This window comes from Phytoactinopolyspora alkaliphila (assembly GCF_010550695.1).
GTDB classification, from domain to species: domain Bacteria; phylum Actinomycetota; class Actinomycetes; order Jiangellales; family Jiangellaceae; genus Phytoactinopolyspora; species Phytoactinopolyspora alkaliphila.
The window spans coordinates 230,687-346,029 of sequence record NZ_JAAGOB010000002.1; the positions used below are offsets into that span (position 1 = coordinate 230,687).

At 67.5% G+C, this 115,343-nt stretch carries 102 protein-coding genes and 1 pseudogene (2 of these 103 running past the window's edge); 32 read left to right on the forward strand and 71 right to left on the reverse strand.

Annotation, left to right across the window (positions count from 1 at the left end):
- From G1H11_RS04110 to G1H11_RS04120, 3 genes are all read left to right on the forward strand, one after another.
- Positions 1–708, forward strand: the final stretch of a protein-coding gene (locus G1H11_RS04110; protein WP_163816338.1) for an ABC transporter substrate-binding protein. 1,242 nt of this gene lie to the left of the window's left edge; 708 of the gene's 1,950 nt are visible here — the last part of the coding sequence; its start codon lies beyond the left edge, outside the window; its stop codon occupies positions 706–708.
- Complete coding sequence (locus tag G1H11_RS04115) at positions 698–1,474, forward strand: IclR family transcriptional regulator (RefSeq protein ID WP_163816340.1); 777 nt, start codon at positions 698–700, stop codon at positions 1,472–1,474. The genes G1H11_RS04110 and G1H11_RS04115 overlap by 11 nt, the downstream gene beginning before the upstream one ends.
- 68 nt (positions 1,475–1,542) lie before the next feature.
- On the forward strand, positions 1,543–3,804 hold the full coding sequence (locus G1H11_RS04120; RefSeq protein WP_163816341.1) for an FAD-dependent oxidoreductase: 2,262 nt from the start codon (positions 1,543–1,545) through the stop codon (positions 3,802–3,804).
- Positions 3,805–3,832: 28 nt separating this feature from the next.
- On the opposite strand, the gene G1H11_RS04125 is transcribed toward G1H11_RS04120, so the two are convergent.
- Complete coding sequence (locus G1H11_RS04125) at positions 3,833–4,621, reverse strand: M48 family metalloprotease (RefSeq protein WP_216843425.1); 789 nt, start codon at positions 4,619–4,621, stop codon at positions 3,833–3,835.
- A 116-nt stretch (positions 4,622–4,737) separates the two neighbouring features.
- Between G1H11_RS04125 and G1H11_RS04130 the strand changes: the two genes are divergently transcribed.
- The 5 genes from G1H11_RS04130 to G1H11_RS04150 all read left to right on the forward strand — a co-directional run bounded on the left by G1H11_RS04130 (position 4,738) and on the right by G1H11_RS04150 (position 11,001).
- The gene (locus G1H11_RS04130) at positions 4,738–6,726 is read left to right on the forward strand and encodes a 2-oxoacid:acceptor oxidoreductase subunit alpha (RefSeq protein ID WP_163816345.1); all 1,989 of its coding nucleotides are present in this window, start codon (positions 4,738–4,740) and stop codon (positions 6,724–6,726) included.
- A 17-nt stretch (positions 6,727–6,743) separates the two neighbouring features.
- The gene (locus G1H11_RS04135) at positions 6,744–7,778 is read left to right on the forward strand and encodes a 2-oxoacid:ferredoxin oxidoreductase subunit beta (protein WP_163817027.1); all 1,035 of its coding nucleotides are present in this window, start codon (positions 6,744–6,746) and stop codon (positions 7,776–7,778) included.
- 173 nt (positions 7,779–7,951) lie between these two features.
- A complete protein-coding gene (locus G1H11_RS04140; protein WP_163816348.1) occupies positions 7,952–9,226 on the forward strand; it encodes an ABC transporter substrate-binding protein in 1,275 nt (424 codons plus the stop codon).
- Between the two features lie 75 nt (positions 9,227–9,301).
- Positions 9,302–10,120, forward strand: a complete 819-nt coding sequence (locus tag G1H11_RS04145; protein WP_163817029.1) for a carbohydrate ABC transporter permease — start codon at positions 9,302–9,304, stop codon at positions 10,118–10,120.
- Entirely contained in the window at positions 10,117–11,001 is an 885-nt protein-coding gene (locus G1H11_RS04150; protein ID WP_163816350.1) for a carbohydrate ABC transporter permease, read from the forward strand. The genes G1H11_RS04145 and G1H11_RS04150 overlap by 4 nt, the downstream gene beginning before the upstream one ends.
- 15 nt (positions 11,002–11,016) lie before the next feature.
- Here G1H11_RS04150 and G1H11_RS04155 read toward each other — a convergent pair whose 3' ends face one another.
- Both G1H11_RS04155 and G1H11_RS04160 read right to left on the reverse strand, forming a co-directional pair.
- On the reverse strand, positions 11,017–12,696 hold the full coding sequence (locus tag G1H11_RS04155; RefSeq protein ID WP_163816351.1) for an alpha-amylase family protein: 1,680 nt from the start codon (positions 12,694–12,696) through the stop codon (positions 11,017–11,019).
- Positions 12,693–13,670: a TIGR03885 family FMN-dependent LLM class oxidoreductase gene (locus G1H11_RS04160; RefSeq protein WP_163816353.1), complete on the reverse strand. Its 978-nt coding sequence runs from the start codon at positions 13,668–13,670 to the stop codon at positions 12,693–12,695. The genes G1H11_RS04155 and G1H11_RS04160 overlap by 4 nt, the downstream gene beginning before the upstream one ends.
- Before the next feature lie 107 nt (positions 13,671–13,777).
- On the opposite strand from G1H11_RS04160, the gene G1H11_RS04165 reads away from it, so the two are divergent.
- The 3 genes from G1H11_RS04165 (at position 13,778) to G1H11_RS04175 (ending at position 15,234) form a co-directional block, all read left to right on the forward strand.
- A complete protein-coding gene (locus G1H11_RS04165) occupies positions 13,778–14,113 on the forward strand; it encodes a hypothetical protein (RefSeq protein WP_163816355.1) in 336 nt (111 codons plus the stop codon).
- Between the two features lie 63 nt (positions 14,114–14,176).
- Positions 14,177–14,323 (forward strand): hypothetical protein, encoded by a 147-nt coding sequence (locus G1H11_RS26850; RefSeq protein WP_163816357.1) that lies wholly within the window; start codon positions 14,177–14,179, stop codon positions 14,321–14,323.
- Complete coding sequence (locus G1H11_RS04175; RefSeq protein WP_163816359.1) at positions 14,320–15,234, forward strand: metal-dependent hydrolase; 915 nt, start codon at positions 14,320–14,322, stop codon at positions 15,232–15,234. Before G1H11_RS26850 ends, G1H11_RS04175 begins: the two co-directional genes overlap by 4 nt.
- A gap of 16 nt (positions 15,235–15,250) precedes the next feature.
- Here G1H11_RS04175 and G1H11_RS04180 read toward each other — a convergent pair whose 3' ends face one another.
- A complete protein-coding gene (locus G1H11_RS04180) occupies positions 15,251–15,823 on the reverse strand; it encodes a CGNR zinc finger domain-containing protein (protein ID WP_163816361.1) in 573 nt (190 codons plus the stop codon).
- An 84-nt stretch (positions 15,824–15,907) separates the two neighbouring features.
- On the opposite strand from G1H11_RS04180, the gene G1H11_RS04185 reads away from it, so the two are divergent.
- Positions 15,908–17,329: an alpha/beta fold hydrolase gene (locus G1H11_RS04185; RefSeq protein WP_163816363.1), complete on the forward strand. Its 1,422-nt coding sequence runs from the start codon at positions 15,908–15,910 to the stop codon at positions 17,327–17,329.
- Here G1H11_RS04185 and G1H11_RS04190 read toward each other — a convergent pair.
- Positions 17,323–21,036 carry a hydantoinase B/oxoprolinase family protein gene (locus G1H11_RS04190; RefSeq protein WP_163816364.1) on the reverse strand — a complete coding sequence of 1,238 codons (3,714 nt, stop codon included), beginning with the start codon at positions 21,034–21,036 and terminating at the stop codon, positions 17,323–17,325. The genes G1H11_RS04185 and G1H11_RS04190 overlap by 7 nt on opposite strands.
- A gap of 88 nt (positions 21,037–21,124) precedes the next feature.
- On the opposite strand from G1H11_RS04190, the gene rarD reads away from it, so the two are divergent.
- Positions 21,125–22,057 carry an EamA family transporter RarD gene (gene rarD / locus G1H11_RS04195; protein ID WP_163816366.1) on the forward strand — a complete coding sequence of 311 codons (933 nt, stop codon included), beginning with the start codon at positions 21,125–21,127 and terminating at the stop codon, positions 22,055–22,057.
- 100 nt (positions 22,058–22,157) lie between these two features.
- On the opposite strand, the gene G1H11_RS04200 is transcribed toward rarD, so the two are convergent.
- The 18 genes from G1H11_RS04200 to G1H11_RS04285 form a co-directional block, all read right to left on the reverse strand.
- Complete coding sequence (locus tag G1H11_RS04200; protein WP_163816368.1) at positions 22,158–23,153, reverse strand: polyprenyl synthetase family protein; 996 nt, start codon at positions 23,151–23,153, stop codon at positions 22,158–22,160.
- 89 nt (positions 23,154–23,242) lie between these two features.
- Positions 23,243–24,769: an NADH-quinone oxidoreductase subunit NuoN gene (gene nuoN / locus G1H11_RS04205; protein ID WP_216843428.1), complete on the reverse strand. Its 1,527-nt coding sequence runs from the start codon at positions 24,767–24,769 to the stop codon at positions 23,243–23,245.
- Complete coding sequence (locus G1H11_RS04210; protein ID WP_216843429.1) at positions 24,766–26,307, reverse strand: NADH-quinone oxidoreductase subunit M; 1,542 nt, start codon at positions 26,305–26,307, stop codon at positions 24,766–24,768. The genes nuoN and G1H11_RS04210 overlap by 4 nt, the downstream gene beginning before the upstream one ends.
- Positions 26,304–28,235: an NADH-quinone oxidoreductase subunit L gene (gene nuoL / locus G1H11_RS04215; protein ID WP_163817035.1), complete on the reverse strand. Its 1,932-nt coding sequence runs from the start codon at positions 28,233–28,235 to the stop codon at positions 26,304–26,306. Before nuoL ends, G1H11_RS04210 begins: the two co-directional genes overlap by 4 nt.
- Before the next feature lie 26 nt (positions 28,236–28,261).
- Positions 28,262–28,561 carry an NADH-quinone oxidoreductase subunit NuoK gene (gene nuoK / locus G1H11_RS04220; protein ID WP_163816370.1) on the reverse strand — a complete coding sequence of 100 codons (300 nt, stop codon included), beginning with the start codon at positions 28,559–28,561 and terminating at the stop codon, positions 28,262–28,264.
- Positions 28,558–29,502, reverse strand: coding sequence for an NADH-quinone oxidoreductase subunit J (locus tag G1H11_RS04225; protein ID WP_216843430.1), 945 nt, complete (start codon positions 29,500–29,502; stop codon positions 28,558–28,560). Before G1H11_RS04225 ends, nuoK begins: the two co-directional genes overlap by 4 nt.
- A complete protein-coding gene (nuoI, locus tag G1H11_RS04230; RefSeq protein WP_174257414.1) occupies positions 29,499–30,068 on the reverse strand; it encodes an NADH-quinone oxidoreductase subunit NuoI in 570 nt (189 codons plus the stop codon). Before nuoI ends, G1H11_RS04225 begins: the two co-directional genes overlap by 4 nt.
- Positions 30,046–31,407, reverse strand: coding sequence for an NADH-quinone oxidoreductase subunit NuoH (nuoH, locus tag G1H11_RS04235; protein WP_163816374.1), 1,362 nt, complete (start codon positions 31,405–31,407; stop codon positions 30,046–30,048). Before nuoH ends, nuoI begins: the two co-directional genes overlap by 23 nt.
- Positions 31,404–33,917 (reverse strand): NADH-quinone oxidoreductase subunit G, encoded by a 2,514-nt coding sequence (locus tag G1H11_RS04240; protein WP_163816376.1) that lies wholly within the window; start codon positions 33,915–33,917, stop codon positions 31,404–31,406. Before G1H11_RS04240 ends, nuoH begins: the two co-directional genes overlap by 4 nt.
- Entirely contained in the window at positions 33,917–35,290 is a 1,374-nt protein-coding gene (gene nuoF, locus G1H11_RS04245; protein WP_163816378.1) for an NADH-quinone oxidoreductase subunit NuoF, read from the reverse strand. The genes G1H11_RS04240 and nuoF overlap by 1 nt, the downstream gene beginning before the upstream one ends.
- Positions 35,287–35,958 carry an NADH-quinone oxidoreductase subunit NuoE gene (gene nuoE / locus G1H11_RS04250; protein ID WP_163817040.1) on the reverse strand — a complete coding sequence of 224 codons (672 nt, stop codon included), beginning with the start codon at positions 35,956–35,958 and terminating at the stop codon, positions 35,287–35,289. The genes nuoF and nuoE overlap by 4 nt, the downstream gene beginning before the upstream one ends.
- A 173-nt stretch (positions 35,959–36,131) precedes the next feature.
- A complete protein-coding gene (locus G1H11_RS04255; RefSeq protein WP_163816380.1) occupies positions 36,132–37,484 on the reverse strand; it encodes an NADH-quinone oxidoreductase subunit D in 1,353 nt (450 codons plus the stop codon).
- Positions 37,485–37,524: 40 nt separating this feature from the next.
- On the reverse strand, positions 37,525–38,235 hold the full coding sequence (locus G1H11_RS04260) for an NADH-quinone oxidoreductase subunit C (RefSeq protein WP_163817042.1): 711 nt from the start codon (positions 38,233–38,235) through the stop codon (positions 37,525–37,527).
- Between the two features lie 14 nt (positions 38,236–38,249).
- Complete coding sequence (locus G1H11_RS04265; RefSeq protein WP_163816383.1) at positions 38,250–38,804, reverse strand: NuoB/complex I 20 kDa subunit family protein; 555 nt, start codon at positions 38,802–38,804, stop codon at positions 38,250–38,252.
- A 21-nt stretch (positions 38,805–38,825) separates the two neighbouring features.
- Positions 38,826–39,185 (reverse strand): NADH-quinone oxidoreductase subunit A, encoded by a 360-nt coding sequence (locus G1H11_RS04270; RefSeq protein WP_163816385.1) that lies wholly within the window; start codon positions 39,183–39,185, stop codon positions 38,826–38,828.
- Positions 39,186–39,275: 90 nt separating this feature from the next.
- Positions 39,276–40,583: a geranylgeranyl reductase family protein gene (locus G1H11_RS04275; RefSeq protein ID WP_246210900.1), complete on the reverse strand. Its 1,308-nt coding sequence runs from the start codon at positions 40,581–40,583 to the stop codon at positions 39,276–39,278.
- 178 nt (positions 40,584–40,761) lie between these two features.
- Positions 40,762–41,694, reverse strand: coding sequence for a DUF1707 SHOCT-like domain-containing protein (locus tag G1H11_RS04280; RefSeq protein WP_343074801.1), 933 nt, complete (start codon positions 41,692–41,694; stop codon positions 40,762–40,764).
- A 484-nt stretch (positions 41,695–42,178) separates the two neighbouring features.
- Positions 42,179–42,871 carry a demethylmenaquinone methyltransferase gene (locus G1H11_RS04285; protein ID WP_163816389.1) on the reverse strand — a complete coding sequence of 231 codons (693 nt, stop codon included), beginning with the start codon at positions 42,869–42,871 and terminating at the stop codon, positions 42,179–42,181.
- A 111-nt stretch (positions 42,872–42,982) separates the two neighbouring features.
- On the opposite strand from G1H11_RS04285, the gene G1H11_RS04290 reads away from it, so the two are divergent.
- On the forward strand, positions 42,983–44,242 hold the full coding sequence (locus tag G1H11_RS04290; protein ID WP_216843433.1) for an isochorismate synthase: 1,260 nt from the start codon (positions 42,983–42,985) through the stop codon (positions 44,240–44,242).
- Between the two features lie 25 nt (positions 44,243–44,267).
- Here the strand turns inward: G1H11_RS04290 and menD are convergent, their stop codons facing one another.
- The 4 genes from menD to G1H11_RS04310 are packed head-to-tail and all read right to left on the reverse strand — an operon-like array spanning position 44,268 to position 48,804.
- Entirely contained in the window at positions 44,268–46,043 is a 1,776-nt protein-coding gene (menD, locus tag G1H11_RS04295) for a 2-succinyl-5-enolpyruvyl-6-hydroxy-3-cyclohexene-1-carboxylic-acid synthase (RefSeq protein WP_163816390.1), read from the reverse strand.
- A 56-nt stretch (positions 46,044–46,099) separates the two neighbouring features.
- Positions 46,100–47,239 carry a hypothetical protein gene (locus tag G1H11_RS04300; protein WP_163816392.1) on the reverse strand — a complete coding sequence of 380 codons (1,140 nt, stop codon included), beginning with the start codon at positions 47,237–47,239 and terminating at the stop codon, positions 46,100–46,102.
- A gap of 40 nt (positions 47,240–47,279) precedes the next feature.
- The gene (locus G1H11_RS04305; protein WP_163817049.1) at positions 47,280–48,209 is read right to left on the reverse strand and encodes an o-succinylbenzoate synthase; all 930 of its coding nucleotides are present in this window, start codon (positions 48,207–48,209) and stop codon (positions 47,280–47,282) included.
- A gap of 58 nt (positions 48,210–48,267) precedes the next feature.
- A complete protein-coding gene (locus G1H11_RS04310) occupies positions 48,268–48,804 on the reverse strand; it encodes a hypothetical protein (protein WP_163816394.1) in 537 nt (178 codons plus the stop codon).
- 173 nt (positions 48,805–48,977) lie between these two features.
- Here G1H11_RS04310 and G1H11_RS04315 point away from each other — a divergent pair, with 173 nt between their 5' ends.
- The 3 genes from G1H11_RS04315 (at position 48,978) to G1H11_RS04325 (ending at position 52,146) form a co-directional block, all read left to right on the forward strand.
- A complete protein-coding gene (locus G1H11_RS04315; protein WP_163816396.1) occupies positions 48,978–49,877 on the forward strand; it encodes a 1,4-dihydroxy-2-naphthoyl-CoA synthase in 900 nt (299 codons plus the stop codon).
- Positions 49,878–49,972: 95 nt separating this feature from the next.
- Positions 49,973–51,271 carry an o-succinylbenzoate--CoA ligase gene (gene menE, locus G1H11_RS04320; protein WP_216843435.1) on the forward strand — a complete coding sequence of 433 codons (1,299 nt, stop codon included), beginning with the start codon at positions 49,973–49,975 and terminating at the stop codon, positions 51,269–51,271.
- Positions 51,271–52,146: a 1,4-dihydroxy-2-naphthoate polyprenyltransferase gene (locus tag G1H11_RS04325; protein WP_163816398.1), complete on the forward strand. Its 876-nt coding sequence runs from the start codon at positions 51,271–51,273 to the stop codon at positions 52,144–52,146. The genes menE and G1H11_RS04325 overlap by 1 nt, the downstream gene beginning before the upstream one ends.
- A 20-nt stretch (positions 52,147–52,166) precedes the next feature.
- Here the strand turns inward: G1H11_RS04325 and G1H11_RS04330 are convergent, their stop codons facing one another.
- A complete protein-coding gene (locus G1H11_RS04330; protein WP_163816400.1) occupies positions 52,167–52,520 on the reverse strand; it encodes a DUF4229 domain-containing protein in 354 nt (117 codons plus the stop codon).
- 88 nt (positions 52,521–52,608) lie between these two features.
- On the opposite strand from G1H11_RS04330, the gene G1H11_RS04335 reads away from it, so the two are divergent.
- Complete coding sequence (locus G1H11_RS04335; RefSeq protein WP_163817053.1) at positions 52,609–53,637, forward strand: TIGR03560 family F420-dependent LLM class oxidoreductase; 1,029 nt, start codon at positions 52,609–52,611, stop codon at positions 53,635–53,637.
- Between the two features lie 158 nt (positions 53,638–53,795).
- Positions 53,796–54,269 (forward strand): PLD nuclease N-terminal domain-containing protein, encoded by a 474-nt coding sequence (locus G1H11_RS04340; protein WP_216843437.1) that lies wholly within the window; start codon positions 53,796–53,798, stop codon positions 54,267–54,269.
- 35 nt (positions 54,270–54,304) lie between these two features.
- Here the strand turns inward: G1H11_RS04340 and ccsB are convergent, their stop codons facing one another.
- The 8 genes from ccsB to G1H11_RS04380 all read right to left on the reverse strand — a co-directional run bounded on the left by ccsB (position 54,305) and on the right by G1H11_RS04380 (position 62,580).
- The gene (gene ccsB / locus G1H11_RS04345) at positions 54,305–55,324 is read right to left on the reverse strand and encodes a c-type cytochrome biogenesis protein CcsB (RefSeq protein WP_163816402.1); all 1,020 of its coding nucleotides are present in this window, start codon (positions 55,322–55,324) and stop codon (positions 54,305–54,307) included.
- Entirely contained in the window at positions 55,324–56,994 is a 1,671-nt protein-coding gene (resB, locus tag G1H11_RS04350) for a cytochrome c biogenesis protein ResB (RefSeq protein WP_163816404.1), read from the reverse strand. Before resB ends, ccsB begins: the two co-directional genes overlap by 1 nt.
- Positions 56,991–57,737: a cytochrome c biogenesis CcdA family protein gene (locus tag G1H11_RS04355; protein WP_163816406.1), complete on the reverse strand. Its 747-nt coding sequence runs from the start codon at positions 57,735–57,737 to the stop codon at positions 56,991–56,993. Before G1H11_RS04355 ends, resB begins: the two co-directional genes overlap by 4 nt.
- Before the next feature lie 2 nt (positions 57,738–57,739).
- Positions 57,740–58,339: a TlpA family protein disulfide reductase gene (locus G1H11_RS04360; RefSeq protein ID WP_163816408.1), complete on the reverse strand. Its 600-nt coding sequence runs from the start codon at positions 58,337–58,339 to the stop codon at positions 57,740–57,742.
- Positions 58,339–58,983 (reverse strand): histidine phosphatase family protein, encoded by a 645-nt coding sequence (locus G1H11_RS04365; protein WP_163816410.1) that lies wholly within the window; start codon positions 58,981–58,983, stop codon positions 58,339–58,341. The genes G1H11_RS04360 and G1H11_RS04365 overlap by 1 nt, the downstream gene beginning before the upstream one ends.
- A 73-nt stretch (positions 58,984–59,056) precedes the next feature.
- On the reverse strand, positions 59,057–60,376 hold the full coding sequence (gene hemL / locus G1H11_RS04370; RefSeq protein WP_163816412.1) for a glutamate-1-semialdehyde 2,1-aminomutase: 1,320 nt from the start codon (positions 60,374–60,376) through the stop codon (positions 59,057–59,059).
- Between the two features lie 312 nt (positions 60,377–60,688).
- Positions 60,689–62,131: a catalase gene (locus tag G1H11_RS04375; RefSeq protein WP_163816414.1), complete on the reverse strand. Its 1,443-nt coding sequence runs from the start codon at positions 62,129–62,131 to the stop codon at positions 60,689–60,691.
- Positions 62,128–62,580, reverse strand: a complete 453-nt coding sequence (locus tag G1H11_RS04380) for a Fur family transcriptional regulator (protein ID WP_163816416.1) — start codon at positions 62,578–62,580, stop codon at positions 62,128–62,130. Before G1H11_RS04380 ends, G1H11_RS04375 begins: the two co-directional genes overlap by 4 nt.
- Before the next feature lie 132 nt (positions 62,581–62,712).
- Here G1H11_RS04380 and G1H11_RS04385 point away from each other — a divergent pair, with 132 nt between their 5' ends.
- A complete protein-coding gene (locus G1H11_RS04385; RefSeq protein WP_163816418.1) occupies positions 62,713–65,061 on the forward strand; it encodes a hypothetical protein in 2,349 nt (782 codons plus the stop codon).
- Between the two features lie 36 nt (positions 65,062–65,097).
- On the opposite strand, the gene G1H11_RS04390 is transcribed toward G1H11_RS04385, so the two are convergent.
- Positions 65,098–65,337, reverse strand: a complete 240-nt coding sequence (locus G1H11_RS04390) for a hypothetical protein (RefSeq protein ID WP_163816420.1) — start codon at positions 65,335–65,337, stop codon at positions 65,098–65,100.
- Between the two features lie 32 nt (positions 65,338–65,369).
- Between G1H11_RS04390 and G1H11_RS04395 the strand changes: the two genes are divergently transcribed.
- Entirely contained in the window at positions 65,370–68,999 is a 3,630-nt protein-coding gene (locus tag G1H11_RS04395; RefSeq protein ID WP_216843438.1) for a heparinase II/III domain-containing protein, read from the forward strand.
- Between the two features lie 64 nt (positions 69,000–69,063).
- Here the strand turns inward: G1H11_RS04395 and G1H11_RS04400 are convergent, their stop codons facing one another.
- The 8 genes from G1H11_RS04400 to G1H11_RS04435 form a co-directional block, all read right to left on the reverse strand.
- A complete protein-coding gene (locus tag G1H11_RS04400) occupies positions 69,064–69,201 on the reverse strand; it encodes a methionine/alanine import family NSS transporter small subunit (protein ID WP_163816424.1) in 138 nt (45 codons plus the stop codon).
- Positions 69,201–70,724, reverse strand: coding sequence for a sodium-dependent transporter (locus G1H11_RS04405; protein ID WP_163816426.1), 1,524 nt, complete (start codon positions 70,722–70,724; stop codon positions 69,201–69,203). Before G1H11_RS04405 ends, G1H11_RS04400 begins: the two co-directional genes overlap by 1 nt.
- A gap of 117 nt (positions 70,725–70,841) precedes the next feature.
- Entirely contained in the window at positions 70,842–71,693 is an 852-nt protein-coding gene (locus G1H11_RS04410) for an alpha/beta fold hydrolase (RefSeq protein WP_163816428.1), read from the reverse strand.
- A gap of 91 nt (positions 71,694–71,784) precedes the next feature.
- Complete coding sequence (locus G1H11_RS04415) at positions 71,785–72,957, reverse strand: M24 family metallopeptidase (RefSeq protein WP_163816430.1); 1,173 nt, start codon at positions 72,955–72,957, stop codon at positions 71,785–71,787.
- Positions 72,958–72,981: 24 nt separating this feature from the next.
- On the reverse strand, positions 72,982–73,917 hold the full coding sequence (locus G1H11_RS04420) for an ABC transporter permease (RefSeq protein ID WP_216843439.1): 936 nt from the start codon (positions 73,915–73,917) through the stop codon (positions 72,982–72,984).
- Positions 73,914–74,876, reverse strand: coding sequence for an ABC transporter permease (locus tag G1H11_RS04425; RefSeq protein WP_163816431.1), 963 nt, complete (start codon positions 74,874–74,876; stop codon positions 73,914–73,916). The genes G1H11_RS04420 and G1H11_RS04425 overlap by 4 nt, the downstream gene beginning before the upstream one ends.
- 19 nt (positions 74,877–74,895) lie before the next feature.
- A complete protein-coding gene (locus G1H11_RS04430) occupies positions 74,896–76,545 on the reverse strand; it encodes an ABC transporter substrate-binding protein (protein WP_163816433.1) in 1,650 nt (549 codons plus the stop codon).
- Positions 76,545–77,753, reverse strand: a complete 1,209-nt coding sequence (locus G1H11_RS04435; RefSeq protein ID WP_163816435.1) for a membrane dipeptidase — start codon at positions 77,751–77,753, stop codon at positions 76,545–76,547. The genes G1H11_RS04430 and G1H11_RS04435 overlap by 1 nt, the downstream gene beginning before the upstream one ends.
- A gap of 193 nt (positions 77,754–77,946) precedes the next feature.
- On the opposite strand from G1H11_RS04435, the gene G1H11_RS04440 reads away from it, so the two are divergent.
- Together G1H11_RS04440 and G1H11_RS04445 are read left to right on the forward strand one after the other, a co-directional pair.
- Positions 77,947–78,963 carry an Lrp/AsnC family transcriptional regulator gene (locus G1H11_RS04440; protein WP_163816437.1) on the forward strand — a complete coding sequence of 339 codons (1,017 nt, stop codon included), beginning with the start codon at positions 77,947–77,949 and terminating at the stop codon, positions 78,961–78,963.
- Entirely contained in the window at positions 78,960–80,645 is a 1,686-nt protein-coding gene (locus G1H11_RS04445) for an ABC transporter ATP-binding protein (RefSeq protein WP_163816439.1), read from the forward strand. Before G1H11_RS04440 ends, G1H11_RS04445 begins: the two co-directional genes overlap by 4 nt.
- Before the next feature lie 10 nt (positions 80,646–80,655).
- Here the strand turns inward: G1H11_RS04445 and hemB are convergent, their stop codons facing one another.
- From hemB to G1H11_RS04475, 6 genes are all read right to left on the reverse strand, one after another.
- A complete protein-coding gene (gene hemB, locus G1H11_RS04450; protein WP_163816441.1) occupies positions 80,656–81,642 on the reverse strand; it encodes a porphobilinogen synthase in 987 nt (328 codons plus the stop codon).
- A 23-nt stretch (positions 81,643–81,665) separates the two neighbouring features.
- Positions 81,666–83,279 carry a uroporphyrinogen-III synthase gene (locus G1H11_RS26855; protein ID WP_163816443.1) on the reverse strand — a complete coding sequence of 538 codons (1,614 nt, stop codon included), beginning with the start codon at positions 83,277–83,279 and terminating at the stop codon, positions 81,666–81,668.
- Complete coding sequence (gene hemC / locus G1H11_RS04460; RefSeq protein ID WP_163816445.1) at positions 83,276–84,235, reverse strand: hydroxymethylbilane synthase; 960 nt, start codon at positions 84,233–84,235, stop codon at positions 83,276–83,278. The genes G1H11_RS26855 and hemC overlap by 4 nt, the downstream gene beginning before the upstream one ends.
- Positions 84,232–85,614 (reverse strand): glutamyl-tRNA reductase, encoded by a 1,383-nt coding sequence (locus G1H11_RS04465; RefSeq protein WP_163816447.1) that lies wholly within the window; start codon positions 85,612–85,614, stop codon positions 84,232–84,234. The genes hemC and G1H11_RS04465 overlap by 4 nt, the downstream gene beginning before the upstream one ends.
- A complete protein-coding gene (locus G1H11_RS04470) occupies positions 85,611–86,315 on the reverse strand; it encodes a redox-sensing transcriptional repressor Rex (protein WP_163817059.1) in 705 nt (234 codons plus the stop codon). Before G1H11_RS04470 ends, G1H11_RS04465 begins: the two co-directional genes overlap by 4 nt.
- Before the next feature lie 155 nt (positions 86,316–86,470).
- Positions 86,471–86,713: a glutaredoxin family protein gene (locus G1H11_RS04475; RefSeq protein WP_163817061.1), complete on the reverse strand. Its 243-nt coding sequence runs from the start codon at positions 86,711–86,713 to the stop codon at positions 86,471–86,473.
- A 66-nt stretch (positions 86,714–86,779) separates the two neighbouring features.
- Here G1H11_RS04475 and G1H11_RS04480 point away from each other — a divergent pair, with 66 nt between their 5' ends.
- Positions 86,780–87,631 carry an HAD family hydrolase gene (locus tag G1H11_RS04480; protein ID WP_163816449.1) on the forward strand — a complete coding sequence of 284 codons (852 nt, stop codon included), beginning with the start codon at positions 86,780–86,782 and terminating at the stop codon, positions 87,629–87,631.
- Positions 87,632–87,760: 129 nt separating this feature from the next.
- On the opposite strand, the gene G1H11_RS04485 is transcribed toward G1H11_RS04480, so the two are convergent.
- The 8 genes and pseudogenes from G1H11_RS04485 to G1H11_RS04520 all read right to left on the reverse strand — a co-directional run bounded on the left by G1H11_RS04485 (position 87,761) and on the right by G1H11_RS04520 (position 94,266).
- Positions 87,761–88,840, reverse strand: a complete 1,080-nt coding sequence (locus G1H11_RS04485; RefSeq protein ID WP_425501179.1) for a lysophospholipid acyltransferase family protein — start codon at positions 88,838–88,840, stop codon at positions 87,761–87,763.
- Positions 88,841–89,003: 163 nt separating this feature from the next.
- Positions 89,004–89,669 (reverse strand): annotated as a pseudogene (locus tag G1H11_RS27375) (NAD-dependent epimerase/dehydratase family protein); the annotation flags it as partial.
- Between the two features lie 179 nt (positions 89,670–89,848).
- Entirely contained in the window at positions 89,849–89,950 is a 102-nt protein-coding gene (locus G1H11_RS04495) for a 30S ribosomal protein bS22 (RefSeq protein WP_013020966.1), read from the reverse strand.
- A gap of 197 nt (positions 89,951–90,147) precedes the next feature.
- Positions 90,148–90,378: a helix-turn-helix domain-containing protein gene (locus G1H11_RS04500; RefSeq protein ID WP_163816453.1), complete on the reverse strand. Its 231-nt coding sequence runs from the start codon at positions 90,376–90,378 to the stop codon at positions 90,148–90,150.
- Between the two features lie 194 nt (positions 90,379–90,572).
- Positions 90,573–91,685, reverse strand: a complete 1,113-nt coding sequence (locus G1H11_RS04505; RefSeq protein WP_163817065.1) for an acetoin utilization protein AcuC — start codon at positions 91,683–91,685, stop codon at positions 90,573–90,575.
- 89 nt (positions 91,686–91,774) lie between these two features.
- Positions 91,775–92,578, reverse strand: a complete 804-nt coding sequence (gene proC, locus G1H11_RS04510; protein WP_163816455.1) for a pyrroline-5-carboxylate reductase — start codon at positions 92,576–92,578, stop codon at positions 91,775–91,777.
- Positions 92,575–93,504 (reverse strand): proline dehydrogenase family protein, encoded by a 930-nt coding sequence (locus G1H11_RS04515; protein ID WP_163816456.1) that lies wholly within the window; start codon positions 93,502–93,504, stop codon positions 92,575–92,577. The genes proC and G1H11_RS04515 overlap by 4 nt, the downstream gene beginning before the upstream one ends.
- 156 nt (positions 93,505–93,660) lie before the next feature.
- Entirely contained in the window at positions 93,661–94,266 is a 606-nt protein-coding gene (locus G1H11_RS04520) for a TetR family transcriptional regulator (protein ID WP_163816458.1), read from the reverse strand.
- 99 nt (positions 94,267–94,365) lie between these two features.
- Between G1H11_RS04520 and G1H11_RS04525 the strand changes: the two genes are divergently transcribed.
- The gene (locus tag G1H11_RS04525; RefSeq protein WP_163816460.1) at positions 94,366–95,223 is read left to right on the forward strand and encodes a phosphatase PAP2 family protein; all 858 of its coding nucleotides are present in this window, start codon (positions 94,366–94,368) and stop codon (positions 95,221–95,223) included.
- A 9-nt stretch (positions 95,224–95,232) separates the two neighbouring features.
- On the opposite strand, the gene G1H11_RS04530 is transcribed toward G1H11_RS04525, so the two are convergent.
- From G1H11_RS04530 to G1H11_RS04555, 6 genes are all read right to left on the reverse strand, one after another.
- Positions 95,233–95,832 (reverse strand): TetR/AcrR family transcriptional regulator, encoded by a 600-nt coding sequence (locus tag G1H11_RS04530; protein WP_163816462.1) that lies wholly within the window; start codon positions 95,830–95,832, stop codon positions 95,233–95,235.
- Between the two features lie 64 nt (positions 95,833–95,896).
- Positions 95,897–96,625 (reverse strand): ABC transporter permease, encoded by a 729-nt coding sequence (locus G1H11_RS04535; protein WP_163816464.1) that lies wholly within the window; start codon positions 96,623–96,625, stop codon positions 95,897–95,899.
- Positions 96,622–97,383: an ABC transporter ATP-binding protein gene (locus tag G1H11_RS04540; protein WP_163816466.1), complete on the reverse strand. Its 762-nt coding sequence runs from the start codon at positions 97,381–97,383 to the stop codon at positions 96,622–96,624. The genes G1H11_RS04535 and G1H11_RS04540 overlap by 4 nt, the downstream gene beginning before the upstream one ends.
- A gap of 117 nt (positions 97,384–97,500) precedes the next feature.
- Complete coding sequence (locus tag G1H11_RS04545; protein ID WP_163817067.1) at positions 97,501–98,361, reverse strand: sugar phosphate isomerase/epimerase family protein; 861 nt, start codon at positions 98,359–98,361, stop codon at positions 97,501–97,503.
- Positions 98,362–98,423: 62 nt separating this feature from the next.
- Positions 98,424–99,248, reverse strand: coding sequence for a D-alanyl-D-alanine carboxypeptidase family protein (locus tag G1H11_RS04550; protein ID WP_163816468.1), 825 nt, complete (start codon positions 99,246–99,248; stop codon positions 98,424–98,426).
- A gap of 140 nt (positions 99,249–99,388) precedes the next feature.
- Positions 99,389–100,348, reverse strand: a complete 960-nt coding sequence (locus tag G1H11_RS04555; RefSeq protein WP_163816469.1) for a Ppx/GppA family phosphatase — start codon at positions 100,346–100,348, stop codon at positions 99,389–99,391.
- A 56-nt stretch (positions 100,349–100,404) separates the two neighbouring features.
- On the opposite strand from G1H11_RS04555, the gene G1H11_RS04560 reads away from it, so the two are divergent.
- The 4 genes from G1H11_RS04560 to disA all read left to right on the forward strand — a co-directional run bounded on the left by G1H11_RS04560 (position 100,405) and on the right by disA (position 104,698).
- Positions 100,405–101,181, forward strand: a complete 777-nt coding sequence (locus G1H11_RS04560) for a DUF3109 family protein (RefSeq protein WP_163816471.1) — start codon at positions 100,405–100,407, stop codon at positions 101,179–101,181.
- Positions 101,171–101,911, forward strand: coding sequence for a class I SAM-dependent methyltransferase (locus G1H11_RS04565; RefSeq protein ID WP_163816473.1), 741 nt, complete (start codon positions 101,171–101,173; stop codon positions 101,909–101,911). The genes G1H11_RS04560 and G1H11_RS04565 overlap by 11 nt, the downstream gene beginning before the upstream one ends.
- 137 nt (positions 101,912–102,048) lie before the next feature.
- On the forward strand, positions 102,049–103,419 hold the full coding sequence (gene radA, locus G1H11_RS04570; protein ID WP_163816475.1) for a DNA repair protein RadA: 1,371 nt from the start codon (positions 102,049–102,051) through the stop codon (positions 103,417–103,419).
- A gap of 187 nt (positions 103,420–103,606) precedes the next feature.
- On the forward strand, positions 103,607–104,698 hold the full coding sequence (disA, locus tag G1H11_RS04575; protein ID WP_163816477.1) for a DNA integrity scanning diadenylate cyclase DisA: 1,092 nt from the start codon (positions 103,607–103,609) through the stop codon (positions 104,696–104,698).
- Between the two features lie 219 nt (positions 104,699–104,917).
- On the opposite strand, the gene G1H11_RS04580 is transcribed toward disA, so the two are convergent.
- A complete protein-coding gene (locus G1H11_RS04580; protein WP_163816479.1) occupies positions 104,918–106,156 on the reverse strand; it encodes a hypothetical protein in 1,239 nt (412 codons plus the stop codon).
- 495 nt (positions 106,157–106,651) lie between these two features.
- Between G1H11_RS04580 and G1H11_RS04585 the strand changes: the two genes are divergently transcribed.
- Together G1H11_RS04585 and G1H11_RS04590 are read left to right on the forward strand one after the other, a co-directional pair.
- Positions 106,652–107,341 (forward strand): hypothetical protein, encoded by a 690-nt coding sequence (locus G1H11_RS04585; RefSeq protein WP_163816481.1) that lies wholly within the window; start codon positions 106,652–106,654, stop codon positions 107,339–107,341.
- A 137-nt stretch (positions 107,342–107,478) separates the two neighbouring features.
- Positions 107,479–109,131, forward strand: a complete 1,653-nt coding sequence (locus G1H11_RS04590; protein WP_163816483.1) for a family 20 glycosylhydrolase — start codon at positions 107,479–107,481, stop codon at positions 109,129–109,131.
- Between the two features lie 139 nt (positions 109,132–109,270).
- Here G1H11_RS04590 and rsmI read toward each other — a convergent pair whose 3' ends face one another.
- On the reverse strand, positions 109,271–110,167 hold the full coding sequence (rsmI, locus tag G1H11_RS04595) for a 16S rRNA (cytidine(1402)-2'-O)-methyltransferase (protein WP_163816485.1): 897 nt from the start codon (positions 110,165–110,167) through the stop codon (positions 109,271–109,273).
- 89 nt (positions 110,168–110,256) lie between these two features.
- Between rsmI and G1H11_RS04600 the strand changes: the two genes are divergently transcribed.
- Positions 110,257–111,846: a dolichyl-phosphate-mannose--protein mannosyltransferase gene (locus tag G1H11_RS04600; RefSeq protein WP_216843445.1), complete on the forward strand. Its 1,590-nt coding sequence runs from the start codon at positions 110,257–110,259 to the stop codon at positions 111,844–111,846.
- A 9-nt stretch (positions 111,847–111,855) separates the two neighbouring features.
- Here the strand turns inward: G1H11_RS04600 and G1H11_RS04605 are convergent, their stop codons facing one another.
- From G1H11_RS04605 to G1H11_RS26860, 4 genes are all read right to left on the reverse strand, one after another.
- The gene (locus G1H11_RS04605) at positions 111,856–112,446 is read right to left on the reverse strand and encodes a TMEM165/GDT1 family protein (protein ID WP_216843446.1); all 591 of its coding nucleotides are present in this window, start codon (positions 112,444–112,446) and stop codon (positions 111,856–111,858) included.
- A 454-nt stretch (positions 112,447–112,900) separates the two neighbouring features.
- A complete protein-coding gene (locus tag G1H11_RS04610; protein WP_163816487.1) occupies positions 112,901–114,028 on the reverse strand; it encodes an ABC transporter permease in 1,128 nt (375 codons plus the stop codon).
- Positions 114,028–114,942: an ABC transporter ATP-binding protein gene (locus tag G1H11_RS04615; protein WP_163816489.1), complete on the reverse strand. Its 915-nt coding sequence runs from the start codon at positions 114,940–114,942 to the stop codon at positions 114,028–114,030. The genes G1H11_RS04610 and G1H11_RS04615 overlap by 1 nt, the downstream gene beginning before the upstream one ends.
- Positions 114,943–115,121: 179 nt before the next feature.
- Positions 115,122–115,343 carry the 3' end of a response regulator gene (locus tag G1H11_RS26860; protein WP_163816490.1) on the reverse strand. The gene runs 516 nt beyond the window's last position, so 222 of the gene's 738 nt are visible here — the last part of the coding sequence; the start codon falls outside the window, past its right edge — the gene reads right to left on this strand; its stop codon occupies positions 115,122–115,124.

Here is a 115,343-nt window from a genome sequence, read left to right on the forward strand (position 1 = left end):
CCACGCCCCGAGTCGGATCTGTACGACGAGGAGCTCGCCAAGCAGTACACCGAGTATGACGCCGAACTCGCGAACGAGATGCTGGACCAGATCCTGCCGGACAGGGACGGCAACGGCTATCGCTTGCTGCCCGACGGCGAACGGCTCCGCATACTCATCGAGTTCGCCACCGGCATCTGGCCCGATTACCCCGGAACCCTGAACCTGGTCGAGGGCTACTGGAAGGCCGTAGGCATCGACACTCGAGTGAACGGAATGGACCGGTCACTGTTTCTGGAGCGGTGCGAGGCGGGGGAGCACGACGCCGCCGTATGGCAAGGTTCGGGCGGTCTCAACGACATCTACCTGGCTCCGCGCTTCTACGTTCCTACCGCCGCGGGAAACGCTGCCTACGCCACGACCTGGACCGAGTGGTATCTGAGCGATGGCGAGAGCGGCGAGGAGCCCCCGGAGCCGATGCGCCGGCAGTTCGAGCTCTACGACCAGGTGAAGGCCACCACAGATGCACAGAAGCAGGCGGCGGCCATGACCGAGATCCTCGACATCGCCCGGGAGGAATTCTGGGTCATGGGGATCAATCTGCAACCCCCGGAGTACGGTGTGGTCAGCGAAGCTCTCCGCAATGTCCCGGACTCCATGCCCAACGCCTGGGACTACCCTTCCCCGGCACCGACCAACCCGGAGCAGTACTTCTTCGATGGCGACTGACCAAGGAGCCGAACGGTCCGGCTCTTCAGCGAAAGCCCTGGCCAACGGCGTCACAGTGCTGCAGACCCTCGTCGAGTCCGATGAGCCTCTGTCGGCGAGCGAGATCGCTCGCCGGGTGGGTCTGCACCAGAGCTCCGTGTCCCGCATCCTGGCGACGCTCGCCGAAGCCGGGTACGCGCGCAAGACGGGTTACCGCAGCTTCGCACCCGACTTCGGCGTCCTCTCCCTGGGGGCAGCGGCGATCACCAAGTTCCGGCTCGCCCACCAGCCTCGGAAGGCGATGGAGGCGGCGGCCCAGACCGCCCGCGGCATGGCCGTCTCCCTCTCCGTGCTGTGGCGAGGCGAAGTGATCTACTTCCTCCGGACCCACGATGGTGAGCCTCCGGTGTTGTTCAACGCCACGGGCTGGCCGCTTCATCTCTCGGCTCCGGGTCTGCGGCTCCTCCTCGATCTCCCGGAGGACGAGGCGCTGGAGATGTTGAGGAAGTCCCGGGAGAAATACGGCTGGGAACGGCCGGAACCGCCCGCGCCGCAGTCGGAGGAGGAGGCGCTCCGGCGTGGCCGGGAGCTCCTGCTGCACGACTGCCTCATCCTGGACGGCTGGCTCATGCCGGGGCACATGTCGTCCGCCATCACCGTGGACGCACCGAACGAACCGCCGGTGGCCTTGTCGATCACCGGGCTCACGAAGCTCGCCGATCCGGACACCATCCGGCTGTGGCTGCACAGCTTCCGGCGCTCGGTCGAGCAGTCCCTCGTCGACTGACGGCTCCGTGCCGCCCGGGGTGCGGCGCCAGCTGAATCGACATACCGACAATCCGAGGAGATCCGATCATGCGGGACGAGTCTGTCCAGACCGACCTGACCGTCGTCGGCGGTGGTCTGGCCGGCGTGTGCGCCGCCATCGCCGCGGCGCGCCTGGGCCGAACCGTGGCACTGATCACCAACCGGCCCGTGCTCGGCGGCAACTCGTCGAGCGAGGTGCGGGTGTGGGTGTGCGGCGCCACGGCACACGGCAAGCAGCGCTACGCCCGGGAGACCGGCATCATGGGCGAGCTGTATGTGGAGAACCAGTACCGCAATCCGGATGGCAATCCGTACTATTGGGACCTCGTCGTTCATGAGGCCGTGCGCAACGAACCACTGATCAGCCTCTTCCTCAATACCGACGTGCACGAGGTCGACGCCACCGGCCCACCGGAGCGGCGGACGGTGACCGCCGTGACAGGCTGGATGTCCGGATCGGAGCGCCGGATCAGGTTCGAGTCGGCGGCGTTCGCCGACTGCACGGGCGACGGGCTGATCGGCCACCTCGCCGGCGCCGAGTACCGGATCGGCCGGGAAGCGCGCAGCGAGTACGGCGAGCCGTGGGCACCCGAGACGGCGGACGACATCACGCTCGGCAGCACCTTGCTGTTCTACACCAAGGACGCCGGCCATCCGGTGAAGTTCGTCGCACCGTCCTTCGCCATCGACGTCACCACCGCCAAGATCCCCGAACGACGGATCATCCGGTCCGGCGACAACGGCTGCGCCTACTGGTGGATCGAATGGGGCGGCGAACTGGACACGGTCCACGAGAACGAGCGCATCCGCGACGAGCTCTGGGCGGTGATCTACGGGATCTGGGACTACATCAAGAACTCCGGGAAGTTCGACGCCGACACGATGGCTCTCGAATGGGTCGGAGCCGTCCCAGGCAAGCGGGAGTACCGACGCTTCGTGGGCGACTACACGCTCACCCAGCACGACATCCTCGAACAGACGCCGTTCGAGGACCGGGTTGCCTTTGGGGGCTGGTCTATCGATCTGCACCCGCCCCAAGGCGTGTACGCCACGGAGGCCGGTTCGAAACATTGGCACCCCAACGGCACATACCACATTCCGCTGCGGTCGTTGTACTCGGCGAACGTGGAGAACCTCTGGTTCGCGGGACGGGACATCAGCGCCTCACACGTGGCTTTCGGAACTACCCGGGTGATGGCCACGTGCGCCGTGGTCGGCCAGGCCGCGGGCAGCGCCGCTGCCTACGCGCTCGACCGCGGCGTCACGCCGCGCGAGCTGGCGCGCCGCCACACTCACGAGCTGCAGCAGGTCATGCTCCGTGAGGATGCCGCCGTCCTCGGCGTGCGCAACGATGATCCGGCCGATCTCGCCCGGGCCGCACACGTCACCGCTTCCGGCACTCTCACCCAGCTGTGCGTGGAACCGGACTCGCCTGGTGGCCGGGGATGGCCGCTGGAGTCCGACATCGGCGTGCTCGTCCCGGTGGACCCGGAGCTGAGCCAGGTGGGCGTCCTCGTCGAAGCCGCCGCGGCCACCGGGATGGAGGTCGAGGTCTTCGAGACCGGCCGCGAGCAGAACTACATACCGCACGCGTCGGTCGCCCGAACGTCGGTGCGGGTCCAGCCAGGTCCGGCCCAGTGGATCTGGGCCGACGTTCCATGGCGCCCGGCCACACCACGCAATGCGTTCGTCGTGATCCGGGCCAATCCGAGTCTGACGGTCTTCACCAGTGGCGTCGCGGTCCCGGGGGTTCGCAGTTACCGGCACCGCCCCGCGCCCGCAGATGCCGAGTTCGCGCAGCCACTGGTGGATTGGCCCAAGGTCAAGGACTGGCAGACATTCTGCGTGGGTGTGCGGCCGGATACGGCTGCGTTCCTGCCGGCGAAGGCCGTGGGCGGGTACTCCCGGCCATGGGCCGGGCCGCAGATGTGGGCTTCGCAGGTTCAGCGAGACGGCGAGGAGTCCTGGCTGCGACTGGACTGGCCGGACCCAGTGGTCATCGATCAGGTCGAGCTCGTCTTCGACGACGATGTGGACGAGTACATGATCAATCTTCATCACTGGCGGACGCCGTTCGACGTGATGCCCACGCTGGTTCGGAACTACCGGATCGAGGTCGACGCCGGTGGGGACGGCGTGTGGCACCCCGTTGTGCAGGTGGGGGACAACCGCTGGCGCCGCCGGGTCCACCGGTGGCCAGCGCCTGTGCCGGCTCGCGCCCTGCGCATCGTGGCCGAGTCGACGAACGGCGCGCCCCGTGCTCACGTGATCTCGCTGCGCGCCTACGGCCCGGCGGACATCTCGAACTAGCACCGGTCCGGCGCTTCCTGCACCGAAGCTAGCGGCGATAGCCGGCGAGCTGCTCGAGCCTGGCCACCCGGTCCGCGAGGGACGGATGTGACCTGAACCGTTTCCATCGACCCACGGAGGACAGCGGACTGATGATCATCAGGTGACTGGCCGCGACAACACCCGGCTCGGCTGGGAGTGCGAGCTCCCTGGTGGCGGCGTCGAGTTTGCGCAACGCGCTGGCCAGGGCCAGCGGCTCCCCCGTCATCCGCGCGGCAGCGTGGTCGGCGTCGAACTCGCGCGCCGTGTCGAGCGCCAGCCTGGTGAGGCAGATCACCCCCGTGCCGATCAGTGGCACGGACGCGACGCCACGGGCGACGACGCCGGCCATCGAGGCAGGCAACGTGTCGCCGCGCCGGATGTGCGCCAGTTCGTGGCCGACCACCGCACGCAGCTCGCGCTCGTCCAGGACGCCGAGCGCACCCTCGGTCACGCAGACCGAGGCCCGGTGCGGGGCACGCCCGACGGCGAACGCCGTCGCCGCGCGAGTCGGGCTCACGTAGACGCGCGGCATCGGCACCCGTGCCCGCGTGGTCATCTCCCGGACGATCCGGCACAGCGTGGGCTGCTGTGCCTCGCCGACGGGGTACGCGCGCATGTCCTGCAGGGCCGCGGAATCGCTGCGAAGGTAGGCCACGGTGCCGAACCCTGCCACGCAGGCGAGCGTGGCCACGAAGACTCCGAAACCGAAGCGTGAAGCGAGCGCGAGCACCAGGAAGACCGATACGAGAACAACCGCGACGCGTACCAGGCTTCGGTGCGCCCCTCCGCTTTGCACGCTGAGCATGCTACGCACACCGGACCAACGTTTCGCCCCGGTCACAGGTTCCGGCGGAATAGAGCGCCCCTCTCACGCATTGGACGGAAAGGCCAACAGGCGCATGTTGTCCTAGCATGGAATCAGCAACAGCCGTAAGAGGTTGGGCACAAGGACCCGGACAGACTAAGGCAGTCTCGGGTCACACGACCTCTGAGCGCGCCCGGGACGGCGCCATCGACCAGGAGGCATCGCACGCCGTGACGGCGAAACAGGTCCGGGAACTCGATCGTGTCGTGATCCGGTTCGCCGGTGATTCTGGTGACGGGATGCAGCTGACTGGTGACAGGTTCACCGCGGAGACAGCGTCATTCGGAAACGATCTCTCGACCCTCCCCAACTTTCCGGCGGAGATCCGGGCGCCGGCCGGGACGCTCCCCGGCGTGTCCAGTTTCCAGCTGCACTTCGCCGACCATGACATTCTCACACCGGGCGATGCTCCCGACGTGCTGGTGGCGATGAACCCGGCAGCGCTCAAGGCCAATCTGGCCGATCTCCCCAAGGGCGCCACCCTGATCGTGGACACGGCGGAGTTCACGCCGCGGGCGTTGAAGAAGGTCGGCTACGCCGCCAGTCCGCTGGACGACTCCAGCCTGAGCGCCTACAAGGTCCACGCGGTGGACCTGACCGGCATGACGATGAAGGCGCTCGAGCCGTTCAACCTCAGCCGCAAAGAGGCCTCACGCTCGAAGAACATGTTCGCGCTGGGCCTGCTCTCCTGGATGTACGGACGCTCGATCGATGGCACCGTCACGTTCCTGCAGACCAAGTTCGCCACCAAGGCAGCTATCCGCGAGGCCAACATCACCGCCGTCAAGGCGGGCTGGAACTACGGCGAGACCACCGAGGACTTCGCGGTCTCCTACGAAATCAAGCCGGCGCCCATGGCGGCCGGAAGGTACCGCAACATCACCGGGAATCTTGCCCTGAGCTACGGCCTGGTGGCGGCTTCACAGCAGTCGAAGCTCCCGCTCTTCCTCGGCTCGTACCCGATCACGCCGGCGTCGGACATTCTGCACGAGATGTCCAAGCACAAGCGGTTCGGCGTGCGTACCTTCCAGGCCGAGGACGAGATCGCCGGCATCGGCGCCGCCCTGGGTGCCGCGTTCGGCGGTGCGTTGGGCGTCACCACCACCTCCGGGCCCGGGGTGGCGTTGAAGTCCGAGACCATCGGTCTGGCCGTGGCCCTCGAACTGCCCCTGCTCATCGTGGACGTCCAGCGAGGCGGCCCGTCCACGGGTCTGCCTACCAAGACCGAACAGTCCGACCTGTTGCAGGCGATGTTCGGCCGCAACGGCGAGGCACCGGTCCCCATCGTCGCCGCCGCATCGCCGGCTGACTGCTTCGACGCGGCCATCGAGGCCGTCCGGATCGCCGTCACGTTCCGCACCCCCGTGTTCCTGCTGTCCGACGGCTATCTCGCCAACGGGTCGGAGCCGTGGTCCATCCCCGACGTCAGCTCCCTGCCCGTCATCGAGCCCGACTTCGCCACCGAGCCGAACCACGTCAGCGACGACGAGACGGCACCGGCCGAGTTCTGGCCCTACCTGCGCGATCCGGAGACGCTCGCGCGGCCCTGGGCGGTGCCCGGCACGGCAGGTCTTGAGCACCGCATCGGCGGCATCGAGAAGGCGGACGGCATCGGCACCATCTCCTACGATCCCGCCAACCACGACCACATGGTTCGCACGCGGCAGGCGAAGGTCGACAACGTCGACGTGCCGGATCTCGAGGTCGACGACCCCACGGGCGACGCCCGGCTGCTGGTGCTCGGATGGGGCTCCACCTTCGGGCCCATCGGCGCCGGCGTCCGGAGGGCTCGCCGTGCGGGTCACTCGGTGGCCCAGGTGCACCTGAGGCACCTCAATCCGCTGCCGGCCAACACCGGCGAGGTGCTACGCCGATACGACCGGGTGCTGCTTCCCGAGATGAACCTGGGCCAGCTTGCGCTGCTGCTCCGAGCCCGGTACCTCGTCGACATCATCAGTTACAACCAGGTCCGCGGGCTGCCGTTCAAGGCAGAGGAACTCGCCGACGTCATCATGAAAGAGGACGAACAGCTGTGAGCGCCACCGAACTGGGCATGCCCGGCCTGAGCGGTGTTCCCACCACCGAGGTCGAGCAGAAGAAGAAGGACTTCACCAGCGACCAGGAGGTCCGCTGGTGCCCGGGCTGCGGTGACTACGCGGTGCTGGCTTCGGTGCAGGGGTTCCTGCCCGAGCTCGGGCTCGCCCGCGAGAACATCGTCTTCGTCTCCGGCATCGGCTGCTCGTCGCGCTTCCCGTACTACATGAACACCTACGGGATGCACTCCATCCACGGCCGCGCTCCCGCCATCGCCACCGGCCTGGCTTCCTCCCGGCCCGACCTGTCGGTGTGGGTGGTCACCGGTGACGGCGACGCACTCTCCATCGGCGGCAATCACCTGATCCATGCACTGCGCCGCAATGTCAACGTCACCATCCTGCTGTTCAACAATCGCATCTACGGGCTCACCAAGGGCCAGTACTCGCCCACCAGCGAACAGGGCAAGATCACCAAATCGACCCCGATGGGATCGCTCGACGCGCCGTTCAACCCCGTCTCGCTGGCGCTCGGAGCGGAGGCGACCTTCGTCGCCCGCACCATCGATTCCGACCGCGCGCATCTTACGTCGGTGCTGCGCGCGGCGGCCGCGCACCGGGGGACGTCGCTGGTGGAGATCTACCAGAACTGCAACATCTTCAACGACGGAGCCTTCGAGATCCTCAAGAACTCCGATACCCGGGACGAGGTCCTGATCCGGCTGGAGCACGGCGAGCCGGTCCGCTTCGGAGTGGACGCCGAGCACGGCATCCGCCGCAATCCGAGCACGTCGGGCCTGGAGATCTGCTCCGGCGACGACCCCAATGTCGTGGTCCACGACGCGCATGCGTCCGACCCCAGCCGAGCCTTCGCCCTCTCCCGGCTGGCCGATCCGGGCACCTTGGCCCGTACCCCCATCGGCATCTTCCGCCAGGTCGAGCGGCCGGCCTACGGTGACCTCATGAACGACCAGGTGGACCGCGCCGTCGAGACCCAGGGCGAGGGTGACCTCGCCACGCTGCTCGCGGGCAACGACACCTGGACCGTCGAGTAAAGAGGCTCGCCCGCCGATCTTGATCTTGTCACGGATGTGTCACAACTCACGCCGGATGTCGTGACCCACTTGACACTGCTACCACTGAGTAGCTTCATGAGGGGAGCACGCCATACGCGGGATTCACCCCAGGTGTCCCGGACTCGGGCCTCGGGGTCTTGAGGAGGCACGTCATGCGCCGTACATCTGCGTTCGCCGGTCTTGCGATAGCCGGCCTGTTACTCGCCGCCTGCGGTGACGATGGAGACGGTACCGAAGGTACCGGTGCAGGCACCGGCGAGGGCTCTGGCGAGGTAGAGGTCTTCACCTGGTGGACAGAGGGCGGCGAGAAAGCCGGCCTTGATGGCCTGGTCGCCACGTTCGAGGAAGAATGCGCGGACTTCGAGTTCGTGAACGGAGCCGTCGCCGGCGGCGCGGGCGCCAACGCCAAGCAGGTGCTCGCCTCTCGGCTGCAGACCAACGATCCCCCGGACACCTTCCAGGCGCACGCGGGCGGCGAGTTGCTCGACTACATCAACGCCGGCCAGCTCGAAGGCCTGAGCGAGCGCTACGAGCAGTGGGGACTGACGGACAGCATCTCAGCGGAACTGCTCGAGGCCATCACCGTGGACGGCGAAATCTACTCGGTTCCGGCGAACGTCCACCGCGCCAACGTCGTCTGGGCGAATCCCACGGTCCTGGAAGAGGCCGGGTTGTCGACCGAGGCGCCGGCGAGTGTCGACGATTGGCTGGCCGACCTGGAGACCCTGCGCGAGTCAGGAATACAGGCTCCGCTCGCCGTAGCCGTGGACTGGACCCAGACGATGCTGCTCGAGGCCGTTCTCCTGGCCGAGCTCGGCACCGACGCGTTCAACGGCCTCTGGGACGGCTCCACCGATTGGGGATCGGCCGAGGTCACCGCCGCGCTGGAGAAGTACGGCCAGCTGCTGGAGTACGCGAACGACGACCGGGCGAGCCTCGACTGGCCGGACGCCGTCAACAAGGTGACCGCCGGCGAGGCGGCCTACCACCTCATGGGCGACTGGACAGCGGGCAAGATGGACGCCGACGGCCTGACCCCCGACGAGGACTACGTGTGGTGGCCCGCACCGGGCACCGACGGCGTCTTCCAATGGCTGGCCGATTCCTTCGTCCTGCCGGTCGGGGCGCCGAATCCCGCAGGCACCGAATGCTGGCTCGAGGTCGTCGGCAGTTACGACGGCCAGAAGGAGTTCAACACGAAGAAGGGCTCGATACCGGCACGCACCGACACGGATCCCGCGGACTACGGCCCGTACCTGCAGTCGGCGCTGGAGGACTGGGGCTCGAGCGAGCTCGCGTTCTCGCTGGCGCACGGGTCCGCGGCTCCGATCGGATGGATCGACGCGACCAACAGCGCCGTCGGTCAGTTCAGCTCCAGCGGAGACGTGGCCCAGCTGCAGCAGCAACTCGAGGCCGCAGCCGGCTAAGGCCGACCCGTGAGGAAGATCAAGAGCTGGGGCCCCGGACTCCTGCTCGTCGCTCCGTCGATCGTCATCATCGGCATCTTCGTGTACGTGCTGATCGCCGCCACCGCCAACGAGTCGTTGACGGACCGGCACAGCGCAGCACCGGCCGAGAACTACGTCGGCCTCGAGAACTACGTCAACCTGCTCGACGACGACCGCTTCATCCATTCGCTGCGAAACCTGGCGATCATGACCGTCGTGTTCGTCGCCGGCACGTTGTTCTTCGGCGTGCTGTGGGCATTCCTGCTGGAGAAGGGGGTCAAGGGCGAAGGGTTCTTCCGTTCGACGTTCCTGTTCCCGATGGCGGTGTCCTTCGTCGCGTCCGGCGTGGTGTGGCGGTGGCTGCTCAACAGCGCCCAAGGCGAGAACGCGGGCGGACTGAACGCGCTGTTCGGCATGGTCGGGCTCGACTTCCTCCAGAACCCCTGGTGGTCACATCCGGACTGGGGCATGGCCGCGATGGCGATCCCGGCGATCTGGCAGCTCTCCGGCTATGTCATGGCGCTGTTCCTGGCCGGATTCCGCGGTATCCCCCACGAACTGCGTGAAGCCGGCCGGGTCGACGGCGCGTCGGAGGCACAGCTGTACAGGCACGTCATCTTCCCGCAACTGTCACCAGTGGCCCTCACCGCGCTGATCATCATCGGGCACATGTCGATGAAGATGTTCGACCTGATCATGGCCGTGTCGGGCGCGCAGTTCCTGACCGAGGTGCCCGCGGTATACATGTGGCAGAGCCTGCTGACCAACGACTACGCGAAAGCCGCCGCGATAGCCATCGTCCTGCTGGTGGTGGTCGCCGTCCTGGTGGTTCCCTATCTCGTCCAGAACGCCAGGGCGGAGAGGCAACGATGAGTGTCGACGTTCAGGTTCGTCCCGAGGTGCCGGCCGCCCCTCCGTCGTCGTACAACCGAGGCCGGCGCGTGACCGCACGCACTGTCCGCTACGGGCTGCTCTTCCTGTTCCTGCTCTTCGTCTTCATCCCCGTGTACGTACTCCTGGTCACCAGCTTCAAGCCGGGAGCCGAGGCGGGGGTGTCCGGAGCGTGGGCGCTGCCGCAGAACTGGACTCTGGATGCCTGGCGGAGCGCCTGGCAGACACTAAGCCCATCTCTGTGGCGATCCTTTGCCATCGCCATCCCGGCGGCGGTCGTCTCCGCGATCCTCGGGTCCATGAACGGGTTCGTCTTCTCTCGCTGGCGATTCCCCGGTTCGGAGATCATCTTCACGCTGTTCCTGTTCGGCATGTTCATCCCGTATCAGGCCGTGATGATCCCCCTGCGCCAGCTCACCGGTGATCTCGGCCTGCCCGGCGGCGTGCCGACGCTGATCGTCGTTCACATCGTGTACGGGATCCCCATCTGCACGCTCATCTTCCGCGGCTACTACTCAACGACCATTCCGGCCGAGCTGGTCGAGGCCTCACGCGTGGACGGCGGCGGACTGCTCCGGACCTATGCCTCCGTCGTGCTGCCGCTGTCCGCTCCTGGCTTCGTCGTGACGCTGATCTGGCAGTTCACCTCGGTGTGGAACGACTTCCTGTTCGCGATCTTCCTCTCCAATACCCGCAACGGCCCGGTGACCATCGCGTTGAACGCGCTGGCCGGTGGCCAGCTCACCGACTATGCGGCCAGCATGGCCGGCGCGCTCATCGCGTCCTTCCCCACGCTGGTCGTCTACATCGTGCTCGGCCGCTGGTTCATCGGCGGTCTGATGGCCGGCTCGCTCAAGACTTGATGCCAGCCGGACCGGTCAGCCGAGCCGGAGGTCTCCCTCCTGGGACACCCGCAACCAGCGGTAGCCGTATCCGTCGAGAGTGATCTCAGCTCGTCCGGATTCGTCCAGCGACGTGCTGCCGGGTTGCAGCAGGTCGTCAAGCCGGGTCGACTCGTTCTCGTCCTTGAGGCGCAGGGGAACGACGCACGGCTCGGCGTGGAAGTTGTGCAGGGCGATGACGCTGCTCTCGTCCCAGCTGCATCGATGCACGAGCACGTGGTCGTACGGCTGGTCGATGACCTCGTACTCACCCCAGCCGATCTCCGGACTCTCGCGGTAGCGGTGGATGAGGGTGGCCATGAAGTTGAGCAGTGAATCCGGATCATGTCGCTGGTCCTGCACGTTCACGTGCTCCGGACCGAAGCCACCCTCGACGGGTGGAGCCACCAGCTTCGAGCGTTTCGCGGACGAGAAGCCCCCCGTGGGACCGTCGGCCCACTGCATCGGGGTCCGCACCGACTGCCGGTCCGGCAGATCGAGGTTCTCCCCCATCCCGATCTCCTCCCCGTAGAACAGCACAGGAGTGCCGGGAAGCGAGAACATCAGGCTGTACACCATGCGAATCCGCCGAGGGTCTCCGTCCAGCATGGACGGCAGCCGGCGCACAATGCCACGGCCGTATACCCGCATCCGCTCCTCCGGAGCGAACGCGTCCATCACCTCCTCCAGCTCCTCGCCAGAGAGCAACTCGAGGCTCAGCTCGTCGTGATTGCGGACGAAGTTCGCCCACTGCTCCTCGCGAGGCAGCGAGGGGCGCGAGCGCAAGGCTTCCACCAGCGGACGAGCGTCTTGCCGCGCAAGTGAGAGGAAAAGCCGCTGGGCAATGGTGAAGTCGAACTGCATGGTCAGCTCGTCGCCTTCACCGTCGCCGAAGTAGGCCATCTGATCCTCGTAGGGCATGCCCACCTCGCCGAGAAGGATGGCGTCGCCGCGGCGACGACCGAGGAAAGACCGCAGATCCCGCTGGTACGCGTGCGGATCGCTGAACTCCCGCTGCGCCTTCTCGCTCATACCCAGCGCCTCCAGGAAGAACGGCACCGCGTCCACCCGGAACCCGGAGAGGCCGAGCTGGAGCCAGAAGCCCATGATCCGGGCGACTTCGTCCCGCACGGCGGGGTTCGCCACGTTCAGGTCGGGCTGATGCTTGTAGAAGCGGTGCAGGAACCACTCGCCGGTCTTCTCGTCGTGCTCCCAGATGCCTTCCTGCTCCCCCGGGTAGACCACTTCGTCGGACGTATCCGGGGGCGGGTCACTGCGCCAGATGTAGAAGTCCCGGAACGGCGAGTCCTTACGGGCCCGGGCGGAGCGGAACCACGGATGCTGGTCGGAGGTGTGGTTGACGACGAGGTCCGCGATGACCCGGATGCCCCGGTCGTGGGCCGTGCGGACGAACTCGACGAAATCGCCGAGGCTGCCGAGTCGTTCGTCGACGTCGTAGAAGTCGACGACGTCGTACCCGTCGTCGCGGTCTGGCGTCGGATAGAAGGGCATCAGCCACACGCAGGTGACGCCGAGGTCGGCAAGGTAGTCGATGCGGTGCGAGAGGCCTTCGAAATCGCCTACACCGTCGCCGTTCCAGTCCATGTACGTCTCGACGTCCAGGCAATAGACGACAGCCGTCTTCCACCACAGATCGCTGGTATCGGTGATCCTCATGCGTCCTCCGGGCCGGTGAGGTCGAAGCGGGGCAACACGTGTTCCCCGAAGAATTCGATGAACTCCTTCTGCGTCTGCCCGACGTGGTGCAGATACACCTCGTCGAACCCGATGTCGATCAGTTCTGCGATCCGCTCGGCGTGGACCCCGGGATCGCTGGAGATGAGCAGGTGATCGTGCATGGCGCTGGGCGGCACCTGTGCGCTGGCGGCGTCGAACTGCGCCGGCATCTCCAGGTTCCACGCCAGATCGGGCGGAAAGGCGTTGCTCCGCCACTGCTCGTGGCCGATTCGCAGGGCCGTCTCCTGGTCCGGGTGCCACGAGAGGTGAACCTGCACGCACAGCGGACCACGTCCGCCCGCCGCTCGGTACGTCTCCACCATCTGCTTCAGGTGCCCGCTCGGCTGGTCGAGTGTGATCATGCCATCGGCCCAGCTCGCGACCGCCCCTGCCGTCGGCACCGTCACAGCCGCCCCCAGCACGGCAGCCGGCTCGGCCGGGCGCGTCCAGAGCCGGGCCCGGTCGACCGTCACGAGCCCGTCGTGACTCACCTCCGCACCCGCCAGCAGTGCTTTGATGATCCGCGCACTCTCCTCCAGCCGGCGGTCGCGCAGTTCCTTGCGCGGCCAGCGGTCTCCGGTGATGTGCTCGTTGATCGCTTCACCGCTGCCCAGCGCCATCCAGAACCGGCCGGGGAACATCGCTTCCAGCGTCGCGGCGGCTTGCGCGACGATGGCCGGATGGTAACGCTGCCCCGGAGCCGTCACCACACCGAACGGAAGCGTCGTGGACGCCAGCGCGGCACCAAGCCAGGACCAGGCGAAGCCGGAATGGCCTTGGCGCTCACTCCACGGCGCGAAGTGGTCCGAACACATGCCGGCAGCGAACCCCGCCGCTTCGGCAAGCTCGACTGCGCGTAGGAGTTCGGCCGGATGAACCTGCTCATGGCTCGCGTGAAATCCGATGACCGTCACAAGACCCGCATTTCAGTAGAGATCGGACTGGACGTCTTTAGCGCTACCCCAAGTCGACCTGGCTAATCGAGGCGCACTCGCGGCACGGACCCACTGCCGTCGCGGCGATGCCCTCGCGCCTGGTCCGCCATGTAAAGTTCCTCGACATGTGCATGGGTTGTTTCACCGCCACTGAGGCCGCGGTGATCCAGGGCGCCGCCGCTGTGATGTTCGCCCGCGCCGGGCTGACCAGGCTGAACGAGCACGTCACCGGTCAGGGAGCGCTGCGCCGGCGTCGCGCCGCGTATGCGGCGAACGCGGAGTTCCTCGCGAGCATGGGTCATGATCCCGAGCACGTGCTCGGGCCGGCACCCGAGGTCGGGGCACGCTCCATCTCGGACGGCGCCCAGGTTCGGCGTTCGCTCACGACGGCCGGCATGCTGCCGGCAGGCGCCGGTGGCTGAGCTCCGCACTGCCCGGACACACAGAACGAACCGCTCGGTCTCGGCTGGTACGCCGCGGCACTGGTGCTCTACATCGTTATCGCGTACTTCTACAAGCCCATCTTGCTGAACTGGATCATCGGTCCGCTGTTCATGCTGATCACGTTGCATATCATCCCGACGCTGCTACGCGGACTCCGCGACAAGGTACGGATGAGGTTTACCGGGTGAGCTGGGCTGCGCACGAGTTCGAGAACTACTTCATCCAGAAACACATCGGCACCAAGGCGTCGTTCCTCGGTGTGGTCATCGGCGCGCAACTGCCCGACATGTTCACCAAGGCGTTCGTCTACGCCGCCGATGACGCCGCGGCGTTCCACCGGGGCTGGCCGGGTGTGGGCTTCTCCCATTCACTACTCTTCGGAGTGGTCTTCGCCGTGGCGATCCTGGGGATCACCAAGAGCCGCGCTTGGGCGCTGGGAGTGCTGATCGGCCATTGGGCGCATGTGCTGACCGACGTGGCGGACACCGCGGGCGTAATGCTGTTCTTCCCCTTCTCGATGGAGCCGCTGACCATCAGCATGTGGAAGCATGCCGCGGTAGAGGGCCGCTACGGCGACGCCGCCGCCTACTACAGCAGCCTCGGCGGTGTCTGGGATCTGTTCTGGCTGGCGGTGACACTGATCTTCGCCTGGCGCACCCTGACGGCGTCATACTTCCGCGACGTCGTGATTCCCGCCGACCCACGCGTATGGGGATGGATCCACCGCACGTTCCGGCTTCCCGAACGTGCGCTTCTGCTGCTGTACCAGGGTCTGATGTTCTACGGCATCGGCCGGATGGTCGCGTGGTTCCTCTACGCCCGGTTCGACGCGAAGACACCGTTCCAGCCTTCCTGGGGTGGCCCGGAGTACATCGCGGGCAACGACATCTCCGACTCCGGCTGGGTGGAGGTACTCATCCGCACCGGCATCGGCGGTGTTCTCTTCGTCGCATTCATGTGGGCGGGCTGGCGGCTATTCGGCCGGCGGCTGTGGCAGCGCGGCTACGACGTTCCGGCGGCCGTTCGCGGACCCGGAATCCATGCCATTCTCGAGCTGCCGTCGTCGAAGCGCCGGACGGTTGGGGCCGAGCCCGTCTGACGCCGCGCGCAGCTGGCTATTCAGTCGGCTGACCGGACGTTTTGTGCCGCTGGTAGTAGCGCGCCACCCGCACCCGGTTGCCACACAGCGCGGGTGAGCACCAGCGGCGGCGCGGATGCGACGGCAAGAACAGCATCCGGCATTGCGGCCCTTCACATTCTCGCAATCTGCCGACGTCCTGGCCGGTGATCAGCTCGGCGGCGGCTTCGGCCAGCTCAGCCAGGAAGCGCGCGAGGCCCTCCCCGTCGCGATGCCGGATTGCCACTACGGCATCGGCGTCCAGCTTCAGGCCCAGGTACGACGGGGCCTCGCGCGCCGCGGCGGTAATGGCGTCCAGCGTCGCCTGGCCAGGGGCGACGCCGTGGCGCGCCGCGTCGATAGCTGACCGGATGTGTTCCCTCAGCGCTCGGATCTCGTCGAGGCCGGACCGGGTCAACGGGGCGGGAACCCATCGGATCCGCCCGCCCTGTGCGGTCAGCCACGCGCTGAAATCCTCAGCCGAGTCCAGGGCGTCGACCTCACCGTCCGAGGTCTGCGCGCGCGTGTTCAGCAAGTCGACGGCCAGCGGCTCACCCGTCATTACATCCATGCACTAATGCTAACCCATCGACTTGACACATTAGAGTCGCTACTCTCAGAATCTAATGCATAATCCGCCCTAGGAAGGATGTGAATGGTGAAGGGTCCGCAGATCAAGCACAGCGTTGCGAATGTCGATGGGATCGAGGTCTTCTATCGCGAGAACGGCCCGAAGGACAGCCTGCCGGTGCTGCTCCTGCATGGCTTTCCCAGTGCGTCACATCAGTACCGCCGCCTCATGGAGGCACTCGGAACCAGCTACCGGTTCATAGCCCCGGACTATCCCGGCTTCGGCCGCACCGAAGCGCCCGAGGGCTTCACCTACACATTCGACAACCTGGCCGCGGTGGTTCACGGATTCGTCCGGAAGCTCGGACTGCGCCGGTTCGCGCTGTACATGTTCGACTTTGGGGCCCCGGTCGGCTTCCGGCTCGCGCAACTCGACCCTCACGCGGTCGCCGGGCTGATCGTGCAGAACGCCAACGCGTACGACGACGGCCTCTCCGCTACCGCGCGGCACTTCATCCTCGACGCCACCGCGGACGAGATTCGCCGCGACCTGCTGACGCTGCAGGCAACGAAGAGCCAGTATCTGGACGGAGCCGCCGACGTCGCTCGCATCGATCCGGACAACTGGACGCTGGATCAACACTTCCTCGACCTACCTGGCCGCCAGGACGCCCAGGTGGATCTGGCTCTCGATTACAAGAGCAATCTCGCCGAATACCCGCGTTGGCAGGCGTGGATGCGCGAGCACCAGCCACCGGCACTCGTCGTCTGGGGCCGTGGCGACCAGATCTTCATGGAGGCCGGCGCGCACGCTTACCTACGCGACCTCCCGTCGGCGGAGCTCCAGCTGTTCGACACCGGCCATTTCGCTCTCGAGGAAGGCCTACCCGAGATCGCCCCACTGCTCGCCAGGTTCCTCGACCGGGTGTCCATCATGAAAATCGCTGTCATCGGCGGCACCGGGCGGCTGGGCGGCGCCATTGTGCGCGAGGCGGTGTCACGTGGACACGACGTCACCCCGTTGGGCAGCACTGATGTCGACGTGACCGAGCCGGTGTCGATCAGGGGCGTGGTCGCGAACCACGACGCCGTCGTCGCGTCCGTCAAAGGATCCGGCGCCCTCGTCGCAAAAGGCGCGCAAGCCCTGCTGGCCGCCAACGTGGGCAGGCTCGTCTTCGTCGGCGGGGGCGCGAGCCTCCGCCGGCCATCGGGTGAGATGTTCATCGAGTCGCCGGGCTTCCCAGCACAGTTTCTGTCCACCGCCCAGGACCAGGTGGAGGCGCTACGTATCCTCCGTGCCTCGGACACGGACACGGAGTGGTCGTACGTCAGCCCGCCACCGGTCCACCTGGTCGACGGACCGAGGACCGGCGTCTACCGGGTGGCCACCGACGACGAGCCGGTGGTGGGCGAAGCCACCATCAGCGTCGCCGACCTCGCCGTGGCCGTGGTCGACGCCGTGGAGCGCAGGACATTCGTCGGACAACGGTTCACGGTCGGCTACTGACCGTAGCCGCCGCCCCCTGGAGTCTCGATCACCAGCGTGTCGTCCGGAACGACCTCGACGGAGTCGCAGCCAGCCATGTCCACGGTGGTGCCGTCGGCTCGTTCGACGTAGTTACGCCCCAGCGCTCCCGGTTCACCTCCGGCCATGCCGTACGGCGGCACCCGCCGGTGACCGGTCAAAGTGCTCACTGTCATCGGTTCCCGGAACCGCAGCCTGCGCACCACGCCGTCACCACCTCGCCACTGCCCGTCGCCCCCGCTGCCTTTGCGAACCGCGAAGCTGTCCACCAGCACGGGATAGCGCCACTCAAGCACCTCGGGATCGGTCAGGCGCGAGTTGGTCATGTGCGTCTGCACCGCGGGAACGCCGTGGAATCCGTCACCCGCTCCGGATCCGGAGCCGATGGTCTCGTAGTACTGGTGCCGCTCGTTGCCGAAGGTGACGTTATTCATGGTGCCGGAGCCCTCGGCCTGCACGCCGAGCGCTGCATACAACGCACCGGTGACGGCCTGCGACGTTTCGACGTTGCCAGCGACGACGGCGGCCGGGTACACCGGCGCAAGCATCGACGGCTCCGGGACGACGATCCCCAATGGCCGGAGGCAGCCGTCGTTCAGCGGGATGTCGTCGGCGACGAGCGTCCGGAACACGTAGAGCACCGCCGCCGTGGCCACCGACGTCGGCGCGTTGAAGTTGGAATCCAGCTGGCCGGACGTGCCGGTGAAGTCGATGGTCGCCGCCCGCGCGGCCCGGTCCACGCTGACGGCGACCTCGATCCGTGCGCCGGAGTCCATCTCGTAGGAATACGCTCCGTCGTCGAGCGCGTCGATGACGCGTCGCACCGCTTCCTCGGCGTTGTCCTGAACATGACGCATGTACGCCTGCACCACGTCGAGGCCGAAATGGTCGATCATCCGCCCGACCTCGGCGACGCCCTTCTCATTGGCGGCGATCTGCGCGTGCAGGTCGGCCAGGTTCGTCGCCGGGTTGCGGGACGGGTACGGCGCCTCGGTGAGAAGCCGGACCGTCTCCTCCTCCCGGAACTGACCGTTCTCCACCAGCAGCCAGTTGTCGAACAGGACGCCTTCCTCGTGGATGGTCGTGCTGAAGGCGGGCATGGAACCGGGCGTAAGGCCGCCGATCTCCGCGTGATGCCCGCGGGAGGCGACATAGAACAGGACCTGGCGGCCGTCGTCGCCGAACACCGGCGTCACCACCGTGATGTCCGGCAGATGGGTGCCGCCGTGGTACGGATCGTTGACGGCGTAGACGTCACCGGGCTTGAGTCCCTCGGTCCGGGCCCGGCGTTGGATCACCTCCTTGACACTGGAGCCCATCGATCCGAGGTGCACGGGCATGTGCGGCGCGTTGGCGATCAGATTTCCGTCCGGATCGAACAGCGCACAGGAGAAGTCGAGCCGCTCTTTGATGTTCACCGACTGAGACGTCGACTCCAGGCGGGCGCCCATCTGCTCGGCGATGGACATGAACAGGTTGTTGAAGATCTCCAGCATGACCGGGTCTGCCTCGGTCCCGGCCCGTACGATGTCGGTGCGGTCCCGTACCCGGTCGAGCCGCAGGTGCCCGTGCTCGGTGGCGACGGCCCGCCACCCGTCCTCGACGACGGTCGTAGCGTGCGCTTCGGCGATGATCGCCGGCCCCTCGACCTGGTCACCGGCGCTCAAATGCTCCCGCTGGAACAGGCCCACGTCCATCCACGCGCCACCCGAGTAGAGCCGAACCTGCGGTGACAGACACACGGAGGGATGGGGGCGGGGGGGCCTCTCCAGGGCGCGGTCGGGCATCGGCGAGCGAGCTCCGGGGTCCCCGCGAAGTATCCGGAGCGGAGCGGAGGAACTTCGTGGGGTGGAGTGGAGCGAGTCGCGGGCGGGGAGAGGACCCCCCGCCCCCATCCCTCCCAACGACGCATCTGTCAGACCGACGGCCTCTACCGACAGCGCCTCCACGATGAGTGCACGGTCCATCAGGAAGGAGTACATCCGCCGGTAGCCTGCCTCGAACTCGTCGCGCATCGACTCCGGGTCGGCGAGGGCGACCTGGATGGCGGTGTCGGTGCCGTCGTAGCGCACGTGCGCTCGTGTGGACACCCGGATCTGCTCGGGCTGGATGCCCTCATCGTGCAGTTCGCCCGTCGCCGACTCCTTGAGTTCCTCCGCCACTGTGCGCAGCCTGTCCATCGCGGCTGGCTCGAGCTTGGCCTCGATGGACTGTTCTCGCATGGATGTCGTGTCCGCGAGGCCGATACCCAGTGCGGACAGGACTCCCGCCATCGGTGGAATGAGCACGGTCCGGATGCCCAGCGAATCGGCTACCGCGCAGGCATGCTGGCCACCGGCGCCGCCGAAGGTGGTCAGCACATATCCGGTGACATCGTGTCCCTTCTGCACGGAGATCTTCTTCACCGCGTTGGCCATGTTCGCCACGGCGATCGCGAGGAAGCCTTCCGCGACGTCCTCAGGGGTCCGGCGGTCTCCGGTCTGGACGCGGATGTCCTCGGCGAGCGCCGCGAAGCCCCGCCGGACGACGTCGGCGTCCAGTGGCTCGTCGGCCGCGGGGCCGAACACGGCGGGGAAATGTTCGGGCTGGATCCGGCCCAGCATGACGTTGGCGTCGGTCACGGTGAGCGGACCACCGTTGCGGTAACACGCGGGCCCCGGGTCGGCGCCGGCCGAAGCCGGCCCGACGCGATACCGACTCCCGTCGAAGTGGAGGATGGATCCACCTCCTGCCGCCACGGTGGTGATGTCGAGCATGGGCGCGCGCAGCCGGACGCCGGCCACCTGGGTGTTGAACACCCGCTCGTACTCGCCCACGTAGTGAGAGACGTCGGTGGACGTGCCACCCATGTCGAAGCCGATGACCTTGCTGAAACCGGCGAGCTCCGACATCCGCACCATGCCGACGATCCCCCCAGCCGGCCCGGAGAGGATCGCATCCTTGCCCCGGAAGTGCCCCGCCTCCGTCAGTCCGCCGTTGGATTGCATGAACATCAGCCGGACCCCCGGCAGCTCGTCGGCGACCTGCCGCACGTAGCGGCGGAGGATCGGCGAGAGGTAGGCGTCGACCACGGTGGTGTCCCCACGCGAGACCAGCTTCATCAGCGGGCTGACTTCGCTGGACAGGGAGATCTGCGGGAATCCGATCCGTTCGGCCAGGAGCCGGATCTGGTGTTCGTGGTCCGGGTAGAGGTGTCCGTGCATACAGACCACCGCTACGGCCCGGATGCCGTCGTCGTAGGCGGCCTGCAGGTCGGCGGTCAGGGAATCGAGGTCCGGAGGGCGAAGGACGGTGCCGTCGGCGGTGATCCGCTCGTCGGCCTCGATCACCCGCTCGTGCAGCAGTTCCGGCAGAACGATCTGCCGGTCGAAGATGCGCGGCCGGCTCTGGTAGGCGATTCTCAGCGCGTCGGCGAAGCCCTTGGTGATCACCACAACCGTGCGATCGCCCTTCCGTTCCAGCAACGCGTTGGTCGCCACGGTGGTGCCCATCCTGACGGCCTCGACCTGCTCAGCGGTGATCTCAGGTTGGCCGAGCAGGTGGCGGATACCGGCGACCGCCGCATCGCGGTAACGGCTGGGGTTCTCGGACAGTAGCTTGTGGGTGACGAGCGTCCCGTCGGGGCGACAGCCCACGATGTCGGTGAACGTGCCGCCTCGGTCGATCCAGAACTGCCAGCGTCCAGCCATGTCCTCGACCATATCGACAAAGTCCGCACGCGGATGATGTCATGGGCATCACGTATCTTTACTCCTGTTTCTGCGGTAACGTTTCGTAGTGTCCACTTCCCGCGCCGGCGTCGTCTACGGCCTCGGAGCATACGTGCTCTGGGGCTTGTTGCCGCTCTTCTGGGCACTTCTCGATCATGTGAGTTCGATCGAGGTGCTGGCACATCGGTTCGTCTGGTCTCTCGTCGTCGTCCTCGCCCTGCTCGCCGTCACCGGCCGGCTCTCCCGGCTTCGCCGTCTCAGCCTGCGTGCGTACGGCCTGCTCGCCGTCGCGGGTCTGGTCATCGCCGTCAACTGGGGGATGTTCATCTGGGCGGTGAGCACCGGACACGTCATCGACGTCTCGCTCGGCTACTTCATCAATCCGCTGGTCACTGTGCTCATGGCGGTCATCGTCCTGCACGAGCGGCTGCGGCGAACCCAGTGGATCGCCGTGGGCATCGCCGGCGTCGCGGTGGTGGTGCTGACCGTCAACTACGGACAGCCGCCGTGGATCGGGCTGACTCTGGCCCTGACCTTCAGCATTTACAGCCTGATCAAGAAGAAGGTCAGGGTTCCCGCCGTGGAGAGTGTCGCCGTGGAGACCGCGGCCGTAGTGCTTCCAGCGCTCGTCTTCGTGATCATCCTCCAGGCCAGCGGCCGGGCGACCTTCGGCGCCGTGGATGTGGGAACCGACCTGCTGCTGGTCGCAACGGGCATCGCCACCGCTGTTCCGCTCCTGCTGTTCGCCGCCGCGGCCAGCCGTGCGACGCTCACGACACTGGGTGTGGCGCAGTACCTGGCGCCAACGCTGACCTTCATCCTGGGCCTTACTGTGTTCAATGAGGTCGTTCCGCCAGTACGCTTTGTCGGCTACGGCCTGGTGTGGCTGGCGCTGGTGATCTTCACCGTCGACGCATTGCACCACCGCAGAGCGACCCTGCGCTCGGCCATCCAGGACGACGCGGTTCTCGAATCCCTCCGCGATCCGGCCCGCACCTGATGGGAAATCCTGATCCTGATCCGCAGGAGTCAGTACTCACGCCACCACCTTGCGCACCATTGTTGTGGTCCCGCTGTGAGAACACCGAAACGCAGAACTATCAGGAGGACCGCGTCACGACGGTGTCGCAGAGGGATTCGAGCGCATCCCTTGCCGGGGTGGCCGGTAACGACGCCAGGGTCGTGCGCGCGTCGTCAGCCCAGCGCAGGACATCGGCCCGAGCCTCGTCCATGGCGGGATGGGCCCGCAGCAAGGACAGCGCCTCCGCGTGCGCGGCGTCGTCCTCGATCGGGCCGGAAATCAGCTCCAGCAGCCTGGCGTCGTCTGGCCGGGCGAGCCTGCGCGCATAGAGCACGGGAAGCGTGGCCACACCCTCGCGCAGGTCTGTGCCGGGCGTCTTGCCGGAGATCGCGGACTCACCGGCGATGTCGAGCAGATCGTCCGCGAGCTGGAAAGCCATGCCGATGCGCTCGCCGTAACGAGCAAGCACCTCGACCAGGTCCGCCGGAACGCCCCCGTGAAGTGCGCCCAGCCGCGTGGATGCCTCGATCAGCGACGCGGTCTTGTCCGACAGAACGGAGAGGTAGTGCTCCACCGGGTCGTCGCCGTCGCCTGGTCCCAGCGTCTCGTGCAGCTGGCCCTGAACCAGCCGCTGATACGTGCGAGCCTGGATCCGGACCGACTCCGGCCCCAGATCAGCCAGCAGGACCGAGGCGCAGGCGAACAGATAGTCACCGCTGAGAATGGCCACCGTGTTGTCCCAGCGGGCATTGGCACTCGGGGCCCCCCGCCGTAGCTCCGCCTCGTCCATGACGTCGTCGTGATAGAGGGACGCGACGTGCGTCAGTTCGACCACGACCGCCGCCGGCACCACGCCGGGTGCGTCGATGTCGCCGAAGGCCGCCGAGACAAGCGTGAGCAGTGGCCGGAATCGCTTGCCACCGGCCTGGACCAGGTGACGCGAGGCCTCACCCAGGACGTCGTCGTCCGACTTGACCGCCGCCAGTAGCCGCGACTCCACCTCGTCGAGAGCATCTGAGAGAGATCTCTCGAGTTGGGGGTCCACAGGCGGAATCCCGAGACCGCGAACGCTCACCGAGACCTCCCCACTACGTGCGTGCTCACCAGGATGACCCCGATCTTGACGATTATCCAGTCATTACCGCCGACCGGCGGAGAGCAACGTCAGCGTATGAACACCGACGCCTGCTCCGCCAGGTCCAGCAGTGGACCCGGCATCACCCCGAGCAGAACCGTGGCCGCCACCCCGACGCCGATACCGAACGTGGTCCACATGCTCGGCACGGCTACTGACGGTCCTTCGGCAGCGGGTTCGGAGAAGAACATCAAGACGATCACCCGCACGTAGAAGAACGCCGCCACAGCGCTCGTCACGACGCCGACGATCACCAGAGGCATCGCCCCGCCCTGGAACGCCGCGCTGAATACCGCAAGCTTGCCGACGAACCCGCTGGTCAGCGGGATACCAGCCAGCGCGAGCAGGAAGAGCCCGAACGTGGCCGCCAGCAGCGGAGACCTCTTCCCCAGGCCCGCCCACTTGGACAGGTGGGTCGCCTCCCCTCCGGCGTCACGAACCAGAGTCACGACGGCGAACGCACCGAGCGTGGTGAAGCCGTAGGTGGCGAGGTAGAAGAGAATGGCGGACACTGCGACCTGATCGACCGCGACGAGCGCGGTCAGGATGAATCCCGCGTGCGCGATGGACGAGTAGGCCAGCATCCGCTTCACGTCGGTCTGGGTCAACGCGACGATGATGCCGACCACCATGGTGACGATGGCCACGGCCCACAACATCGGCTGCCAGTCGGTACGCACGCCGCCGAGTGCCACGTAGAACAGTCGCAGCATGGCGCCGAACGCGGCCAGCTTGGTGCATGCCGCCATGAATGCCGTCACCTGCGTGGGAGCACCCTGGTACACGTCCGGCGTCCAGGCGTGGAACGGCACCGCCCCGATCTTGAACAGCAACCCGACCGCCATCAGGCCCACACCGGCCAGAAGCAAGCCCTCCTGACCGATTCGAGCACCCAGCGCGGCATCGATGTCGGAGAAGCGCACCGATCCCGAGAAGCCGTAGACGAACGCCGCACCGAACAGGAAGAAGGCCGATGCGAACGCCCCGAGCAGGAAGTACTTGAGCGCGGCCTCCTGGGACAGCAGGCGTCGCCGCCGCGCCATCCCGCACAAGAGGTACAGGGGAAGCGAAAGGATCTCCAGCGCGACGAACATCATCAACAGGTCGTTCGCCGCGGGGAACAGCATCATGCCGCCCACCGAGAACATCGCCAGCGGATAGACCTCGGTCTGCAACACTCGCTCGCGAACGAGCACCCGCTCGTCCTCGCTACCCGGCAACGACGACGCGGCCGGCGCGAACGCATCGGCGCCGCCCTCGATCCGCCGCTCAGCGAAGAACATGACGCTGACGAAGGCGAGGACCAGGACCGTTCCCTGCATGAACAGCGCCGGCCCGTCGATCGCGACCGATCCGACAGCGCCGACGATCTCGGTGCCGCCAAGCCGAACCACCTGCACGAACGCGGCAGCCAATGCCACGAGTGCCAGCAGCACCTGGACCAGGTGCCGGGGACCTCGCGGCACGAATGCCTCGACCAGAACACCGACCACGGCCGCGCCGAGGACGATGATCATCGGCAGGAGCGCCGCGTACTCCAGATCTGGCGCGTTCACTCGTCGTTCCCTTCAGCAGCGTGGTCGGTCACGGACACCAGAGGTGGCGGAGCCTCGACGTCCACCTCGGCCAGGGTCGGTCCCACGCCGTCGTCGATGACGTCGACGACGGTCCTCGGGAAGAACCCGATGGCCAGGATCAACGCGATCAACGGCGTGACGACGGCGATCTCGCGGCGGCCCAGGTCTCTGGTGGCCCCGATGTCGGCCCGTTCCGGCCCGGTCATGGTGCGCTGGTAGAGCCAGAGGATGTAGAGCGCGGCGAGCACAATCCCGACCGTGGCGATGACCGCCGCCGCCCGGTACTGCTCGAACGTGCCCGCGATCACCAGGAACTCGGAGAGGAACGTGGACAACGGCGGCAACGCCAGCCCGGACAGTCCGGCGAAGAGGAAGACACCGGCCAGCTTGGGCGTCGTCTTCTGCATGCCGCCGTAATCCGCGACCAGCCTGGACCGGCGGCGGGAGATCATGAAGCCAACGATCACAAACAGGGCGATGGTCGACAAGCCATGGTTGATCATGTACAGCGTGGAGCCCGTGGCGCCTCGTTCGGTGAGGGCGAAGATGCCCAGCACGATGAACCCGAAGTGGGAGATCGAGGTGTATCCGATCAGCCTCTTCATGTCTGTCTGGCCGATAGCCAGCAGAGCGCCGTAAACGATGCTGATCACCGCGAGCACGACGATGACGGGAGCGAACTCCGCGGCGGCAGCCGGAAACAGCGGCACGGCCAGCGCGATCATGCCGAACGTTCCCACCTTGTCTGCCACGCCGGAGAGGAAGGCGGCGTTGGACGGCGTGGCTTCGGCGGCGGCGTCGGGCAGCCAGGTGTGGAACGGCCACAGCGGCGCCTTGATCGCGAACGCGAGCATGAATCCGAGGAACAGCCAGCGCTGCGTCTCCACCGGGATGTCCAATGCCACCAGGTCGGTGAGCAGGAACGACGCGTTGCCGGCGTCTACCGACTGGACGTACAGCCCGATCACGGCGGCCAGCATGACCAATCCGCCGAAGAGGTTGTACAGCAGGAACTTCAGGGCCGCGTAGCGCCGCTGCGGGCCTCCATACATGCCGATCATGAAATACAGCGGAATCAGCATCGCCTCGAAGACGATGTAGAAGAGCAGCACGTCCTTGGCGAGGAAAGCCGTGAAGATCAGCGCCTCGACGGCCAGCAGCAGCGCGAAGAAGGCCTTAGGGTCGCGCTTCTCGGCCTCGGCCTCCGGCCACATCGCCATCGCCACGATCGGCGTCGCCACCGCGGTCAGCGCGATCAGCGCCGCGCCGATGCCGTCGATACCCAGCGCCCAGTAGATGCCGAGCGCGTCGATCCAGGCTTGCTGTTCGACGAGCTGGTAGCGGTCCGCGCCGAGCTCGAACTGAGCGATCACCGCGATCGCGATGGCCAGACTGAGCAGCGAGAATGCGATCGCCACCTGCTTGGCGAGCGTACCGCGTCCCGCGGGCACCAGGGCCGTCAGCACGGCACCCAGCGCGGGCGCCGCGATCAGCAGGGTCAACCAGGGGATTGTCACGGCAGCCTCACCAACAACATGGCGACGACGACCAGACCGGCACCGGTCAGCATCGTCAGTGCGTACGAGCGGACGAACCCGGTCTGCCAGCGGCGCCAGCGGGCCGACAGGCCCCCCACCGCCTTGGCCGCGCCGATCACCGCGCCGTCGACGCCGCGGTTCTCGACGTAGACGAGGGAGCGGGTCAGGTACTGGCCGGGCCTCATGAGGACGGCTTCGTTGACAGCGTCGCCGTACAGGTCACGGCGGGCGGCGACGGTCAGCGGGTTACCGGCCGGCGCTTCGACCGGCACCGGACGACGTCCGTAGAGCAGCCACGCCACGGCGACACCCGCGACGACCACCACGAGGGTGATCGCGATCAGCGCCGCGACCGGCAGCGGAAGATCATGGTGCTCTTCGCCGGTGACCGGCTCAAGCCATTCCACGATCCCGCCGCCGACGTAGAGCAGTGCGGCACCGCCGACCAGCGACAGAGCAGCCAACCCGATCAACGGCCAGGTCATCACCCGCGGCGACTCGTGCGGATGCACATCTTCCGCCCACCTCTTACTGGTGAGGAACGTCATCAGCATGACGCGGGTCATGTAGAACGCCGTGATGCCCGCTCCGATGAGCGCACAGAGCCCGATCAGGATGTTGTCCGCGAACGCCGCCTCGATGATCTTGTCCTTCGAGAAGTACCCGGCGAAGGGCGGGATGCCGATGATCGCGAGGTAACCGAGCGCGAAGGTCAGGAACGTCACCGGCATGGCCGCGCGCAGACCGCCGAAGCGGCGCATGTTCACCTCGTCGTTCATGCCGTGCATCACCGAGCCGGCGCCGAGGAACATGTTCGCCTTGAAGAAGCCGTGCGTGATCAGGTGGAAGATCGCGAACGCGTACCCGGCCGGGCCGAGTCCCGCGGCGAGCATCATGTAGCCGATCTGGCTCATCGTCGAGCCTGCGAGCGCCTTCTTGATGTCGTCCTTCGCGCAACCGATGATGGCACCCATCAGCAGCGTGATGGTGCCGACGAGCACCACTGCCGTGCGCGCCTCTGGCGCCAGGTCGTAGATGGCGGCCGAGCGCACCACCAGGTAGACACCCGCGGTCACCATGGTCGCGGCATGGATGAGGGCGGAGACCGGTGTGGGGCCCTCCATCGCGTCCAGCAGCCAGGACTGCAGCGGGAACTGCGCCGACTTTCCGCACGCCGCCAGGAGAAGCAGCAAGCCGAGCGCGTTCAGCCAGCTCGTCGGCGCGTCGCCCGCTCCCGCGAAGACCAGCTCGAACGACGACGAGCCGAACACCACGATCATCGAGGCGATGGCGAGCACCATGCCCATGTCGCCGACCCGGTTCACCACGAAAGCCTTCTTGGCGGCCACAGCGGCGGACGGCTTGTGCTGCCAGAACCCGATCAGCAGGTACGACGCCAGGCCGACGCCCTCCCAGCCGATGAACAGGATCAGGTAGTCCGACGCCAGGACCAGCAGGAGCATCGCCGCGACGAAGAGATTGAGGTAGCCGAAGAACCGCCGCCGCCGCTCGTCGTGCTCCATGTAACCGATCGAGTAGACGTGGATCAGCGAACCCACGCCGGTGATCAGCAGCACGAAGGCCATCGACAGCTGGTCCAGCAGGAGGCCGACCTCCACCTGGTACCCGGCGGCGTTGAACCACTCCCACAGGGGCACGTTGAACGCCCGGGCGTCACCGCTCTCTCCGAGCATCGCCACGAACAGGGCGACGGCCATCACGAAGGACAGGCAGGACGCGGCGGTACCGATCAGGTGACCGGTCTTGTCCAGCCTGCGCCCGCCGAGCAGCAGGACAGCCGCACCCAGCAGCGGGAAGGCGATGAGCAGCCAGGTCGAGGAGATCAGTCCCGAGGCGTCGCGGACGACCTGATGCACCTCGGCTTGGGCAGCCAGGCCATGCGTCATGATCGAGTTCACGTCTCCCCCGGCCGTTACAGCTTCAGCAGGCTGGCGTCATCAACCGACGCGGACCTGCGAGTTCGGAAAATCATCACGATGATGGCCAAGCCCACGACGACCTCGGCGGCGGCGATGACCATGACGAAGAACGCCATGATCTGCCCGTCCAGGTTGCCGTGCATGCGCGCGAACGTGACGAACGCGAGGTTGGCCGCGTTGAGCATCAGCTCAACGCTCATGAACGCTACCAAGGCGTTGCGCCGCAGAAGCACTCCGGCGCCGCCGATGGTGAACAGCAGGGTGGCCAGGACCAAGTACGGTGTGGGGCTCATCGCGCGTCACCCCCGTCCTGCTCCGGCTCGTCGTCGGTCTCTTCGGTGCCATGCGCGGCCGGCGAGTCGTCCGGCAAGCCGCTCGTGGCGGCGTCGCTGGGCTCAGTGGGCCGCTCGGCGGTCGACTCGGCTTCACCAGGCTTCGGCTCGGGGCCGAGCCTCCCCACGTCCGTGGCGAACTCCTCTGCAAGTCGGGTGGCGCCGCGGGCCACCAGGACGGGCGACACCGACGATTCCGCCGGCGTGCCGTCAGGCAACAGGGCCGGGGTGTCGACGGCGTTGTGCCTGGCGTAGACACCGGGCACCGGCATGCCGGCCGCGTCCTTGGGGTCGCCTTCACGGAACCGCCGCTCCGACTGCTCGCGCTGGCTGTGCCGCCGCGCGAGCCGCTCGCGATGGGTCAGCGCCATGGCACCGACGGCGGCGGTGATCAGCACCGCGGCGACGGTCTCGAAGGCCCAGACATACCGGCCGAAGATCAGGTCGGCGATGGCGTAGACGTTGCCTTCCGGCGCGGCCTGCGCCGTGCCCACCGGATCCGGCAGCGCGGCCCGGCCGGTCACCGCCACCAGCAGGACGATCACACCGAAGACCGCGAGCGCGGCGGCTCCGCGCTGGCCGCGGATCGTCTCCACCCGGGAGTCGGATGCGTCCACGCCGATCAGCATGATCACGAACAGGAACAGCATCATGATCGCGCCGGTGTAGACGACCACCTGGACCACGCCGAGGAACGGCGCCTCCAGTGCGATATAGAGGATCGCCAGGCCGATCATGGTAACCGCGAGGAACAGTGCGCCGTGCACGGCCTTCCGGGAAAACACCAGCCCCAGCGCCCCAATGACGGCCAGCGGCGCGATGATCCAGAAGAGCACCTCTTCGCCGGCTGTACTGGCGGTGGTCTCTCCCACCTGCGCTGCGACTGCAGCCAGCGGACTCACTGCGTCTCCTCCCCGGAACCGGACGAACGGCCTTGCAGACCCGCGCCGAGATAGTAGTCCCGCTCGTCGTCGCCGAGCCGCATGGGGTGCGGCGGCTGTTCCATTCCGGGAAGCAACGGCGCGAGCAGATCCTGCTTCTCGTAGATCAGGCTCTCCCGCGTGGTGTCGGCGAGCTCGTACTCGTTGGTCATCGTCAGCGCGCGCGTGGGGCAGGCCTCGATGCACAGCCCGCACAAGATGCAGCGCAGGTAGTTGATCTGGTAGACCCGGCCGTATCGCTCGCCCGGGGAATACCGGCCCGATCCGTCCTCGGCGTCGTCGACGTTGGACGCCCCTTCGACGTAGATGGCGTCCGCCGGGCACGCCCAGGCGCACAGTTCACAGCCGATGCACTTCTCCAGCCCGTCCGGGTGGCGGTTGAGCTGGTGCCGGCCGTGGAAACGGGGCGCCACCGGGTGCGGTTGCTCGGGGTACTGCTCGGTCACCGTCTTGCGGAACATGGTCCGGAAGGTGACTCCGAACCCCGCTACGGAATCGAGGAACTCAGGCACTGGTGCCCTCCTCAGGGCTGTCGCTCTCGTCGGTTTGGTCGGCCGTGTCCGCCGGCGCTCCCACTGTGGCCGGCACCGTCAGCGCGGACTCCTGCCCAGGCAGCGGCGGCACCGGATGCCCCCCGGCGAACGGGTCGAACGAGGCCTCCGGCTGTTCGGCCTCCTCTGTCTCGGAGTCACGCCGGTGCGAGCCGGTGATCATCGGAGCGATCAGGGAGATGACCAGGAAGATCGCGAACACGGCGCCGACCCCCAGCATCATCTGCTGCCGCTCGACACCTTCGTTGAGGGCCAGCCGCATCCCCGCGACCAGAACGATCCAGCCCAGCGAGATCGGGATCAGGAACTTCCAGCCGAGCTTCATGAACTGGTCGTAGCGGAGCCTGGGCAAGGTACCGCGCAACCAGACGAAGACGAACATCAGCAGGATGACCTTGGCGAAGAACCACAGCAGCGGCCACCATCCGGTGTTGAGCATGCCGTCGTTGATCGCCGAGAGCGGCCACGGCGCCCGCCATCCGCCCAGGAACAACGTGGTGGCGAGCGCGGAGACGTTGATCATGTTCATGTATTCGGCCATGAACGGCATCGCGTACTTGAACGACGAGTACTCGGTGCCCCATCCGGCCACCAGCTCGCCCTCCGCTTCGGGGAGGTCGAACGGCGCCCGGTTGGTCTCACCGACCATGGAGACCAGGTACACCCCGAACGACGGCAGCAGGATGATCGCGTACCAGAGATCCTGCTGGCCTTCGACGATCCCGGACGTGGACATCGTTCCGGCGAACAAGAAGACCGCCACGAACGACAGCCCCATGGCAAGCTCGTAGGAGATCACCTGCGCGGACGAGCGCAGGCCGCCGAGCAGCGGGTAGGTCGAACCGCTGGACCAGCCGGCCAGCATGATCCCGTACACACCCACGGACGCGATGGCGAGCACGAGCAGGACCGCGACCGGCGTATCGGTGAGCTGCAGCCGCGTGGTCTGCCCGAAGATCGACACCTCCGGCCCGAGCGGGATCACGGAGAAGATCAAGAATGCCGGGATCACCGCGATGATGGGCGCCAGCACGTAGACGACGCGATCGGCGGCCTTGGGGATGATGTCTTCCTTCAACATCAGCTTCGTGCCGTCGGCCAGGCTCTGCAGCCAGCCCCCGGGACCGGTCCGGTTAGGACCGACCCGGTGCTGCATCTTCGCGACGACCTTGCGCTCGAAGACGATGGAGAAAATGACCAGCACCACGAGGATCACGAAGATGGCCAGGCACTTGATGGCGATGATCCACCAGGGGTCGTTGCCGAAGCCCTCGACCTGATCCACCGCCCGGATGTCGAGCAACTGGACGTTCATGCGTCACCTCCGGAGAGCGTCACGATCGCGCCGGCGCCTACCCCGAGGTCGACGTGGATCCGCGAGCCGGGGGAGTTCTGCGGCAGCCACACCACCCGATCCGGCATCTCGGTGATCGCCAGTGGCAGCGTGATGGAGCCCTGCGCTGTGCTCACGGTCAGGGGGTCGCCGTCGGCCACACCCACTTCCGCCGCGGTCACGGCGGAGAGCCGGACAAGGGGGTCCGGTGCCGTCTGCGCCAGATGTGGCTCGCCGTCCTGGCTACGACCGGCATCCAGCATCAAACGCCAGCTGGCCAAGACCGCCTCGTTGGCGCCGGGCGCCGGTGGCTCGCCCGCCGGCACGTTCAGGTTCGGTTTCGCCGCGGACCATTGGCCGATCTCGTCGAGCTCCGCCCGGATCGCGGCGACGTCCTCCGTGCCCAGCTTGACGTCCATTTCGGCGGCGAGCGCGTCGAGCGTGGCGGCGTCGGACCAGGCCGCGCTCTGAACCACCTTGGGGAAGGGCCGGTGCCGCCCCTCCCAGTTCACGAACGTGCCGGCCTTCTCGACCGGTGGAGCCACCGGGAGCACGACGTCGGCCAGCTCGGTCACCTCACTGCGCCGGACCTCGAGGCTCACGAGGAACGACGCGGCCTTCAGCGCCTCCCGGGCGGCTGCGGCGTCCGGCAGGTCGGCAAGCTCCACTCCACCGACGACGGCGCCGCCGAGCGTTCCGCGGGACAGAGCCGTGATGATGCCGGCAGTGTCCCGGCCGTCGAGCGCGGGCAAGTACGACACACCCCAGGCGGCGGCGATGTCGACTCGTGCTTCGGCTTCCTCGACGGGTCGGCCGCCGGGGAGGAGGGTCGGCAGTCCGCCGGCTTCCACCGCACCACGCTCGCCGGCTCGGCGGGGAATCCACGCCAGCTTCGCGCCCGTCGCGTCGGCCAGCCGCACGGCGGCGGACAGGGCGCCGGGCACAGCGGCGAGCCGCTCACCGACGATGACCACCGCGTTGTCCTGGGTCAGCCCCTCGTGAACGTCGGCCACTTCGGTGGCCTTCGCCGCGATCGCATTGAGCACCTCTGCCTCCGTGCCCGGCGCGGCCGGGATGAGATGTCCGGAGAGCTTAGTCAGGCCGCGCGTCGCGAACGGCGCGATCGACGAGACCACGGTGCCCCGGCGCGACGCCTTGCGCAGGCGCAGGAAGACCGTGCCGGCTTCCTCCTCGGCCTCCAGGCCGGCCAGCAGGACCGACGGTGCCGACTCGAGATCGCCGAACGTCACACCGTTTACGCCGCCGAACCCTGCGGTGGCCACCCGGCCGAGGAAGCTTGTCTCCTCCTCCGAGTGCGCCCGGACACGGAAGTCGATGTCATTGGTGTTCAGCACGATCCGGGCGAACTTCGCGTACGCGTAGGCGTCCTCCAGGGTCACCCGCCCACCGGTGAGCACGCCGACGCCACGGTCGTCGCGGGCCGCGGCCAGGCCATTCGCCGCGATGCTGAGTGCCTCCGGCCAGGACGCCGTCACCAGCTCGCCGGTTTCCTCGTCCCGGACCAGCGGGTGCGTGAGCCGGTCGTCCAGGTTGTACGAACGGAACGCGAAACGGTCCTTGTCGGTGATCCACTCCTCGTTGACCTCGGGGTCGTCGCCGGAGAGACGGCGCATCACGGTTCCGCGGCGATGGTCCACCCGGATGGCGCTGCCGCAGGAGTCGTGTTCCGCCACGGACGGCACCGACACCAGGTCGAACGGCCGGGCACGGAATCGGTACGCAGCCGAGGTGAGCGCCCCGACCGGGCAGATCTGGATCGTGTTACCAGAGAAGTAGCTCTCGAAGGGCTCCTTCTCGTAGATGCCGACCTGCTGCAGCGCGCCGCGCTCGAGCAGTTCGATGAACGGGTCACCGGCGATCTCCTGCGAGAACCGCGTGCAGCGGGCACACAGTACGCACCGCTCGCGGTCGAGCAGAACCTGGGCGGAGATGTTGATCGGTTTGGGGTACGTCCGCTTCTTGCCCTCGTACCGCGAGTCACCCCGGCCGTTGCTCATCGCCTGGTTCTGCAGGGGGCACTCGCCGCCCTTGTCGCAGACCGGGCAGTCCAGCGGGTGGTTGATCAGCAGGAACTCCATGATCCCCTGCTGCGCTTTGTCCGCCACGGCCGAGGTCAGCTGAGTGTTGATCACCATGCCAGGCATCACGGTCAACGTGCACGACGCCTGCGGCTTCGGCATACCGCGACCGTTGCCCATGTCGGGCACCTCGACCAGGCACTGCCGGCACGCGCCGGCCGGCTCCAGCAACGGGTGGTCGCAGAATCGAGGGATCTGGACACCGATCATCTCGGCGGCCCGGATGACCAGCGTGCCCTTGGGCACACTCACCTCGAAGCCGTCGATAGTGACAGTGACCAGGTCCTCGCGCTGCTCGACAGCGTCGTCCGGCGCAGCCGAGGCGTTCTTCTCCGCCGAGGGAATCTTCTCCGCCGAGGTCGAACCGACGCTGGCGTTGGTGCTCCCGCTCATCAGGCTTTGGCTCCCGCTTCTTCCTTGCGTTCGAGGTCGAACAGTGCCGAGGCCGCCGGATCGAACGGGCAGCCGCCATGTTCGAAGTGGGCGATGTACTCGTCGCGGAAGTACTGGACGGACGAGTTCACCGGTGACACGCCGCCGTCCGCGAGTGCGCAGAAGGAGCGCCCGGCGATGTTGTCGGTCAGGTCGAGGAGCTTGTCGAGGTCGGCCTCGGTGCCCTGCCCCTCCTCGAGCCGGTCCAGGATCTGCACGAGCCACCAGAAGCCTTCCCGGCACGGCGTGCACTTGCCACAGGACTCGTGCTTGTAGAAGTCGACCCATCTGGCGGTGGCACGTACCACGCACGTCGTCTCGTCGAAGATCTGCAGTGCGCGGGTTCCCAGCATCGACCCGACACCGGCCATGCCCTCGAAGTCCAACGGGAGGTCGGCGTGCTCCGCCGTCAGCATCGGGGTCGACGAGCCCCCTGGCGTCCAGAACTTCAGCTCATGCCCGGCCCGGATACCTCCGGCCATCTCCAGCAGTTCGTTGAGCGTGATGCCGAGAGGAGCCTCGTACTGGCCTGGCCGGTTCACATGGCCGGACAGCGAGAAGATGCCGAATCCCGGCGACTTCTCGCTGCCCATCGAGCGGAACCAGCCCGCCCCGTTGGAGACGATGGATGGGACCGAGGCGATGGTCTCCACGTTGTTGATCACCGTGGGTGACGCATACAGGCCGGCCACCGCCGGGAACGGGGGCTTGAGCCTCGGCTGGCCTCGCCGGCCCTCCAGAGAGTCGAGCAGGGCGGTCTCCTCACCACAGATGTAGGCTCCCGCGCCGGTGTGGACGACGACGTCGAGCTGGTACCCGGAGCCAAGGATGTTGGAGCCGAGGTACCCGGCCTCGTACGCCTCGGCGACGGCCTGTTGCAGCCGCCGGACCACGTGAAGCACTTCGCCGCGCACGTAGATGAACGCATGATGGGCACCTATCGCGTAGGCGGAGATGATCACGCCCTCGATCAGCACATGCGGGTCCGCCATCATCAGCGGAATGTCCTTGCAGGTGCCCGGCTCCGACTCGTCGGCGTTCACCACCAGGTAGGTCGGCTTCGGGCTGTCCTTCGGGATGAAGCTCCATTTCATCCCCGTGGGGAAGCCCGCGCCTCCGCGGCCGCGCAGCCCGGAGTCCTTGACCGCCTCGACGATCGACTCGGGGGTGCGCTGCAGGGCTTGGCGCAGTGCCTTGTAACCGCCGTTGCGCTCGTAGACCCGTCGGGTGAACGCGTCCTTCTGGCCCCACCGCGCGGTGAGCACCGGCGTCAGGGCCGAGGCCTGGTCTGCGGCCGAGGCTCCGTTATTGGGCACCTCGGATGGGGTGGTCACTTCTTCTCTCCTCCGGTTGTGCCTTCACCACGGGCGCCGGCTCCCAGCTCACGCTGACCGCCTTCCGGAGCGGTCCAGCCGTTCTCCTCGGCCAGGCGCAAGCCCACCAGCGACGCGTGCCCGGCCGTCTCGCCCTGACCGGCGAGCCCATCGGGGAAACCAGCGAGCACTCGCTCCGCCTGCTTCCAGCTGCAGACCTTGGGGCCACGGGTCGACGTGACCTCACCACCGTCACGGAGCGTATCGACCAGATCCCGGGCAGAGTCCGGTGTCTGGTTGTCCATGAACTCCCAGTTCACCATGACGACCGGCGCGAAATCGCAGGCGGCGTTGCATTCGACGCGCTCCAGAGAGACCTTGCCGTCCTCCGTGGTCTCGTCGTGCCCGACGCCGAGGTGGTCGGAGAGTTCCGACCAGATCGCATCGCCGCCCATGATCGCGCACAGCGTGTTGGTACACACGCCGACGTGGTACTCACCGACCGGACGACGCTTGTACATCGTGTAGAACGTCGCCACCGCCGCTACCTCGGCCTGGGTGAGACCCAGGACGTCCGCGCACATCTCGATGCCCGCCGGGGTGACGTAGCCCTCATACGACTGCACCAGGTGCAGCATCGGCAGCAGTGCCGAGCGGGCCTGCGGATACCTCGCGACGATCTCGAGCATCTCCGCGCGCACCTTCTCGTCGAGCACGGTCGTCTCTCCCACGTTGTCTTCCGGTCGAAGCTCACTCGTCACGTCGTCACTCGACGCCTGTGGTCGCACTCCGCTCCTCGTTCGCTCCGCGGGCGGCTCCGCTTCGCTACGCCGACCACTCCGCTCACTCGTCACGTCGTCACTCACCTGTCGCACCCGCCCATCACCGGGTCGATGCTTGCCACCGCAACGATGACGTCGGCGACCATACCGCCTTCCGACGTCGCGGAGACAGCCTGGAGGTTGTTGAACGACGGGTCACGGAAGTGCACCCGGTACGGACGCGTGCCGCCCTCGGAGACCACGTGCGCTCCGAGCTCTCCGCGCGGGCTCTCGATTGCCGAGTACACCTGCCCCGGCGGCACCCGGAAGCCCTCGGTCACCAGCTTGAAGTGATGGATCAGCGCCTCCATCGACTCACCCATGATGTGCCGGATGTGGTCGAGCGAGTTGCCCATCCCGTCGGCGCCGATGGCCAGCTGCGCCGGCCAGGCGATCTTCTTGTCCTCGATCATCACCGGGCCGGGCTCGAGACGATCCAGGCACTGCTCGACGATCTTCAGCGATTCCTTCATCTCGTCGATGCGGATGCGGAAGCGGCCGTACGCGTCGCAGGTGTCCGCGGTGGGAACGTCGAAGTCGTAGGTTTCGTAGCCCGAGTACGGCTGGCTCTTGCGCAGATCCCACGGGAGGCCGGTGGCTCGCAACATCGGTCCGGTGATCCCCAGCGCCATGCAGCCGGCCAGGTCGAGATAGCCGATGCCTACCGTGCGGCCCTTGAAGATCGGGTTCTCGTTACAGAACGACTCCAGCTCGCCGATGTGGTCCCACATCCAGCGCAAGTACTCGCGGACGCTCTCCACGGCCCCGGGCGGCAGATCCTGTGCCACGCCACCCGGGCGGATGTAGGCGTTGTTCATCCGCAGGCCGGTGATCAGCTCGAAGATGTCGAGCGTCTTCTCCCGCTCGCGGAAGCCGACGGTCATGACCGTCAGCGCGCCAATCTCCATGCCTCCGGTGGCGATGCACACCAGGTGGGACGAGATCCGGTTGAGCTCCATCATCATGACCCGAATGACATTGGCCCGGTCCGGGATGTCGTCGGTGATCCCGAGCAGGCGCTCGACCCCGAGGACGTACGCGGCCTCGTTGAAGAACGGGGCGAGATAGTCCATCCGGGTCACGAACGTGACGCCCTGGGTCCAGTTCCGGTACTCCATGTTCTTCTCGATACCGGTGTGCAGGTAACCGACGCCGCAACGTGCCTCGGTGACAATCTCGCCGTCGAGCTCGAGGATCAGCCGCAGCACCCCGTGCGTCGACGGATGCTGCGGGCCCATGTTGACGACAACGCGTTCCTCGCCGGCCGCGGCCGCGCCGACCACGTCTTCCCAGTCCTGCCCGGTGACCGTGTATACCGGGCCTTCGGTCGTCTCCCGGACGCCCGCATACGGGTCGTCGGTCTCCTCGGCCGGAGTGAATGTGACGTCGTTCATCTGGTCACGCTCGTTCCGTTCGCATTGGCCACAATCGTCATCACTGGTACGCCCTCCGCTCGTCGGGCGGTGGGATCGTCGCGCCCTTGTACTCGACCGGTATGCCCCCCAAGGGGTAGTCCTTGCGCTGCGGGTGGCCGGGCCAGTCGTCCGGCATCTGGATCCTGGTCAGCGCCTGGTGCCCGTCGAAGATGATCCCGAAGAAGTCGTAGGCTTCGCGCTCGTGCCAGTTGGCCGACGGGTACGTCTCGGTGATCGACGGCACGTGCGGGTCGTCGTCGGGGCAGGCCACCTCGAGATTGACCCTGCGGTTGTGGGTGATGGAAAGCAGTTGAATGCACGCGTGCAGCTCTCGCCCGGTCTCCTCCGGATAGTGCACGCCGTCCACGCCGGTGCACATCTCGAACCGCAGGGCGGGGTCGTCGCGGAACACCTTGGCGGTCTCCGCCAGCTTCTCCCGCTTGATGAAGATGGTCATCTGCCCACGATCGACGACGACCTTCTCGACGGCGTCCTCGTAGCCGATACCCGCCTCTCGCAGCGCGGAGCCGACCTCCTCGTCGAGACGTTCGAATTCCTCGGCCCACGGCCTGGGCGTGGACGCACCGCGCACGGGGTTGGTGTCGCGCGGGACCAGCCCGCCGTAGCCGGATGTGTCGCCCGAGCCTTCGGCTCCGAACATGCCGCGACGCGACGGGTGCTCCGGTGGAAGCGCCGGGCCTTCCGGACCGGACGGAAGGCCCGGTTCCATGCCTTGCTCGTCGGTCACCGCAGCAGACCCTTCATCTCGTGCGTCGGCGTCGCCGTCAGCGCCAGCGACTCCGCCTCATCCTCGGCCGCGATCCGATGCGCACCCAGCTTGGTGTGCTGGATCTTGTCGTGAAGCTTGAGGATCGCGTCGATCAGCATCTCCGGACGAGGCGGGCAGCCGGGGAGGTAGATGTCCACCGGCACGACGTGGTCGACACCCTGGACGATCGCGTAATTGTTGAACATGCCGCCGGAGCTGGCGCAGACACCCATGGAGAGCACCCACTTGGGATTCGGCATCTGGTCGTAGATCTGGCGCAGCACGGGCGCCATCTTCTGGCTCACCCGGCCGGCGACGATCATCAGGTCCGCCTGGCGAGGCGAGGCGCGAAAGACCTCCATGCCGAACCGGGAGGAGTCGTGGCGAGGCGCGCCGAACGACATCATCTCGATGGCGCAGCAGGCCAGGCCGAACGTGGCCGGCCAGACCGAACTCTTGCGCATCCACCCGGCCAAGCCCTCAACCGTGCTGAGCAATACTCCGGACGGAAGCTTCTCTTCGATACCCATGTCTTTGTGCCCCTTACGCCTTTAGTCCCATTCCAGGCCGCCACGGCGCCATTCGTAGATGAACGGAACCGTGATCAGGAACAAGAACGTCACCATCGCGACGAAACCGAACACCCCGAGGTGATCGAACCGCACCGCCCAGGGATACAGGAAGATGATCTCGATGTCGAAGATGATGAAGGTCATCGCGGTCAAGTAGTACTTGATCGGGATTCGCCCGCCGCCGACCGGCTGCGGAGTGGGCTGGATGCCGCACTCGTACGAGTCGAGGCGGGCCCGGTTGTAGCGCTTCGGCCCCGCCACCGCGGAGAACGCCACGGAACCCACCGCGAAGACGGCGCCCAGGATGATCAGACCGATGATCGGTGCATACAGATCCATGGACGCTCAGCTCCTCTCGGTCAAATCGGTCACGCCCGGCTCCTTACTCACGTGAATCACGCGGTCCTCACTCATTCGTCGGCAGTCTCATCATGCGGCCGGTGCCAATCGCGTCATCGCGTTGATAACCCGGTCGTAGACGTCACCATCGCGGTGGTCGGTCAAGTTGGCCAGCAGTTTCAGGGTGAATTTCATCAGCCAGGGCCGCGGCAGGCCGTGGTTGGTGGCGATCTTCATGATGCGAGGGTCTCCGATCAGCCGGAGGAAGACCCGGCCGAGTGTGAAGTATCCACCGTGCTCGTTCTTGAGTGCATCCGGGTACCCCTGCAGGACCCGTTCCCGGGCGAGCGCCGTATCACGGGAGAGCGCATCGGCGATGACGGTGGCGGCCAGGCTGGCCGCCTCCATCGCGTAGTCGATTCCCTCGCCGTTGAACGGGTTCACCATGCCCCCGGAGTCACCGACGAGGAGCAGCCCGCGGCTGTAGTGCGGCTGCCGATTGAATCCCATCGGCAGGGCCGCACTACGCACGTCGCCGACCTGGTTCTCTTCGGTGAAGCCCCATTCGGTGGGGGTCTGCGCAACCCAGCGGCGAAGCAAGTCCTTGTAGTCGACCTGGCCGAAGGCCTTGGACGTGTTGGTGATACCGAGGCCGACATTGCTGGTCCCGTTGCCCGCACCGAAGATCCAGCCATAGCCGGGCAGCAGGTCACGACCGCCACGATTGTTCGCCGCCCACAGCTCCAGCCACGACTCCATCCAATCGTCGTCGTGCCGAGGGCTCTTGAAGTAGGTCCGGACGGCCACGCCCATCGGCCGGTCGTCCCGCTTGTGGATGCCCAACGACGTTGCCAACCTCGACGACGTGCCGTCAGCTGCGACGACCAGGGGCGCCCGATATGTGAGCTGCTCGCCGGTGGCCCGGCCGCGCTCGTTCAGCGGCTTGACCCGTACACCGACGACGCGCCCGCTGCTCTCATCCACCACTGGTGCGGTCACGTTCGATCGTTCGTGCAGTCGCACTCCGGCGGCGGTCGCGTGCCGCGCCAGGATGTGGTCGAAGTCCATCCGGGTGCGCACCAGGCCGTGATCCGGATAGCTGACCAAATCCGGCCACGGCAGGTGCAGCCGCATGCCGCCGCCGATGATCCGCAAGCCTCGATTCCGGATCCAGCCGGGGCCAGAGGTGTCCACGCCCATCCGCACCAACTGGCGCACGGCGCGGGGCGTGAGGCCGTCCCCGCAGATCTTGTCCCGGGGAAACGACGCTTTCTCCAGCAACAGCACGTCCAGCCCGGCGCGAGCCAGGTAGTAGGCCGTGGTGGTGCCAGCTGGCCCAGCGCCGACGACAATGACGTCGGCGTCGCCGGCCTGCGCAGTCATCAGATTCCCCAGCATCTGTCGAGAAGGTACCGCTGTCACCGGAAGCGCTCGTGAATTCATTCACGAACCTACTTCCTGCCCAAGTGTAGGCGCTGTGCCTGACGAGTTTCGACCGGGGCCGACACCCTGACCTGCACATTTACGCATCACTTCTGTTGCGAAAATCTTGTCCGGCCGAAACGGGCTGCTTCCATCAGGACGTGCGCAGCACCTGCGATCCATCGGACGTCCACGTGACGCTGTGGTTGTCAGTACCGTCCTCGACCCGGACCGTCAGGACGACGTCGCCGTCGTCGAAGACGCTCCGGCCCACTCGGGCGAGCGTCGTCTCGCCATGGGGGAGGCCGGCTGCTTCCGGGGATTCGTCGATGGCACGCACAAGCGCCCCAGGTGACACGTCGTAGAGATAGAAGAAGCCACCTTCAGTCTCGGAGTATTCGCGTCGCCACCGGGGCGGCATCGCCAGCCCTCCCTCATATCTGATCTCCGCCAGTCCGAGCTGTTCGCTGTCGGCACGCACCAACGCCTCGGCCCAACTCGCCCGCACGGTAATCGACTCGACCTGTTCTATGCCGTTGTCGTCGAACGTCGCCCACATCCGAGTCAATCCCGCCTCGGTGAACATGCCCATCTCCTCGGCGGCGATCTCCGGCGCATCCACGTCCACCGGATCAACGCCCGGTGCGGGCGGTGCTTGGGCAGGGTCGCCCGCATTGCGCGAGCTACTACCGTCGTCGATGAGCGCGGACACACCAATGGCTGCAAGACCGAAGACCATCAGCACCCCCGCCATCACCAAGCGTCCGTACCGCCGAAAGCCGCTCGGCAGCGGTTGCGAAACAGATGAGGCTCGCACTGGCTCGCGGATGTCATGCATGATCGCGTCCAGATCGGCGATCGACGTCGCCTCATAGACCAGGGCCGTACGTGTCTGCAGATCATCCACAGCGATCCGCCCGTCGGAATAAGCCCGGGAGATTGCTTCCACACACCGTTCACGGTCCGCGTCTGATAGCCGCCGTCGTCGATCAGGACTCGGCTTTCCACTGCCTGCGCTCATGCTAAATCCCGCCTTGAGAAGGTGCTGACCAGTGCGGTTCCTCCGCACCGGACACCACCGGCACATCGAAACTCACGCGATCAGGCCGGACCACGATACTCCGACGTCCGGCCACGCCATCTTGTCCCGTTCGGCGAGCAGCGCCTCCGCCCATTCCCGGGAAAGAGGCCGAATCGTCGGCCGGCAGGCGCCCGTTCAGGCACGGCTGCCGCATCTCTCGCCTGCCACGCGCCCGCCAGATTGCTCGCCGGTCGCCTCTGCCGGTCGCCTTCGCTGGTCGCCATGGAGAAGGGGGAAGCCGCGAAACACTCCGCTCCGGAGATGCCCACATGACAGCCACCACCAGGGCAACTACCCCAAGCCCGCGCTGCGGACGAATCAGCCCGCTGCCGGCGCACGCCTGGAAGCGCTCCCGGTTGCTTGTGGGAAATTGAGCTAGCAATCCCCGCCTGGTGCATTCAAGGGTGGAAGGTTCTGTCAACGGTGGAGCCCTTTGTGGGTCCTGGCCCACACAAACCTCCACCGTTGACAGAATTGCCGGGACGGGCGATCAGGGGCGAACCCCGTAGTGCAACGCCACGATCCCACCGGAGAGGTCGCGCCACCGCACGCCGACCCAGCCCGCTCGCTGGAGCCGCTGCGCCATTCCGGCCTGATCCGGCCATGCTCTGATCGATTCGGCCAGATAGACGTAGGCGTCGGGGTTGCTCGCGATCTTCCGCGCCACCGGAGGCAATGCACGCATCAGGTATTCCACATATACGGTGCGGAACGGACGCCAGGTGGGGTGGCTGAACTCGCAGACCACCAGTCGGCCGCCCGGGCGGGTGACCCGTAGCATCTCCCGCAGTCCAGTATCAGGATCGTGCACGTTGCGCAGGCCGAACGAGATGGTGACCGCGTCGAACGACGCGTCGGCGAACGGCAGCCTGGTGGCGTCGCCCGCGACGAACGGGAGATCAGCACGACGACGCTTACCGGCGCGAAGCATGCCCAAGGAGAAATCGCAGGGCACCACCGTGGCCCCTGCGGCCTGGAACGGCTCGCTGGACGTCCCGGTCCCCGCGGCCAAGTCCAGGATCTTCTCACCCGGCAGCGGGCGAACAGCACGCTCCGCGGCTCGCCGCCAGTATCGGTCCTGGCCCAGAGAGAGCACGTCGTTGGTGATGTCGTAGCGCTCGGCGACGTCGTCGAACATGGCGGCGACATCACTCGGCTGCTTGTCAAGAGAGGCCCGGATCACCCTGCCAGCATAGAGAAACCCACGATCCGTGAGGCGGGGACGTACGCTGTGACCAATTCGTCAGCCCGTGAACAGTGGTCACCGCGCAGTTCGGACATAGGCTTAACGCCCGTGACGAGTGCCCCACTCACCGTACCGGCGCCCGAACTGGTCACGCGCACGGTGGAGATCCCTGATCCAGGCGCGTTGCTCTCCCTTCTGCCTGACGAGGCATCCCTGGCTTGGGTGCGGCACGGCGAAGGACTGGTGGGCTGGGGCGAGGCCGCCCGGTTCGAGGGCGACGGCGTGAACCGGTTCGCCGAAGCCGAGCGCTGGTGGAACACCCTGACACGCACGGCGATCGTCCGCGACGAGGTCCAGCTGCCCGGCACCGGACCCGTGGCGTTCGGCTCGTTCACCTTCGACGACGCGGGGGAATCGGTACTCATCCTGCCCGAGACCATCGTCGGACACCGGGACGGCCGCTGGTGGGTCACCACGGTCAGCCTCAACGGCAATCTTCCCCCGTGGCCGGCGCTACCGGCCGTCAGCTCCCCCCGTCGACCCGGCCCGGTCACGTTCGCCGACGGCGCGCGTACCGGCCCGGAGTGGGAGTCCGTCGTCGCCGAGGCGGTCCGCCGGATCATCGCGGGTGAGCTCGAGAAGGTGGTCCTCGCCCGCGACCTCGTCGCGGAGTGTCACAGCATCATCGACCCGCGCTGGCCCCTTCACCGGCTCAGCGACCGCTATCCCCGATGCTGGACGTTCAGCGTCGACGGCACGCTGGGGGCAACACCAGAGTTGCTGGTCCGGCGCGAGCGGGGGCTGGTCACGTCCCGTGTCCTCGCCGGAACGATCCGCCGCACCCGGGACGACATCCACGACCTCGCCCTCGCTGCCTCGCTGGCACGCTCCAGCAAGGATCTCGAGGAACACGAGTTCGCCGTGCGCTCGGTGGCGGACGCCCTGGCCCCGTTCTGCTCCAGCATGAACGTCCCGGAGACACCCTTCGTCCTGCACCTGTCAAACGTTATGCACCTGGCGACGGACCTGGCCGGTGTGGCCTCGGGGAACGCGTCGTCGCTGGCATTAGCCGCGGCTCTGCACCCGTCCGCGGCCGTCGGCGGCACACCAACAGATACCGCCCAAGCCGTCATCCGTGAGATCGAGGGGCTGGACAGGGGCCGCTACGCCGCGCCCGTAGGCTGGATCGACAGCGCCGGGGACGGCGAGTGGGGTATCGCGTTGCGCTGTGCCCAGGTGGATACCGCTGATCCATCGCGGATGCGGCTCTTCGCCGGCTGTGGAATCGTGGCCGGCTCCGATCCAGCGGCCGAGCTAGCTGAAAGCGCCGCAAAGCTCGTCCCCATGCGTGACGCTCTCAACCGCTAGTGGTCACGGGCAGGACACTGAGCGACTATGCCGTAGCCAGGGCGGCCACGACGGCGGCATCCAGTCGCGCGTGCAGTGCACGCAGCCCGGACCGGTCCACCCGTACCTCGACCACGGAACGGCCCTCCGGCGGCGAGTTCAGGAGACCACGCAGCTGGTCCAGCGACTCCGCAGGCCGGTAGTCGAGCCCGTAAGCCGCACACAGTCCGGCCAGGCCCACACCGTGAGACGTGCCGAAGACCCGCTCGAACACGGAGGCGTGCCGCGGCGCGCCCTGCTCCAACAGCGAGAAGATGCCGCCTCCGTCGTCATTGACAACGACCAGCTGCGTGGTCGGCTGCTCCTCTCCGGTGCCCACGAGTAGGCCGCCCACGTCGTGCAGAAAGGTCAGATCTCCGAGAAGGACACGGGTGAAGCGGCCGGAACCCAGGGCAACCCCGGACGCCGTGGAAACCACCCCATCGATACCGGCCAGGCCCCGGTTCGCCAGCACAAGCGGACGGTCCCCGACGTCCGCGTCGGCGGCCCTGCCCTCGGCTCCGCCAGCCGGCCACGGCCGTGCAGTGAGGTCGAGATCCCGGATCGGGTTCGACGAGCCCACGAGGAGCGCCTGGGACGGCCTGGTCGACGCCCACACCTCCCTGGCCACCAATGGGCCGGTCAGCGGGCTGGAGTCGAGGAGATCGTCGATCACGGCCCGGGCGAGGCGATCCGCCTCTACCCAGGTCTTGAGCCAATCGGCATCCGGTAGCCCCTCGGCCCGCACCGCCCCGACGACGCGTGCGGCGTTCCTAGCGGCGTCCGGCCAGTCGCCCCGTGGCGCGACCACCACGACCTCGATGTCACGGCGAGCGAGCAATGCCGAGACCGGCCGGGAGAGTGTGACGTGCCCGAACACGACCACGCGCTCGATCTCGTCACTCAGCGGTGCCGACTTCAGTAGCAGGCGGTAAGGGCCCAGCGCGTTGGCGCCCCAACGAGCTCCCGATGACGGCTCGGGAAGGACCGGGTATCCGCCGGCCTCGGCGAACCGCACGGCGGCTGGGCCGGCTCCGTCGCCGGCGATCACGACAGTACGCGGGCCGGCCGGCAGCACCATGGGGTCGGGAACACGATCCAGCGGATGCACGTGTGTGACGGGCCGGCGTCGTGACTCTCCAAGGGATTCGCCGGACTCCGACGGCTCCTCGCTCGCCAGACCAGCTGCCGGGTCGACAGCGTCCGTCCCCGCATCGGGAAGGTTCTCGGCATCCGGCACCAATGGCTCCCGGAAGGCCAGGTTCACGTGCACCGGGCCCGGCAGGCCGGTCCGGGATCCGGTGCTGGCGGCGATCGCCCGGCTCAGCAGGCTACGCAGGTCAGCTGCTTCTCCGGGCCTTCCGAAAGGAGCCGGCACATCGGCGTCGAACCGCACTGCACCGCCGAAGATCCGCACCTGGTCGGTGGTCTGGTTCGCGCCGGTCCCGCGGATCTCGTGCGGGCGGTCCGCCGACAGCACCACCAGCGGGACGCCGGTGTGCGACGCCTCGAGCACCGCGGGATGGAGATTGGCGACGGCGGTGCCCGAGGTGGTCACGATCGCGACCGGAGCCCCCGAGCCACGGGCGAGCCCCAAGGCGAGAAAACCCGCCGAACGCTCATCGATACGCACGTGCAGGCGGACGTCGCCGCGATCGGCCGCGCTGGCCAAGGCGATGGCCAGCGGCGCACTGCGCGAGCCCGGGGCGAGTACCACGTGCCTGGTCCCCAGTGCGGCCAGCGTCTCCACGAGGATCCGGGCCGCCGCAGTCGAAGGGTTCACGACCCGAGCCTATGCACACCGCAGCTGCGGCTGGGGCAGTTCCCGCATCGGCCGGCTCAGTCGATCTTCCGCAACCAGGTGAAGCCGGTGTTGCTGCCTTGGCACGTCTGCAGGATGACGTCACATGCGTCGCCGCAAGCCCAGTTCGACGCGGCGCCCAGAGCCGAGCCCCGGCCCGGCGCGATGGTCCGGTCGACGACTTCGTAGATGCCGGCCTCGCGGCCCTCGAGCTCGACGACGGTGCCCATCGGCATTGCGTTCCACCACGCGTTGCCCAGGTAGTCATGGGCGACGACGAAAGTGTCGACGGTTACGGGCGCGTAATGGCAGGCGGCGCCATAGGGCAGGTTGTCGATGTCCGTGCCGTTCTGGCACGTGCTGACCGGGATGGTGCGGACGTCGGCACCGATCACGACGGCATCGTCGCTCTCCACCGCTTCGAATCGGCTGCCGCCGGGGTACACGAACCGGAAGCGGTCACCGATGCTCGCGTCGATCTCCAGCTCGGCTGTGCTGTCCGCCCCGGTGGTCACCGTGGACACCGGCTCCCACTCGTCGTCGACGAGCCGCTGGAGCTCGAGTTCGCCGACGATCGCCACGCCGCCCTTCGTCGTCCACGTCGCGGTGATCTCCGCGGCGTCGTCACCAGCGGGTGCGGCGGTGGCCGTAATCCAGGACTCCATCAGCTCGCCGGAGACCACGGCAACGTCGTTGGACGACGTGGCCTCGACCGTGTCTCCGCCGCCATAGGCAAGGCGGTAGATGCCCGAGCGGCCCACCTCGAGTTCCGTCTCACCTCCGGCCGCCCCGATGTCCAGGTCCGCCACCGTGGTCCAGGACTCGCCGTCGAGTTGTTGCAGATCGACCGTGCCGACGATTGTCTGGGCGCCGTCCGCTGTCCATGTCGCTGAGAAGGGCACCTCGTCCCAGCCGTTGGCCTCCTCCGGCGCCGACAGGACGAGGCCTTCGTCGCCGGGCTCTTCCGGTTCGGCGTATACCGCCTCGGCAGGCTGGTCGTCGACAGGTGACGGTTCGGCGATCACGGACTTCTCCACGCTCGCGGTGACCTTCGCCCGGAGCTCGCCTGCCTCGTCAGCACTGCTGGCGCCGCCCAGCAGCGCGAACCCCGCGGCCGCAGCGAGCGCGGCGGCACCTGTACCGGCAAGCAGACGAGACCACATGCGTCTATCTTCCATGATCGCTCCGCCCACTATCCACGCCAGGGGTGACACTTGTTCAGACGATCCGAGCTATCCGGAGGTTCCACCAAGCTCGAGTCTCCTCGCCGGCCGCGTTGGCCCGCAGGGCAGCCGGGGCCGGTGCCGGTCGGCGCACCGGAAGCGCACCGTCGATCGCCACCAGCGGATCCGCGACGACGTCCCTGGAGAGCAGGCTCACGGTCGCCAAGCCACACGCGTACGGCAGATCCGGCAGCGCCGCGGCGAGCGCGATGCCGGCAGCGATACCGACCGATGTCTCCAGCGCGCTCGAAACGACGACCGGCAGCCCGATGTCTTCCGCGATCCGCAGGCACGCCCGGACGCCGCCCAGCGGCTGGACCTTCAGCACCGCGATGTCCGCCGCCTCGAGGCGGGCGACACGCATCGGATCACCCGCGCGGCGGATCGACTCGTCTGCGGCGATAGGCACAGGCACCCGGCGGCGGACCGCGGCCAGCTCTTCCACGTCCCGGCACGGCTGCTCGGCGTATTCGAGCCCGCCCGCTGCCCGGTCGTAGCGGGGCAGGAGCGTCGTCGCGGTATCCACGTCCCAGCTGCCGTTCGCATCGATCCGGATCGCCCCGCCGGGACCCAGAACGTCGCGCACGGCGCGTAAGCGCTCTTCATCCTGAGCGGATGTCTGATCCGGCGCGCCGACCTTGACCTTGGCCGTGGAGCAGCCCGGGAACCGGGCAAGGACGCCGGCCACTTGCTCCGGCTCTACCGCCGGCACAGTCGCATTCACGGGGACACGATCCCTGACCGGCTCAGGCCAGCCGACATCGGCGGCCTCTCGAGCAGCGCGCCACCATGCCGCTGCCTCGGTGTCGTCGTACTCCTTGAACGGCGAGAACTCGGCCCAGCCCGCCGCGCCTTCGAGCAGGACGCCTTCGCGGACGTCGATCTCCCGGAAACGGGATCTCAGTGGAATGGAGTAGACGTGCATCGCCACGAATCCTACGGTCCCAGCATTCGTCTGCGCGTGTGCCGGATACGGGACGGAGTCAGCCAAGGTCGATCGAGTCGACGAGCTGGCTGAAGTACTCGTCCCCTGTCGATCGATTGTCCTGCTCGGTGGAGACCATCGGCTGCAGCACGTGGTCGTCGAGCAGGATGAGCTGGAACACCGCGACGAAATCGTCCTGGAAAATGACCTCCGCCTCGACGCCGTCGTACCCATCCACCGTGATGGGCTCCCTGCTGGCGATCTCACCCTCGATGGCGGCGGCAGTACCCTCCAGGCCCGCCTCCAGGTCGTATGTTCCGCCATCCAGGTCGAGCACATTGAACCCCATCTCGACGCCCTCCCGGACCACGAAATAGGACCGCGTCGTCATGGTGCCGCCGTCGGACGTGGGCGCCTCCTGCTCCTGCGGGTCCACGTTCTCCGGCATCGCCACCGCGATACCGGAAGACTCGTCGTCGATCATGGTCCAGCCCTCCGGGGTGTCGTCACCTGATCCGCAGCCGGCGAGGAGCAGGCTGACCAGGGCGGCCGAGGACAGCGCCGTGGTGGACAGAGAGGGACGAGCGAAACGCATCGAGATGAGCCTTCCGACAGTCGAGAGAAGTACTGGTGCTTTCACTGCCGGACCCTACTGGAACATGGCACCGGCCAGGGTCCTCAACGCGGTGATCGGCACAGCCGGTCCAGATCCGTGCTGCTCCGGGGTGGCGCAGGCGGACCACCGGCGTGGCCCGTACAGTGACCGGTGTGACCAGCACACCCTTCGACCCCGATCGGTGGCGCCCTGTGGAGGGCTTCGACTTCACCGACATCACGTATCACCGCCACGTCGCCGGCGCGCACGACCAGGGAACGGTTCGGGTAGCGTTCGACCGGCCCGAGGTCCGCAACGCGTTCCGGCCACATACGGTCGACGAGCTGTACCGTGCCCTCGACCACGCCCGGATGACACCCGACGTGGGCTGCGTGCTGCTGACCGGCAACGGACCGTCCCCGAAAGACGGCGGCTGGGCCTTCTGCTCCGGCGGTGACCAGCGGGTACGTGGGCGAGACGGATACCGGTACGCCGCATCGCCCGACGATCCGGCCCGCGCAGGCCGCCTGCACATCCTCGAAGTGCAGCGGCTGATCCGGACGATGCCGAAGGTCGTCGTCGCCGTCGTCCCCGGATGGGCGGCCGGCGGTGGCCACAGCCTGCACGTCGTGTGCGACCTCACCCTCGCCAGCGCCGAGTACGGACGGTTCAAGCAGACCGACGCCGACGTCGGGTCGTTCGACGGTGGCTACGGCTCGGCGTACCTGGCTCGCCAGGTTGGACAGAAGTTCGCCCGGGAGATCTTCTTCCTCGGGGACGAGTACTCCGCCGCCGACGCCCATCGAATGGGGATGGTCAACGCCGTGGTTCCGCACGCGGAGCTGGAGGACGTGGCGCTCGAGTGGGCTGCGCGCATCAACGGCAAGAGCCCCACCGCCCAGCGCATGCTCAAGTTCGCGTTCAATGCGATAGACGACGGCATGGTGGGGCAGCAGGTCTTCGCGGGTGAGGCGACCCGGCTGGCATATATGACGGAGGAGGCCGTCGAGGGCCGCGACGCGTTCCTCGAGAAGCGCCCGCCGGACTGGTCGCGTTTCCCCTGGTATTACTGACTGCGCCATCTGCTGCTAAATGATCATGTAAACCATGTTTTCTCGTGCTTCACCAGGCCTGCAGACCTGGTATCGCACGAAAAAACATGGTTTACATGATCATTTGGCAGCGGGCGGTGGTGGCGGCGAAGGTGACGGACGGCGGGAACCTCTCTAAGCTGGACTACGCGATGCAGAGATCGACTCCCGTGACGACCACGTCTGCGACACGTTCACTCCAAGTGATCGACGTGCCGCTGACTCCCGCCGTCGTTCCCCGGCTCTTTCCCGCCGTCACCGCGGCACTGGAGGGCGGCCACGCACTGCTGCCCATTCCGACGCATCCGGAGCCGGTACGCGAGCAGCTGCTGGACGCTCTGCGTCCGGACGAACCGGCAGAGGACGACGCCGCCCTGATCGTCCCCACCTCCGGCTCCACGGGCGAACCCAAGGGAGTCCTGCTCAGCGCCGATGCGATTCAGGCATCCGCCACCGCCAGCGTGCGGCGGCTCGGCGGTCCGGGCCGCTGGCTGCTCGCCCTACCGGCCACGCACGTCGCCGGGCTCATGGTCCTGGCCCGCTCGTACGTCGCGGGCACCCAGCCGGTGGCGCTCGACCTGTCGCAGGGCTTCGATCCCGAGCTGTTCGCCGCGGCGTCGGTGCGCTTGTTCGGCTCCGGCTCTGGACGCCGCTACACCGCCTTGGTCGCGCGCCAGCTCGCCGCCCTGCTCGACGGCGGTGACGCCGCGGTCGCGGCCCTTTCCGGATACGATGCCGTCCTGGTCGGCGGTTCGGCCATCAGCTCTGAACTGCTGGACCGTGCCAGGTCAGCCGGAATCCCTGTCGTGACCACATACGGCACCACCGAGACCTGCGGCGGTTGTGTGTACGACGGCCGCCCTCTGGACGACGTCGAGCTCGCCGTCGACGACGACGGCCGCGTCCGGCTGCGTGGGCCGATGCTGGCCAGCGGATATCGGCTCCGCCCCGAATTGAGCACCGAGACGTTCGTCGACGGCTGGTACGTCACCACGGACATCGGCCACTACAAGGCCGACGGCACCGTCGAGGTGGTCGGCCGGGTCGACGACGTCGCGGTCTCCGGCGGGGTGAACGTTCCGCTGGCCGCCGTGGATCGCGTGGTGGCGACGCACCCGGCGGTGCGCGAGGCGCTGGCCGTCGCAGTCACGGACCCGGAGTGGGGGCAACGCGTCATCGCGGCTGTCGTAGCGGAGGACACCGACCAGCCACCACGGCTCGAGTCCGTCCGCGCCCATGTGATGCGGCAGGCTCCTGCCGCATACGCTCCGAAAGATCTGGTGCAGCTGGATTCGCTGCCCACCCTGCCCAGCGGAAAGCCGGATCGCCGCGCGCTTGCCCGGCAGCTGGCTACCAACCAAAACACCGAGGTCTGATGGCGACGTCTACCCAGTGGGTGCAGGGCACCCGCCCGCGGACGCTGCCCGCGGCCGTCTCGCCCGTTCTCGTCGGCACCGGGGCGGCGGCCGCCGCCGGGTCGGTGCACATCGGGCGTGCGCTGCTCGCACTCGCCGTCGCCGTCGCGCTGCAGATCGGCGTGAACTTCGCGAACGACTACTCCGACGGCGTCCGGGGGACCGACGACGACCGGGTCGGCCCGTTCCGGCTCGTCGGCTCCGGCGCGGTTCGCGCGGCCACGGTGAAAGCCGCGGCCTGGGTCTCCTTCGGTGTGGCCGCGCTGTGCGGCCTCGTCCTCGTGGTGCTTACAGCCGAGTGGTGGCTGCTCGCGGTGGGTGCCGCCGCCGTCGCGGCCGCGTGGTATTACACAGGTGGATCCCGGCCATACGGCTATCGGGGGATGGGCGAGCTCTCCGTCTTCGTCTTCTTCGGGCTGGTCGCCGTCGGTGGGACGACGTTCGTCCAGACCGGACAGATCAGCGCTTCGTCGGTGCTCGCGGGGGCGGCCGTCGGCAGCAGCGCATGTGCCCTGCTGCTGGTCAACAACATCCGTGACGCCCCGAAGGACGCGGGAGCGGGTAAGCGCACGCTGGCCGTCTTCCTCGGCCAGCAACGCAGTCGCCTGCTCTACGCCGGACTGATGACGGCGCCGTTCGTTCTGGCGCTGCCGATGATCGTCACCGCTGATCCGTGGGTGGCGCTGGCACTGCTGGCTATCCCGATGACCGCGCGAGTCACCGTGCCGGTCCTCCGCGGCGACGAGGGTCCGGCACTCATACCCGCGCTGCAGGGCACAAGCTTCACCGGATTGCTGTTCGCGAGCCTGCTCACCGTGGGGCTGTTCCTCAGCTGACACCCTGGCTGGCGGTCAATTCACGGAGATGACGGATGGCCGTCTTCCTTGGGGCCCGGGCCCTGTTCAGCCCCGTGCCGGCCACCGGGACCGGAACGGGGCACGTCGTCGGCCTCCGCCCTTCGCTGGGCCTCATCCCATGCGTCCTCGGCAGCCGTGCGGTGCTGGAGGCGCTGGTTGATGGTGGCCAGCCGCCGGTCCAGGGTGGCGGAGACCTGGTCCCGGCTGGCACGCAGGACGAAGATGCTGACCAGGCCGGACACGAAGACGGCGACGAACAGCAGCCAGAACCCGCGGAATCCGAGCAGCCAGGCCAGCGAGCCCACGACCACGAGGATCAGGGCCCTGAGGAGGGTGTAACGCAGAACAGCCATGGTGATATCCAGGGTACGTCGTGGGTCACCACCCTGTGGACCCAGGCAAGCGTGAGACGAGCCGGCACGTAAGTTGGACGGCATGACTATGCGCTTCGGGCTCTTCATTCCGCAAGGCTGGCGACTAGACCTCGTCGGTATCGAACCAGCTGAACACTGGGATGCCATGATGCGGGTGGCTGAGCATGCAGATCAAGGCACCACGTTCGAGTCGATCTGGGTATACGACCACTTCCACACCACCCCCGTGCCCACCGACCAGGCGACCCACGAGGCATGGACCCTGATGGCCGCGCTCGGGGCGTCGACCGAGCGGGTCCGGCTGGGTCAGATGTGTACGTGCATGGCGTACCGCAACCCGGCGTACCTGGCCAAAGTTGCCGCGACGGTGGACATCGTCTCCGGCGGACGCACCGAGATGGGCATCGGCGCCGGCTGGTACGAGCACGAGTGGCGAGCGTACGGCTACGGGTTCCCCCGTGCGGGTGAGCGGCTGGCGATGCTGGACGAGGGCGTGCAGATCATGCGTCAGCTCTGGAACAGCGGCACCGCCACGCTGGACGGCAAGCACTACACGGTCGACGGCGCCATCTGCCGGCCGCTGCCATTGCAGGATGAGGGCATTCCGCTGTGGATCGCCGGCGGCGGGGAGAAGGTCACGCTGCGTATCGCGGCCAAGCATGCCCGTGGCGGTGATGTCGTCGACGGTGCCAGCTACACGCGGTATACGAACTTCGGCGGCAGCGACGTCGAGCAGTTCACGCACAAATCCGAGGTGCTGGCCCAGCATTGCCGCGAGCTGGGAACCGACTTCGACTCGATCACTCGCTCGGCGAACATCACTACCGTCCTCGGCGAGACGGAGTCCGATGTCGAGGACAAACTGACTCAGCTCGCCGAGGCCCATCGTCCGTTCGTTGCCGAAGGTGAGATCCAGAGCACACTCACGAATCTTCGCAACAGCCCCACGGTGGGCACACCCGCGCAGGTCACCGAGGCGCTGGCCACGATGAGAGACGCCGGAATGACGTATGCGGTCTGTTACTTCTTCGACGCCGCTCATGACCTTGGCAGCGTCGAGTTGTTCGAGCGCGAGGTGGCTCCGGCGCTCCTCTAGGTGTATCCGGTCCATCCACGTCCGGCCCGCTCGTCGTTCGGCTTCGGGAGCGAGGCCGGACCAGCGAAACAGCTACCAGTTGCCCGCAGTGGGCGTGGGAGGGTATCTAGCTTAGGCTGGGTGGGTAAGAAGCTTGAGTTCAACGAGGAGGTCCCGTAGTGGCCCGCGTATTGCCGGTGGTCGTGGCGCTCATTCTGGCTGTCTACGCGCTCATCGACTGCCTGCAGACGGACTCCGCCAGGATCCGGTCGTTGAACAAGCCTGCGTGGATGGCCATCATCTTGCTGATCCCGGTGGTCGGGCCCATTCTGTGGCTGGTCACCGGGAAGCCGGGCGCCCAGCCCAGGCCGAGACCCGCCGCGCCCAAGGCTGCACCCCTCCCGCCTGACGACAACCCCGAGTTCCTCCGCGAGCTACGCAATCTGGATGACGAGCACGAGAAGCTGCTGAACGAGTGGGAAGAGAGCTTGCGGCGCCGCGAAGAGGAGTACCGCAAGCAGCACCCCGACCCCAATGTGCCGGACCCCGGGGCCGGCGCTCCGGACGAGAAGAAGAAGCCCAAGCGGGAGGACGGCGGCGCCGAGGAAGAGCTGCGCAAACGCGGCGACGGCGGCGACGACGACGCCCGCTGACAGGCGCCCCGGGCCACGAGGACTCCCGCTGGACCTCAGAGGCCGCCGTAGACGTGCATGCCGCCGAAGAAGATGTTGACTCCGAAGTAGCTGAACAGCGCGGTGGCGAATCCGATCAGTCCGACCACCGAGGCCTTGGACCCCTTCCAGCCAGCGGTAGCGCGGGCGTGGAGGTAGGCGGCATACACAAGCCAGGTGATCAGCGCCCACACCTCCTTGGGGTCCCAGTCCCAGTAGCGACCCCACGAGACCTCGGCCCAGATGGCCCCGAGAATCAGTGGGCCCACGGTCCAAATCGGAAAGCCGATGGCTGTCAGCCGGTATCCCAGCCGGTCGAGGGTCGACGACGCCGGTAGCGACGCCGCGAACCCGGTGACCTGCCCCCTGCGCCCGGCGCGTTCGGCGATGATCTGCATCGCCTGGACGACCGCCGCCACGGTGAAGAGCCCAAAGGCGACCACGGCGCAGCCGACATGCACGATCAGCCAGTACGACTGCAGCGCAGGCACCAGCGGACCAGGCGGCACATACAACAACGTCACGGCGAGACCGAGGGTGATGAACACGATCAGGGAGCCCCAGGCCGTCACGATCCGCCCAGCGGCGGTGCGACCCAGATAGATGAAGGCGATCGAGGCGACCAGGCCGGCTGTGATGGAGAACTCGTGCATGTTGCCCCACGGGAACCGGCCGGTGCCGACCCCGCGCATCACCACACCCACGGCCAGCACCACGGTGGCCACTACCAGGCAGGCGCGCCCCGCCCGGCCGCGGCTGTCGGCCTGCTCGGCCAGCTGCCGCACCTGCGCCGTTCCGCCTTCTTCGCGGGGCCGGGCGTCGTCGCCCGCTTCCTGCGCCGTACGAGCGGTGACCGACGTCTCCGCCGACACGGCGGCGAGTTCGCCCGAGCGCACCCCACCAACGTTCGCTGCCTCGGTGCGCAGCCGGGTCCGCAGACCCATCTCCGAGCTGAAGCCGAGCCAGGCCCCGAGATAGACGAAGAGAGCGGCGCCGACCACGTACCGGCTCCACTCGGCAATCGCGTCGAGATCCATCAGGTCTCCTGCCGTTTCTCACCTGTGTTGACTCTGCGCCGAACCGCGTCGAGGACCTCCTCGACCTCGTCGCCGAGGTTTCCGCCCTCGGAACGATGCAACCCTGCGGCTTCGACCACGGTACGCCCGTCGCCGGCGGCGGTGACACGCACCCATACCCTGCGACGGCGCACGTAGAGCGAACCAGCCAGGCCGGCTACCGCGAGCACGGCTCCCAATAGGGCGATCTCTTTGCCCGAGTTCCGCGAAACCTGCAGGTTCACCCAGGTGACGTACCCGTCGAAAGTGACGAAACCGCTGCCGCCGGGCAGTTCCGCGGTCTCACCGGGGGTGAGGACGGCCGCGAACGGCTGGCCGTCGTCCTCGAACTGTTCCAGGTTCTCCTGGTTCAAGCGGTAGATCGACTGCGGCGTGCCGTCGTCGATCCCGAGGTCACCGTAGAACGCGGTGATGTACAGCTCGGGCTGCCGTGGCTCCGGGAAGATGGAACGCATGCCCGTGCCGTCGACATAGGCGGTCGGCAGGAAGAGGCCCTCCAGCCCGATGTCCGGCCCTGCCTCGTCCGCCACCGGCACCTTGAGGACACCCGTCGAGGTGAAATTGTCGTCCTGCGGCAGGAACGGCACCGGCCCCTCGGCCAGGACCTCACCCGCTGCGTCGCGGACGGTGATGGCTGGCGCGTAGCCGGGGTTGAGGATGTGGACGAGTGTGCCGTTCACGTTGAGCGGCTCGTTGACCCGGATGGAGTGTTCCTCGGGTTCGGCGCCGGGTTCGCGGACAAGACTCACCGTCGCCTCGTAGTCTTCCGGCAGACCGATGTGGGGGCCGGCGTCGATGAAGTCCATCGAGAACCTCTCGACCCGCAGCGAGAACGGCGGCAGGTCGATGGGGTCGAACATCGTCCCGGAAGACAGGTTGTCGTACTGGACCACCGAGTTCGCGAAGCCGTTGCCTTCCGGAACGAGCACCGTGCCGCGGTAGCCGAACAAGCCGCCGAGCGCCACCGCGAGCAGGACCACCACCAGCGAAAGGTGGAAGACCAGGTTGCCGGTCTCCCGCAGATGGCCCGCCTCGGCGGAGACCGCGTCGTCGCCCTCGCGCATTTCAGCGACCCGGAACCGCCGGCGTCGCAGTTCCGCGTGGGCGGCGTCGAGGACCTCCCCGGGAGGTGCGGTCACGGTGGCCGTCCGGTGCACGGGCATCCGGGCCAGCCGGCTCGGGGTGCGCGGAGGCTGTGCTCGCATCGCCTTCCAGTGGTGCCACGAGCGGGGCAGGATGCAGCCCACCAGCGACACCAGCAGAGCCAGATAGATCGCCGCGAACCAGGGCGCCGAGTAGACGTCGAACAGGCTCAGCCGGTCATACCAGTCCGCCAGGCCGGGATTGCGCGCCCGGAAGTCCCTGACCTCGAGCGGGTCGACGCCGGACTGGGGGATGACAGAACCAGGGATGGCTGCCATGGCCAGCAGGAACAGCAAAATGAGCGCCACGCGCATCGACGTGAACTGACGCCACGCCCAGCGGGCGAACTCCACGGTGTTCAGTGCCGGTGGGCGCTTCTGCTCGCCGCTGCTCACCTGGCCGGGGACCAGCCGCCCTTCCGGGCCGCGGTCCGCGGGATCGGGACCCTGTTCAGCACCGGTGGACACGGTGCCGCGCCGGCTTGTCATACCGCCACCTCGAACCCGCTGATCCAGCCCTGCATGTGCGCCATGAGCTCACCCCACAACCCGGTGACAAGCAGAAGCCCGACAACCACGAGCATCGCTCCGCCGAAACGGACCAGCGCGACCTGATGCCGGCGCAGCCAGGCGAACGTCGTCATGGAGCGGCGATACGCCAGCGCGGCGAGCAAGAACGGCAGCCCCAGCCCGACGGTGTACATGAAAGAGAGCAACGCTCCTCGTGCGGCATTGGCCTCGTCGAAGGCAAGAAACTGCACAGCCGCGAGGGTGGGGCCCATGCACGGCGTCCATCCGAGGCCGAACACGACCCCGAGGGCCGGGGCTCCGGCCAGTCCGACGGCAGGCTTGGCCTGCGTCTTCCATTGCCTGGTCAGCCCGGGAAGCCAGCCTGCGAAGGCCAGCCCCAGGCCGATGGTCACCACCCCCATCACCCGGGTGATCACGTCGGCATGCTGACGCAACGTGCTCCCCAGGCCGCCGAAGAGCAGCCCGTAGGAGACGAATACGAGCCCGAAGCCGAGGATGAACAAGCTGACGCCGAGGACAAGCCGGCCACGGCTGCCACGGGACAGCTCGGAGCCGGAGAGTCCGGTCACGTAGCCGAGATAGCCCGGAACGAGCGGCAGTACGCACGGGGACAGGAACGACACCAGTCCGGCGAGCACGGCCACGGGGATCGCCAGCAGCAGCGACCCCGACAGCACCGTCTCACCGAACGTCGTTCCCATCGCTACCCGCCGCTGGAGTCTTCAGCGGCGATGTCCGACACCAAGTCACGCAGCGAGGCCCGCCCGATCGGGCCGAGCACCCGCGCGGCCATCCGGCCCTCCCGGTCGATGACGAGGGTACTGGGAATCGCCTGGGGTGGAAGCGTCGCGCGGAAGGCGAGCAGCGCCTGACCATCGGGATCGAACACGCTCGGATAGGTGATGCCGAACTCCCGCTCGAACGCCAGTGCCGCGGTCTCGGTCTGGCCGTCGCGGGTGTTGACGCCGATGAAGCGCACGCCGTCGTCGGCCAGCTCTTCGTGCACAGCTTGCAGGTCCGGCGCTTCCTTACGGCACGGCGGGCACCAGGAGCCCCAGACGTTGATCACGACGACGTCACCCTGAGCCTCAGCCAGCTCGAAAGTACCGCCGTCGGCCAGCAACTCGCCGCCGAAATCCGGCGCGGGCTCTCGCTCTTCCGGCGGGATGATGCTCACGACGCCGTCGCCCTCGATGTAGCCGATGTTGTCGGCGTCCCCGTCTCGGGTCACCTGACCGTCAGAACAGCCGGCCAGGCCGAGAAGCAGCAGCGACGCCGCCAGCAACCTCTTCCCGGCGTTCATCACGCCCCTGCCGTGAACGACGTGCCCGACTCTGGCAACAGGTCGGCCGCGGGCTCGCTGTACGCGACGGAGACGATCGAGGCACCGTCGTAGGTGAAGGTGGTGAGGCTGGCCAGCGCGCATTCGCGTCTGCGCGGATCGTGCCAGAGCCGGCGGCCCTCAATGGCGGACCGGACCGTCCAGATGGGCAGCTGATGGGAGACGAGGAGCGCCTCATGCCCCTCGGCCTCATTCCGGGCGCGGTCCATCGCCGCTCGCATCCGCGCCGCGATCTCCAGGTACGGCTCGCCCCAGGACGGGCGGAAGGGGTTGCGCAGCTGTCGCCAGTGCCGGGGCTTGCGCAACGAGCCGTCTCCGACGCCGAACGTCAGCCCCTCGAAGTTGTTGGAAGCCTCAATGAGGTCCTCGTCGAGCCGCGGGGTGAGCCCGAGCGCGGCGGCTATGGGCGCGACGGTCTCGACAGCCCGTTCGAGCGGGCTAGTGACCAGTGCGACGATATCCCGGTCAGCCACCACTTCGGCGACCCGCTCGGCCATCGCCGTGCCACGTTCGGAGAGGTGGTAGCCGGACAGGCGCCCATACAGCACCTTGCCCGGATTGTGCACCTCGCCGTGGCGCAGCAGGTGAATCTTCGTGGTCGCCATGAACCCCTCACTCGTCCTGTCCCATGATCATCGACCGATCGGCTGTCTCATGACCCAGCTGATTCCTTGAAGATCACGGGGTCGTTCGCTCCGTTGTCTTCGCCGCGGCCTCGGCGGCGGCGGGCAGCGCGTCCGCGATTCGCGCCAGTGCGTCGTCGTCGTGCGCCGAGCTGACGAACCATGCTTCGAACGCCGACGGGGGCAGGTAGACCCCGCCTTCCAGCATCCGGGTGAAGAACGCCGCATACCGGCGGGTATCCGTGCGCTGCGCCGTCTCGAAGTCGCTGACGGTCTCGCCTGGATCGACGAAAAACACGGTGAACAAGTTCCCCGCGAACTGCAGCAGATGGGGGACGCCGGCCGCGTCCAGCGCTTCCCGCACGAGGCCGCCGATGGCGTGGACTGTCCGGTTCAGGTGGGCGTAGACGGCGTCGTCGGCCAGCCGCAATGTGGTGAGGCCGGCCGTCGTCGCCACCGGGTTTCCGGCCAGGGTTCCCGCCTGGTACACGGGGCCGGCGGGTGCCAGCTGCGCCATGACCTCGGCGCGCCCGCCGAAGGCGGCCGCGGGGAAGCCCCCACCCATGACCTTGCCGAACGTGGTCAGGTCGGCGGCCACCCCGTCCAGGCCGTACCACCCGGATCGAGAGACCCGGAATCCGGTCATCACCTCGTCGAGGATGAGCAGGGCGCCGTGGGCGCGGGTGGTCTCGCGGAGGTAGGCGTTGAAGCCTTCAGCCGGCGGCACCGCTCCCATGTTGCCGGCGGCGGCCTCGGCGATGACACATGCGATGGAGTCGCCGTGTTCGGCGAAGGCTGCTTTGACCGCTTCCGGGTCGTTGTACGGCAGGACGATGGTGTCGGCGGCGCTGGCCTGGGTGACGCCAGGGGTACCCGGCAGGCCCAGGGTGGCCACACCGCTTCCCGCGGACGCCAGCAGGGCGTCGACGTGGCCGTGGTAGTGGCCCGCGAACTTGACCACCTTGCTCCGGCCCGTGTAGCCGCGGGCCAGCCGGACGGCGCTCATGGTCGCTTCGGTTCCACTGGTGACGAGGCGGACCTGCTCCACGCTGGTGCGGGAGATGATCTCCTCGGCGAGCTCGACCTCGGGCCGGGTGGGCGTGCCGTAGGAGACCCCTCGAGCCACCTGAGCCTGGACGGCGCCGACAACTGCAGGGTGGGCGTGCCCGAGGATCATCGGCCCCCACGAGCACACGAGGTCGACGTATTCCCGCCCGTCGGCGTCGTAGATGTAGGGGCCGCTGGCCCGCTCGATGAACCGAGGCGTACCGCCGACGGCCTTGAACGCCCGCACCGGCGAGTTGACGCCACCGGGGGTGACTGCCCGGGCACGGTCGAATAGTTCAGCACTGCGGGGAGCGTCGTCGTTGCTCACTGCCTCATTCTCGCAACCGCCTCATGGCCGCCCGCACTCCCCCCACCCCGAGTTGGCCACCTGATCTCCGTTCTCTCACCTGATCTTTTGCACGACGACGATCAGGTGACCTCATACCCGTGGTGGAACGGTACTTGTGCATCTGATCGCGTCCCACATGCTGGACTCGAAATGATCAGGTGACCTCATGCTGCGGAACAGGCCCACTGCGCCATCTGATCCACATCGACACAGCGCGCCGGCAGGCAGACGACGGGCAGACACCGGGAGCCGGCAAGAACGCCGGCGCCAGTGTCCGCCCGCCTGGCACGATCAGCTCGCGAGCGCCTCTTCGACACGCTTGCCGAGCATTTCGTCCACGTTGCGCCAGTACGCGAACACGCGCTGGCGGAGCTCGTCGGAGGTGACCTCGCTGACGTGCCCGGCGATGTTGTTCACCAGCCGGTCCCGCGCTGCGTCGTCGAGCACCTCGCGTACGAGCGTGCCGGCCTGGACGAAGTCGTCGTCCTCCGAGTGCAGCGTGGCGGCGGCCCGGACGAGCTCACCGTCGGACTCCCAGCCGGCGTCGCCCACCAGCGACGGATCGGCAGCCGGGCCGCCGTGGCTGTTCGGCGCGTAGACGGGCCGGTCCGGTGAGTTCCACGAGTACCGCATCCCGCCGTCCTTGGAGTACGAGTTGACCTCGGACTTCGGGGCATTCACCGGAAGCTGCGCGTAGTTGGTGCCGATCCGGTACCGGTGCGCGTCGGCGTAGGAGAAGATCCGGCCCAGCAGCATCTTGTCCGGGCTGGCGGCGATGCCGGGCACGAAGTTGCTCGGCTCGAACGCGGCCTGCTCGATCTGCGCGAAGTAGTTCTCCGGATTGCGGTCCAACCGCAGGGTGCCGACCTTGATGAGCGGGTAGTCGCCCTTCGGCCAGACCTTGGTGAGGTCGAACGGGTTGAACCGGTAGTCCGCGGCATCGGCGTACGGCATCACCTGGACGTGCACCGTCCAGCTGGGAGCGTCACCGCGCTCGATGGCGGTGTACAGGTCACGGATGTGGTAATCGGCGTCCTCTCCCGCGATCCGGTCGGCGTCGGCCTGGGTGAGGAACTCGTGCCCCTGGTCGGTACGGAAGTGGTACTTGACCCAGAAGCGCTCGCCGGCGGCATTGATCCACTGGTACGTGTGCGAGCCGAAGCCGTCCATGTTCCGCCAGCTGCGCGGAAGCCCGCGGTCACCCATGAGCCAGGTCACCTGGTGGGCGCTCTCCGGGGAGAGCGTCCAGAAGTCCCACTGCATGTTGTGGTCACGCAGGTTGGAGCCCGGCAGTCGCTTCTGGGACCGGATGAAGTCGGGGAACTTGATGGTGTCGCGAAGGAAGAAGACCGGCGTGTTGTTGCCGACGAGGTCGTAGTTGCCTTCACTCGTGTAGAACTTCAGCGCGAAGCCGCGGGGGTCACGCCAGGTGTCGGGGCTGCCCTGCTCTCCTGCCACGGACGAGAACCGCGCGACGGCCTCGGTCCGGGCGCCTGGCTGGAAGAGCGCCGCCTTGGTGAACTGGCTGACGTCCTCGGTCACCTCCAGCACGCCGAACGCGCCGCCGCCCTTGGCGTGCACGACACGCTCCGGAACGCGCTCCCGGTTGAACTGGGCAAGCTTCTCCACCAGATAGTGGTCGTGGAGGACGATCGGTCCGTTCGGGCCTACGGTCAGCGAGTGCGCGTCGCTGCCGACGGGAGCGCCGGAATTGGACGTGGTAGGTGGTGTCACGCGTTCTCCTTGTTCATTTCGTCGGTACAGGTGGGGCAGAGACCCCAGAACGTGACCTCGGCTTCGTCGATGGTGAAGCCGTGCCGCGGTTCCGGGATCAGACAGGGGACGGCCGCTCCAGAACACTCGACGTCGACGACGACGCCGCACGAACGACAGACCAGGTGGTGATGGTTGTCGCCGACGCGGGTCTCGTAGAGCGCCGGGGAACCGGCCGGCTCGATGCGACGCAGGAGGCCGGCATCGGTCAGGGCATGGAGCACGTCGTAGACGGCTTGCGTGGAGACCGTGCCGAGCGACGCCCGCACATGCCTGGCCACGGTGTCCGCGTCCGCATGCGGCTCTGTCTCGAGTGCGTTCAGTACGCCCAGCCTGGGAGCGGTGACCCTCAGGCCGGCCGCACGCAGACGCTCCTCGGGCGTGGAATGTTCCGCGACCTGAGCAGGCATGACATTGATCATCGCGTCTTTTCTGGAATCAGTCAACTTTACGAGCCACTCCATTGTCTTGCACTGTCAGTGCCGGCGGCGACAATGGCCGTGGCACGGGCCGCGCAATGCCAGTGATCATGGGAACATGGGATGGTGCGCGACGACGCGAGTCTCGACACGAGCCTGGACGGCAGCACTGAACTGCGAGTTCACGGCGTCAGCGGTACGCCTCCCGAGACCGTCCTGGACCATCCGCTGCTCAAGCGCGTGGCCGGCGACGAGCGGGCCGGTTTCTACCGGCGCTGGTATCCGGGCGGCCGGTCCGCCGACCTGACCGAGAGCCGCCGGCTCGAGGCGTACGGCTGGGGCAATCTGACCTCCGGACCGGCTGCCCGCGCGGCGTGGCTCATGCTGCTGCCGTTCATGCTGGTCAATCTGGCCCATTGGATGCTCCCCGCGATTCCGGCCGGTGCCGGACGACTCGTGAGCGTTGCGGGCCGGGCCTCAGCAACCTTGCTCAGGCTCTTCGGTGTGGTCCTGAGCATCACGTTGGTGCTCACGGCAGTGCAGGCCGCCATGGACGTCGCCGGATGGCAGTGCGCCGGGCATTGGCGGTGCGGTTCGTCGTCGCCGGTAACCGCCGCACTTACCGACGGCTGGCTCTCCGAACCCGGACGCCGGGTGGTCGTCTCCGGGCTCGTGCCGATGCTCGTCGTACTGGGTATCGCCATGCTCGGCCGGAAACCTCTACGCCGGTCCACATCGGTGCCGGAGGTGCCGGTGGCCACGGAGCGGGACCGCCCGATGACGCATGCCGCCTTCTGGAAGGGCAACCCGGGCCTGCCCGCCTTGCGCTCGGCTCACGTGGCGGCCGCCACCGCGTTGCTGGCTGCCACCATCGCCTGGCCCGCGACCACGCTCGCCGCTTCGGGCCCCCTGCGCGTGGTGGGTGTGGCGATCTGTATCGCCGCCCTCGCCACGCTGGCCACCGCCGTGGTCGCGGTGGCTGTCGAGGGTATCGCAGGGCGTGGGGCACATCACTCGCTCCTGGCCCGGGCCGCACGTTCGGTCGCGACGGTGCTCCTGATCCTCGGGGTCGCGTTCTCCCTGTGGGATCACGGGGCGTGGGAATCCGCCGGGAGGCTGCCGGGTACGCGTGCCGCGATACTCGTGACGTTCGTCGTCGGGATCGTCATCCTTGCCTTGCTCACCGCGACAGTGGCTGTCCAGCGGCCATGGAGCCAAGGCCGAGGAGGGTTCCGGGTGAGCATGCGAGGGCTCGGCGCGCCCGCAGTCGCCGTCGTCGCCTATCTCATCGCCGGAGGCTTCTCCGCCGGCCTGACGTACCGAGTCACCGACCTGCTCGGTTACCCGGTACTGAGCCAAGCGACGGCGAATGCGCAACGCGCGTCGCTGAACCTGGTCATCGCGGACGAATCCTTGCCGTTCGCCACCCGGCAGGCGGCGTGGTCCGCGGACATTCCGTTGGTACTGCCGCCGTCCTTCGCCTGGGCCGGCGCCGCTGCGGCCGTGATCTTCGCCGCCATTCTGGTGATCGTCGCCTTGGTGGCGCTCGGCGTCGCCCGTCGAATCGGCCCAGTGGCGGACGTGGTCGCCGCGGAACACAATGCCGCCGCGACGGAGACAGCGAACCCAGCCGACCCGCCCGCGCCGGCCAAGCCAGCCGATCCAGCCGTGCGCCGGGTGGCGCTCGTCGTCGCCCTCGCGTCGCTGACCGACGGAGCCGGCCGAATCGTCGGACGGGTCGTCCTCGTGGCGGGATTGGTTCTGCTCGCCGGGCTGGCCGTCTACGTGGGCGGAGCCGACAACTGGCGGCTCATCGAGGAGCCGCCACTGTCCACACTCACCGCCTTCGGCACGTGGTTCATGGGCGCGTTCGCGCTCGGCCTGATCGGACTGGCCTGGAGCAGCGCCCGCAAGCCAGCGCTCCGGCGCACCGTGGGCATCCTGTGGGACATCGGCAGCTTCTGGCCCCGGGCCGCGCATCCTCTCGCGCCGCCCTCCTACGGCGAGCGAGCGGTTCCCGACCTCGTCGAACGGATCACCGCGCTGAACTCCCACGACGAGTCGCGCGTCGTGCTGTCCGGGCACTCGCAAGGATCCATACTCGCCGTGGCGACGGTCCTGCAGCTGCCTGCCGGCACTGCTCGCCACGTCCACCTCGTCACCCACGGATCACCGGCACGACGACTGTATGCGCGCCATTTCCCCGCCTATGTCGACGAGCGCACGTTGCGCGCGCTGATCCACGATCTCGGGAGCTGGCGGAACCTGTACCGGGACACCGACCCAATCGGCGCCTGGATCCTGGATCCACCCCGCGCCCCCGACCCGGCGGTCGACCGCCGGCTCCTCGATCCGCCGACGCTCGACGCCCCCATCGCCGGACACGGCGAATACTGGCTCGACCCCCGCTACGTCGAGGAGCTCACGACGCTCACCACCTCAGTCCAGCCAGGTCACAACGATCACGAGTAGCGTTACGGACGCCCATGGACGGGAATTACGCAGAGATTATATTCGCGCTTCCGCTGAAACAGCAATGCTCCGCCACCCCCGGGCAATCCCCGCGCGCACGTCTTTCACCAGCAAATAGACGCCAACATCAGCATGGACCTTCGGCTGCAAAGAGCTACGGCTACCTAAATATGCGTGACCTAAAGTCGGAATGAGGGTATTGAAAAAATAACCATCTGCGATAAGCTCACCAACACCGCGGACCGCCCCATCGCCATGGATGACCAGCTTCTCCACCCCGTGACCCGTCGATGTCCTGGGAGCCTGTCATGGACGAAGACCACCGCCCACCGTTGTGGAACCGCCGCTCGTTTCTCCGCACAGCGGGACTCGTAGGCGTCTCCTCCGCCCTCCTGCCACCGATCATCACGCGCTCCGCGTTCGCGCAGGCCGGGCCGTTGAAGGCCGACCTGCCGCACGACCCCGCGGACGCCCCGGTCAAGACCGCGGCCACGTACTACACACCCGACAAGGTCGACGCCGCGCGGCGCAACGTCGCAGATTACGCCTGGGCCGCCAAGCTCCGCGACGAGGCGGTCGCCACCGCCCAGCCGTACATCGACGCCGGCGACGACTGGCTCTGGGCGTTGCCCACGGGCCAGGGCCTGCCACGCAGCTACGCGGTGAACCAGGACCTCGGCTCGCCCGTCTCCGGCCAGGACATCTACGAGTACGGCAACTACCCCTGGCGCATCGACGAGTTCGAGCAGCCGTGGAAGCTGACCGACCCGTCCAGCGACTACGTCTTCCCCACCAACGACTTCGGCGCCTTCTACCGCAGCGGACTGAATGAGCACGGCGAGTTCGACCGTTCTCTTGCCGACGAGAGCCTGCTGGTCAACGAGCTGTATCCGGACCGCGGACCGACCTGGGGCGTGGACGACGGGTTCGGCTGGATCGACGACAACGGCAACAAGTGGACGTTCATCGCCTACTACGTCCACTGGGGGCTCTGGTACAACACGCTCGACGGCGGAGGGCTAACCAGCGGAATCAGGGCTCTGCGCGACGCCTACCTCTACACCGGCGACCCCGTCTACGCACGGTCCGGGGTGATCCTCCTCGACCGGGTGGCGGACCTCTACCCTTCCATGGACACCGCGCCGTACAAGCGGGCGGACGGTTACTTCCACTCTGACGGCCTCAGTGGCAACGGCAAGGTGGTCGGGTGCATCTGGGAAACCGGCCTGATCCGGGACTACATCTACGCGTACGACGCCTTCTTCCCGGCCATCGCCGAATCGGACACGCTCGACGTCATTCCCTTCCTGCGGGACAAGGCGCAAGCGCATCGGCTCCCGGCCAAGGAATCGGTGGACGACCTCCGGCTCAATGTGGAGAACGGGATCCTGCGCGAGACCTGCCGCGGCGTGCTGAGCGCGAAGATCTTCGGCAACTTCGGCATGCATCAGAACACGCTGGCGTCGGCGGCCGTCGTCCTCGACGACCCCGACGCTTCGCCGCAATGGATCGACTTCGTCTTCGCCAACGGCGGGCGGGTGCAAGACCCGGACTACCGGGTCACAGGAGGAGCCTTCTACCAGACCCTGATCGACAAGGTGGACCGGGACGGAGCCGGTGACGAGGGCGCGCCTAGCTACAACCGCCTGTGGATCGGTCACGTCAAGGGCGTCGCCGACGTGCTGGCCGGCTACGCCGACTACCCGCAGGCTGACCTGTACGAACACCCGAAGTACCGCAAGATGTTCCAGATGCGCTACCGGCTGCCCATGCTCGGCACGTACACGCCCTCGATCGGGGACTCCGGGCAGACCGGTGCACCGGGCCTGTTCGGCTCAACGAACGACCACGTCGCTGCGTTCGAGCGTTTCGGCGATATCGAGCATGCCCAGCTGGCCCATATCTCAGGTGAGGGAAAGATTGACGACCTCTACAGTGACGTCTTCGCTCTCGACGTCGCCGGGACGCAGCAGCGCATCGCCGCCGTCGTCGCCGAGCACGGCCCGCTGAACCGGCCCAGCGAGAACCTCACCGGGTTCGGCTTCGCCGCCTTGCGCGCCGGAGATCCCGAGCATGCCCGCGCGGCCTGGATCTACTACGGCCGCAGCAACGGGCACGGCCACCGGGGCACGCTCAACCTGGGGCTCTACGGGTTCGGCGTCGACCTGGCTCCTGACCTGGGTTATCCCGAGTACGCCGACGGCGGTGCCCGGCGGCACGAGTGGACCAGCAACACCATCGCGCACAACACTGTCCTGGTCGACGCCAAGCAGCAGGGCCACCAATGGGTTTCCACCCCGCGGGGATTCGGCGCGGCCGAACGGGTCCAGATGGTGGATATCGAGGCCCCGAAGGTGTACCCCCAGGCCAGCGTCTACCGCCGGGTGACCGCACAGATCGAAGTGGACGAGGGCAACGCGTATGCCGTGGACGTGTTCCGGGTGGTCGGCGGGCACGAGCATCATTTCAGTTTCCATGCGGCAGAAGGCGCCGCCACCGCGGAGGGCCTGGCGTTAGTCGAGCAGAAAGGTGCGGCTGCGCGGATCTCCTACCCGTGGCGCACGCCGTCCACAGCGGGTGACTACGGCGCCCTGAGCCAGCAGATCAGCATCGAGCCGACCGGCTCTCACCAGCTGTCCGTACGCGTCTACGACGACTACGCCGCCGGCACGGCCGGGTACCACTTCATCCAGGTGCTCATCGACGACACCGTGGTGGCGGAGCGCGATGTCGCCGGAAACGGCGACTGGGCCGAGCTGACTGCGGACGTCACCGGCGCCCTGGCCGGGAAGACCACGGCCACGGTCACGTTGCGGCTGTATGAAAAGCGCGGGGTCGGCAACTTCGGGGTCATGGTCCTCTTCGACGACCTGTCCATCTCCGGCGCGACCATCGAGAACGGAGACTTCGAGGACGCGGACTCGACCGCCTGGCAGGCCGACTCTAACTCCGCACACTTCTCCATCGACGCCCGGGTCGAGGGCAGCTACGCCGGACCCGGCATCGCGCCGCCGGCCCCCGAGGCGCCGTACCGCCCGGACGCCAACGGGTTCGACTGGCTGGGCAACGTGGAGCGCGACGACGCTCCGCCGGCCGCGTTCAGCGTGGACTGGTCCGTCGTAGACACCTATGACGTCGGCGCACCGGACGATCTCCACCTGCGGTTGCACGCCCTGCACGACGCCGACGACGTCGCCCTTGCCGACGGCATCCCGCCCCGCAACAAGCCGGGAAACCCGAAGTCACTGCGGTACCTGATCTCGCACCGGCACTCCAGCGACGAGCTGGCGAGCCAGTTCGTGTCCGTACTCGAGCCTTACGCGGGAGCGCCGAACATCGACGCGGTGCAGCGCGTCGAGGCCGTCGCTATCGACGGCGAGGTCGCCGGACACGAGGTGGTGGCGCTCAAGGTCGAGCTCTCCGGCGGGCGGGTGGACTACGTGGTCAGCTGCGCCCGGCCCGAGGTCAAGCTGCGGGTGGACAGCCGATTCACGTTCCGCGGCTCGTTCGGCGTGTGCTCGTGGCGCGGCGACGCGGTCACGTACGGCTTCACCCACGGTGCCGACGAGATGGCAGGCGTCAACGCCCTGTCTGGCCGTCCCGCTGCGCTGGTCGGCACGCTGGCTGACTTCACCGCCGAGTTGAGCGACACCAACCACCTGACCGTCAAGCTCGAGAACCTCGCCGAACTGCACGGGAACTATGCGAAGGCATTGACCGGCGCGGACATCTACGTAGAGAACGACGGCGAGCGCAATGCCGTGTACCGCGTCGAGAGCGTCGGGCCCCGCACCGGGAACGAACTGGTGCTGGAGATCGGCGACGCTACGCTGATCAGGACCTACCTGGACCCCGACGACGTAGACCGCGGTTACCGCTACGACGTGGCCAAGGGCGCACGGGTACGGATTCCGCTGACCCGCGAGTGGACCGCGTGACGAGGCGTTGCGTCCTGCACCCTGAGGGCTCGAGCCCTCACTTTGCAGGACGCAACGGCCGTCATCACCTCGAGGGAGGCGGGGGACGGTCCTCATCGCGGGGATCATCCGGGTGACGCCTGAGCACCACGATGCCGGCGACGAGTCCGCCCCACACGACGAGAATGGAAACGATCAGCATGATCACGGCTCCGGTGGACATCAGACCCTCCCCTCATCGCCGTGCACCCGCACCAGCTGGTCGGCCTGACGCCAGGGCAACAACGAGAGCGCGATGCCGACCAGCAGCACGCCCGCCGCCACTCCCCAGCCGGCGACGGCCAGGAAGGCCCCAGGGTAGTCCTGGTACGGAGCCTCGAGCTCACCGCGCAGGCTGTCCCACATCATCAAGCCCAGCACGACCGGCGTGATCACACCCAATGTGAACAGCCACAGCCTGCCGACCTTGATAGCCGAGGTCTCGTCCGCATGGACCTGGAGAGTGGGCAGCGCCCGCAGCATCCAGGCCACCACGACGACGGCCACAAGTGCGGCCATCGCGATGCCGTACTGGTTCACGAAGTGGTCAGCCGCATCGAGGATGTAGATCCCTTCTCCAGTCGGGAACAACACGATCGACACCACCGCGATCCCGCCGCCGACCACAAGCACGGCAGGAACACGTGGCATGCCGGTCCGGTCCTGGACCGCACTGATCACCACCTGGACGATGCTGATCAGCGACGACAGCCCCGCGATCACCAGGGAGCCGAAGAAGAGCAGCCCGAAGAGGTCCCCGGCGGCCGGGAGGCTGGAGATGATCTGCGGGAAGGCGACGAAGGCCAGCCCGATGCCGCCCTCCTCCAGCACCTCGCCGACGCCCAGGCCGGCGGTGGACGCCATGAAGCCGATGGCCGCGAACACGCCGATGCCCGCCAGGATCTCGAACGAGCTGTTCGCGAACCCCGCCACCAGCGCGGAACCGGTGAGATCAGCCCGTCGGTGCAGGTACGACGCGTAGGTCACCATGATCCCGAAGCCGACGGACAATGAGAAGAAGATCTGCCCGTACGCCGCGACCCACACGCTGCCGTCGGTGATGGCGCTCCAGTCCGGTGAGAAGAAGGCGTCGAGCCCGTCCGCCGCGCCGTCGAGCGTGAGCGCCTGCACGACGAGGACGAGGAACAGGATCGCGAGCAGCGGAATGAAGATCTTGTTCGCACGCTCGATGCCCCGGCGCACGCCGAACGCCAGCACCCCGAGCGTCACCACCCAGATGCCGATCAGAGGCCAGGCCACCCCGGAGACATACGATGAAACGAACCCCGGCTCGTCGGCGGTCTGCAGGACTTCGCCGTACAGGTACGCCTCCGGGTCGTCGCCCCACTGCTGACCGATCGAGAACCCCGTGTAGCGCACGGCCCAGGCGATGATCACCGCGTAATAGGTGGCGATGACGAAACAGATGGCGACCTGCCACCAGCCGATCGGCTCCGCCCGGCGAGACAGTGCCCGGAACGCGAGCGGTGGTGAGCCCTTCGCGCGCCGGCCGATCGTGTATTCCATGATCAGCAGCGGGATCCCCGCGGTGAGCAGCGCGATCAGATAGGGAAGCAGGAACGCCCCGCCGCCGTGCTCATACGCGACGTACGGAAATCTCCAGATGTTGCCGAGGCCGATGGCTGATCCGACAGCGGCGAGAATGAACCCAGCGCGGGTGGCCCATTGCTCCCGCTCGCGAACCATTACCGTGCACCTCCGCGTCGACGATGCTCGCGTCCCGAATGACGAGCGCTCAAGCCGGCACTCGACAGGACACAACCGGTCCCGGTACCCAAGATCGGCACCGCCACACCCGGTAGGTCATGTTCCAGAGGTCAGCACCCGCTCGACCAGGAACCGGCGCACAACGCTCTGGAACAGCTCCGGCTCCTCCAAGGGCGGGGAGTGCCCCGACTTCTCGAAGATCACCAGCGTGCTGTCCGGGATGAGCGAGGCGATGGTCTCGCTGCATTCCACCGGGGTGATCCAGTCGGCCCGGCCTACCGTCACGAGAGTGGGGCACGAGACGTTTGGAAGCCCCGGTTTCACGTCGTACTTGTGCTTGTTCACCGAGAACGCGAAGTTGTGGGTGGCGTAGTGGTAGTCGACGGCCGCGATCCGCTCGGGCAGCGTGGCAGGGTCGAAGTCGTAGTCGTACAGCGGCAGGATCTCGGCCCAGCATTCGCGGAAGTCGTCGTTGTCGTAGACCCGTCCTTCCATGATCCGCATCAGTTTCTCTTCGTCGATCTCGACGCGGGCGGACGCACGGGCGTTGGCCAGGGCGAGGTCGTCGTGGCTCTGGTCCGCCGCGGTGTCCCGGAGCACCATCGCCCGCAACCGCTCGGGATGGACGATCGCGTACTCCATCGACAGGAAGCCGCCGTAGGAGCCGCCGGCCATCACGAACGTCTCCGCGCCCGCCCACTCCCGCAACGCGTCGATGTCCGCCACCCACTGCTCGTGGGTGAACGGCGGAGTGTCGCCGCTCTTGCCGCTGCCCCGCGCGTCGAAGACCAGCACCCGGAAGATGTCCGCGAGGTGCCCGAAGGCGGCGAGCGGCTCACGTTTCGAACCCAGGCCTGGAGCACCGTGATGCGCGATCAGCAGCGGTGCGTCCGGGTTGTCTCCGAGTAGCTCCACGTCCAGCGGATTACCGTTGATCTCGACGATCATCTCGTGTCTGGCCTCTTTCGTTCCGTGGGGGTCATGCCGGGTGCTCCACACCGGCGGTCCCGGGGCCTGGCCCACGGGACCGCCGGGGGTCTCATAGCGGAATCACGACATCGTCGAGATCACGCGGATAGGTGGTGAGCCGTTCGTGGCCGGTCTCCGTCACGAGCACCGTGTCCGAGATGCGGTAGCCGGCATGGCCGGGGACGTATACGCCGGGCTCGCTGGACACGACCATGCCCGGTTGCAGCTCGCTCGAGTCGCCGTCCTCCAGCCACGGCGGCTCGTGGAAGTCCAGACCGATGCCGTGCCCCTGCCGGTGCCGCAGGTTCCCGGCGAACCCGGCATCGCGGATGACGTCGAGACAGACCCTGTTCACGTCTCTGCACACGGCTCCGGGCCGTATCGCCTGGGTGCCTACCTCCTGGGCTTCCCGGTCCGCGGTGAAATACCGCAGCTGCTCGGCACTGGGCTCGCCGAGGAAGAACGTCCGCTCGCTCTCCGCGTACCGCCCGCCGACCGCCCCGCCGAGGGACAGGATGAAGGTGTCGCCGGGCTTGAGCCGGTTCGCCGACGGAAGCCCGTGTGGGTAGGCGGACTTCTCGCCGCTGTACACGAGCCCGCCCGTGAGCATGGGAACGACGACGACGTCCTGATGCTCGGCGTACATCCACCGGCTGCCCGCACGCACCACGTGGTCCGCGAGCTCCGCCTCCGACGGCAGCTCGCCGGACTCCACGGCGGCCTTCACCAGGTCGATGCCGGCCGCCAGCATGACGTCTCCGAGCCTGGCGGCACCACGGTGGAGTTCGATCTCCTCCGGCTGTTTGACCAGCCGCAGCTCGTCGACGACCGCCGAGATCTCCCAGGTGACGCCCGGCAGGGCCGCCGACAGCGACCGCAACCGGCCGGTGGTCATGGCCGGCGTGTGTGCCCACCGGCCAGCGCGGGGCACCGCCGCTGCCAGTGTCTCGAAGGGGCTGACTACGCCCGGGTACTCGGTGAAGGCGACGATCTCGTCCACAACCGCCCCCTGGGCCACCGCGTGCTCCCGTTCCAGTTCAGGAACCAGCAGGACACTGCGGTCGCGGGCCACCCACACAATCGCAGGGCGCTCGTTCGGATGGTGGAAGAAGCCGGTCACGTAGGCGACGTCGTGCCAGTCGTCGATCACGACGGCGTCCAGACCGTCGGCGTCGAGCCTGGCCCGGAGCCGATCGTGGACGCCGCGGTAGAAGTCGGGGCTGAGCCGTTGGGAGAACGTCATGCGTCGATCGCACCTTTCACCGTGTCAGCGGTGGTCGTCTTGCCGGGTTCGGGGGTTGCGGGCATCGTTGTAGGCGAGTGCGCACAAGGTCGCGGCCACCACCAGGAGCAGGATCGCCAGTGACGGGAAGAACGCCGTCCACCACGACGAGCTCAACGCCCCGGAACGCTGGGCGTTGTGCAGGATGGCGCCCCACGACCAGCTGCTCGGGTCACCGAGACCGAGGAAGGACAGGCCGGCCTCGCTGAGCACCGCGCGGGACGCGGTCAGCACCACGGAGACGGTGATCACCGGCGACACCGCCGGGAGCACATGGCGGAACAGCACCCAGCGGTTCGAGCCGCCGATCACGTGCGCTGCGTCCACGTAGGACAACGTCACGACGGGCATCGCCTGCGAGCGCACCACCCGGGCCACCTCCGGCCACGAGAACGCGGCGATCACCACCACGAGGGTGGAGACGCTGGGCCCGGCCAGGGCCGCCACCAGGATCATCAGTGGAAGCACCGGCAGCGACAACATCAGGTCGACGAGCATTCCCAGGGGCGTGTCGAGGCGCTTGAAGTACGCCCCGCTGACCCCGACCGCCACCCCGAGGACGATCGCCAGGCCGGCGGCGCCGAGCCCGACCACCATGCTGGTCCGGGTGCCCCACACCACCTGGGCGAAGATGTCGCGTCCGAGGTTGTCGGTGCCGAACCAGTGCTGGGCCGACGGCCCGGACAACACCTCGGTGCCGTAGCCACTCGGATAGTCCGCGATCAGCGGCGCGAACACCGCCACGAGCACCAGCAGTGCCAGCATCGCCACGGACACCGTGCCCAGTGGATTGCGGCGGAAGGCTCGCCAGGTCCGGGCCCGCGGGGAACCGTACGGTGCTCCACCGTCCGGCAGCACCATCGGATCAGCGGGTGCCGCGCTCGTCGCGTCGCTCATGCCTTCTGGTCGCGATCGGCTCATGAGACTCGCACCCTGGGGTCGAGGAATCCATATGCCATGTCGGTCAGGAAATTCGCCACGACGACGGTCGCCGCCAGCAGCACGAACGCACCCTGCATGACCGGGAAGTCCAGCTGGCCGACCGACTCGTAGATCGCGCGGCCGATTCCCGGATAGGCGAAGATGGTCTCGGTCAGCACGGCGCCTCCGACCAGGAAGCCCAGCTGCAGACCGACCAGCGTCGTGGTCGGCAACAAGGCGTTGCGCAGGGCGTGCTTCCACACGACGGTCCGCTCCGACGATCCCTTGGCCCGGGCCACGTTGCAGTACTCCTCGCCCAGCGCGTCGATGAGGTTGGTCCGCAACGTCAACACGTAGGCGCCGATCTGCAGCAGCACCAGGCTCAGCGCGGGCAGGACCAGATGACGGGCCATGCTGATGTAGGCCTCGAAACCGTAGACGTCGGAGTCGATGGCCCCGCCGATGGGGAACCAGCCCAGCCCGAGGCCGAAGGCGTACAGCAGGGCGATGCCGACTGTCGGCACGAACAAGGACTGGCCCACCACCCCGCCGATCTGCACGATGCGGTCGATCGTCCCGCCCTTGTGAGTGGCCGCGGCCACCCCCAGCGGAAGCCCGATGATCAGCGTCAGGACGAGCGCGCTACCCGTGAGCATGAGTGTCCACGGCAGCCGTTCCAGCAAGATGTCCAGCACCGGCTGCGACTGCCGGAAAGAGATCCCGAGATTGCCCTGGACCAGCTGGGCCAGATAGTTGACGTACTGCAGCAGCAAGGGCTCGTCCAGACCGAAGTCGGCGAGCATCTTGGCCCGCTGGTCCGCGGTCATCGTCGGGCTGGCCACAGCCAGGGCGGGGTCGCCCGGCAGTAGCCGCACCAGGAAGAACGTGACGGTGACCGCGAACCACAACGTGAGCAGACCACGAAGCAGCCGCAGCGAGCCGAATCTCAGGATCGCCATATCGCCTGACCGTCCGGGATCACTCCGCCGGCCGCACCGACGCCAAGGACTGCGGGTTGACCACGGAGAGCAACTCGCTCGGCTTCGGATCGAATCCGGTCCACTGGTCGGTCGCGGCGAAGGTGAACTGCTCGACGTACATCACGTTGTCGTACACCTCGTCGGTCACGATCCTGGCGATCTCCTGGAGCGGGCCGCGCGCGTCCTCGACCGTCAGCGCCGACGACGCCTCCTCCATCAGCGCGTCGATATCCGGGTCGTCGACCCCGGCGTAGTTGATGAAGCCCTCCTCGTCGAACAGCAGCACGAAGTTCGACTGCGGCTCGTCGATGATCGCCCAGGAACCGGCGTAGATGTCGAAGTCCCGGTCCTGGGTGCGAGAGAGGTACGTATTGCGCTCAAGCCCGGAGAGCTCGATCTCGATTCCGGCCTCGGCGCTCTGGTCACGCACGAGTTCGGCCCACGTGGAGATGATCGGGTCTCCGGTGTCGTAGATCATTTCGAAGCTGACGTCGTCGTACATTCCGTCGCCGTTCGCGTCCTCGAAGCCGGCATCCTCCAGCAGGCTGCGGGACAGATCCGGGTCGAAGGCGTACTCCTCCGCCGTATCGTCGGCCCATTGCGCGAAGGTGGGCGTGAGCACGCTGGAGTTCGCCGATACCGCATTGCCGCCCAGGACTACCTGCCGGATTGCCTCGTAGTCGACCGCGTGCGCCAGCGCCCGCCGCACCTCGACCTGGTCGAGCGGTTCGCGGCGCATGTTGTACTGCATGTGAGCCCAGCCCAGAGACGGAACGGAGTACAGCTCCAGCGAGTCGTCACCGGAGAGCTCTTTCACCACCGACGGCGGCAAGGCGTTGGCGATCAGGTCGAGCTCGCCGGAGCGCAGCGCCAGCACCTGCGTGTTGACGTCCGGGTACACCCGGTAGATCACCCGGTCCAGATTGGCCTGCCCGCCCTCGGCCAGCGGGTAGTTGTCGACGGCGTCGAGCACATACCGCTGTCCGCGATCGACCTCTGTCAGCACGAAGGGGCCGGCTGACACCCAGTCGGAGTCGTTGGCGAAGTCGGCCACGGTGGGTGCCTCACCGAAGACGTGCGACGGAACGATCGGCATCCAGAAGCCGATGCTGTTCAGGAACGCACCGTCCGGCCGGCTCAGCGTGAACTCCACGCGGGTGTCGGAAACCGCTTCGGCGTCCTCCATGGCTCCGATCATCCCGGACACGGTTCCCAGGCTCTCATCCTTGACCGCGGTGACCGTGAAGGCGACGTCCTCCGCGGTCAGCGCCGTGCCGTCGGTCCACTCCAGGTCGTCACGAATCTCGATCCACGCCGTGAGGCCGTCTTCGCCGTAGCCCCACTCCGTCGCCAGGGCGGGGACCTTCTCGCCGTCGCTGTTCAGCGTCATCATCGACGGGTACATGAGATTGGTCACCCAGGTGTCGGTGCGGCTGTTGCCCACCAGTGGGTTGAAGTTGACGACGTCGGCCGTGGTGCCGATGCGCAGATCGCCGCCGGACGCATCGCCGGCGTCCTCGCCGGACGTGCCGCCCTCGTCGTCGGCGGCGTCCGGATCGGACGGGGTGCAGGCGGCCATCATCACCGCGGCGGCGGCCACGATCGCGGCCCCGCGCAGTCCCGCCCGGGTGTTCCTGCTGTTCCTCATCAGTTCCAGACCTCCTCGATCACTCGCATCGCGTTCCCCCCGATGACGGCGCGAATCTCGTCGTCGGAGTAGTCGTGTGCGACCAGCCAGCCAACGATGTTCCAGAAGCACTCGGCCGGGTTCTCGAGGCCGTCGACGTACTCGACCTCGTCGTACTCGACCGAACCGTGCGCTTCACCGATCGACAGGTGATCGGCGAAGAGGTGATGCAGCCCGACGTGGTCACCGAAGAGCGTGTCCGGGCCGAACGCGACATGCTCGATGCCGACCAGATCGACGCAGTACACGAAGTGGTCCATGACCGACTCGAGATTGTGCCGGGGGTGCGCGGGCGACAGCGTGGTGTGCGGCGCGGCCTCAAGGCCGATGATCCCGCCACGCTCGGCGCACGCCTTGATGACGTTGTCCGGCTTCATCCGGTTGGTGTTCCAGACGGCGCGGGCGCCGGCGTGGGTGATGATGATCGGCTTGGTGGAGTGCTCGATGACCTCGAGCGACGTCACGTCCCCCGAATGCGACACGTCGATGATGATGCCGAGTGCGTTCATCCGCTCGACGGCCTTGCGGCCGAAGACGGTGAGGCCTCCGTCGCGCCGCTCCTTCAGACCACTGCCCAGCGTGTTCGCCTCGCTGTAGGCGATGCCGAGCTGGCGCACCCCGAAGCCGTACAGAATGTCGATCCGGTCCAGCTCGTTCTCGATTGGCGTCGAGGCCTCCAGCCCGGCGATCAGGGCGATCCGTCCGGTCTGTTCGGCGTGGCGGATGTCCGCGACCGTCTCCGCCTTGACGACGAAGTCCTGATGCGCGAGGTCGCTGAACCGCATCCCCAGGTCAGCGATGATGTCGGTCCACTTCCACCCGGCATGGCTGGTGACGCACGCGGTGCCGTCCATGAAGTTGTCGAAGACTGCGGTCAGCCCGGAGCGGGCCAGGCCTTCGTATCCGGTGCGGTGCCGGCCGTGCCGGTTGTAATCGATGGTCTCGCCGATCTCCTCCGGGAACCGGGTGGGGTGCTCATGCGTGGAGACGACGACGCTCTCCGTGAGCAGGCGGGTGACTCGCTCCTGCTGGGCCGAGGACAGCTCCAGGCCGGCGTAGGCGGGAACCCGCCCCAGCTCCGGGGCCAGCTTGAAGGACTTGTAGTCGACTCCCTCCCGCAGGTAGCCGTACGAGGTGTAGCCCTGGTAACGCGCAGCAGGTTCGAGCACTTGTGACCCTCCGTCAGCACGCCGCGATGGCGGCACAGAACAACGTTCAATCGTGAACAGTGCCAGAAACAGACACTTTCGGCAAGTCAAATGACGGAGATAGACGCGACGAGTAGTTTTCTAGATAGATTTCTGCGCGACGTACACGCTAAGCTCAGCTCCACGACAAGCCGAGCCAGGATGGAAACCCCGCATGACCGACGAAGCCGTCGTGCTCGACGAGATGGACCGCCAGATCGTGGCCGCCCTGCAGATACACGGGCGTGCCACGTGGCAGCAGATCGCCCGGGCCGTCGGAACCTCGGACACCACGGTGTCCAGGCGGGCGCAGCGACTCTTCTCCGATGGCGTGGTCCGCGTCGTCGCGTCGACCGATCCGCTGCGCTGTGGCTCCGGATACCCGGTCATGATGCAGGTGAGATGCCACGTGGGCCAGAGCCCGCGCGTGGCCGCCGAGCTCGCGAAGCGGCCCGACGTCCGGTTCATCGCCTTGGTCACGGGGTCCTTCGACATCGTGCTTGAGCTGATCGTGGCGTCACAACGCGAGCTGGCGAGAGTCCTGTTCAACGGCATCGAAGCCATCGAGGGCATCTCGTCCACCGTCACGGAGAACGTCATCGCCCACTACAAGGTCGCACACGTCTGGTCCCACGGCACCCTCGACGAGCCGGCCGCGGAATCGCTGGCAGAAGCGCGCGGTCCCATCGTCGAGACCGAGCCGGCTCCCCTCGACGAGCGCGATCGGGCACTCGTCGAACTCCTCGGCACGGATGCGAGGCTGAGCTTCGCCGGACTCGCCGGCCAGCTCGGCATGAGCGAGTCGATGGCCAAGCGACGGGTCAGCACGCTGGTCCGCGAGGGACGGGTGCGGTTCACCACCGTGGTACGGCCAGAACTCCTCGGCTACCAGGTCGAGGCGTTCTGCTGGCTCGATGTGGATCTGCGGCACCTCGACGACGCCGCTCGGACACTGGCGGCCCGGCCCGAGGTCCGCTACGTGGCGGGAACCGCCGGCTACACCGATCTCACGTGTGAGGCGGTTCTACGCGACCACGCGGACCTACACCGGTTCACCACCGAGGTTCTGGCTAACCTGCCAGGTCTGAGGCGTACCGAGATCGGCCTCGAGCTGGTGACCCTCAAGCGCGCCTATGCGCACGTGGACTCCCCGTTCTTGGACGGGGACGGATCGGACAAGGGGATCGTATGACCACGCCGGCACTGGCGCTGCACGCGCTGACGGTGTCCTTCCGGATGGGACGCCAGCAGCTCGACGCCGCACGAGACGTGACGTTCGAGGTGCAGCCCGGCGAGATCCTGGCGCTCGTCGGCGAGTCCGGTTCCGGCAAGAGCGTCAGCGCCACCGCGGTGCTCGACCTGCTTCCGCGTACTGCCACCCGCACCGGCCGCATCGAGGTCGCCGGGCGAGACGTGACCGGACTGGGCCAAGCTGCCCTGCGCAGGCTTCGCGGCAAGGACGTCGCCATGGTCTTCCAGGAACCCATGACCGCTCTCAACCCGGTCCTGACGGTCGGCTCCCAGATCGTCGAGGCGCTGCGCCTGCACACGTCGCTCTCCAAGTCCGCGGCGCGAGCCCGGGCCGTCGAACTGCTGGACATGGTGGGAATCCCCGATCCCGCCACGCGCTACCGCTATTACCCACACCAGATGTCCGGCGGGCAGCGGCAGCGAGCCGTCATCGCGATGGCCATCTCATGTGACCCCGCCGTGCTCATCGCCGACGAGCCCACCACCGCGCTCGATGTGACCGTCCAGGCGGAGATCCTGGAGCTGCTGCGCGATCTCCGGCATCGGCTCGACTCAGCCATCCTGCTCATCACCCACGACATGGGCGTCGTCGCCGACATCGCCGACCGCGTCGTCGTCATGCGGCGTGGTGAGGTGGTCGAGCAGGCCCCGGTGACCGAGATCTTCGCCCGCCCTTCTCACCCCTACACTCGGGAACTCCTGGCCGCCGTACCGCATCTGGGTCACCGGCCCGAGTCCGGTCGCCTGCTCGAGGCCGAGCCCGCGGAGCCAGCGGAGACTCCGGCGGCTCAGGCTGCCGCTCATGCCGGGAACGCGCTGGAACTGCGCAATGTCGCAGTCGAGTATCCGGGCGGCCTCGGCCGCGCCGGGTTCCGCGCGGTCGACGACGTCAGCTTCACCATCGGGCGCGGCGAGATCCTGGGTCTCGTCGGCGAGTCCGGCTCGGGCAAGTCCACGCTGGGCCGGTGCGCGGTCGGCTTGCTGCGGGCTGCCTCTGGCCAGGTACTCGTCGACGGGCAGGACATCACCACCGCGTCGCGGCGCGAGCTCCGGAAGGTACGCGGCCGCATCGGCATGGTGTTTCAAGACCCGGCGTCGTCGCTGAATCCGCGCTATCCGATCGGCGACAGCATCGCGGAGCCGCTGCGTCTGCAAGGCGAACTGTCCGGACGCGCCGCAATAGACCGCCGGGTGACGGCGCTCCTGGAGAGCGTCGAACTGCCGGCCGCCTGGCGGCATCGGTTTCCACACGAGCTCTCCGGTGGCCAGCGGCAGCGGGTCGGCATCGCCAGGGCGATCGCCTTGGATCCGGTGCTGCTGGTGGCCGACGAGCCGACCAGCGCGCTCGACGTCTCGGTTCAAGCCCGCGTCCTGGACCTGCTGCTCGACCTGCAGGCCCGGCTCGGATTCTCGTGCTTGTTCATCAGCCACGATCTCGCCGTCGTCGAACTGCTCGCCAACCGGATCGCCGTGATGCACCAGGGCAAGCTTGTCGAGGTGGGCACGCGCGACGACGTGCTGTCCCGGCCGCGCGAGGACTACACCAAGCGCCTGCTCGCCGCCGCCCCCGTACCCGATCCCGTGGAGCAGCGACGCCGTCGCGAGTCGCGTCGTGTCAGCTGAGCGGTGAAGCTCAGCGTCCCGCACCGGAAAGCCGGCGGGCCGCGTCGACGGCCCAGTAGGTGAGGACGATGTCCGCACCCGCGCGGCGAATCGAGGTCAGCGACTCCATGATCGCGTGGTCACGGTCGATCCATCCGTTCGCGGCCGCGGCCTCGACCATCGCGTACTCGCCGGATACCTGGTACGCCGCCACCGGAACATCCACGGCATCTCGCACACGTGCGAGCACGTCGAGGTAGGACATCGCCGGCTTGACCATCACCATGTCGGCGCCCTCCTCGATATCCAGCCGGACTTCGCGCATCGCCTCGGTGGCGTTGGCCGGATCCTGCTGGTATGTGCGCCGGTCACCGGACAGCGACGACTCCACCGCATCACGGAACGGCCCGTAGAACGCGGACGCGTACTTCGCCGCGTAGGCCAGAACGGCGACGTCGTGGTGGCCCGCCGCGTCGAGCGCACCACGAACAGCCGCGACCTGGCCATCCATCATCCCGCTGGGTGCCACCACGTGTGCTCCGGCGTCTGCCTGCGCCACGGCCATGGCTTCGTAGGCTCCCAGGGTGGCGTCGTTATCGACCGTCCCGCCGGGCGTGAGGAGGCCACAGTGCCCGTGGTCGGTGAACTCGTCCAGGCACAGGTCGGCCATCACCACCGTCGCGTCGCCCACCTCGCTGACGACCTCACGGATGGCGACGTTGAGCGCACCGTCCGGAGCGGCCGCGCCGGTGCCGACGGCATCCTTGTGCTCGGGAACGGCGAAGAGCATCAGCCCACCCACGCCCGCCTCGACGGCCTCGACGGCCGCCTTGCGCACCGTCTCGGCGGAATGCTGCACGACCCCCGGCATCGAGAGGATGGGCCTCGGCTCCACCGCGCCCTCGCGGACGAACATGGGCAGCACCAGCTGCCGTGGCTCGAGCATCGTCTCGCTGACCAGCCGGCGCATCGCCGGGGTGCGACGCAGCCGCCTCGGCCGTTCATTCGGGTACGGCACCGCGGTTCTCCTGTGGTTGCGGCTTACTGGGCGTTCTTGCTGCGCCGGGACGCCGCACGCCGACGCTGCGACGGCTTGAGCAACGGCTCCCCGGACTCCAGGAGCGACACCCGGCGAGCGGTGCCGAACTCCGCCAGTGCCTCGGCCAGCAACTCCGCCGACGGCTCCGGCGCCATCACGTCGACCCGTAGGCCGTGCTCTTCGGCCGTCTTGGCGGTGGCCGGGCCGATGCACGCGATCACCGTGTTGGTGTGCGGCTTGCCGGCGATGCCCACGAGGTTGCGCACCGTCGACGACGAGGTGAACAGGACGGCGTCGAACTTGCCGGTCTTGATCGCCTCGCGCGTCTTGGCCGGCGGCGGCGCGGCACGCACCGTCCGGTACGCCGTCACGTCGTCAACCTCCCAGCCCATGTCCATCAGGCCGGCCGCCAGCGTCTCGGTGGCGATGTCGGCCCGGGGCAGGAAGACCCGGTTGATCGGGTCCAGCACCTCGTCGTACGGCGGCCAGTCGGCGAGCAGACCGACGGCGGACTGCTCTCCGGAGGGCACCAAGTCAGGTTCGATACCCCATTCCCGCAGCGCGGCGGCGGTCTTCTCGCCCACGGCCGCGACCTTCAGGCCGGAGAGTGCGCGGGCATCCAGGCCATAGCCGACCAGCTTCTCCTTGACCGCACGCAGGGCGTTGTACGACGTGAAGGCGATCCACTCGTACCGGCCCTCGACCATGCCGCGGACAGCCTTGTCGATCTGCTGCGGGTTCCGAGGCGGCTCGACCGAGATGGTCGGCACCTCCTCGGGCACCGCGCCGGACCGCCGCAGCGCCGACGAGAGCGACGCGGCCTGCTCCTTGGTGCGCGGAACCAGGACTCGCCATCCGAACAGCGGCTTGGTCTCGAACCACGACAGCGCGTCCCGGTTCTCGATGGTGTCGCCGGCGATGACCGTGTACGGGCCCTCCAGCTTGGCGGCCTTCACCGCGGCCATCACGTCGGCGAGGGAGGACACGATCGTCTGCTGCTCGACCGTGCTCCCGCCCGTCACCACCGCGATGGGCGTGCTGGGTACCCGGCCGGCATCGACGATGCCCTGCACCAGATCGCCGAGCTGCTCGGTGATGCCGGTGAAGACCAGGGTGTCCGCTGTACACGAGTGCAGATCGATCTTGCCGCCCACGTCGATGATCTGCGCGCTGCGCCGCCGCCCGGTGACGAGCGGCACGCCGGCGTGGGTGGGCACAGCCGTACCCAGGGCGACGCCCGCCACGACCTCGAACGGGATACCGGCCTTCACACAGGCCAGAACCTCGTCCGCACCGGTGGGGTGGCTGAACGGATCACCTTCGAGCAGCCGGACGACCCGGCGACCGCTCTTGGCGGCCTGGGCTATCCGGCGGCCACGGGCGGCGGCGGTCAGCGCGACCCCGGCGTCGTCGACGCTGACGTCCACCAGCTCGACCAGATCTGGTGCGTGCTCCAGTATCTGGTGCGGTACGGACTCGTCGATGACGACGACGTCGGCCTCACCGAGCGCGTCCACCGCTCGGAGGGTGAGCAACCCGGGGTCGCCCGGGCCGGCGCCGACGAAGGCGACGCCACCTTGATCAATGCGCTTACGCGCGTCGCGCGGAGTGGTCACGAGACGTTCTCCTTCTTCGGCACCTTTAGCTCGGCGCCGACAACTGTCCCGGCCCCATCGTCGAGCAGATCGCCGGCGAGCGTTCGCCCGAGCTGCTCGGCCTCCTCAACCGGGCCGGTGACGGACTTGCGGATACTGATGGCGCCGTCGCTGGAGACGACAGCACCTCTTATGTACAGTTCATCCGATTGCGGGGCATCTCCTTCGGCCACCACAGCATATGCACCCACGGGTGCGCTGCAACCAGCCTCGAGAACGGCCAGCAATGTGCGTTCCGCGGTGACGGCGGCCCGGGTCATCGGGTCGTCGAGCACCGCTAGCGTGCCGACGAGTTCCTCGTCGGCCGTACGGCATTCCACCGCCAGTGCTCCCTGCCCGGGGGCCGGCAGCATCTGAAGGGGGTCGAGCACCTCGGTCACGGCGTCCAGCCGGCCGAGCCGGCTCAGGCCGGCGCGGGCGAGGACGATCCCGTCGAGTTCACCACTGGTGACCTTCGCCATCCTGGTGTCGACGTTGCCACGGACCGGAACCACCTCGAGCTCGAGTCCCAGCGCTCGCAGTTGCGCCGCGCGGCGCGGGGACCCCGTCCCGATGGTCGAGCCGGGTGGCAGTTCGGCCAGTGTGAGGTCGTCCCGCGCGCACAAGACATCGCGGGGGTCGGCCCGCTCCGGAATGGCGGCCACGGTCAGGTTCTCCGCGGGAGTGGTCGGGAGGTCCTTCAGCGAGTGCACGGCGAGGTCCACACGATCGTCGAGCAGTGCCTCACGCAGCGCGTTGACGAAGACGCCGGTACCACCGATGGTGGCCAGCGGCTCGTTCGAGACGTCACCGTAGGTGGTGATCTCGACCAGGTTCACCGCACGGCCGGTGGCCGCCGTCAATGCCTCCGCGACGCCGCGTGACTGCGCCATCGCCAGCTTGCTGCCCCGCGTACCGAGCCGAAGTGGAGGTGTCATGTCCGCTCACCCGCATCCGTACCGGACTCCCCGCTCCGCGGGTCCGGCTTGACGACCGCATCGATGGAGCGCCGGTCAAGGGCGAACAGCTCTCGCAGCGCCGCCTCGTAGTCGGCCCCGCCGGGCTGCGACGCCAGCTCCTTGACCCGCACGGTAGGCGAGTGCAGGAGCTTGTCCACCACACGCCGAACAGTCGCGGAGACCTCCGCCTTCGTCCGGTCGTCGAGGTCGGGCAGGCGGCCTTGCATCCGGGACAGCTCCGCTTCCACCACGGTGTCGGCCATGGTGCGCAGGGCCACCACGGTGGGCGCCACCTGAGCGATCCGCCGAGCGGCGGAGAATGCGTCGACCTCCTCGACGACGATGGCGCGCACGTCGGCCACGTGATCGGCCACGGCGCCGCCGTCAGCGTCCTGAGCCTGCGCGAGGGTGGCGAGATCGGCGAGTACCACGCCGGGCAGCTCGGCCACGGCACCGTCGACATCGTGTGGCAGGGCGAGGTCGAGTATGCCCAATGGCCGCCCTCCGCGACGGGCGACGGCCGCCTCTACCAGTTCGAAAGGAATGACCACGCCGGCCGCGCCGGTGCACGTCACGAGCAGGTCGACCTCGGCGATCAACGCCGGCATCTCACTCATCGGCACGGCGGTGCCTCCCACCGCCGCCGCGACCCGCTCGGCATGCTCAGGCGTGCGATTGCCGACGACGACGTCCGCGCCCGCCTCCGCGAGCGTCGAGGCGGCCAGTGCCGACATCGATCCCGCTCCGACGACGAGTGCCCGGCAGCCCTCGACGAGGTGCCGCCAGGATCGTCCGTCGACCTGTCCCACGGCCCAGCCCTCGGGAGCGACCGATGGCACGACGCTGGCCAGGCCCACAGTGACCAGCGAGCGGCCCGCCGCGTCGATGTCCGTCTCAGCATGAGCGCGCTTGCCGACCCGCAACGCCGTCTGGAAGAGCTCGCCCAGCACCCGGCCCGTCGTCCCGGACGTCTGCGCCAGCCGGAACGACTCCCGTACCTGGCCCAGAATCTGCGACTCGCCCACCACCATCGAGTCCAAGCCGCTGACGACATGGAAGAGGTGCGAGACGGCACGTTCCTCGTAATGCACGTACAGATACGGCGTCAGCAGCTCCAGCGGCACGCCGGTGTGGGCCGACAGCATGGCTCCTGCCTCGTCCACGCCACCATGGAAGGTGGCGGCGTCGGCATACAGCTCAAGGCGATTGCAGGTAGCGATGACCACGGCCTCGGACAGGTGGTCGGCGACATGCACCTCGTCGAGGAGCTTCGCCACCCCATCGCGGCTCAGCGCGACGTCCTCGAGTGCCTCGACCGGGGCGCTGCGATGCGAGAGCCCCATCACCAGTACGCTCATCCACCGACCGCCTTCGCGAGTTCGACCGCTTGCTCGGCCGTGAGTGCCAGCGCCGCACCGTTCTTGCGCTGTTCGTGGTAGGCGAGGATCTGCAACTCTGTCGAGAGGTCCACTTTCCTGAGATCGACACCCTCGGGAACCTGCACGACAGCCGGAGCGAAGTTCAGGATACTCGTGATTCCCAGATCGACGAGTCGATCACAGACCGCCTGCGCCGCGTGGGCCGGCGTGGCGATGACCGCGATGGCGATGTTGAACTCCTTCACGACGTCGTCGAGGTCATCGGAGTGCCGTACTTTCAGGCCGGCCACTTCCTCGCCGGTGCGCTGCGGGTCAGCGTCGACGAGCGCCGCGATCCGGAATCCGCGGGAGGCGAAGCCTCCGTAGTTGGACAGGGCATGGCCAAGATTCCCGATACCGACGATCAGCACCGGCCAGTCTTGGGTGAGACCGATCTCACGCGAGATCTGGTGCTGCAGGAACTCCACCTCGTAGCCCACGCCCCGGGTACCGTACGACCCCAGATACGACAGGTCTTTGCGCAGCTTCGCGGAGTTCACTCCCGCGGTCTCCGCGAGCTCGTCGGAAGACACGGTGGCGACGCCACGTTCGGCCAGCGCTGTGAGGGCGCGCAGGTACAGTGGCAACCTGGCCACCGTAGCCTCAGGCACACCACGAGGTATCGGCGCCGGCTGCGCCAACGAGCTAGTCGGTCGGGCCACAACTCTCCCCGGTCGGCCGGGTGCCGGAACGACATAACCAGGGGTGGTGTCGCCTCGGAATCCGGCGGAACGTAATATGCCCCCACCCTAGGGCACTTGTGAAGCCATGCACAAAGTTGCGATCTTGGCCGCCGTCAACTATGGGGAGCCGAGGCGTCCTGCAGAGCGCGGCGCAAGCGCGCCTCGTCCACTCGCCAGAAGTCGTGCTGAGCACCGTCGACGAAGGTTACCGGAATCTGATCACCGTACTTGCGCTGCAGGTCGGCGTCGTCGTCGATGTTACGTTCCTCCCACCGGACATCGAGGTCGGCGCAGACCCTGGCGACCACCTCGCGGGCCTCGTCGCACAGGTGACATCCCGGCCGGCTCAGCATCATGACTCTCGCCACGTCGACTCCTCCATGTGGTGCTTCTCGAGCTCATGCCGACACTACTCTTGGGGCATGCGGCTGGGACGACGTCGAGACCGATACCAACGCGTAGGGGAAGCAGCCGCCGAGACGGCGGAGGCCACCGCCGGGATCGACCTACCGCCCGACTCCCGGGCGGCCGCGTTCTTCGACCTGGACAACACGATGGTTCGCGGCGCTTCCCTGTTCTATCTGGCTCGAGGTCTGTACGAGCGCAAGTTCTTCCGGACCGGGGACATCGCGAGATTCGCCTACCAGCAGGTGCGGTTCGCCATTGGGGCGGAGCACGCCGGGCACATGGACGAGTCACGCCAGGCGGCACTGTCCTTCATCGCCGGCCGCGAGGTCTCGGAGCTCGCCAAGATCGGTGAGGAGATCTTCGAGGAGCGGATGGCCCGCAAGATCTGGCCCGGCACGCAGGCGATCGCCCGGCTCCACGTCGACCAGGGTCAGCGCGTATGGCTCGTCACCGCGGCGCCCACCGAGATCGCGACCATCATCGCCCAGCGGCTCGGACTCACCGGGGCTCTCGGTACAGTCGCCGAACACCGCGACGGCCGATACACCGGCAAGCTCGTCGGCGATCTGCTGCATGGCGAGGCGAAGGCAGCGGCGGTCCGCGCGCTGGCCAGCAGAGAAGGCCTCCTGCTCGAGCGATGCTCCGCCTACAGCGACTCCGCCAACGACGTCCCCATGCTCTCCCTGGTAGGGCACCCGTGCGCGGTCAATCCGGATCGGCGCCTGCGCGCCCACGCGCGCCGCCACGGATGGCGAATCCGGGACTATCGCGGGCGTCGTCGCAACACCACACTCGGCATCGCGGCAGCCGCCGGCGCGGGAGCCGGCGCGATCATCGGCGTCGTCGCCGCCCGGAAGCGCCGCTGAGCGATCCCACGCCCCCCACTTCCCGCACCTCCACCTAAATGATCATGTAAACCATGTTTTCTCGTGCTTCACCATGCCTGCAGACCTGGTGAAGCACGAGAAAACATGGTTTACATGATCATTCGGAGATCAGCCGAAAGCTCCGCCGCGCTCCTCGAGCAAGCGGTGCAGCGTGTTCTGGATGGTGTCGCGGACGTGATCTGTCAACTCGAAGATCACCATGGGATCCTCGGCCGCGCCGTCCGGATAGCCGTCGGTGGTGATCGGCTTACCGAACTCGATCATCCACTTCGACGGCAGCGGTACCAGACCCAGCAGCCCGAGCCACGGGAACGTGGGTGTGACGGGAACGTAAGGCAGCCGAAGCAGACGAGCCAGGAAGTCGAGGTTGGCGATCATCGGATAGATCTCCTCGGCGCCGACGATGGAGCACGGCACGATCGGAGCCGAGGACCGCAGGGCCGCCGACACGAATCCGCCACGGCCGAAGCGCTGCAGCTTGTACCGCTCGGAGTACAGCTTGCCGACACCCTTGAAGCCCTCCGGCCAGACGCCCACCAACTCGCCGCTGCCAAGCAGTTTTTCGACGTCCTCGGTGCACGCCAGTGTGGAACCACTCTTGCGAGCGAGATCCGACACGACCGGCAACTGGAAGACCAGGTCCGCGGCGAGCGCCCGGAGATGCCGGTGCGTGGGATGCTCGTCGTGCACGGCCAGCTGGGTCATCAAGGAGTCCACCGGCACAGTGCCGGAGTGATTCGCCACCACCAGCGCCGCACCGCTCGCGGGGATGTTCTCGATCCCGCGGACCTCGACTCTGAACCAATGCCGATACAACGGGCGCAGCGCGGGCAGCATGACGGCCTCGGTCAGTTCGGGGTCGAATCCGAAGGCGTCGACGGAGAAGTCGCCATTGAGGCGGCGCTTGAGGAAGGTCAGGAGGCGGTCCAACCCCTCGCTGGCGTCGGAGCCCGCACCCTCACCCATGCCGGTCACCGGCGACGTCGGCCGTCTTCTGACCAGGGCCGAAGGCTCCGGCCAGCCCGGCGAAAGACCGCAGGACCTGGTCAAGCGCGTCGACCCGGTCTCGGTCGAGAACGCCGCCTCTCGCCCTGGCCTCGACGAACGCGTCGAAAGCGTCGACGGTGCCGTAACGCGGCTTGAAACCCAGCACCTCGTGCATGCGGGTGGTGTCCACGCCGCGTCCATAGGTGAGAAATCGAGTCTGAACCGAGTCCATGTCCGCGATGCCGGCACGCCGCATCAGGCCTCGGACCACCGGGTGACCGAGGCTCGGCAGCGGCAGCGGCAGCCGCCCCGCTCGCCGCAATGCCTGGCTCAGGACCAGGAAGCCGTCGCCCGCGATGTTGAAGATCCCCGGATGGTCCTGGATTGTGGCCATCCGCAACGCGTCCAGGCAGTCGTCCTCGTGGACGAGCTGGAAGCGCGGATCGCGGCCGAAGACGACCGGCACGACAGGAAGCACGAAATATTCGGACAGCACAGTACGAATGACCGGACCGAAGACGTTGGCCAGGCGCAAGATGGTGACGTCCACGTCGGGACGGCGCCGGGAGAATCCCCGCACGTAAGACTCGACTTCGCTGGCGTCCTTCTCGTATCCGCTACGAGCGGTGACGTTCTGCGCCATGTCCTCCGCGAACAGCGCCGGTGCCCGCGATCCCGCCCCATACACGGCCGTGGAGGACTTCACCACCAGCTTGCGGACCGAATCAGAACGCTGGCAGGCGGCGAGAAGCTGCATGGTGCCGATGACGTTGATCTCTTTCTGCGGCACCCGCCCGCCGGCGTCGGCGCGCGTAGCCAGGATGTTCATGTGGACCACGACATCCGGCCGGGAGCGTGCGATTGCCCGGTTGATGGCGGAGGTGGTGATGTCGGCCTCGATGAACTCCACCCCGCCGAGCTCCGTGGGTGGGGGGACGACGTCGACACCGACCACCCGGTCGACGCGGGGGTCGTCGGCGAGAACCCGGGCGAGGCACGCTCCGAGGTACCGGGCCACTCCGACCACCATGACCACGCCGGTCACCTACGCCCACCTCCTCACTACGCACCGTTCAGATCAGCGTATAGAGCCAGGCCGCCGAGAATACGGCGATCAGACGACAACGAGGTTGCGCGGCCACGGTACGCGTCCATCGGACACCAGACCCGCGACACCCCCAGGCGGTGGCGAAGCGCGGGCCCAGCAGACTACTTGCCCTGGCGACGACGCTGGACGCGTGTACGGCGCAGCAGCTTGCGGTGCTTCTTCTTCGCCATCCGCTTGCGTCGCTTCTTGACCACAGAGCCCACGGGGCACCCTCGCTCACTTCGTTCGGACAGGGCGGCACACGAAGCTCAACGCTCGCGTGCCGGGTCGCTCACAGTAGCTGAATCTCTGCGCACGATCACCCCAAGGGTACCCGCAATCTCAAGACGCCGGTTCACCCGAGGTGCACGCCCCGGTACCCGGGCCAAGCCACCCACCGGCGGCCTGCGAAGCGGCTGCGCTAGCCGGCCTCCATGCCCTGGACGTAGGAGTTGTGCAGGTACTCGTGGACGGCGCTCTCCGGTATCCGGAACGACCTGCCGACCTGGACGGCGGGCAGAGTCCCGGCATGGACCAGGCGATAGACCGTCATCTTGGATACCCGCATAGCGGTCGCCACTTCGGCAACCGTGAGGAAACGCACTTCGCCCAGCGGCTTTCCTGGGGTCGCACCCGGCCCGCTCGTCGTCATCACTCCTCCACCATGGCGCCGGCGGCGCGTACCTCGCGCGCGACAACGGCGACCTGATCATGATGGTAGTGGCTGATGTGACGTATGGGAAAGGGGTAAAGCGTAATAGCTCGCCTTCGCATGGTTTCGGGATGCTGAAAGCGCACATTCCGCCCACTCCAGCGACAACAACCCATGCCAGGGGCGGAGACCGGTCAGAAGGAGGGATCGAGGCCGTGAAGTGGGAATACGGCCGAGCGCGTGGACATGACGGACTGATCCAGGCGGTCCGCGGGATCGTATCCGTCCTCCCATGCCGGGAAGGTCGCCGAAGCCCCGTCGGACATCCGTACCGGTGGAAGCCCGAGATCCAGAGTCGAGGCGAACTCGCGCCACCGCGCCGGAACCGGCGTCTGCGGATCGATCGGGGCTCCTGCCGCGATCGCAAGCAGGTGACTCCACGTCCGCGGCACGACGTCCACCAGGGAGTACCCGCCCCCTCCGGTGGCGAGCCAGCGACCGTCGCAGAGCTGCGCCGCCAGCTCCCCCACGGCAAGGATGGCCGCACGCTGGCCATCGACGGTGAGGGTGAGGTGCGCGAGCGGGTCGTCGAAGTGGCTGTCGCATCCGTGCTGCGAGACGAGCATCTGCGGTTTCCAGGCCCGAAGGACGGGTGGCACCACCGCGGCGAACGCCCGGAGCCACCCCGCGTCTCCCGTCCCCGGAGGCAGTGCGATGTTCACCGCCGTGCCCTCCGCGCCCGGCCCGCCAGTCTCGTCGGGGAAGCCCGTTCCGGGGAAAAGCGTGCGGGGCGATTCGTGCAGGCTGACGGTGAGCACCCGCGGGTCGTCGTAGAAGATGGCCTGAACGCCGTCACCATGATGGACATCGGTGTCCACGTACGCGACTCGCTCGGCGCCGGCGTCCAGCACAGCCTGGATGCCTGCCGCCACGTCGTTGTAGACGCAGAAGCCCGACGCCGCGCCGCGCATCGCGTGGTGCAGGCCGCCGGTGATGTTCACACCGTGGGTGCTACTGCCGGTCCACACCGCTCGGGCCGCCGACACCGTGCCACCCACGATCTGCGCACTGACCTCGTGCATCCCCCGAAAGCACGGGACGTCGTCGGTGCCGAGGCCGTAGGACAGGTCAGTGCGCCGAGGATCCGTGCCGGCCGCCCGGACCGCCTGGATGTAGTCCGGCGCATGGACCGTGGAGAGGAGCTCGTCGTCGGCCACCACCGGCGTCTCGACTCGCACGCCGGGAAGGTCCAGCACGCCGAGTTCCCGGGCGAGCCGCATAGTCAGCGCGAGCCGCACCGGATCCATCGGGTGCGCCGGCCCGAAGTCGTATCGAATCAGAGCATCGTCCCACGCCACCTGCAACGTAATGGGACGTCCGCCGGTCACCACGAGTTCTAGACCTGGCCGGAGGACAACGCCCGCGACCGGTCCCGAGCAGCTTCGATGGCCGCTAGGAAATCGGCACGGACCCGGCCCTCCTCGAGCAGGCGGATCGCCGCAGCCGTGGTGCCTCCGGGCGAGGTCACGCCTTCCCGCAGGACCGTGGGGTGCTCACCCGTCTCACGCAGCAGTTTGGCCGAGCCGACGAGCGTTTGCACGACGAACTCGGTGGCCGTGGCCCGTGGCAGTCCCATGTGCACGCCGGCCTCGATCATCGCCTCCACGACGTAGAAGACATAGGCCGGGCCGGAACCGGAGATGGCCGTCACGACGTCCATCTGCTTCTCCGGAACACGCTGCACCTTGCCGGTGGAACGCAGCAGGTCCTCCGCCACCCGCAGGTGGCTGTCGTCGCAGTGTGAACCCGGAGAGATGGCGGCCATCCCCTCGTCGACCAAGGCGGGGGTATTGGGCATCACCCGCACTACCGCGACGCCCTCGGGAAGCCGAGACTCGATGAAGCCCGTGGTGATGCCGGCCGCGAGGCTCACGACGAGATGGTCCGGGCGCACCGAGTTCGCCACCTCGTCCAGAAGAACACCCATGTCCTGGGGCTTGACGACGACGACGACCGTGTCGGCACGCTTGACCGCGGTGGCGTTGTCCACGACCTCGACGCCGTACCGGTCCGTCAGCTCCCGGGCCCGCTCCGGCCGCCTCTCGGTCACCAGGAGCTCGTCGACCCGCTTGCCCGCTCGGACCAGCCCGGAGAGAAGGGCCTCGCCCATGACTCCGGCGCCGAGAATCGCCACTGTCATCGCTTGCTCGCCACCGATCGCAAAAACAGGGACAGGTTGGCCGGCCGTTCCGCCAGCCGCCTGACCAGGTACCCGTACCAATCCTCACCGTACGGCACATAGACCCGTACGCGCTCCCCGGCACGCACCAGCCGCAACTGCTCGTCCGGGCGCACGCCGTACAGCATCTGGTACTCGTAGCTGCCTTGCTCGCGCCGGTACCTGGCGGCCAGAGATCCGGTGATCTCCACGAGCCTCGGGTCATGCGTGGCGAGCATCGGGTATCCAGGGCCGGCCAGGAGGATCTTGGCGCACCGTACATACGAGCGATCCACCTCCGCGCGGCTGGAGAACGCCACGTCCGGCGGCTCGTCGTACGCACCCTTGCACAGCCGGACTCGCGAGCCCTCGGTGGCCAGGTCACGGCAGTCACCCTCGGTGCGCCGCAAGTAGGCCTGAAGGACGGCGCCGGTCTCAGGGAAATCTAAGCGAAGCTCGCGCAGTATACCCAGTGTGGAATCGGTAGTGGTGTGGTCCTCCATGTCCAATGTGACCGTGGTCGCGGCGTTCCGGGCAGCGTGGCAGATACGTCGCGCCTGCTCCAGCGCTATCTTCTCGCCATCGTTCGGCAACGCCTGGCCCACCGCGGAGAGCTTGACCGAGACCTCGGTGTCCGCCGCGAGGCCGGCCTGATGAAGCGCACCCAGCAACGAGACGTACGCGTCACCCACACGCCGGGCTTGCGCGGCGTCGAGAGTGTCCTCGCCGAGATGATCGATAGTGACCGCGAGACCTTCTGTCACGAGCTCGTCGGCCACCCGTATCGCGTCTTCTTCACCGGTTCCTGCCACGTAGCGATTGACCAGCCGACGAGTCACCGGCACTCGCTCTACGGCACTCCTGAGACGCACACTCCGGGCCGCCCCCAAAAGCAGCGACCGCGACAACGATCCTGGCAACGCAACCGTCCCTTCGCGCCCCGAACGAGCTTGATGGTGGCCAGATTACGGCACGCGCAGCACGGTACGGCCCAGAAGGACGCCGGATTCTGCGAGCCCTGGCGGAGCCGGCGCCCGCACGGGACGTTCAGCGCGCCGCGGCACCTACTCGGACTCGTCCCGGATTCCGAGAACGTCGCGGACGACGTCGAGCACCAGGGGCCGGAGCTCCGCCGCCGGGACGTCGGGCATCGTCACCACCGCCATGATCACTCCGATGGCCGAGAGCGTACGCACGCGGTCGGCCAACGGCAGGTCCGCCTCCGCCAGCAGCGACATGAGCTCTTTGTCGTGGCCCTGCAGGCGGGGAACCATGCGGGAGGTGCTGGCGCCGGTGATGTCGTTCATGACATATGCGACCAGCTCACGGTGGCACAGCAGCAGATCGATGTACCGCTCGACCACACGCATCCGGGCGGCTGGACCGGCCAGCCCGGCCGCACGCGAGTCGGCCAGGATCTTCTCTTCCTCGTCCGCCACCGGGCGCAGCAGGTCATCCAGGATGTCCACCTTGCTGCGGTAGTGGTAGTAGACCGCGGCCTTGGTGATGCCGAGCGCGGCAGCGATCTCCCGCAGGGACGTCTTCTCGTATCCCTGCCGGGTGAACAGCTCGAGGGCCACCTCTCTGATACGGGACGCCGTATCGGGCGCAACGTCTTTCGCGTGCTCGGCCATCGACTGCCTCTCTTCCGGCCATGTGGTCGGAATCACGTAACAAATCCACAAAACGATCCGCACTTGTCACCCGTCAAGCATTAGTATCTATCTTACTTGCCGGCTGGCAAGTAAGGAACTGGAGGTCCGGATGTCATGGGAGTCCGGGTAATCGATAAAGCACGCAAGGCGAGCAGCCACGCCCAGTTGCGCCGCGGGGCCCGCGAGGTGGTCCTCATCGCGGCGGCTGCCCTGCTGTATTCGCTCGTCCGTGGGCTGACCGATGATCGCGTCAATATCGCATTCGAGAACGCGGAACGGGTCATCTCATTCCAGCGCTCGCTCGGCATCTTCGTCGAACCCGAGATGCAGAGCTGGGTCGCGGGCAACGACGCGGTCATCAACACGATCAACGCGGTGTACATCGCCGGATACTGGCCTGTGCTCCTGGGCACGTTCGCCTGGCTGCTCTTCCGGCAGCCGGCGCGATACGCGCTGTTCCGCAACGCGCTGCTCGCTTCCGGGGCCATCACGCTGGTGATCTTCGCGCTGTTCCCGCTCGCGCCGCCGCGCTTCCTTCCCGAGCACGGGTTCGTCGACACCGTTTCCGAGAACTCCGCGGCCTACCGTGACTTCAGCGCCTCCCCGTTCGTCAACGAGTACGCGGCGATGCCGAGCCTGCACTTCGGCTGGATCCTGCTCGTGGGAATCGCCTGGGCCACCGTGGGCCGGACCGCGCTGGCGAAGGCGGCCGGCATGGCCATGCCGGTGCTCATGTTCACCGCTATCGTCCTCACCGGCAACCACTACATCGTCGACGGGATCGTGGGCGGGCTGGTCGTGCTGCTCGGCCTGGCCGTCGCCGTGGCACTTGAGCGGCGCAGGGCTCAGCGCATGCCCACGCCCGCACTCGAAGAGCCGCGCCTGTCACAGCAGCAAGAGGTCCCGGCAGGACCGCACACGGAGACCGTTGACAACGTTCGCTCGCAGCCGCGGATGGTCGCGCAGCGGTGAGACCGTCGCTCACGAGGGGGGCACGTACTGCTGGATCACCGGGCCGATGAGCGCCACGATCTCCTCTTCGGACGCCGAGGCGAGCGGCTCGACCTGAACCACGAACCGCAAGACCGCCATGCCGATCAATTGAGAGACCATCGCCTCCGCCCGCAGTGCCGCGTCCGGGGCATCGCCGAAGACCACGACGATCCGGCTGAGCAGCACGCGGGTGACGAACTGACGCAGCAGGGCCGCGGCCGCCCCATGGGTCATCGCGGAGCGCAGCAGGGCGAGCAGCGGGCCACGGACCTTCGGATCACCCCACACGGCCAGGAATGTCCTGACGGCCCGTTCACCGATCTCGTCGCGAGGACTGCTCCTGATCGCGTCCGTGATGACCGCGGGGTCGAGGTTGATCTGCATGGCGACGAGAAAGAGATTCTCCTTGTTGCCAAAGAAGTGGTGGATCATCGCAGGATCCACGTTCGCCCTGGCGGCGATGGCGCGCACGGTCGCGCCTTCGTAGCCGCGCTCTTCGAACTCGGCCCTGGCCGCGACCAGGACGTCGTCGCGCGTGCTCGCGCCCCCGGGTCGCCGGCCCGCACGGGAGCGCCGAGCACGCGTCATCGTCACAGTCCTCTCACCGATCCTGCCGCCTCATCACGGCGACCCCGACCGCAACAAGGCACCTTCAGGCCGTACGGCGGCGGAGCGTGGTCGCGCCGAGCGCGAGCAGGCCGAGCGCGAAGCCGACGACGATCGTGATCTCGGCCCACACACTGGGATCAGCTGAGAGCTGCGCTTCTCGCATCGCGTCGACGGCGTACGACAACGGCAGGACGTCCGAGATCGCGCTGAGCACATCCGGCAGTTCCGACCTGGGCACAAGCAGGCCGCATAGCAAGAACTGCGGGATGATCAACGCGGGCATGAATTGCACGACCTGGAACTCGGATGCGGCGAATGCACTCACGAACAGCCCGAGAGCCACGCCCAGCAGCGCGTCCAGAACGGCGATGCCGAGCAGGATCCACGCCGGACCGGCCACGTCGAGTCCCAGCGGTCCGAGCGCCAGTCCGCCGGCGAGCAAGGCCTGGACCACGGCCACAGCACCGAACGCGACGGCATAGCCCACCAGGAGGTCCAGCTTGCCCATCGGCATCGACAGGAGCCTCTCCAGCGTCCCGGAGCTGCGTTCCCGCAACGTGGCGATCGACGTGACAAGGAACATGATCATGAAGGGGAAGATCGCCAGCAGCGCCGGTCCGATCCGGTCCCACACCGGCCCGCCGTCGTACACCCACCACAGCAGAGTGAGCAGGAGGCACGGGACGACGAGCATCATCGCCACAGTCCGGTGGTCATGCATCAGCTGCGCCAGGACCCGCCGGGCGGTGGCAATGGTGATTCGCAGGCTCATGGGTGACTCGCTTTCGAGACGAGATGCAAGAAGGCCTGCTCGGCGTCCGGCGTACCGGTGTGCTCGAGCAGGCTGGGCAGGCTGTCATCGGCCAGCAGTGCGCCCTCGCGCAGCAGAACCAGTCGCTCGCAGCGCTCCGCCTCGTCCATGACATGGCTGGACACGAGGAGCGTCGCGCCGTCGGCGGCTAGCTGATGGAAGAGCTGCCACAGCTCCTGCCGGAGCACCGGATCCAACCCGACGGTCGGTTCGTCGAGGACCAGGAGCTCGGGGGTGCCCAGAAGTGCCACCGCCAGCGAGACCCGGGAGAGCTGACCACCGGAAAGGTTCGCGGCCAGCTGGTCGGCATGCCGGACCAGGTCCACCTGCTCGATCACCCGGTCGACGTCGGCCCCCGGGGCGTTCAGGACGTCGGCGAAATAGCGCAGGTTCTGCCGGATGGTGAGGTCACGATAGACACTGGGCGCCTGCGTGACATAGGAGACACGGCTGCGCAGCTCCGCTGCGCCGGCGGGCCGCCCGAGCACCTCCACGCTCCCCGCCGCGATCTTCTGGACTCCGACGATGGCGCGCATGAGCGTCGATTTTCCCGAGCCCGACGGTCCGAGCAGCCCGGTGAGGGTGCCGGGAGGCACGTCGAGATCGAAGCCGTCGAGCACCGTCCGCGCTCCGCGGATCACTCGCAGCCCGCGGATGCGCACTGCGAGGCAGGCGTCCCGTTCAGGTCTCGACCTCGGGTCGCGCGCTAAATTCACCATACGTTGAATATCGCGCGCCTGGATCGGTCTGTCAACCGTTTCGGGCGAGATCTGAGACCGCTGGACCAGCAGCGGTCAGGGGTGGTTGGGACTCTTCACGACAGAGCCGGCGGGCGATCATCGCGCCCCTGGGCGGACCACCTTCTCGGTCGTTCCGTCCGCGCCCACCGCGAACGCAGTCTCCACGGAGGTGGCGAGATTGAGTCTGGTGAAGGCAAGCGCCTCGTCCAGGTCGGCCTCGCGTTCTGCCACGCTGCGCGCCCGCCGCGTCGTCACTTCGAGGATCACCGCGCCGGACCATTCCTGCCGGGCCAGCCGCTCGAGCAAGGCCGCACAGGGCTGATTGCCCCGGCCGGGGATCAGGTGCTCGTCGCGCGACGACGGCGTGCCATCGGTCATATGGACGTGGGAGAGCCGGTCACCGATGGCCTCTGCCATGGCGAGCGAGTCTGCGCCGGCTACCGCCGCGTGTGACAGGTCGAGCGTGATATGCGAGTACGGACCGAGAGCAGGATCCCAGTGCGGAGCGTACGCAGCGACCTCCCGGCCGGCCGCGCGCCACGGGTACATGTTCTCCACCGCGATGACGATGCCGGTTTCCTCTTCGAGCGCGGCGATCCGGCGACCGAAGCCCTTCGCATACTCGCGTTGCCAGCGAAACGGCGGATGAACGACGACGGTGGACGCGCCGAGCCGCTGCGCCGCCTCGATGGACCGGGTGAGCCGCACCCACGGATCCGGCGACCACACCCGCTGGGTGATCAGCAGGCACGGGGCATGAACGGAGAGCACCGGCATGCTGTACCGCTCGGAGAGCCGCTCCACCTCGTCGATGTCCTGGCTGACCGGATCGGTCCAGACCATGAGCTCGACACCGTCGTAGCCGAGGGAGGCCGCCATCTCAAACGCGCTGGCTGTGCCTTGCGGATACACAGATGCGGTGGAGAGACCGACGGGCGAGTCCGGCACACGCAGCATCCCTAGCGCGCTCTGTCGCAGCTCCGACACACTCCTAGCCTAGGGCCTGCCTCCGGCGATGTTCAGCTCACCAGACCAGGATCGAACTCCCAATGCCAAGGCTCCGGCCGCGATCCGCCCGACCGTGCCCACGACGGGTTGATCCACCCGAACTGCTGTCCGTGCGTATCGAGCCAGGCGTAGAACGAACTCGAGTACGAGTTCGCGCCGCATTCGAAGTCGATGGCCAGCCCCCAGCCGTGCTCGCTGGTGCCGGGCTCTGCCGCCAGGCCCGGTTTCTGCCGAGCGAGATCGACCTGCTGATCGTACGTGCGATACGTGTTCCCGATGCACTTGAGCAAGGCGCGCCCGGTTTCGTCCTCGTACGCTTCCGCCATCGCCTGAAATGCCGCGGCGGCGTCCGACCGGAGGAGGTGGCCGTCGCCCACGTCGCACAGTTGCTCGTCGCTGAGCTGACCGTTGGCAACGCTCCCCTCGGCCGGCACCTCTGCGGAGCACCCGTCGATAGCGGGGAATCCACCCGGAAGTGAGCTGGCCGGACCGTCGTCCACGGAACGCGCGGGCGCGGAATCCTCCGCCTCGGAATCACCGCCATCCCCCGCGTCCTCGGACGCGTCGTCGTCGGACGCGGGTTCGCCCGACGGCGGTTCCAGGACCGTCGCCTGGGGATTCTCCGGCTCGTCGGCACGATCGCCGGTCTCCGAGTCCGGATCACGCTCTTCGTTACGCGACGCCGCGCCCGCGGCGTCGTCACGCAGATCCTCCAATCCACGGAACACGGCGATGTCACTGTCCGCCGTCGCGGCCGGCTCGATGGTGTCACTAGCCTGGACAGTGAGGAAGACAGCGCCCGCGCCGCCGAGAGCGACGGCGGCCCGAGTCAGCACGCCGAGTCGGGCACCTGAGGAACGGCGCCTGCGATGCCGGCTGCTGTAACGACTGGTAATGAACTGCACTCCGGCATGACGAGCGCCTGGCAAAAGGTTGCCTCCCGAAAGATCACAAAAAGATAACGCCGACAGGCAGACTACAACTTTTCGTCCGATCCTTCGAATCCGGCGCCCGCCAGCTGGTCGAGCCGCCGCAAAATCAGGCCCTCCCTCAGTGCCCACGGGCAGATGTCGACGAACGGGACGTCGAACAGATCCATCGCGGCGTCGGCCACGATCGCGCCGGCAAGGAGTTGCTCGGCACGACCCTTGGCCACCCCTGGCAACTTCGCCCGCTCGGCCGCCGGCAAGGCCGCGAGCTTGGCGACGAGATCGGCTATGTCACCGCGTTTCAGCAACCTGCGGACATACGGCCCTTCGGCGGAGGGCGCCGCGCCGGCCACCCGGGCCAGCGAACGGAACGTCTTGCTCGACGCGACCGCCTGATCCGCCGCGCCGAATCGGTTGATCTTGCCTACGACGTCGGCGATCTCCGCGCGAACGTGCTTGCGCAGGGCACGGACCTCGTCGTCGGAGGGCGGGTCGGAGCTGAACCAGGTGCGGGACAATCGAGCCGCTCCCAGAGGAAGCGAAACGGCCACATCCGGCTCCTCGTCGATGCCGACCGCGAGCTCGAGCGAGCCTCCACCGATGTCGAAGCACAGCAAACGCCCGCTCGACCAGCCGTACCATCGGCGGATAGCCAGGAACGTCAGGCGTGCCTCGTCCGCGCCGGACAGCACGTGCAGATCTACGCCGGCGTCCTTGCGCACACGCTTGATCACTTCCGCGCCGTTCGACGACTCGCGCAGGGCGGACGTGGCGAAGGCGAGCATCGAGGTAGCTCCCTTGTCCTCAGCGATGCTCACGGCATTCCGGCAGCTCTCGACCAGGCGGTCCACGCCCTCGCCGTTGACGGCGTCGTCGCCGTCGAGCAGATCCACGAGGCGCAGCTCTGTCTTCTCTTTGTACGCCGGAAGCGGCTTGGCGCCGGGGTGAGCATCGACGAGCAGCAGATGAACCGTGTTGGAACCGACGTCCAGGACTCCGATGCGCATACGTCTGAGGCTACTCGGCCGTGTGGCGGCCGCTCGGCAACGTCTACGCTCGATGCGTGGGGAATGCTGAGAATCGCGCGCCGGCCGACACCGCGCGCGCCTGGGTCGAGTTCACCGACCCGGACCAACCCGGCCAGGTACTCCGGTGTGACCTCACCTGGCTGACCTCCCGCTGGACTTGCATCTTCGGCCAGGGATGTCCGGGCATCTACGCGTCGCGTCCCGACGACGGCTGCTGCACGCACGGCGCACACTTCTCCGACGAGGACGACGAACAGCGGGTACGGGAGTTCGCGGCCCTGCTCGGCCCGGAGATCTGGCAGTTGCGGGACGAGGGCCTGCGCGGCGGAGTCGTCGAGACAGACGAGGACGGCGAACGCAAGACGAGGGTCGTGGACGGCGCCTGCGTGTTCCACAACCGGCCGGGCTTCACCGGGGGCGCGGGTTGCGCGTTGCACGCGTATGCGCTGCGCAATGAGATGCATCCCCTGGAAACCAAGCCGGACGTGTGCTGGCAGCTGCCCATCCGGCGGGCCTACCGGGAGGTCGAGCGCGCCGACGGCAGCACGTACCTCGAGATCACCATCACCGAGTACCAGCAGCGGGACTGGGGCGCCGGCGGCCACGACATGGACTGGTACTGCACCAACGAGCCGCGGGCGCACGTCGGCGATTCCGCGGTCTTCCGCACCAACGAGCCTGAGCTGCGCGAGCTGATCGGCGATGCCGCATACGACGAGCTGGCCCGGCACTGCGAGGCATTTCTCGCCGCTCGCCTGCCCTTGCTGGTCCACCCGGCCACCAGGGCCGGGGGCGGGCTCCATGCATCGTGATGTGATTCCCAGCCCGAACATCTGGCAGTCTCCCGACATCTACGAGATCGAGAACCTCGGCGTCGATCCGGAGGGTGTGATCGAGGACGCCATGCGCCGGGTGCACGACTGGCGCGGGCAGAGCGTGCTGGACGTCGGGTGCGGCGCCGGATTTCATCTCCCCCGATTCGCAGCCGAGGCGGCCCGGGTGATCGGCGTCGAGCCACATCCGCCGCTGGTGAGGCGAGCCCGCCGCCGGATCGCCGCACTCAACGGGTCACCGGGCCGGGTGCGCGGGCTTCTCTCAGCCGGGCAATCGGCGGATCGCGTCCACGTACTGAGAGGCACCGCACAGGACCTGCCGCTGCCGTCGTCGTCGATCGACGTCGCCCACGCTCGGTGGGCCTACTTCTTCGGGCCCGGTTGCGAGCCCGGCATCGCCGAACTGGCCCGCGTGGTCCGCCGTGGTGGCACCGCGTTCGTGATCGACAACGACGCCACCCGGTCCACCTTCGGAGCCTGGTTCCGGCGCGCGCTGCCGTCCTACGATCCGCAAGCCGTGGAACGCTTCTGGGCACGGCAGGGCTGGCACCGGATCCCCCTGGAGATCCGGTGGGAGCATCCGGACCGGGAGACGTTCGAGTCTGTGGTGCGCATCGAGTTCGAGCCCAAGATCGCCGACGCGTTCCTCGCGGAGCATCCCGGTTCCAGCGTCGACTACGCCGTGAATCTGTTCTGGCACACCTTCTGACCCCCCTCCCAAATGATCATGTAAACCATGTTTTCTCGTGCTTCACCATGCCTGCAAGCATGGTGAAGCACGAGAAAACATGGTTTACATGATCATTTGGGAGGGGGGTGTCGGTGGCGGCATCTACCGTTCTCGGTATGACGAAGGCACCACAGGTATTCCGCTGCGCCGAGTGCGGCTGGAACACGTCCAAATGGGTCGGCAGGTGCGGTGAGTGCCAGGCATGGGGCACCGTGGACGAGGCGGCGCCGGCCCGGCCCGGCACTACCGCCGCCGGGCCGGTGAATCAGTCGGCCAAGCCCATCGGCTCCGTCGGTCTCGAAGCGGCTCGCTCGCGGCCCACAGGTGTCGAGGAATTCGACCGGGCGCTCGGCGGCGGCCTGGTCCAGGGCGCGGTCATCCTGCTGGCCGGCGAGCCAGGCGTCGGCAAATCGACGCTGTTGCTGGACGTCACCGCGCGCTGGGCCATCGACGCTGGCCGCGCCCTCTACGTGACCGGGGAGGAGTCCACCGCTCAGGTTCGGTTGCGGGCCGAGCGTACCGGCGCCCTGGCCGACCATCTCTATCTCGCCGCGGAGACGGACCTGGCCGCGGTTCTCACCCACATCGACGAGGTGAAGCCCTCGCTGGTCGTCCTCGATTCGGTTCAGACGGTGGCGAGCCCATCTCTGGACAACCCCGTCGGCGGGGTGAACCAGGTACGGGAGGTCGCCGCGTCGCTGATCCGGGTCGCCAAGGAGCGCGGCATCGCCACCATTCTCGTCGGCCACGTCACCAAGGACGGCTCCATCGCCGGTCCACGGGTCCTCGAGCATCTGGTGGACGTGGTGCTGCACTTCGAAGGGGATCGCAATTCCAGGCTGCGCATGGTTCGCACGGTCAAGAACCGCTACGGCCCGGCCGACGAGGTCGGCTGTTTCGACCTGTCGGACACCGGCATACAGTCGCTGCCCGACCCCACCGGCTTGTTCCTCTCCCGCCATGCCGAGCCGGTCCCGGGTACGTGCATCACGGTCACGGTCGAGGGCCGGCGACCCTTGCTCGGTGAGGTCCAGGCGCTTGTCGCACCGTCCGCGCTGAACTCTCCACGCCGGGCCAACAGCGGCCTCGACGCGGCCCGCGTCTCGATGGTGCTCGCCGTCCTCGAACGACGCGGCAGGGTGCAGCTCAGCACGCGGGACGTGTACACCTCCACGGTCGGTGGCGCGCGTCTGGCCGAGCCGGCCACGGACCTGGCCGTCCTGATCGCGGTCGCCAGTGCCGCGGCGCAGCAAGCCACCCCTATGGGCATGATTGCTCTGGGCGAGGTCGGCCTAGCCGGGGAGATCCGCCGGGTGGCCGGCATGCAACGCCGGCTCGCGGAGGCAGAGCGAATGGGCTTCACCTCGGCATTGGTGCCACCAGACTCGGGTCCGGTGCCCCCCGGCATCCGTGCCGTCGAGGTGGATCACGTAGGGGCTGCGCTGGCCGTCGTGGCGGATCCGGCGTCCGCGTTTCCCATCACGTGAGGCCATCCACCGCCTGCGCCGTGGCAAGCGTCACGCGGAAGGCTCCGGCATACCAGCACAAGAATGTCACAGCATCTCACCCGAGGCCGTAGACTGTTGTTGCAGTGCCGGGCGTCAACCTCGCGCTTGACACAACCCGGCTTTAGACTGGCAGCCGACATCATCGACTAGTCACGACGGGGGTCATGTGCCCGGCAGCGACAGAGGCGGCGCTGAGGCGAAGCTGCGTCAAGCGCTCGCGGCGGTCGCCCCCGGTACCGAACTGCGGGAAGGGCTCGAGCGGATCCTCAGGGGCCGCACGGGCGCACTCGTGGTGCTCGGCTACGACAAGACGATCGAATCGATCAGCAGCGGCGGGTTCGTTCTCGACGTGGAGTTCAACGCCACCGGCCTGCGCGAGCTCGCCAAGATGGACGGCGCCATAGTCGTCGATCGCGAATGCACCCGGATCCTGCGCGCCGCTACCCAGCTGGTGCCGGACCCGTCGATCACAACCACCGAGTCCGGAACTCGACACCGGACCGCTGAACGCGTGGCCAAGCAGACCGGCTTCCCGGTGATTTCGGTCAGTCAGTCGATGCGGATCGTCGCCATCTATGTGGACAGCATTCGCCACGTGCTCGAAGATGCGGGCCAGATCCTCTCCAGGGCCAATCAGGCGCTCGCCACTCTGGAGCGTTACAAGCTTCGCCTCGACGAGGTCTCGGGAACCCTGTCAGCACTGGAGATCGAAGACCTCGTCACTGTCCGGGACGTGGTGACGGTGGCACAACGCCTGGAGATGGTCCGGCGTATCTCAGTCGAGATCGACGGCTACGTCGTCGAGCTCGGCACCGACGGCCGCTTGCTCAGCCTGCAGCTCGACGAACTCGTCTCGGGCGTGGATGTCGACCGCGAGCTGATCGTCCGCGACTATCTCCCGGCGCCCGCAAGTCGGCGAAAGCTCCGGGTCGACGACGCGATCAGCAGACTCGGACGTCTGTCTCCCACCGAACTGCTGGATTTGGGTGCGGTAGCCGGGGCACTCGGCTTCAGCGGCGGCGACCAGCTCGACGCGGCTGTGAGCCCGCGCGGCTTCCGGCTGCTGGCGCGCGTGCCACGGCTTCCGGCTCCCGTCGTGGACCGCTTGGTGGAGCACTTCGGCGGCCTGCAGAAGCTCCTCGCCGCGAGTGTCGACGACCTCCAGGCCGTGGACGGTGTCGGCGAGAATCGCGCCCGCAACGTCCGTGAGGGTCTTTCCCGCCTGGCCGAGTCCAGCATCCTCGAACGCTACGTCTGAATCAGCGCCCGTCACCACACTTCGCCGTGCGGCCGCAGCGGCGCCACCCTAGGCAAAAGACCCGTGGACCCACACCGAAGTGTGGGTCCACGGGCCTTTCAGCCGGCACCCGGAGCAAACACTCCTGGCACCCCCGCCAGCAGAAAGCGAGTACGACCTGCCGGTCAAGCCGGCGTGCCGTGGGGAGACCTCTCTGCCGCGGGCACCCCCGTGATCAGCTCAGCTGATTCCCACCTCGAAGTCGTCCTCGTCGTCCTGGGCGCCGTCCGCGTGCAGGCCACCCTCCGGCACCTCGACGCTGATCTCCGGGAAGCTCAGCAGCCCGATCTCTGCCGTCCCGACCTCGATCTCGCCGAGAAGCGGCACCGGAACGGCCACCGTGAGACGGGCCGAGAGGCCACCACCAGAGGCCGCCGCGTATGTTCCGTCCTCGGCGAGTTCCGTGTCGTCGTTGCGGTAGTCCGCGAAGTTGATGTTCAAGCTGACGCCGGGAAGGATGTCGAAGGTCTGGTCGAATCCGGGCTCGACGGCGATCCCGGTCTCCTCGTCACCGATCCACAGCTCCAGAGCGGGCAGGTCGTAGTCGAACGACGCGCCGCCCGGCTCGCCCGTCACTTCGAGGCGACCGTACGCATTGGGCGTCTCGGTGTCCGACGCCGCGGCGAGTCCGAGGGTCACTCCGCCGTTCGCGGCCCCGCCCAGCAGGTTCAGGTCAGCGAATCTCCCACTGACCTCGGCGTAGGCGCCTTGCGTGCCGTCTTCCTTGCCGAACACGCCGGATTCCTGCAGCAACTGCCCGGCGCCGACGCTGATCAGCGGCCCGTTGGCGATCGGCAGATCCACCGGCAGGAGGTTGCCCAGCATGCCGTCCAGCAGACCGAGCTCGGTGAGGTCCACCAGGTCGACCTGACCGACACCGGAGTACAACGAGGTCAGGACGCCACCCGGAGAGCCGTGGCCGTACGTCTCGTCGTTCCAGTTCGCCTTCGCCTCGCCGGAGATCGCGCTCAGGCTGCCCGCGAGCGGCACTTCCAGCTCGTGGATGCCGTAGGTGTCCGCCTCCGCCTCCTCCGGCAGCGCGACCTGCTCTACGGCGTACAGGTCGACCGGCAGGTCGACGCCCGCGACGTTCGCGGCCACCAGGCTGCCGAACGAGCGCGTGTACACGCCCTCGTCGTAGCCCTCCAGACCACCCGAGTCGACGTTGTTCTGAATGGCGCCGACAGTGAGGTCCCCTTTGAGCTCGGCCACCTCACCAAGCAGTGGCAGCCCGCCACCGAAGTCGAAGCGCACACTCCCGTAGTAGCCGTCCGCGGAGACCTCCAGATCACCAGCCGGCTCGACATCGACGGCCCCAGCCGGGACTCCGAAAGCCCCCACGGTCATGGCAACCGCAGCGCCGCACGCGACCACAGCGGAGCGCCGCACCGGACCGGTGCGAGGCGAGAAGTGAGACATGTAAATCCCCTAAAAACGAAAACTGGCACCCGGTTTTCTGACGGCTCAAGAAGGTACCGGGCTCTTTTCACCATTGACTCTTGAGCAACCTGACCGGACGCTATCTGCGCCATCACAAACTGTCAAATACGTCAGTGATACTCGCCCGACATCTCGCTTCAATGCAATGGAAAATCTCCGATCACCCCACCGTGCAATCGGCCAAACGGATGAACTGGCGCGTGGTTTCGCCACTGTCGTACCAATAGGCCGGGGAACTCCCCATTCGAGACGGGCATCGATGTTGCTGGTGAGACGCCTACATCGCGGCACCGTCGACCATTTGTCCGATGTGAGTCTAATCGTAGCGTTACCGGGATCCAGACTCGCAGCTGCTTCTCCATCAAAAAGTGACTATGTCCTTGACATCACTAAACAAGCCGTGAACGATGGCGCAGGACGTGCATCTCTAATGCACGCAATGCCGAGCAAAGTTTCTGGAACAAGGAGAAAAACGTGCTCAAAAGGACACTCCGTGGCCTGGTGGTCACCGGATTCGCACTCGCGGCCTCCGTCGGTCTGGTCGGCGTCTCCGCCGCCACGCCCGATGCGGAAGCAGCCGGTGCCCCCGATGTCGCCGAGGTTGCTCAGCTTCCCGGCCTTGACAGCCTCGACGGCCTGCTCGACGTTCCGGACGTGAACATCGGCAACGACCTCTGTCTGCTGCCCTGGTTCTGGCCGGGTCCGTTCAACGTCATGACCGAGGGACAGACCGGCTCCTACTCGGCCTGCAACGGCAGTGGTTCGTCGACCGGCGAAGGCATCAACGTCCTGAACAACGCCTGTGTCGCGCCGTGGTTGTGGCAGGGCCCGTTGAACCTGCTGACGGGTGGCATGCAGTCCGACTACGAGGCGTGCAACAGCTACGGCGGCGAGGACGTCTTCGCCAACGGGATCGCTCAGTACATGACGATCAAGTTCATGATCGAGGAGAACATGCTCGACGAGGCCGCCTTCGAGGCCTTCCTCAGCGGTGACATCACCGCCCACGAGGTAGTGCTCGACAAGAGCCTGTTGCCCGAGACCGACGAGGAGACCGGCGTCAACATCGGTAACAACGCGTGCATCCTGCCGTGGCTGTGGCAGGGCCCGCTCAACTTCCTCACCGAGGGCCAGACCGCCGAGTACGAGGCCTGCAACAGCTGATCGTCTCCACGTCAGCGAGTTCGCAGACTGCCCGCCTACCGCATTCAAGCGGCAGGCGGGCAGTTCTCATTGTTCACTTCGCTACCCGCTTTCCAATCCATGCCAGTGGCCTTAGGCATGGCTGATAATCTCTGGCCGTGCCCTTGAACCTGATTCCACAGCCCCGGTCACTCACCGAACGCCCCGGATCGTTCACCGTCACGCCGGATCTCGTCATCGTCGCCGCCGACGACGCGCAGGGACCGGCCTGGCTCCTGCACGACGCGCTCCGGCGCGGAGCCGGCGTTGCACTGCCGGTGGTACGGGATCCCGAGGGCCGGACGGCCATCACGTTGGCTCTCAGCGCCAGGACTCCCGGTGCCGGAAACCACGCCCAGTTCCCTTCCGTCACGGCGGAGCGATACTCGCTCGAGATCGGCCCGACCGGCGTGGACATCAACGCCGATCACCCGGCCGGTCTCGTCCGCGCCGTGCACACCCTGCGGCAGCTGTTACCCGCGGAGACATACCGGGACGCCTCGACGCTCACCGCGGCGCCCGAGTTGCCGTTCCTGTCGGTCGAGGACGAGCCCCGCTTCGGCTGGCGCGGTGTCATGCTCGATGTGGCCAGGCATTTCATGCCGAAGGAGTTCGTTCTCAAACTGATCGACCTCGCCGCGATGCATCAGCTCAATGTGGTGCACCTGCACTTGACCGATGATCAGGGCTGGCGGTTCGAGGTCCCCGGCTGGCCGAAGCTGACCGAGGTGGGCTCATGGCGAGCCGAAACCGTCCTGGGGCACGCCCATGCCGCTCAAGGCTTCGACGGAACCCCGCACGGCGGCTACTACTCCACCGAGGATCTCCGGGAGATCGTCGCGTACGCCGCCGAACGTTACATCACCGTAGTACCCGAGATCGACATGCCCGGTCACGTACGCGCCGCGCTGGCCGCCTATCCGGAGCTCGGCAACACCGGCAAGAGCCAGCCGGTTCCCACCTCTTTCGGCATCTTCGACGAGGTCCTCGCCCCCACGGACGAAGCCGTGCAGTTCGCACGGGACGTCTTCGATACCGTCGTCGGCATATTCGACTCGCCGTTCATCCACATCGGCGGCGACGAGTGCCCACGCACCGAATGGAGAGAGAGCGCAGCCGCGAAGGCCCGGGCGGACGAACTCGGCCTCGACAGCGTGGATCGTCTCCAATCGTGGTTCACGAGCACGTTCGCCGACCACCTCCGCGGACACGGTCGCAGGGTCATCGGCTGGGACGAGATCCTCGAAGACGGTGGTGCGCCGGCCGACGCCGTCGTGTCGGTGTGGCGGGAGTTCGCCACCGCCGCACAGGCGATCAGAGCCGGCCACGACGTGATCGTCGCCCCCCAGAAGGCGGTCTACCTGGACTGGTATCCCTCGGAGGACCCGGACGAGCCGCTGCACATCCACAATCTCCTTACCTTGGAGACCATCGCCAGTTTCGACCCCGCACCACCAGCCTCTGCAGATCCGGCCAGAGAGGGCTCTGCCGACGGCACCGGCCGCGGCCGGGTGCTCGGCGTACAGGCTCAGCTCTGGACCGAGTATCTTCCGACCCCGGCGGCCGTCGAATACGCGGCGTTCCCGAGGCTGGCCGCCGTCGCGGACATGGCATGGGCGAGCATGGAGAACCGGGACGCTCACCCAGTGGCCGACAGGCTGCCCGCGCACCTGCGGCGACTCGATGCGCTCGGGGTCAATTACCGGCCGCTCGAGGGTCCCCGTCCATGGCAACGTGGCGGCACCGGACCACGCGCCCGCTACGACCGGTAAGCGCGGCAGGGGCACCGAAGACTCTGCGGGCCTCGCGGCTCGTGCGGGAGAAGCATCGCACGGGCAGCTCGATAGTGCCCGCTGCCGCCTGCGCCCCTGCCGGAGTTCCTAGCCCTTAGTCGGCGAGCTCGTGCGCCCGCTACTCGCCTGACGTCGGCGTGGGGGTGTTGACGACGGCGGCGTAGAGCTCACGCCGGGACAGGTTAAGTTCGCGGGCAACTGCTGCGATGGCGTCTTTGCGGCTGAAGCCTGCCGCGACCCGGTCGGTGACGATCTCCACGGCGTCGTCGACCGTCACCGTCCGCGGGTTCGCCGCCCCCTCGTCCCCCGAACCGGTGACGACGATGGTGATCTCGCCCAAGGGACCCGACTCCCCGGCCCAGCGCAGCAACCCGCCCAGGGTGTCGCGCCGCACCTCCTCATGCTTCTTGGTGAGCTCGCGGCAAACTACCGCTCGTCGTTCCGGGCCGAATGCCTGGCACATCAACTCCAGCGTGGATGCCAGCCGGTGCCGTGACTCGAAGAACACCATCGTCCGTTCCTCGTCCGCCAGGGCACCGAGCCAGCGCGCCCGCTCACCCGCCCGTCGCGGTGGAAACCCCTCGAATGAGAAGCGGGACACGGGAAGTCCGCTGACCGCCAAGGCCGTCAGCACCGCCGACGGCCCAGGGACCGACGTGACCCGGACTCCTTCGGCGATCGCGGCGTCGACCAGGCGGTAACCCGGGTCCGACACCGACGGCATACCCGCGTCGGTGACCAGGACCACCCGCGCACCCTGCCGCAGGACCGACATCAGCTCGGTGGTCCGCATCGCCTCGTTGCCCTCGAAGTACGAGACGGTCCGTTCCGGCATCTCGATGCCCAGCGCCGAGCACAGCCGGCGAAGCCGGCGAGTGTCCTCGGCCGCCACGACATCCGCGCCTTCCAGCTCCGCGGCGAGCCGGGGCGAGGCGTCGCTAGGCTGCCCGATGGGGGTTCCCGCGAGCACGAGCACACCGGCGTCGTCGCTCGCAGGTGTTCGGTCTGATTCCACACCCCCATCCTCACACTCGTTCGCACCGGTGGTGTGCTCTCCCCGAGGATCGCGTGCCGCGCTCACGCGCTACCTCTTAGGATGGCCCGGTGACCCGGACCATTGTCGACGCACCGGCGGTGCCGCGGGCGGCGTCACCCGTCCGGGCATTTCGGTATCGACTGAGCAGGCCGATGCCGAGGGATGGTCTCTGGGGCTGGCTGGGTCCGGTGATCGTGGCGGCGGTCGCGGCGGTACTGCGGCTCGTGGACCTCGGCAGGCCGCACAGCATCATCTTCGATGAGACGTACTACGCCAAGGACGCCTTCGCCCAGCTCACCTTCGGCTACGCGCGAAAGTTCGTCGACGACGCGGACGAGATGATCATCGAGGGTGATCTCGACGTGTTCGCCGACGAACCGTCGTTCGTGGTGCATCCACCGGTCGGCAAGTTCCTGATCGGCCAGGGGATCCGGCTGCTGGGCATGGAGCCGACCGGTTGGCGACTGGCCACGGCCCTGGCCGGAGTGGTTACCGTGTTCCTGATCGCCCGGGCAGGCCGGCGGTTGTTCCGGTCCACCCTGCTCGGCTGCACGGCGGGTCTGCTGCTCGCGGTCGACGGCATGGCGATCGCGACCAGCCGCACCGCGATTCTCGACGGCCTGCTGGCCATGTTCGTCGTCGCGGCGTTCGCGTGCCTCCTGGTGGACCGCGATCACAGCCGAACGGCCCTGGCCACCTGGGTTCATTCCCGGCGGAGCGCCGGGATGCCACTGGGCGACGGGCCGGTGATCGGATGGCGTCCCTGGCGGCTCGCCGCAGGCGTCATGCTCGGCCTCGCATGCGGCACCAAGTGGAGCGGCCTCTACGTCGTCGCGGTCTTCGGCCTGATGAGCGTGGTGTGGGAGATCAGCGCCCGGCGCGCGGCCGGGCTTCCCAGCCCGGCGCTCAATACGCTTCTGCGCGACGGCCCGGTCGCCTTCGTCACCACGATCGGTTCAGCACTCGTGGTCTACGTCGGGTCGTGGTGGGGCTGGATTTTCTCCGACAACAGCTGGGGACGAGGCTGGGCGGCCACCAACCCGGCAACCGGGCTCAGCACTCTGATACCCGATTGGCTACGTAGCCTCTGGCATTACCACGACGAGATCTGGCGTTTCCACACCAACCTGACCACAGAGCACACCTACGAGTCGAGCGCCTGGACCTGGTTGTTCCTCGGACGCCCGGTCTCGTTCGACTATCAGAGCCTGGAACAGGGCGAGGCCGGCTGCGACGTGGCCAAGTGCAGTCAGGAAGTGCTGGCCCTCGGCAACCCCGTCCTCTGGTGGGGAGCGTGCGCCGCTCTCGTCGTCTGCCTGCTGGCGTGGTTTCTGCACCGTGACTGGCGTCCAGGCGCGATCCTGGCCGGCATCGCCGCCACCTGGGTGCCATGGCTGTTCTATCCGGAACGGACCACGTTCGCGTTCTATGCGGCGGCCATCGTCCCGTTCCTCACCCTGGCCGTCGCCTATACCCTCGGGCTGATCATCGGCCCACCCGCGGACTCCCCCCGGCGCAAGGCCGTCGGCATCGCCGTAGCCGGCGCGTTTGTCCTGGTCGCCGTGGTGGTGGCGGCGTGGTTCTACCCGATTCACGTGGACGAAGTGATGCCGTATGACGAGTGGCGAAAGCGCATGTGGTTCAGCAGCTGGATCTGATCGTCACGCTCACCCGGCCAGGTCGCTGATCCCTTCGACCAGGAGCAGCACTCCGAACAGCGCGAACAGTGCGGACGCGCCGTACTTGATGGTCCGCTCCGGCAGTCGCTGGCTCAGAATGCGGCCGACGACGATCGCCAGCGCGTCCGCCGCGACCATACCGATGGTCGAGCCGATCCAGACGCCGGCCCAATCGTACTGAGTCGCCAGGGTCACTGTGGCCAGCATCGTCTTGTCACCGAGCTCCGCCAGGAAGAACGCGAGGCCCACCGCCAGGATCGCCGACCTCGCCGGCCGCTGGGCTTTGCGACGCTCCTCGTCGGTGAGGCTGTCGCCACGCAGCGTCCACGCGGCGAACCCGAAGAACGCCGTCGCCGCGATCACGTTGATCCACGCGGTCGGCAGCGCCTCACCCAAGCCGAAGCCGATCGCAACCGAGCCGAGGTGGACGATGGCCGTGGCCACCGTGATCCCGACCAGCACGTGCCAGGTCTTGTATCGGGTGGCGAAGGTCATGGCCATCAGCTGAGACTTGTCACCCAATTCGGCGACGAAGACCACACCGAAGCTGACCAGAAAGCCGGCCCACAGCTCGACCACGTTTCATCCCTTTCGATCCGCACCGGATCGAAGGAAACCTGGAGCCCTCGACCCGGCATCGCTGCCTTGGTCGAAGGTCTCGCCCGCCACGGGGGCCGCACGGCCGGACGCATGGTTCCACGTCAGTATGTCGACCGCGACGTTCGGGGCTACTCCCCTTCGCTGCTCGACCATACCTTGCGCGCCCGGCCGGCGTCGCCCGAAGTGCGCAGACTCACACCCCAGCCACACAAGCTGCCGGCTGGGGATGTGTCAGCCGGGCACTTTAAGAGCTGGTCGTGGCACGCTTCACCGCCACGGCCCGCGACGCCCGGCTGGCACATCCCCAGCGACAGCATCAAGTCGGCGATGTGTCAGCCGGGCACTTTAAGAGCTGGTCGTGGCATGCTTCACCGCCACGGCCCGCGACGCCCGGCTGGCACATCCCCAGCGACAGCATCAAGTCGGCGATGCATCAGTCAGCGCGGCTCCAGGCTTTGCCGAGCTTGACCCGTGAGCCCGTCTGCAGGAGCGATCCCGAGTACAGGCGGCTGGCCACCAGGACGGCGACGACGAGTGTGCCGGCCAGGATGGCCATCGACACCAGCGGCTCCCACGTCTGGGCGTCACCGCCGAACATCCGGACCGGCATCGCCACCGGGGCACTGAACGGGACATAGGACAGGATGTTCATGACGAGCTCATTCTCGCGGCCGAAGATCACTCCGAAGTAGGGCAGCATGACCAGGGCCATGACGAGGCTGGTGCTCGACCCCAGGTCTTCCTGGCGGCTGACGATCGAACCAGCTACGGCCCACATGCTCGCGAGCAGGACGAATCCGAGGATGAAGTACGGCACGAACCAGCCGAGCACCGGGCCGAGGTCGGTCAGGAGCTCATCTTGGCCTCCGAGACGCAATGCCACTGGCGTCATCAATCCGAGCACGGCGACCTGGGCGAACACCAGAAGGGAGAACCCGATGATCTTCCCGGTGAGCAAGGCCCGCACCGGAACCGTCGCCACCAGGATCTCCACGATCCGTGTCTGCTTCTCGGTGACGACGCTCTGCGCGATCGCCATGCCGAAGCCGACCGAGAACATGAAGAACACCAGCGCGAACAGGAACGCCATCAAGAACTGCAACTCATCGCTGACGTCAGCCGGTTCGAGGATGTCCACGGCGGGTGACACGCTCAAAGCGGACATGACGTCGTCTGGCGTGTCGGACAGTCCGATCACCCGGACGCCGACCGGCGAGGTGCCGCTCTGGTCGGGCACGACCGCGGCGTCCACCTCCTCGGCCCGGAGCAGCTCCTCGGCTTCGGCCTGGTCCGCCGCCTGGATGATCTCGAAGTCTCCCACGGCAACGATCTGTTCCGCTTCCGGTCCTACCGTCGCTACGGTTGTGGCTCCGCCACCGAAGAGACCCGGCACGATCGCCGAACCGAAGATCCCGACGATGAACACGGCGAAGGTGATCCAGAAGCCCTTTGTCCGGACCTGGGCGTTGATCTCACGTTCCGCGACGAGTCGCGTGGCGGACCAGAAACCGGTGCTTGCCGCCTCCGCCTCAGCGGTCGAGGTTGTTTTCGTCAGGCTCATCACACAAGCTCCTTGAAGATCTCGGCCAGCGAGGGCACTACGGGGCTGAAGCTTCGAACCGTGCCGCGCTCGACCGCTGACTGAAGTACGGCCTGCTCGGGGCCAGGGGCTCCGGAGACCACCCCGGCCGCCTCCGTACCGTCGTCCAGATCGAAGACGGCGCGGGCACCATCGAGCTCGACGAGACGGACGCCGGGGATGTCGCGTACCCATCCGGCGTCATCACCGACGACGAGCTCATAGCGCGGCGGTCCGAAGCGAGTGCGCAGTTGATCGCGTGATCCGCTGGCGGCGACGGCACCGTTGGAGATGATCACCAGGTCGTCGCAGAGTCGCTCGACGACCTCGAGCTGATGGCTGGAGAAGAGCACCGGCGCGCCCCGCGACGCCCGGTCACGCAGAACGTTCAGCACGATCTCGATGGCGAGCGGGTCCAGGCCGGAGAACGGCTCGTCGAGAATGAGCACCTCCGGATCGTGAACGAGGGCGGCCGCGATCTGCACTCGTTGCTGGTTTCCAAGTGATAGCTGCTCGACCGGGTCGTCGGCACGCTCGGCGACGTCGAGCTGCTCAAGGAGCTCATGGGTCTGACGATGCGCTGTGGCGCGATCGAGACCGTGCAGCCTGGCGAGGTAGATCACCTGCTCGGCCACCTTCATCTTCGGGTAGAGCCCGCGCTCCTCGGGCATGTACCCGAAGCGCTGCCGGACCGACTGGGTGACCGGACGGTCCTTCCAGCTCACCGTGCCGCTATCCGCGGCGAGCACGCCGAGAATGACCCGCATGGTGGTCGTTTTGCCGGAGCCGTTGGCGCCGACGAAGCCGGTCATCCGTCCGGATTTGACGTCGAAGGAGACGTCGTCGACGGCACGGATCTCGCCGAAGCTTCGGCTCACCGACCTGACCTGCAACATGGCTGAACCTCCCGAGTGACATGTCGGCGCGCGGACAGCGTCGCCGGACCATGCACCACGGTAGGCGGCACAGCAGTATGCAGGCGTCCGCCGCTCGGGCCATCGCGGTGTCCTCCGCACGACGGACAGGAAGCCATCCACCGTGGCCGGCGGTGCACATCGGGCTACGGCCTGCCGGCTTAAGCCCTCTCGTTGCCGGGGGCGACGACGCCGTTCTCGTAGGCGTACACGACGGCTTGAGTTCGATCGCGCAGACCCAATTTCATCAGGACCCGGGACACGTGTGTCTTGACAGTCGTCTCACCCAGGTACAGCGCGTCGGCGATCTCGGCGTTGGTGGCTCCGCGGGCCAGGAGCACGAGCACCTCGAACTCCCTATCCGTGAGTTCCGGAGGACGGCG

What these genes read in the sequence shown, in the direction of transcription:
- G1H11_RS04410 (WP_163816428.1), bottom strand. Translation starts at nt 71,693, where the DNA reads ATGATCGTCGAGATCAACGGTAATCCGCTGGACGTGGAGCTACTCGGA.
- hemC (WP_163816445.1), bottom strand. Translation starts at nt 84,235, where the DNA reads ATGACACCTCCACTTCGGCTCGGTACGCGGGGCAGCAAGCTGGCGATG.
- G1H11_RS04415 (WP_163816430.1), bottom strand. Translation starts at nt 72,957, where the DNA reads ATGACGTTCTCCCAACGGCTCAGCCCCGACTTCTACCGCGGCGTCCAC.
- nuoE (WP_163817040.1), bottom strand. Translation starts at nt 35,958, where the DNA reads ATGCTCGAGATCGTCGCGAGGTATCCGCAGGCCCGCTCGGCACTGCTG.
- G1H11_RS04545 (WP_163817067.1), bottom strand. Translation starts at nt 98,361, where the DNA reads ATGCTGCGTGTGCCGGACTCGCCCGTCGGTCTCTCCACCGCATCTGTG.
- menE (WP_216843435.1), top strand. Translation starts at nt 49,973, where the DNA reads ATGATCATTTGGCAGCGGGCGGTGGTGGCGGCGAAGGTGACGGACGGC.
- G1H11_RS04505 (WP_163817065.1), bottom strand. Translation starts at nt 91,685, where the DNA reads ATGGATCCGGTGCGGCTCGCGCTGACTATGCGGCTCGCCCGGGAACTC.
- G1H11_RS04365 (WP_163816410.1), bottom strand. Translation starts at nt 58,983, where the DNA reads ATGGCGACCACGAAGATTCACCTGCTGCGCCACGGCGAGGTGCACAAT.
- G1H11_RS04255 (WP_163816380.1), bottom strand. Translation starts at nt 37,484, where the DNA reads ATGAACGACGTCACATTCACTCCGGCCGAGGAGACCGACGACCCGTAT.
- G1H11_RS04615 (WP_163816489.1), bottom strand. Translation starts at nt 114,942, where the DNA reads ATGTTGCAGGTCAGGTCGGTGAGCCGAAGCTTCGGCGAGATCCGTGCC.
- G1H11_RS04440 (WP_163816437.1), top strand. Translation starts at nt 77,947, where the DNA reads ATGACCGACGAAGCCGTCGTGCTCGACGAGATGGACCGCCAGATCGTG.
- G1H11_RS04265 (WP_163816383.1), bottom strand. Translation starts at nt 38,804, where the DNA reads ATGGGTATCGAAGAGAAGCTTCCGTCCGGAGTATTGCTCAGCACGGTT.
- resB (WP_163816404.1), bottom strand. Translation starts at nt 56,994, where the DNA reads ATGACAAGCCGGCGCGGCACCGTGTCCACCGGTGCTGAACAGGGTCCC.
- ccsB (WP_163816402.1), bottom strand. Translation starts at nt 55,324, where the DNA reads ATGGATCTCGACGCGATTGCCGAGTGGAGCCGGTACGTGGTCGGCGCC.
- proC (WP_163816455.1), bottom strand. Translation starts at nt 92,578, where the DNA reads ATGACAGTGGCGATTCTCGGCGCCGGAGTCATGGGCGAGGCCCTTCTC.
- G1H11_RS04260 (WP_163817042.1), bottom strand. Translation starts at nt 38,235, where the DNA reads ATGGAACCGGGCCTTCCGTCCGGTCCGGAAGGCCCGGCGCTTCCACCG.
- G1H11_RS04355 (WP_163816406.1), bottom strand. Translation starts at nt 57,737, where the DNA reads ATGGGAACGACGTTCGGTGAGACGGTGCTGTCGGGGTCGCTGCTGCTG.
- G1H11_RS04420 (WP_216843439.1), bottom strand. Translation starts at nt 73,917, where the DNA reads ATGAGCCGATCGCGACCAGAAGGCATGAGCGACGCGACGAGCGCGGCA.
- nuoK (WP_163816370.1), bottom strand. Translation starts at nt 28,561, where the DNA reads ATGAGCCCCACACCGTACTTGGTCCTGGCCACCCTGCTGTTCACCATC.
- G1H11_RS04360 (WP_163816408.1), bottom strand. Translation starts at nt 58,339, where the DNA reads ATGAACGCCGGGAAGAGGTTGCTGGCGGCGTCGCTGCTGCTTCTCGGC.
- G1H11_RS04475 (WP_163817061.1), bottom strand. Translation starts at nt 86,713, where the DNA reads ATGATGCTGAGCCGGCCGGGATGTCACCTGTGCGACGAGGCCCGCGAG.
- G1H11_RS04115 (WP_163816340.1), top strand. Translation starts at nt 698, where the DNA reads ATGGCGACTGACCAAGGAGCCGAACGGTCCGGCTCTTCAGCGAAAGCC.
- G1H11_RS04555 (WP_163816469.1), bottom strand. Translation starts at nt 100,348, where the DNA reads ATGCGCATCGGAGTCCTGGACGTCGGTTCCAACACGGTTCATCTGCTG.
- radA (WP_163816475.1), top strand. Translation starts at nt 102,049, where the DNA reads ATGACGAAGGCACCACAGGTATTCCGCTGCGCCGAGTGCGGCTGGAAC.
- G1H11_RS04140 (WP_163816348.1), top strand. Translation starts at nt 7,952, where the DNA reads ATGCGCCGTACATCTGCGTTCGCCGGTCTTGCGATAGCCGGCCTGTTA.
- G1H11_RS04310 (WP_163816394.1), bottom strand. Translation starts at nt 48,804, where the DNA reads ATGCGTTTCGCTCGTCCCTCTCTGTCCACCACGGCGCTGTCCTCGGCC.
- G1H11_RS04540 (WP_163816466.1), bottom strand. Translation starts at nt 97,383, where the DNA reads ATGGTGAATTTAGCGCGCGACCCGAGGTCGAGACCTGAACGGGACGCC.
- G1H11_RS04565 (WP_163816473.1), top strand. Translation starts at nt 101,171, where the DNA reads ATGCATCGTGATGTGATTCCCAGCCCGAACATCTGGCAGTCTCCCGAC.
- G1H11_RS04395 (WP_216843438.1), top strand. Translation starts at nt 65,370, where the DNA reads ATGGACGAAGACCACCGCCCACCGTTGTGGAACCGCCGCTCGTTTCTC.
- G1H11_RS04270 (WP_163816385.1), bottom strand. Translation starts at nt 39,185, where the DNA reads ATGGATCTGTATGCACCGATCATCGGTCTGATCATCCTGGGCGCCGTC.
- G1H11_RS04430 (WP_163816433.1), bottom strand. Translation starts at nt 76,545, where the DNA reads ATGAGGAACAGCAGGAACACCCGGGCGGGACTGCGCGGGGCCGCGATC.
- G1H11_RS04180 (WP_163816361.1), bottom strand. Translation starts at nt 15,823, where the DNA reads ATGGATGTAATGACGGGTGAGCCGCTGGCCGTCGACTTGCTGAACACG.
- G1H11_RS04580 (WP_163816479.1), bottom strand. Translation starts at nt 106,156, where the DNA reads ATGTCTCACTTCTCGCCTCGCACCGGTCCGGTGCGGCGCTCCGCTGTG.
- G1H11_RS04385 (WP_163816418.1), top strand. Translation starts at nt 62,713, where the DNA reads ATGGTGCGCGACGACGCGAGTCTCGACACGAGCCTGGACGGCAGCACT.
- G1H11_RS04425 (WP_163816431.1), bottom strand. Translation starts at nt 74,876, where the DNA reads ATGGCGATCCTGAGATTCGGCTCGCTGCGGCTGCTTCGTGGTCTGCTC.
- G1H11_RS04300 (WP_163816392.1), bottom strand. Translation starts at nt 47,239, where the DNA reads ATGGAAGATAGACGCATGTGGTCTCGTCTGCTTGCCGGTACAGGTGCC.
- G1H11_RS04275 (WP_246210900.1), bottom strand. Translation starts at nt 40,583, where the DNA reads ATGCTGGGGAATCTGATGACTGCGCAGGCCGGCGACGCCGACGTCATT.
- G1H11_RS04480 (WP_163816449.1), top strand. Translation starts at nt 86,780, where the DNA reads ATGCGGCTGGGACGACGTCGAGACCGATACCAACGCGTAGGGGAAGCA.
- G1H11_RS04120 (WP_163816341.1), top strand. Translation starts at nt 1,543, where the DNA reads ATGCGGGACGAGTCTGTCCAGACCGACCTGACCGTCGTCGGCGGTGGT.
- G1H11_RS04305 (WP_163817049.1), bottom strand. Translation starts at nt 48,209, where the DNA reads ATGCACGTCTACTCCATTCCACTGAGATCCCGTTTCCGGGAGATCGAC.
- G1H11_RS04405 (WP_163816426.1), bottom strand. Translation starts at nt 70,724, where the DNA reads ATGGTTCGCGAGCGGGAGCAATGGGCCACCCGCGCTGGGTTCATTCTC.
- G1H11_RS04150 (WP_163816350.1), top strand. Translation starts at nt 10,117, where the DNA reads ATGAGTGTCGACGTTCAGGTTCGTCCCGAGGTGCCGGCCGCCCCTCCG.
- G1H11_RS04190 (WP_163816364.1), bottom strand. Translation starts at nt 21,036, where the DNA reads ATGGCTGGACGCTGGCAGTTCTGGATCGACCGAGGCGGCACGTTCACC.
- G1H11_RS04530 (WP_163816462.1), bottom strand. Translation starts at nt 95,832, where the DNA reads ATGACGCGTGCTCGGCGCTCCCGTGCGGGCCGGCGACCCGGGGGCGCG.
- G1H11_RS04500 (WP_163816453.1), bottom strand. Translation starts at nt 90,378, where the DNA reads ATGACGACGAGCGGGCCGGGTGCGACCCCAGGAAAGCCGCTGGGCGAA.
- G1H11_RS04330 (WP_163816400.1), bottom strand. Translation starts at nt 52,520, where the DNA reads ATGGCTGTTCTGCGTTACACCCTCCTCAGGGCCCTGATCCTCGTGGTC.
- G1H11_RS04280 (WP_343074801.1), bottom strand. Translation starts at nt 41,694, where the DNA reads ATGTGCCGGTGGTGTCCGGTGCGGAGGAACCGCACTGGTCAGCACCTT.
- G1H11_RS04135 (WP_163817027.1), top strand. Translation starts at nt 6,744, where the DNA reads ATGCCCGGCCTGAGCGGTGTTCCCACCACCGAGGTCGAGCAGAAGAAG.
- G1H11_RS04465 (WP_163816447.1), bottom strand. Translation starts at nt 85,614, where the DNA reads ATGAGCGTACTGGTGATGGGGCTCTCGCATCGCAGCGCCCCGGTCGAG.
- G1H11_RS04130 (WP_163816345.1), top strand. Translation starts at nt 4,738, where the DNA reads ATGGAATCAGCAACAGCCGTAAGAGGTTGGGCACAAGGACCCGGACAG.
- G1H11_RS04610 (WP_163816487.1), bottom strand. Translation starts at nt 114,028, where the DNA reads ATGAGCCTGACGAAAACAACCTCGACCGCTGAGGCGGAGGCGGCAAGC.
- G1H11_RS04325 (WP_163816398.1), top strand. Translation starts at nt 51,271, where the DNA reads ATGGCGACGTCTACCCAGTGGGTGCAGGGCACCCGCCCGCGGACGCTG.
- G1H11_RS04240 (WP_163816376.1), bottom strand. Translation starts at nt 33,917, where the DNA reads ATGAGCGGGAGCACCAACGCCAGCGTCGGTTCGACCTCGGCGGAGAAG.
- G1H11_RS04185 (WP_163816363.1), top strand. Translation starts at nt 15,908, where the DNA reads ATGGTGAAGGGTCCGCAGATCAAGCACAGCGTTGCGAATGTCGATGGG.
- nuoL (WP_163817035.1), bottom strand. Translation starts at nt 28,235, where the DNA reads ATGACGCATGGCCTGGCTGCCCAAGCCGAGGTGCATCAGGTCGTCCGC.
- G1H11_RS04155 (WP_163816351.1), bottom strand. Translation starts at nt 12,696, where the DNA reads ATGAGGATCACCGATACCAGCGATCTGTGGTGGAAGACGGCTGTCGTC.
- G1H11_RS04485 (WP_425501179.1), bottom strand. Translation starts at nt 88,840, where the DNA reads ATGGACGCGGCGTGGACACCACCCGCATGCACGAGGTGCTGGGTTTCA.
- G1H11_RS04525 (WP_163816460.1), top strand. Translation starts at nt 94,366, where the DNA reads ATGGGAGTCCGGGTAATCGATAAAGCACGCAAGGCGAGCAGCCACGCC.
- G1H11_RS04535 (WP_163816464.1), bottom strand. Translation starts at nt 96,625, where the DNA reads ATGAGCCTGCGAATCACCATTGCCACCGCCCGGCGGGTCCTGGCGCAG.
- nuoH (WP_163816374.1), bottom strand. Translation starts at nt 31,407, where the DNA reads ATGAACGTCCAGTTGCTCGACATCCGGGCGGTGGATCAGGTCGAGGGC.
- G1H11_RS04400 (WP_163816424.1), bottom strand. Translation starts at nt 69,201, where the DNA reads ATGTCCACCGGAGCCGTGATCATGCTGATCGTTTCCATTCTCGTCGTG.
- G1H11_RS04335 (WP_163817053.1), top strand. Translation starts at nt 52,609, where the DNA reads ATGCGCTTCGGGCTCTTCATTCCGCAAGGCTGGCGACTAGACCTCGTC.
- G1H11_RS04165 (WP_163816355.1), top strand. Translation starts at nt 13,778, where the DNA reads ATGCCCTCGCGCCTGGTCCGCCATGTAAAGTTCCTCGACATGTGCATG.
- G1H11_RS04445 (WP_163816439.1), top strand. Translation starts at nt 78,960, where the DNA reads ATGACCACGCCGGCACTGGCGCTGCACGCGCTGACGGTGTCCTTCCGG.
- G1H11_RS04380 (WP_163816416.1), bottom strand. Translation starts at nt 62,580, where the DNA reads ATGCCTGCTCAGGTCGCGGAACATTCCACGCCCGAGGAGCGTCTGCGT.